The 113391-nt window shown below is 60.8% G+C and carries 102 protein-coding genes and 2 pseudogenes (2 of these 104 running past the window's edge); 45 read left to right on the top strand and 59 right to left on the bottom strand.

Translation table 11 applies throughout. The features are described 5' to 3' along the window. On the bottom strand, positions 1-160 hold the 5' portion of the coding sequence (locus tag ELQ88_RS05310; RefSeq protein ID WP_138964020.1) for a HAMP domain-containing sensor histidine kinase. 965 nt of this gene lie to the left of the window's left edge; only the first 160 of its 1125 coding nucleotides appear in the window; its start codon is at positions 158-160; the stop codon falls past the left edge of the window. A 253-nt stretch (positions 161-413) separates the two neighbouring features. On the opposite strand from ELQ88_RS05310, the gene ELQ88_RS05315 reads away from it, so the two are divergent. Next, positions 414-5657, top strand: coding sequence for an NEL-type E3 ubiquitin ligase domain-containing protein (locus ELQ88_RS05315; RefSeq protein WP_138964022.1), 5244 nt, complete (start codon positions 414-416; stop codon positions 5655-5657). Positions 5658-5721: 64 nt separating this feature from the next. Here the strand turns inward: ELQ88_RS05315 and ureC are convergent, their stop codons facing one another. Beyond that, positions 5722-7422, bottom strand: a complete 1701-nt coding sequence (ureC, locus tag ELQ88_RS05320; RefSeq protein ID WP_138964024.1) for an urease subunit alpha — start codon at positions 7420-7422, stop codon at positions 5722-5724. Here ureC and ELQ88_RS05325 point away from each other — a divergent pair. After that, a complete protein-coding gene (locus ELQ88_RS05325) occupies positions 7421-7888 on the top strand; it encodes a hypothetical protein (protein WP_138964026.1) in 468 nt (155 codons plus the stop codon). The two genes, ureC and ELQ88_RS05325, sit on opposite strands and share 2 nt — an antisense overlap. A 1-nt stretch (position 7889) precedes the next feature. On the opposite strand, the gene ELQ88_RS05330 is transcribed toward ELQ88_RS05325, so the two are convergent. The 19 genes from ELQ88_RS05330 to cbiE all read right to left on the bottom strand — a co-directional run bounded on the left by ELQ88_RS05330 (position 7890) and on the right by cbiE (position 23515). Further along, complete coding sequence (locus ELQ88_RS05330; RefSeq protein ID WP_138964028.1) at positions 7890-8195, bottom strand: urease subunit beta; 306 nt, start codon at positions 8193-8195, stop codon at positions 7890-7892. Further along, entirely contained in the window at positions 8195-8728 is a 534-nt protein-coding gene (locus tag ELQ88_RS05335) for a GNAT family N-acetyltransferase (protein WP_128874346.1), read from the bottom strand. Before ELQ88_RS05335 ends, ELQ88_RS05330 begins: the two co-directional genes overlap by 1 nt. A gap of 6 nt (positions 8729-8734) precedes the next feature. Beyond that, positions 8735-9268, bottom strand: a complete 534-nt coding sequence (locus ELQ88_RS05340) for a GNAT family N-acetyltransferase (RefSeq protein WP_138964030.1) — start codon at positions 9266-9268, stop codon at positions 8735-8737. Between the two features lie 9 nt (positions 9269-9277). Beyond that, positions 9278-9580 (bottom strand): urease subunit gamma, encoded by a 303-nt coding sequence (locus ELQ88_RS05345; RefSeq protein WP_128874348.1) that lies wholly within the window; start codon positions 9578-9580, stop codon positions 9278-9280. Between the two features lie 155 nt (positions 9581-9735). Next, complete coding sequence (locus ELQ88_RS05350; protein ID WP_138964032.1) at positions 9736-10575, bottom strand: urease accessory protein UreD; 840 nt, start codon at positions 10573-10575, stop codon at positions 9736-9738. 56 nt (positions 10576-10631) lie between these two features. Next, positions 10632-11330: an urea ABC transporter ATP-binding subunit UrtE gene (gene urtE / locus ELQ88_RS05355; protein ID WP_128874350.1), complete on the bottom strand. Its 699-nt coding sequence runs from the start codon at positions 11328-11330 to the stop codon at positions 10632-10634. 130 nt (positions 11331-11460) lie between these two features. Beyond that, positions 11461-12330, bottom strand: coding sequence for an urea ABC transporter ATP-binding protein UrtD (urtD, locus tag ELQ88_RS05360; protein ID WP_128874351.1), 870 nt, complete (start codon positions 12328-12330; stop codon positions 11461-11463). After that, positions 12327-13406, bottom strand: coding sequence for an urea ABC transporter permease subunit UrtC (urtC, locus tag ELQ88_RS05365; protein ID WP_138964034.1), 1080 nt, complete (start codon positions 13404-13406; stop codon positions 12327-12329). The genes urtD and urtC overlap by 4 nt, the downstream gene beginning before the upstream one ends. Then, positions 13406-14857, bottom strand: a complete 1452-nt coding sequence (gene urtB / locus ELQ88_RS05370; protein WP_228761638.1) for an urea ABC transporter permease subunit UrtB — start codon at positions 14855-14857, stop codon at positions 13406-13408. Before urtB ends, urtC begins: the two co-directional genes overlap by 1 nt. A 217-nt stretch (positions 14858-15074) precedes the next feature. Further along, on the bottom strand, positions 15075-16340 hold the full coding sequence (gene urtA / locus ELQ88_RS05375; RefSeq protein WP_138964038.1) for an urea ABC transporter substrate-binding protein: 1266 nt from the start codon (positions 16338-16340) through the stop codon (positions 15075-15077). A gap of 322 nt (positions 16341-16662) precedes the next feature. Further along, the gene (locus ELQ88_RS05380; protein ID WP_138964040.1) at positions 16663-18039 is read right to left on the bottom strand and encodes a PepSY domain-containing protein; all 1377 of its coding nucleotides are present in this window, start codon (positions 18037-18039) and stop codon (positions 16663-16665) included. A 211-nt stretch (positions 18040-18250) separates the two neighbouring features. Then, positions 18251-18709: a DUF2946 domain-containing protein gene (locus ELQ88_RS05385; protein WP_138964042.1), complete on the bottom strand. Its 459-nt coding sequence runs from the start codon at positions 18707-18709 to the stop codon at positions 18251-18253. A 21-nt stretch (positions 18710-18730) separates the two neighbouring features. Beyond that, on the bottom strand, positions 18731-19210 hold the full coding sequence (locus ELQ88_RS05390) for a copper chaperone PCu(A)C (RefSeq protein WP_138964044.1): 480 nt from the start codon (positions 19208-19210) through the stop codon (positions 18731-18733). Between the two features lie 47 nt (positions 19211-19257). Beyond that, positions 19258-19656, bottom strand: a complete 399-nt coding sequence (locus tag ELQ88_RS05395; protein ID WP_128874358.1) for a DUF2946 domain-containing protein — start codon at positions 19654-19656, stop codon at positions 19258-19260. 117 nt (positions 19657-19773) lie between these two features. Beyond that, positions 19774-20097: a transcriptional regulator gene (locus ELQ88_RS05400; RefSeq protein ID WP_128874359.1), complete on the bottom strand. Its 324-nt coding sequence runs from the start codon at positions 20095-20097 to the stop codon at positions 19774-19776. A 3-nt stretch (positions 20098-20100) separates the two neighbouring features. Next, positions 20101-20436 (bottom strand): type II toxin-antitoxin system RelE/ParE family toxin, encoded by a 336-nt coding sequence (locus ELQ88_RS05405; RefSeq protein WP_138964046.1) that lies wholly within the window; start codon positions 20434-20436, stop codon positions 20101-20103. Positions 20437-20491: 55 nt separating this feature from the next. Beyond that, on the bottom strand, positions 20492-21217 hold the full coding sequence (locus ELQ88_RS05410) for a cobalt-precorrin-6A reductase (RefSeq protein ID WP_138964048.1): 726 nt from the start codon (positions 21215-21217) through the stop codon (positions 20492-20494). After that, a complete protein-coding gene (locus ELQ88_RS05415) occupies positions 21214-22311 on the bottom strand; it encodes a cobalt-precorrin-5B (C(1))-methyltransferase (protein WP_138964050.1) in 1098 nt (365 codons plus the stop codon). Before ELQ88_RS05415 ends, ELQ88_RS05410 begins: the two co-directional genes overlap by 4 nt. Further along, a complete protein-coding gene (cbiE, locus tag ELQ88_RS05420) occupies positions 22304-23515 on the bottom strand; it encodes a precorrin-6y C5,15-methyltransferase (decarboxylating) subunit CbiE (RefSeq protein ID WP_138964052.1) in 1212 nt (403 codons plus the stop codon). The genes ELQ88_RS05415 and cbiE overlap by 8 nt, the downstream gene beginning before the upstream one ends. 166 nt (positions 23516-23681) lie before the next feature. Between cbiE and ELQ88_RS05425 the strand changes: the two genes are divergently transcribed. The 6 genes from ELQ88_RS05425 (at position 23682) to ELQ88_RS05450 (ending at position 29946) form a co-directional block, all read left to right on the top strand. After that, positions 23682-24434: a hypothetical protein gene (locus tag ELQ88_RS05425; protein WP_138964054.1), complete on the top strand. Its 753-nt coding sequence runs from the start codon at positions 23682-23684 to the stop codon at positions 24432-24434. A gap of 127 nt (positions 24435-24561) precedes the next feature. Next, positions 24562-25869 carry a precorrin-3B synthase gene (gene cobG, locus ELQ88_RS05430; RefSeq protein WP_138969483.1) on the top strand — a complete coding sequence of 436 codons (1308 nt, stop codon included), beginning with the start codon at positions 24562-24564 and terminating at the stop codon, positions 25867-25869. After that, positions 25862-26488, top strand: coding sequence for a precorrin-8X methylmutase (locus tag ELQ88_RS05435; protein ID WP_138964056.1), 627 nt, complete (start codon positions 25862-25864; stop codon positions 26486-26488). Before cobG ends, ELQ88_RS05435 begins: the two co-directional genes overlap by 8 nt. After that, on the top strand, positions 26488-27219 hold the full coding sequence (locus tag ELQ88_RS05440) for a precorrin-2 C(20)-methyltransferase (RefSeq protein WP_128874488.1): 732 nt from the start codon (positions 26488-26490) through the stop codon (positions 27217-27219). The genes ELQ88_RS05435 and ELQ88_RS05440 overlap by 1 nt, the downstream gene beginning before the upstream one ends. Continuing rightward, entirely contained in the window at positions 27219-28922 is a 1704-nt protein-coding gene (gene cobJ / locus ELQ88_RS05445; protein WP_138964058.1) for a precorrin-3B C(17)-methyltransferase, read from the top strand. Before ELQ88_RS05440 ends, cobJ begins: the two co-directional genes overlap by 1 nt. Before the next feature lie 232 nt (positions 28923-29154). After that, entirely contained in the window at positions 29155-29946 is a 792-nt protein-coding gene (locus ELQ88_RS05450; protein ID WP_138964060.1) for a hypothetical protein, read from the top strand. A gap of 60 nt (positions 29947-30006) precedes the next feature. On the opposite strand, the gene ELQ88_RS05455 is transcribed toward ELQ88_RS05450, so the two are convergent. The 14 genes from ELQ88_RS05455 to ELQ88_RS05520 all read right to left on the bottom strand — a co-directional run bounded on the left by ELQ88_RS05455 (position 30007) and on the right by ELQ88_RS05520 (position 48659). Beyond that, entirely contained in the window at positions 30007-30603 is a 597-nt protein-coding gene (locus tag ELQ88_RS05455; protein WP_064675696.1) for a MarC family protein, read from the bottom strand. Positions 30604-30667: 64 nt separating this feature from the next. Next, a complete protein-coding gene (locus ELQ88_RS05460) occupies positions 30668-33445 on the bottom strand; it encodes a hybrid sensor histidine kinase/response regulator (RefSeq protein ID WP_138964062.1) in 2778 nt (925 codons plus the stop codon). Positions 33446-33544: 99 nt separating this feature from the next. Then, positions 33545-34840 carry a phosphoribosylamine--glycine ligase gene (purD, locus tag ELQ88_RS05465; protein WP_128874368.1) on the bottom strand — a complete coding sequence of 432 codons (1296 nt, stop codon included), beginning with the start codon at positions 34838-34840 and terminating at the stop codon, positions 33545-33547. Positions 34841-34997: 157 nt separating this feature from the next. Beyond that, a complete protein-coding gene (gene purH / locus ELQ88_RS05470; protein WP_128874369.1) occupies positions 34998-36605 on the bottom strand; it encodes a bifunctional phosphoribosylaminoimidazolecarboxamide formyltransferase/IMP cyclohydrolase in 1608 nt (535 codons plus the stop codon). 81 nt (positions 36606-36686) lie between these two features. Then, positions 36687-37007, bottom strand: coding sequence for a DNA-binding transcriptional regulator Fis (gene fis, locus ELQ88_RS05475; protein WP_007907419.1), 321 nt, complete (start codon positions 37005-37007; stop codon positions 36687-36689). Further along, positions 37004-38014: a tRNA dihydrouridine synthase DusB gene (gene dusB / locus ELQ88_RS05480; protein WP_128874370.1), complete on the bottom strand. Its 1011-nt coding sequence runs from the start codon at positions 38012-38014 to the stop codon at positions 37004-37006. The genes fis and dusB overlap by 4 nt, the downstream gene beginning before the upstream one ends. 185 nt (positions 38015-38199) lie before the next feature. Further along, a complete protein-coding gene (locus tag ELQ88_RS05485; RefSeq protein ID WP_138964064.1) occupies positions 38200-39417 on the bottom strand; it encodes a DUF3426 domain-containing protein in 1218 nt (405 codons plus the stop codon). Between the two features lie 30 nt (positions 39418-39447). Then, on the bottom strand, positions 39448-40326 hold the full coding sequence (gene prmA / locus ELQ88_RS05490) for a 50S ribosomal protein L11 methyltransferase (RefSeq protein ID WP_128874372.1): 879 nt from the start codon (positions 40324-40326) through the stop codon (positions 39448-39450). A gap of 262 nt (positions 40327-40588) precedes the next feature. Continuing rightward, complete coding sequence (gene accC / locus ELQ88_RS05495) at positions 40589-41947, bottom strand: acetyl-CoA carboxylase biotin carboxylase subunit (protein WP_138964066.1); 1359 nt, start codon at positions 41945-41947, stop codon at positions 40589-40591. A 17-nt stretch (positions 41948-41964) separates the two neighbouring features. Continuing rightward, positions 41965-42426, bottom strand: a complete 462-nt coding sequence (accB, locus tag ELQ88_RS05500; RefSeq protein WP_054044024.1) for an acetyl-CoA carboxylase biotin carboxyl carrier protein — start codon at positions 42424-42426, stop codon at positions 41965-41967. 48 nt (positions 42427-42474) lie between these two features. Further along, positions 42475-42927: a type II 3-dehydroquinate dehydratase gene (gene aroQ / locus ELQ88_RS05505; RefSeq protein WP_033059577.1), complete on the bottom strand. Its 453-nt coding sequence runs from the start codon at positions 42925-42927 to the stop codon at positions 42475-42477. A gap of 141 nt (positions 42928-43068) precedes the next feature. Then, positions 43069-44808 carry a protein-disulfide reductase DsbD gene (locus ELQ88_RS05510; RefSeq protein WP_138964068.1) on the bottom strand — a complete coding sequence of 580 codons (1740 nt, stop codon included), beginning with the start codon at positions 44806-44808 and terminating at the stop codon, positions 43069-43071. Positions 44809-44989: 181 nt separating this feature from the next. Further along, entirely contained in the window at positions 44990-46936 is a 1947-nt protein-coding gene (locus tag ELQ88_RS05515) for a methyl-accepting chemotaxis protein (protein WP_128874375.1), read from the bottom strand. Positions 46937-47042: 106 nt separating this feature from the next. After that, positions 47043-48659, bottom strand: coding sequence for a PleD family two-component system response regulator (locus ELQ88_RS05520; protein ID WP_138964070.1), 1617 nt, complete (start codon positions 48657-48659; stop codon positions 47043-47045). A 288-nt stretch (positions 48660-48947) separates the two neighbouring features. Here ELQ88_RS05520 and ELQ88_RS05525 point away from each other — a divergent pair, with 288 nt between their 5' ends. The 6 genes from ELQ88_RS05525 (at position 48948) to ELQ88_RS05555 (ending at position 55807) form a co-directional block, all read left to right on the top strand. Beyond that, on the top strand, positions 48948-50015 hold the full coding sequence (locus tag ELQ88_RS05525) for a DUF2333 family protein (RefSeq protein ID WP_128874377.1): 1068 nt from the start codon (positions 48948-48950) through the stop codon (positions 50013-50015). A gap of 3 nt (positions 50016-50018) precedes the next feature. Next, positions 50019-50579 (top strand): NUDIX hydrolase, encoded by a 561-nt coding sequence (locus ELQ88_RS05530; RefSeq protein ID WP_128874378.1) that lies wholly within the window; start codon positions 50019-50021, stop codon positions 50577-50579. 406 nt (positions 50580-50985) lie between these two features. Then, a complete protein-coding gene (locus ELQ88_RS05540) occupies positions 50986-51357 on the top strand; it encodes a translation initiation factor Sui1 (RefSeq protein ID WP_128874379.1) in 372 nt (123 codons plus the stop codon). Between the two features lie 214 nt (positions 51358-51571). Next, positions 51572-53485 carry an arginine decarboxylase gene (speA, locus tag ELQ88_RS05545; protein WP_128874380.1) on the top strand — a complete coding sequence of 638 codons (1914 nt, stop codon included), beginning with the start codon at positions 51572-51574 and terminating at the stop codon, positions 53483-53485. A 229-nt stretch (positions 53486-53714) separates the two neighbouring features. Continuing rightward, positions 53715-55028 carry a contractile injection system protein, VgrG/Pvc8 family gene (locus tag ELQ88_RS05550; protein ID WP_138964074.1) on the top strand — a complete coding sequence of 438 codons (1314 nt, stop codon included), beginning with the start codon at positions 53715-53717 and terminating at the stop codon, positions 55026-55028. Further along, a complete protein-coding gene (locus ELQ88_RS05555; protein ID WP_138964076.1) occupies positions 55025-55807 on the top strand; it encodes a DUF4123 domain-containing protein in 783 nt (260 codons plus the stop codon). The genes ELQ88_RS05550 and ELQ88_RS05555 overlap by 4 nt, the downstream gene beginning before the upstream one ends. Positions 55808-55835: 28 nt before the next feature. On the opposite strand, the gene ELQ88_RS05560 is transcribed toward ELQ88_RS05555, so the two are convergent. Continuing rightward, entirely contained in the window at positions 55836-57185 is a 1350-nt protein-coding gene (locus ELQ88_RS05560; protein WP_128874383.1) for an MATE family efflux transporter, read from the bottom strand. Between the two features lie 163 nt (positions 57186-57348). Beyond that, positions 57349-57642, bottom strand: a complete 294-nt coding sequence (locus ELQ88_RS05570; protein ID WP_138964078.1) for a hypothetical protein — start codon at positions 57640-57642, stop codon at positions 57349-57351. Positions 57643-57914: 272 nt separating this feature from the next. On the opposite strand from ELQ88_RS05570, the gene ELQ88_RS05580 reads away from it, so the two are divergent. Genes ELQ88_RS05580 through ELQ88_RS05595 form a run of 4 tightly spaced genes read left to right on the top strand, consistent with a single transcriptional unit; the run spans position 57915 to position 60213 of the window. After that, the gene (locus ELQ88_RS05580; RefSeq protein ID WP_128874386.1) at positions 57915-58217 is read left to right on the top strand and encodes a MazG-like family protein; all 303 of its coding nucleotides are present in this window, start codon (positions 57915-57917) and stop codon (positions 58215-58217) included. Beyond that, positions 58217-58966 carry a methyltransferase domain-containing protein gene (locus ELQ88_RS05585; protein ID WP_138964080.1) on the top strand — a complete coding sequence of 250 codons (750 nt, stop codon included), beginning with the start codon at positions 58217-58219 and terminating at the stop codon, positions 58964-58966. Before ELQ88_RS05580 ends, ELQ88_RS05585 begins: the two co-directional genes overlap by 1 nt. A gap of 12 nt (positions 58967-58978) precedes the next feature. Next, entirely contained in the window at positions 58979-59605 is a 627-nt protein-coding gene (locus tag ELQ88_RS05590; protein ID WP_128874388.1) for a DUF4136 domain-containing protein, read from the top strand. Between the two features lie 53 nt (positions 59606-59658). Next, the gene (locus ELQ88_RS05595) at positions 59659-60213 is read left to right on the top strand and encodes a DUF4136 domain-containing protein (RefSeq protein WP_138964082.1); all 555 of its coding nucleotides are present in this window, start codon (positions 59659-59661) and stop codon (positions 60211-60213) included. Positions 60214-60230: 17 nt separating this feature from the next. Here the strand turns inward: ELQ88_RS05595 and ELQ88_RS05600 are convergent, their stop codons facing one another. Both ELQ88_RS05600 and ELQ88_RS05605 read right to left on the bottom strand, forming a co-directional pair. Next, positions 60231-61085, bottom strand: a complete 855-nt coding sequence (locus ELQ88_RS05600) for a MaoC/PaaZ C-terminal domain-containing protein (protein WP_138964084.1) — start codon at positions 61083-61085, stop codon at positions 60231-60233. Positions 61086-61087: 2 nt separating this feature from the next. Next, positions 61088-62440 carry a 3-oxoacyl-ACP reductase gene (locus ELQ88_RS05605; RefSeq protein ID WP_128874391.1) on the bottom strand — a complete coding sequence of 451 codons (1353 nt, stop codon included), beginning with the start codon at positions 62438-62440 and terminating at the stop codon, positions 61088-61090. A gap of 220 nt (positions 62441-62660) precedes the next feature. Here ELQ88_RS05605 and ELQ88_RS05610 point away from each other — a divergent pair, with 220 nt between their 5' ends. Together ELQ88_RS05610 and ELQ88_RS05615 are read left to right on the top strand one after the other, a co-directional pair. Continuing rightward, positions 62661-63938: an acetyl-CoA C-acetyltransferase gene (locus ELQ88_RS05610; RefSeq protein ID WP_128874392.1), complete on the top strand. Its 1278-nt coding sequence runs from the start codon at positions 62661-62663 to the stop codon at positions 63936-63938. A 98-nt stretch (positions 63939-64036) separates the two neighbouring features. Continuing rightward, positions 64037-64828 (top strand): helix-turn-helix transcriptional regulator, encoded by a 792-nt coding sequence (locus tag ELQ88_RS05615; RefSeq protein WP_128874393.1) that lies wholly within the window; start codon positions 64037-64039, stop codon positions 64826-64828. Positions 64829-64841: 13 nt separating this feature from the next. On the opposite strand, the gene holA is transcribed toward ELQ88_RS05615, so the two are convergent. The 3 genes from holA to leuS form a co-directional block, all read right to left on the bottom strand. After that, positions 64842-65879 carry a DNA polymerase III subunit delta gene (holA, locus tag ELQ88_RS05620; RefSeq protein ID WP_128874394.1) on the bottom strand — a complete coding sequence of 346 codons (1038 nt, stop codon included), beginning with the start codon at positions 65877-65879 and terminating at the stop codon, positions 64842-64844. A gap of 39 nt (positions 65880-65918) precedes the next feature. Then, positions 65919-66524: an LPS assembly lipoprotein LptE gene (gene lptE / locus ELQ88_RS05625; protein ID WP_128874395.1), complete on the bottom strand. Its 606-nt coding sequence runs from the start codon at positions 66522-66524 to the stop codon at positions 65919-65921. 88 nt (positions 66525-66612) lie between these two features. Beyond that, positions 66613-69219 carry a leucine--tRNA ligase gene (gene leuS, locus ELQ88_RS05630; protein WP_138964086.1) on the bottom strand — a complete coding sequence of 869 codons (2607 nt, stop codon included), beginning with the start codon at positions 69217-69219 and terminating at the stop codon, positions 66613-66615. 278 nt (positions 69220-69497) lie between these two features. On the opposite strand from leuS, the gene ELQ88_RS05635 reads away from it, so the two are divergent. After that, the gene (locus tag ELQ88_RS05635) at positions 69498-69818 is read left to right on the top strand and encodes a hypothetical protein (RefSeq protein WP_128874397.1); all 321 of its coding nucleotides are present in this window, start codon (positions 69498-69500) and stop codon (positions 69816-69818) included. Between the two features lie 106 nt (positions 69819-69924). Continuing rightward, positions 69925-70686, top strand: a complete 762-nt coding sequence (locus tag ELQ88_RS05640; protein ID WP_138964088.1) for a YdcF family protein — start codon at positions 69925-69927, stop codon at positions 70684-70686. A gap of 129 nt (positions 70687-70815) precedes the next feature. Here ELQ88_RS05640 and lnt read toward each other — a convergent pair whose 3' ends face one another. The 5 genes from lnt to miaB all read right to left on the bottom strand — a co-directional run bounded on the left by lnt (position 70816) and on the right by miaB (position 76236). Next, on the bottom strand, positions 70816-72339 hold the full coding sequence (lnt, locus tag ELQ88_RS05645) for an apolipoprotein N-acyltransferase (RefSeq protein WP_138964090.1): 1524 nt from the start codon (positions 72337-72339) through the stop codon (positions 70816-70818). A gap of 15 nt (positions 72340-72354) precedes the next feature. Further along, positions 72355-73194 carry an HlyC/CorC family transporter gene (locus ELQ88_RS05650; RefSeq protein WP_064675727.1) on the bottom strand — a complete coding sequence of 280 codons (840 nt, stop codon included), beginning with the start codon at positions 73192-73194 and terminating at the stop codon, positions 72355-72357. A 5-nt stretch (positions 73195-73199) separates the two neighbouring features. Next, complete coding sequence (gene ybeY, locus ELQ88_RS05655) at positions 73200-73694, bottom strand: rRNA maturation RNase YbeY (protein WP_138964092.1); 495 nt, start codon at positions 73692-73694, stop codon at positions 73200-73202. Continuing rightward, positions 73687-74703: a PhoH family protein gene (locus tag ELQ88_RS05660; protein ID WP_128874400.1), complete on the bottom strand. Its 1017-nt coding sequence runs from the start codon at positions 74701-74703 to the stop codon at positions 73687-73689. The genes ybeY and ELQ88_RS05660 overlap by 8 nt, the downstream gene beginning before the upstream one ends. Positions 74704-74907: 204 nt before the next feature. Further along, positions 74908-76236: a tRNA (N6-isopentenyl adenosine(37)-C2)-methylthiotransferase MiaB gene (gene miaB / locus ELQ88_RS05665; protein WP_168187433.1), complete on the bottom strand. Its 1329-nt coding sequence runs from the start codon at positions 76234-76236 to the stop codon at positions 74908-74910. 134 nt (positions 76237-76370) lie between these two features. Between miaB and ELQ88_RS05670 the strand changes: the two genes are divergently transcribed. After that, the gene (locus tag ELQ88_RS05670) at positions 76371-76700 is read left to right on the top strand and encodes a DUF1820 family protein (RefSeq protein WP_007894425.1); all 330 of its coding nucleotides are present in this window, start codon (positions 76371-76373) and stop codon (positions 76698-76700) included. Positions 76701-76840: 140 nt separating this feature from the next. On the opposite strand, the gene ELQ88_RS05675 is transcribed toward ELQ88_RS05670, so the two are convergent. The 4 genes from ELQ88_RS05675 to ELQ88_RS05690 form a co-directional block, all read right to left on the bottom strand. Then, complete coding sequence (locus ELQ88_RS05675) at positions 76841-77395, bottom strand: tetratricopeptide repeat protein (protein WP_128874402.1); 555 nt, start codon at positions 77393-77395, stop codon at positions 76841-76843. A 225-nt stretch (positions 77396-77620) separates the two neighbouring features. Continuing rightward, positions 77621-78904, bottom strand: coding sequence for a glutamate-1-semialdehyde 2,1-aminomutase (gene hemL, locus ELQ88_RS05680; protein ID WP_128874403.1), 1284 nt, complete (start codon positions 78902-78904; stop codon positions 77621-77623). A 31-nt stretch (positions 78905-78935) separates the two neighbouring features. Beyond that, complete coding sequence (thiE, locus tag ELQ88_RS05685; RefSeq protein ID WP_128874404.1) at positions 78936-79559, bottom strand: thiamine phosphate synthase; 624 nt, start codon at positions 79557-79559, stop codon at positions 78936-78938. Between the two features lie 32 nt (positions 79560-79591). After that, complete coding sequence (locus tag ELQ88_RS05690) at positions 79592-80389, bottom strand: hydroxymethylpyrimidine/phosphomethylpyrimidine kinase (RefSeq protein WP_128874405.1); 798 nt, start codon at positions 80387-80389, stop codon at positions 79592-79594. Positions 80390-80691: 302 nt separating this feature from the next. Here ELQ88_RS05690 and ELQ88_RS05695 point away from each other — a divergent pair, with 302 nt between their 5' ends. From ELQ88_RS05695 to ELQ88_RS05710, 4 genes are all read left to right on the top strand, one after another. Next, on the top strand, positions 80692-83076 hold the full coding sequence (locus ELQ88_RS05695; RefSeq protein WP_138964094.1) for a hybrid sensor histidine kinase/response regulator: 2385 nt from the start codon (positions 80692-80694) through the stop codon (positions 83074-83076). 75 nt (positions 83077-83151) lie between these two features. Further along, a complete protein-coding gene (locus tag ELQ88_RS05700; protein ID WP_138964096.1) occupies positions 83152-84801 on the top strand; it encodes an acyl-CoA dehydrogenase family protein in 1650 nt (549 codons plus the stop codon). Between the two features lie 188 nt (positions 84802-84989). Continuing rightward, positions 84990-86489, top strand: coding sequence for an AMP nucleosidase (gene amn, locus ELQ88_RS05705; RefSeq protein WP_178084674.1), 1500 nt, complete (start codon positions 84990-84992; stop codon positions 86487-86489). A gap of 75 nt (positions 86490-86564) precedes the next feature. Continuing rightward, positions 86565-87203, top strand: a complete 639-nt coding sequence (locus ELQ88_RS05710; protein WP_138964098.1) for a pseudouridine synthase — start codon at positions 86565-86567, stop codon at positions 87201-87203. Here ELQ88_RS05710 and ELQ88_RS05715 read toward each other — a convergent pair. The 3 genes and pseudogenes from ELQ88_RS05715 to ELQ88_RS05725 all read right to left on the bottom strand — a co-directional run bounded on the left by ELQ88_RS05715 (position 87195) and on the right by ELQ88_RS05725 (position 88154). Next, on the bottom strand, positions 87195-87404 hold the full coding sequence (locus ELQ88_RS05715; protein ID WP_064675738.1) for a DUF2788 domain-containing protein: 210 nt from the start codon (positions 87402-87404) through the stop codon (positions 87195-87197). The genes ELQ88_RS05710 and ELQ88_RS05715 overlap by 9 nt on opposite strands. A 120-nt stretch (positions 87405-87524) precedes the next feature. Then, positions 87525-87611, bottom strand: a pseudogene (locus ELQ88_RS34545) (outer membrane lipoprotein carrier protein LolA); the annotation flags it as partial. 63 nt (positions 87612-87674) lie between these two features. Continuing rightward, positions 87675-88154 carry an Lrp/AsnC family transcriptional regulator gene (locus ELQ88_RS05725; RefSeq protein ID WP_007894448.1) on the bottom strand — a complete coding sequence of 160 codons (480 nt, stop codon included), beginning with the start codon at positions 88152-88154 and terminating at the stop codon, positions 87675-87677. A gap of 523 nt (positions 88155-88677) precedes the next feature. Between ELQ88_RS05725 and ELQ88_RS05730 the strand changes: the two genes are divergently transcribed. After that, positions 88678-89712 (top strand): DUF6515 family protein, encoded by a 1035-nt coding sequence (locus ELQ88_RS05730; RefSeq protein WP_138964102.1) that lies wholly within the window; start codon positions 88678-88680, stop codon positions 89710-89712. Here the strand turns inward: ELQ88_RS05730 and ELQ88_RS05735 are convergent. Both ELQ88_RS05735 and ELQ88_RS05740 read right to left on the bottom strand, forming a co-directional pair. Next, positions 89706-90605, bottom strand: a complete 900-nt coding sequence (locus ELQ88_RS05735; RefSeq protein WP_138964104.1) for a cation diffusion facilitator family transporter — start codon at positions 90603-90605, stop codon at positions 89706-89708. The genes ELQ88_RS05730 and ELQ88_RS05735 overlap by 7 nt on opposite strands. Before the next feature lie 30 nt (positions 90606-90635). Then, positions 90636-91055: a hypothetical protein gene (locus ELQ88_RS05740; RefSeq protein WP_064675741.1), complete on the bottom strand. Its 420-nt coding sequence runs from the start codon at positions 91053-91055 to the stop codon at positions 90636-90638. A 534-nt stretch (positions 91056-91589) separates the two neighbouring features. On the opposite strand from ELQ88_RS05740, the gene ELQ88_RS05750 reads away from it, so the two are divergent. From ELQ88_RS05750 to ELQ88_RS34550, 8 genes and pseudogenes are all read left to right on the top strand, one after another. Further along, positions 91590-92591 (top strand): hypothetical protein, encoded by a 1002-nt coding sequence (locus ELQ88_RS05750; protein WP_138964106.1) that lies wholly within the window; start codon positions 91590-91592, stop codon positions 92589-92591. Then, on the top strand, positions 92585-93337 hold the full coding sequence (locus tag ELQ88_RS05755) for a nucleotidyl transferase AbiEii/AbiGii toxin family protein (RefSeq protein WP_138964108.1): 753 nt from the start codon (positions 92585-92587) through the stop codon (positions 93335-93337). Before ELQ88_RS05750 ends, ELQ88_RS05755 begins: the two co-directional genes overlap by 7 nt. A 43-nt stretch (positions 93338-93380) precedes the next feature. Continuing rightward, positions 93381-95903, top strand: a complete 2523-nt coding sequence (gene hrpB, locus ELQ88_RS05760; protein WP_138964110.1) for an ATP-dependent helicase HrpB — start codon at positions 93381-93383, stop codon at positions 95901-95903. 623 nt (positions 95904-96526) lie between these two features. Then, positions 96527-97438 carry a CAAX protease gene (locus ELQ88_RS05765; protein ID WP_138964112.1) on the top strand — a complete coding sequence of 304 codons (912 nt, stop codon included), beginning with the start codon at positions 96527-96529 and terminating at the stop codon, positions 97436-97438. Positions 97439-98004: 566 nt separating this feature from the next. Further along, on the top strand, positions 98005-98364 hold the full coding sequence (locus ELQ88_RS05770; RefSeq protein WP_138964114.1) for a DUF6124 family protein: 360 nt from the start codon (positions 98005-98007) through the stop codon (positions 98362-98364). A 117-nt stretch (positions 98365-98481) separates the two neighbouring features. Continuing rightward, positions 98482-99159 carry a DUF1028 domain-containing protein gene (locus ELQ88_RS05775; protein WP_138964116.1) on the top strand — a complete coding sequence of 226 codons (678 nt, stop codon included), beginning with the start codon at positions 98482-98484 and terminating at the stop codon, positions 99157-99159. After that, positions 99152-100315 carry an acetylornithine deacetylase gene (gene argE / locus ELQ88_RS05780; RefSeq protein ID WP_138964118.1) on the top strand — a complete coding sequence of 388 codons (1164 nt, stop codon included), beginning with the start codon at positions 99152-99154 and terminating at the stop codon, positions 100313-100315. The genes ELQ88_RS05775 and argE overlap by 8 nt, the downstream gene beginning before the upstream one ends. 23 nt (positions 100316-100338) lie before the next feature. Beyond that, positions 100339-100419, top strand: a pseudogene (locus tag ELQ88_RS34550) (outer membrane lipoprotein carrier protein LolA); the annotation flags it as partial. A gap of 116 nt (positions 100420-100535) precedes the next feature. On the opposite strand, the gene ELQ88_RS05785 reads toward ELQ88_RS34550, so the two are convergent. Next, on the bottom strand, positions 100536-101456 hold the full coding sequence (locus tag ELQ88_RS05785; RefSeq protein WP_064675747.1) for a LysR family transcriptional regulator: 921 nt from the start codon (positions 101454-101456) through the stop codon (positions 100536-100538). Between the two features lie 229 nt (positions 101457-101685). On the opposite strand from ELQ88_RS05785, the gene ELQ88_RS05790 reads away from it, so the two are divergent. From ELQ88_RS05790 to ELQ88_RS05815, 6 genes are all read left to right on the top strand, one after another. Continuing rightward, positions 101686-103176, top strand: coding sequence for an aldehyde dehydrogenase (locus ELQ88_RS05790; protein ID WP_138964120.1), 1491 nt, complete (start codon positions 101686-101688; stop codon positions 103174-103176). A 203-nt stretch (positions 103177-103379) separates the two neighbouring features. Then, positions 103380-104381: an ABC transporter substrate-binding protein gene (locus ELQ88_RS05795; RefSeq protein WP_224790961.1), complete on the top strand. Its 1002-nt coding sequence runs from the start codon at positions 103380-103382 to the stop codon at positions 104379-104381. 101 nt (positions 104382-104482) lie between these two features. Next, positions 104483-105928, top strand: a complete 1446-nt coding sequence (locus ELQ88_RS05800) for an APC family permease (RefSeq protein ID WP_138964122.1) — start codon at positions 104483-104485, stop codon at positions 105926-105928. Positions 105929-105956: 28 nt separating this feature from the next. Next, complete coding sequence (locus ELQ88_RS05805; protein ID WP_138964124.1) at positions 105957-107339, top strand: aspartate aminotransferase family protein; 1383 nt, start codon at positions 105957-105959, stop codon at positions 107337-107339. A 339-nt stretch (positions 107340-107678) separates the two neighbouring features. Next, positions 107679-108944, top strand: a complete 1266-nt coding sequence (locus ELQ88_RS05810) for an NAD(P)/FAD-dependent oxidoreductase (protein ID WP_128874421.1) — start codon at positions 107679-107681, stop codon at positions 108942-108944. Positions 108945-109020: 76 nt separating this feature from the next. Then, the gene (locus ELQ88_RS05815) at positions 109021-109446 is read left to right on the top strand and encodes a RidA family protein (protein ID WP_128874422.1); all 426 of its coding nucleotides are present in this window, start codon (positions 109021-109023) and stop codon (positions 109444-109446) included. Between the two features lie 128 nt (positions 109447-109574). Here the strand turns inward: ELQ88_RS05815 and ELQ88_RS05820 are convergent, their stop codons facing one another. Further along, positions 109575-110651 (bottom strand): endonuclease/exonuclease/phosphatase family protein, encoded by a 1077-nt coding sequence (locus tag ELQ88_RS05820; RefSeq protein ID WP_138964126.1) that lies wholly within the window; start codon positions 110649-110651, stop codon positions 109575-109577. Between the two features lie 75 nt (positions 110652-110726). Continuing rightward, entirely contained in the window at positions 110727-111401 is a 675-nt protein-coding gene (locus tag ELQ88_RS05825) for a YciC family protein (RefSeq protein ID WP_138964128.1), read from the bottom strand. A gap of 178 nt (positions 111402-111579) precedes the next feature. On the opposite strand from ELQ88_RS05825, the gene ELQ88_RS05830 reads away from it, so the two are divergent. The 3 genes from ELQ88_RS05830 to ELQ88_RS05840 form a co-directional block, all read left to right on the top strand. Further along, complete coding sequence (locus ELQ88_RS05830) at positions 111580-112341, top strand: DUF2076 domain-containing protein (protein ID WP_138964130.1); 762 nt, start codon at positions 111580-111582, stop codon at positions 112339-112341. 226 nt (positions 112342-112567) lie between these two features. Beyond that, positions 112568-113047: an NYN domain-containing protein gene (locus ELQ88_RS05835; protein ID WP_064675757.1), complete on the top strand. Its 480-nt coding sequence runs from the start codon at positions 112568-112570 to the stop codon at positions 113045-113047. Between the two features lie 22 nt (positions 113048-113069). Continuing rightward, positions 113070-113391 carry the 5' portion of a 3'-5' exonuclease gene (locus ELQ88_RS05840; protein ID WP_128874427.1) on the top strand. The gene runs 290 nt beyond the window's last position, so the window shows 322 of its 612 coding nt (coding positions 1-322); the start codon lies at positions 113070-113072; its stop codon lies off the right edge, out of view.

Below are 113391 nucleotides of genomic sequence, written 5' to 3' on the forward strand. Positions count from 1 at the left end.
CCTTGCGCATATCGGCTGCCGCGGCGAGCAGGATCGACTTCGCGTGATCGCGCAATGTCGTGCGGTCCAGCGAATCGTCGGCGCTGATGGCATCGGCAAATGTTTCCCATTCATCAACGATACGATCTACGTGCTGCACAATGAATTCAGGTAAACGCATGACTGGGCATCTGCATGGCAATGATAGCCATTGAGTGTGGCGCATCCTGGCGCCTTTGTCGTGCCCCTGCCGCAAGCGCCGATGAAGCGGTATGGATGTGCACACAAGGTAGTAATTAATTATTTTTTCATGCTGTTAATTGAATGGTTATGACCGCTTGCCCAGCAGTGTCCGTTGTTTTTTTTCGATTTGTTGTTTCAGGTGTGTGGTGAGTAAATTGAAGGCTCAATTGAACTGCATACGGATATGCGATATGTCTGAATCCCCTATGGAAAACACCACGGTCGATGAGCCCGACGAACATGAAAAGGGTCGTCACTTCGACTTCATAAAAAGCACTATTCCCGAATGCCTTGTTCAGGCCTCGCCGCTGCGGCGCAAGGTACTGAAAGACACTAAGCCCACTCTTCCAGATTGGTATGAAAATAGTTCGGCGGATCAGCGCAGTGTACTGAAAGCGTTAATAGAAACCGACTGTCATGCGCAGAATAAATGGGACAAGACCTTGGCTGGCGTGGACAGCATCACCGCCTTTGCCAAGCCCTTATTGACCACGGCCTTGGCCGAAGCGGGTATAGACCTGGATGTCGAGGAAACCTGGGTGCGACTCTATTACCCGGTAGATTACAAGTTTTTCGGTATCTCGACGGGCGTGAGCACTGGCGATGTACGTAGCAGAACCTTCTCGTTGCTGCAGGCGGCATTGCATAACTTCGAAGCCTTCGAGGCCGGCGAGCGTTACTTTGATAAAAACTCCACATTCATTACCGAACCCGACGCGCAGGGACGCTTCGATGTTCTGTCTTGCGAGCTTGAAATTTCGCAGTTCGTCACGATCTGTCGAAAGCTGGATATAGGGGGTCAGTATGAAACCTATATCAAAGACATTCTTTATGAGGGCGGCACGGCGCATCAGCAGGCATTAAGCCAGGCTTACATCGATAGCAAAAAAACCGCCATGAAGGCCGCCGCCTATGCAGCCCTCCTGAACAGTGATATCGAACTCGCACATTACGAAATGTTGGTCGAGCTGATCAATGAACAGCCTGTCGTCAGGGATAAAAGCAGCCGACGCCCCATCAGCTATAGCCCGCTCCAGCTGATGGGGTACGAAATCGCCGAGTGTGCAGTGTTCTTTGCAACCCACGCCAATCGTTACGATGGCAGCTATGTCATTGCCTGGATTCCGGACGATCCCGAACACCCGATAAAAAAATACGCCTCGTTCGCGGACTTCGAAGCGCAACTGACCCATCAACTGATGTACCGGCCTCGGGGCAGCCGAATCGATAGCGCCAGTGACGCGCTCACCGACTATCAACGCTTTTTCAGCCGGTTCATCGGCGAAAAGGACCGGGGTCGTTTTTTTCTTCGATTTACCCAGAAGGTCCTGGACGCGCCGTCCGGCACTTACTGGAAAGACCAGGTGCGCGGTTATCTGAAGTATTTGAGCCCGGCGTCAAGATTGGTCGGTCCCGTAGAGGATCGGCACTGGCGACGAGACCCGCAGGAGAACATCGATTTGCAGGCCAAGCTGCCGCTGAACTTTCAGTGGGTCGGCATGGCTGGCATCTGGACTGAGATGTTTCGTCAGAAACGTCGGCATATGCGAGAGGACGCGCAAGTCCTTGCCGTCTCCACCGCCACCGAGGATGACCTCACGCGCGAACGTCGGCTCTCCAATTACCTGAATATCGGCCTGTCTGTCGTCGGTATTGCCGCGTTCGTTGTGCCGCCTGTAGGCGCGGCCTTGCTGCTGGTCACCGCGGACCAGTTGTTGTTCGAGACGATCGAGGGTGTGCGCGAGTTGAGCCAGGGTGACAAGGAAGCGGGCTGGGCCCACATCACCGATGTCCTGGAGAACCTGGCGACGATGGCGGCACTGGCGCCGGTTTTTCACTACACGGTTTCGCCTTTCGTCGAAGGCTTGAAGTCGGTCACCCTGCCCAGCGGCAAGACGCGGTTGTGGAAGCCCGATCTCCAACCCTACGAGCGAAACATCGAGTTGCCGGCAAACTCCAGGCCCAACGAGTTGGGGCTGCATCAGCATGCCGGTGAAAATATTTTGCCGCTGGAGGGCAAGCATTACGCGTTGAAAGAGCAACCGCATTCCGGAACATTCCGGATTCAGCATCCTGCTCGGGAGGACGCCTACCAACCCGAGTTGAACCATAACGGCAACGGGGCCTGGAGTCACGAGATGGACGCGCCGCTGGAGTGGCCGAAAAGCAAGTTGTTACGCCGTCTGGGCCCCTCGGTGGATGCCTTTACCGAGCGTGAGCGCGAACACATGCTCAGGGTCAGTGGCACACATGAGGACGTACTGCGTCGAATGCATGTCGAGGGTGAGCCGACGCCGCCGCTGCTGGCCAACACTCTCGCACGGTTTCAAGCCTATGCCGATGCCGGCGAAGTGGGGACGCAGATTCGTCGCGGGCAACTGCAGAATGACCTTTGCGGCTATGCCGCTTCCTTGATGGTCGAGCTGCCAGGGTGGCCCCGTGCCAAAGCGATAGAGGCGTTCGAGGGCGCTGATTTGAGCGGCCACTCCTTTCAATATGGTGATATCGCCGCACCGGCTTCAGACGTCATCAGGGTCAGCCGAGCCGAGCTTATGGCGGGGCAATTGCCGGAGCGTGTGCTGACCTTCCTCAGCGAGGAGCAAATCAAAGGTCTGGTCGGCCAACATGTCGCACCGCAGAGGCAGGCGCTGACCTTGCGAGACCGGCTGGCCGACCATGCAGATCAGGCCAGGGCGCGGATCTTCCAGAGTTTGTCCCAAGACCGGGAGAAAGCGGGAAATTCCCGGACTCAGTTGGTCCAGCGCAGCTTTTCCTCGGTGCCGACCCAGCTCGCAAGCGAATTGTTGGAGGATGCGACGCCCGACGAGCAGCGCCAGATGAAAACCACCAGGCGTCTACCGTTGCGATTGACGCAAAAAGCGCGTCTGGCGCAGCAAGAGGTGCGCCTGGCGCGGGCTTATGAGGGGCTTTTCCTGGGGACTCTGGCGATGCCGGACACTGAAAGCCTGGTCCTGCATACGCTGGGGAAACTACTTCACTCGCCGGGCGATTTGCGCATCGAGGTCCGGGATGGCTCCTTCACCGCAGCGATACGAGCCAGCGTCGGCCCCGAAGATGCCCTTGAGCGCAAAGTGTTGGTACGTACCGGGGAGGGGCAGTACGAGGCACGCGACGCCAGCGACAATCATTTACATGGAAGGGATGACCTGTATGCCGCCCTTCAGCACGCCTTGCCAGATGCTCAACGTAGATCCCTGGGTGTGCCCCACGTGAGTCAGGGGGCCGATCTCGAGGCACTGATCCAGCAACACGCACTCGCGCGTGATGAATTGCGCGCGGTTCTGAAAATGCAGGCGCAACGTCAACCGTTCTTCAGGCCGCTGACGCTGTTGCCCGACGGTCGGCGCGGCTACCCATTGAGCGGTCGCGGCCAGAATGTCTGGGAGCGGATTATCGAGGAGCGGGTCAGGACGCTCTACCCCGATTTTACCCTTGAAGACGTCGATGAATTCGTTGCAGCCCTGAATGCTCGAGACGACTCGCCAGAGCACCAGCTGAAACGGCTCGAGCGGGAATACAAGCAATTGGATCACCGCCTGCAAACCTGGTTGCGGGCGCCGAATGAGTGGTCTGGCGCAAGAGACAGCCCGCAGTACGTCAGGGAGTGGGGCGCGAGGATAAGAATCGTCAAAGCCCTCAAGCAAGCCTGGCAAAGGACCGGTCCTAAAGACTATGACGCCTACGGCAATTATCGCGGCCAGAGCATTGATCTGAGTGACACCTCGTTGCAATACCAGCTGCGCAGCTTACCGACGCTGGAAGCGAATTTCGATCATGTCACCCGGCTGAGATTGAGTCGTTCGCAGTTCAGCAATTTAGTCGAGGGGGTGCTTGGACATTTTCGCCAGCTGCGTGCCCTGGACCTCTCCAGTAACCAGCTGACCCGCCTTCCTGCAGCGATCAGCGACATGCCGCACCTGCTTGAACTGCACTTGGGCAATAACCAGATCATGTTGACCGGGCCAGCCATCGAGAGCATCAAGAACCTGACCCGGCTAAAAGTACTCGGGATGGAAAACAATCCCCTGGCTTTGGCGCCCGATGTCAGCCGAATGCCTGACTTGCACATACTGAACCTGTCGAACACCGGCCTCGCCACCTGGCCTGCCGGGACCTTTGCCTTGCCCCGACCCCGGCACTTCGACTTGAGGTTGGTGAATAATCCGATCACCCAGTTGCCCGTGGTAGCCCCGGGTTCCGTGCGGGCTGAAATAGTGGCACGCACGCTGATCAGTCGTGAGCCGCCATGGCTTTCGGCAGAAAATCTTGCAACCCTTGACACCTACATCGAGTCGGTAGGACTTGATCCTGACCGGCGACCGCCCAATTCGGTGATGTCCGATAGCCGCTTCTGGATCAACGCGCTGCCGCCGCAGGAGCGGGCGACGCCTGAATTACGCGCGTTAAAACGTGATCTCTGGGGCGCGGTGGCGGACGAGTTCGGTTCCGAGGCATTTTTTGCTGAAATCAAAAAACTCGCCGGCTCCTCGGATACTTTTCCCGAGTATCGAACCGAGCTTGCCGGCAAGGTCTGGCGAATGCTGGAGGCGGTAGCCGAAAACCCCGAGCTGCGCGAGAGGCTCTTCCAAGACGCGTTTGTTCCCTCCACCTGTGTCGATTGCGGGGCTCAGCTGTTTAACGCCATGGGCATCGAAGTATTGGTTCATGAGGCCTACGGTCTTGTCAGCAAGGACTTGGTGGAAGCGGAGCTGGTGAGTCTGGCCAAGGGCAAGTCACGTCTGAATGAGTTGGGCAGGATTGCCCGGGCGAGGGTCAAGGAACTGCTGGAGCAAGGCCGCAAACTTCCTGAATATGATCAGGACGGCGACCTGATCGTACAGCGGGATGAAGAGGGAAACGCCGTCAGGTCTATTGATGAAGTGGAAATTCATCTTGCCTATCCCACAGCTCTGGCCGAGCGCCTGGATTTGCCTTGGCAGTCGCGCAGCATGATGTTCGAGGAGAACGATGTCACGCTGCTGCTGATAGAGGCCGCCTACAAGCGAGTACTCGCGCTTGAGGAAGGAGATCTTCTGAGGGATTCAATTATCGAGCAGGATTTCTGGAACCGGTATATCCAGGGTGCCAACCGCAAAACGTTCAATGCTATCCGGCGTCAAATCGACGCGGTGTTGGACCTGCAGACCGCACAACAGCAATGGTCGCAAACCGCCGATGCGTCGGCGCGTACGCGACTGCGCGAAAAAATCACGACACTGGCGACGCTACTCGGCAAGCAGCCAGTCGATGTCCCTCCCGGTCGCGTGATGACAAATGATGAATACACGGCAGAGCTTGATGTGCTCAATACCGAAAAGAACAACCTGCTGAAGAAACTGACCCGGGAAGCAATGGCTAGAGCCAAACTTCAACGCGTCGAAGTCCCCCTTGCGGTGCAGCCGGATAACCGGTGAGTTGTCGTTGAATCCAAGGCCAGGGAGCGTTTTTTGCTTTCAGGCCTTGTTTGTGTTCGGCTACTCAGAACAGGAAATACCGCTGGGCCATCGGCAGCACATCCGCCGGTTCGCACCACAACAGCACGCCATCGGCCTTGACCTGATAGGTCTGCGGATCGACGGCGATCTCTGGCAGGTAGTCGTTGTGAATCAAGTCGGTTTTCTGCACGTCGCGACAGCCTTTGACCACGGCGATTTTTTTCTTCAAGCCCAAGGATTCCGGTACCCCGGCTTCCTGTGCCGCCTGGCTGATAAAGGTCAGGCTGGTGGCATGCAGCGAGCCGCCATAACTGGCGAACATCGGACGGTAGTGCACCGGTTGTGGCGTCGGGATCGAGGCGTTGGCGTCACCCATCAGGCTGGCCGCGATGGCGCCGCCCTTGAGGATCAGCGTCGGTTTCACGCCGAAAAAGGCTGGACGCCAGAGCACCAGATCCGCCCATTTGCCGACTTCCACCGAGCCCACTTCATGGCTGATGCCATGGGTGATCGCCGGGTTGATGGTGTACTTGGCGATGTAGCGTTTGGCGCGGAAGTTGTCGTTGCCGGCACCGTCGCCCGGCAACGCACCGCGCTGTTTTTTCATCTTGTCGGCGGTCTGCCAGGTGCGGGTGATGACTTCGCCGACCCGGCCCATGGCCTGGCTGTCGGAACTGATCATCGAGAACGCGCCGAGGTCGTGCAGGATGTCTTCGGCGGCGATGGTTTCGCGGCGGATGCGGCTTTCGGCGAAGGCCACGTCCTCGGCGATGCTCGGGTCCAGGTGGTGGCAGACCATCAGCATGTCGAGGTGTTCGTCGATGGTGTTGCGGGTGAACGGCCGGGTCGGGTTGGTGGAGCTGGGCAACACGTTGGGGAAACCGCAGGCCTTGATGATGTCCGGCGCATGGCCGCCGCCCGCGCCTTCGGTGTGGTAGGTGTGGATGGTGCGGCCCTTGAAGGCGGCGAGGGTGGTTTCGACGAAGCCCGATTCGTTGAGGGTATCGGTGTGGATCGCCACCTGCACGTCGTATTGGTCGGCGACGTTCAGGCAGTTGTCGATGCTTGCTGGTGTGGTGCCCCAATCTTCGTGCAGCTTGAGGCCAATGGCACCAGCCTTGACCTGTTCGATCAAGGGCTCCGGCAGGCTGGCGTTGCCCTTGCCGGTGAAGCCGATGTTCATCGGGAAGGCGTCGGCGGCCTGAAGCATGCGGGCCAGGTGCCACGGCCCGGAAGTGCAGGTGGTGGCGTTGGTGCCGGTGGCCGGGCCGGTGCCGCCGCCGATCATGGTGGTGACGCCACTCATCAGCGCTTCTTCGATCTGCTGCGGGCAGATGAAGTGGATATGGGTGTCGATGCCGCCAGCGGTGAGGATCATGCCTTCACCGGCGATCACTTCGGTGCTGGCGCCGATCGCGATGGTGACGCCGGGCTGGATGTCCGGGTTGCCGGCCTTGCCGATGCCGGCGATGCGCCCGTCCTTGAGGCCGACGTCGGCCTTGACGATGCCCCAGTGATCGATGATCAGCGCGTTGGTGATCAGGGTGTCGACCACTTCGGCGGCCAATAACTGACTTTGGCCCTGGCCGTCGCGGATGACTTTGCCGCCGCCGAATTTCACTTCTTCGCCGTAGGTGGTGAAGTCCTTTTCCACTTCGATCCACAGCTCGGTGTCGGCCAGACGGACCTTGTCGCCGACGGTGGGACCGAACATGTCGGCGTAGGCTTGTCTTGAGATTTTCATGGGGTTGCCTTGGGATTCAATGGTTTTCGAGACCGCTCGCGTCGCTCGCTATCGCTGGCAAGCCAGCTCCTACAGGGGATTGCAGTACAAGCCGAATGCCGGCGAACGCGATCGCATTCCGGCGCCGAATGCCGGCGAACGCGATCGCATTCCGGCGCCGAATGCCGGCGAACGCGATCGCATTCCGGCGCCGAATGCCGGCGAACGCGATCGCATTCCGGCGCCGAATGCCGGCGAACGCGATTGCATTCCGGCGCCGACATGCCGGCGAACGCGATTGCATTCCGGCGCCGACATGCCGGCGAACGCGATCGCATTCCGGCGCCGAATGCCGGCGAATGCAATTGCATTTCAAGCCGATATGCCGGCGACCGCGATTGCATTCCGGCGCCGACATGCCGGTGAATGCGATTTCCCTTGTAGGAGCCGGCTTGCTGGCGAAGGGGCCGCTGCAGGCACTGCATAACTTAAAGGTCACCCATGATCCGTCCGGCAAACCCGAACACCCGGCGATGGCCGGCAAGGTCGACCAACTCGACTTGGCGACTCTGCCCCGGTTCGAAGCGCACGGCAGTGCCGGCGGGGATATTCAGGCGCATGCCGCGGCTGGCGGCGCGGTCGAAGGTCAGGGCGTCGTTGGTTTCGAAAAAGTGGTAATGCGAGCCGACCTGGATCGGCCGGTCGCCGCTGTTGGCGACCTTCAGGCTGAGGGTGCGGCGGCCGACGTTGAGTTCGATGTCGCCAGGCTGGATCTGGTATTCACCGGGAATCATCAATGGGCTCCCTGGAGGATTTTGTAGTAGAGCGCAGTGGGTTTGTAGCGGCCGCTCGGGTCGCAGGCGTAGTCGGGGATTTCACCGGCACGGGTGTAACCCTGGGCCTTGTAGAAATCCTCGGCGGGGGAGCCGGCTTCAGTGTCGAGGTAGAGCATGCCGCGCTTGTGCTGGAGGGCGGCCGCTTCCAGTGCGCTCATCAACTGCTGGCCCAGACCCCGGCGACGCGCATGTTCGCGCACCAGCAATTTCTGCACTTCGGCGCGGTTCAGCCCGTTGGCTTTCTGGCACAGGGTCAGTTGCACGCTGGCCTGCACCTGCTCGTCCTTGACCACCACCCACAGCAGCACGTTGCCGCTGTTCAGGTTCTCTTGAACGTCATCGAAGTAGGCGCGTGCCTCAGTGGCATCCAGATTGGCCATGAACCCGACGCTGGCGCCATAACCCACGGCATCGAGCAGCAGATCGATCAAACCCTGGCGATAGTGGGCAAAGCTTTCAACATTGACGCGGCGCAGTTGGGCGGCGTTCATCAGGCGTTACTCCTTATTGGCGGCAGGTGGTTCTGCGCCAGGATTGAGGGTCAGCTGCATGAAGGTCAGGTCCAGCCAACGGCCGAACTTGGTGCCGACCTGGGGCATCTGCCCGCTGCTCACGAAACCGGCTCGTTCGTGCAAGCGAATTGACGCGGCGTTACCGCTTTCGATGGCGGCAACCATCACATGCTTGTCGCAGTCTTTGGCGCGTTCGATCAGCACGTCCATCAGCTGCGGGCCCAGGCCATTGCCGCGCTGATCGCTGCGTACATAGACCGAATGCTCCACAGTGTGGCGGAAACCGTCGAACGGCCGCCAGTCACCGAATGACGCGTAACCCAGCACCCTGTTATCGCTGTCGACGATCACCAGAATCGGATAGCCCTGGGCTTGCCGGGCGCTGAACCAGGCCTGGCGGTTGTCCAGGTCGACGATCTTCTCGTTCCAGATCGCCGTGGTATTGAGTACGGCATCGTTGTAGATATCGCGGATCGCCGGCAGATCGGCCCGCACTGCATCGCGGATGTGGTAAGTCATGGCGCGACCTCAGGCGATCGGTTGGTGAACGGTGACCAGTTTGGTGCCGTCGGGGAACGTCGCCTCGACCTGGATTTCCGGGATCATTTCCGGGATGCCTTCCATCACTTGTTCGCGGCTGAGCAGGGTGGTGCCGAAGTGCATCAGGTCGGCCACGGTCTGGCCGTCGCGAGCGCCTTCAAGCAACGCTGCGGAAATGTAGGCCATGGCTTCCGGATAATTGAGTTTCACGCCGCGAGCCAAACGCCGCTCGGCCACGAGGCCGGCGGTGAAGATCAGTAGCTTGTCTTTTTCGCGTGGGGTCAGGTCCATCGTTGGGAATCCATAATCGGCAGTAAAAAGGTATTGGAACTGTTGGTACGGCCCCCTGTAGGAGCTGGCTTGCCAGCGAAAGCGGTGTGTCAGTCGATACATGTATTGGCTGATCCGCCTTCGCTGGCAAGCCAGCTCCTACAGGGAGGCGGTGTTCAGGTGGCCCATATTCGGGGTGGGACGGCTTCTCGGCCCAGTAACGCCGGGCGCAACAACCGCCACACATCAATCAACCATCCCCGCGCCAACAATGCTTCACTGGCCAGGCACCGGGCAACCAGAATTCCCGGCAACTGCGTCAAATCCCCGCGCACGTCATGAGTCAGTGAACGGCACTTCTCCAGCAATTCACTATCGAGGTCGCCGGTCACCAGCAAGGTGGCAAACACCGGCTGCCCATCCAGGCCAATTGGCGAATCGAGCAACCCATCCCCGCCGACAATGCGCTGACGTTCGTGCCAGAGCAACCGGCCGTTGCGACGGATGTCGAGTTGCGCCTGAAAATGCCCGAGGTCGAAACGCTCGCCGCTGGCCGGTCGGCCCAGTGCCACCACGTCCCAGTAAAACAACCGGGCATCGCCTTCAAGGTCGACGCAGGTGCTCAGTTCAGCCTGCGCGGCACTGAAGATGATGGTCTCCTGCGGCAACCATTCCAGTGTCGCACCGCTCGCCACTTTCAAGGTCAGCTGCTGATAAGCGGGGCCGGCGGCGCGATACCATTTGGCCGCGCCAGGGCTGGTGATTTGCGCCCAGGCATCGCGCCCGACGCTGGCCGAGATGTCCAGCCGGTCACCCCCGGCAATCCCGCCCGGCGGATGAACGATGATGTGCTGGCAGACCTGCGGTCCTTCGGCATACAGATGCTTCTGCACCCGCAGCGGGCCTTTGTGCCGACGCTGAACCGGGCGCGTGCTGTCGCCGAATCGGGCGTAGCCCAGTTCCAGCTCGGCGTGCCAGCTTGGGGTAAACAGGGCAGTGGGGGCAGGTAGATTCATGGTTTCCAGTTATCGTCAGGACGCCGCAGATTAAATCGAAGCCTTGTATCGCGGCCTTATATGGTAACCAGGCCGCGCACGCCCTCGGCTTCCATATTTTCGCCACGGCCTTGCTGCACGATTTCGCCCCGGGACATCACCAGGTATTGATCGGCCAGTTCGGCGGCGAAGTCGTAGAACTGCTCGACCAGCAGAATCGCCATGTCACCACGGGCGGCAAGTTGCTTGATGACGGCACCTATCTCCTTGATCACCGAGGGCTGAATGCCTTCGGTGGGCTCGTCGAGAATCAACAACCGTGGACGGCTGGCCAACGCCCGGCCAATTGCCAATTGCTGCTGTTGCCCCCCGGACAAGTCGCCGCCGCGCCGTTGCTTCATCTGCAGCAGTACCGGGAACAACTCGTAGATGAACGCCGGGACTTCCCTGGCCTCGGAGCCGGGAAACCGCGACAGGCCCATCAGCAGGTTTTCTTCCACGGTCAGGCGGCCGAAGATTTCCCGACCCTGGGGCACATAAGCAATCCCCGCGTGAACCCGTTGGTGCGGCTTGAACGCGGTGATCGGTTTACCTTCCCAGTTCACCGCGCCTTCCTTGGCCGGCAACAGGCCCATCAGGCACTTGAGCAGGGTGGTCTTGCCGACTCCGTTGCGCCCCAGCAGGCACGTGACTTCACCGACCTTCACCTCAAACGTCAGGCCCCGCAGGATGTGGCTACCGCCGTAGTATTGGTGCAGCTTGTCGACTTGCAGCATTCTCAAATTCTCCTCGATCCCCTGTAGGCGCTGGCTTGCCAGCGAAGGCGTCCTTTCAGGCGATAAATACGTCGACTGATCCACCGCCTTCGCTGGCAAGCCAGCTCCTACAGGGGTTGTGTTTGCAGGTCTATCGGCCGAGGTAAACCTCGATCACCCGCTCGTTGTCCTGCACCTGTTCCAGCGACCCTTCGGCCAGCACACTGCCCTGATGCAACACGGTGACGTGGTCGGCAATCGACCCGACAAAACCCATGTCATGCTCCACTACCATCAGCGAATGCTTGCCGGCCAGGCGCTTGAACAACTCGGCGGTGAATTCGGTTTCGGCATCGGTCATGCCCGCCACCGGCTCATCGAGCAGGAGCAGTTGCGGGTCTTGCATCAACAGCATGCCGATCTCCAGAAACTGCTTCTGACCATGGGACAACAAGCCCGCCGGGCGATTGACCGAGGTGGTCAGGCGAATGGTATCCAGCACCTCGCTGATGCGATCTCTTTGTTCGCCACTCAGCCGAGCCCGCAGGCTGGCCCAGACCGACTTGTCGGTTTTCTGCGCCAGCTCGAGGTTTTCGAACACGCTCAGCGCTTCGAACACCGTCGGCTTCTGGAACTTGCGGCCGATGCCGGCCTGGGCGATCTGCACTTCGCTCATCTGCGTCAGGTCCAGGGTTTCGCCGAACCAGGCCTTGCCGTGACTGGGCCGGGTCTTGCCGGTGATGACGTCCATCAACGTGGTCTTGCCCGCGCCGTTGGGGCCGATGATGCAGCGCAGTTCACCGACGCCGATGTACAGGTTCAGATTGTTCAGGGCCTTGAAACCATCGAAGCTGACGCTGATGTCTTCCAGGGTCAGGATGGTGCCATGGCGGGTGTCCAGGCCGGGGCCCGCACTTTGACCGAGGCCGATGGCGTCGCGGCTGCTGCCGGCGTCCTTGTTGGGCTCCACCGGGAAAAACGCCGGTTCGAGCATGAATTCAGCCGTCGCTGTCACTCTCATTGATCACCCCTTTTTTTCAGCAGACCAATCACACCTTTGGGCAGATACAAGGTCACGACAATGAACAGCGCGCCGAGGAAGAACAGCCAGTATTCGGGGAAGGCCACGGTGAACCAGCTCTTCATGCCGTTGACCACCCCCGCGCCGAGCAGCGGACCGATCAAGGTGCCGCGACCACCCAGTGCCACCCAGACGGCCGCCTCGATGGAGTTGGTCGGCGACATTTCACTCGGGTTGATGATGCCGACTTGCGGCACGTACAGCGCGCCGGCCAGGCCACACAGCACTGCGCTCAAGACCCAGACAAACAGCTTGAAGCCCCGCGGATCGTAACCGCAGAACATCAGGCGATTTTCCGCATCGCGCAGGGCGGTCAATACCCGGCCAAACTTGCTCTGCGCCAGACGCCAGCCGATCAACAGGCTCGCCACCAGCAACACCACCGTGGCGAAAAACAGCACGGCGCGGGTGCCGGGTTCGGTGATGCCAAAACCGAGAATGGTGCGGAAATTGGTGAAGCCATTATTGCCGCCAAACCCGGTTTCGTTGCGAAAGAACAGCAGCATCCCGGCGAAAGTCAGGGCCTGGGTCATGATCGAGAAATACACGCCCTTGATCCGCGAACGGAAGGCGAAGAAGCCGAACACCAACGCCAATAATCCCGGGGCCAATACCACCAGGCACATCGACCAGAGGAAGCTGCTGGTGCCGGCCCAGTACCACGGCAATTCGGTCCACGACAGAAAGGTCATGAACGCTGGCAAGCCATCGCCCGAGGCCTGGCGCATCAGGTACATGCCCATCGCGTAACCGCCGAGGGCGAAGAACAGGCCGTGGCCCAGAGACAGCAGGCCGGCGTAACCCCAGACCAGGTCCAGCGCCAGGGCGACGATGGCATAGCACAGAATCTTGCCCACCAGCGTCAGGGTATAAGCCGAAACGTGAAACGCACTGTCCGGCGACAGCAGCGAGAGCAGCGGCAATGTCAGCAGCAGAACGAGGACCACCGCGCCGACAGCGATAGTGACCTTGGGGCCGGCCTTTTGGCTGGCGGTGAGCATCAGAGGCTGGTTCATCAGTCGATCACCCGTCCTTTCAGTGCGAAGAGGCCTTGCGGACGTTTCTGGATGAACAGAATGATCAGCGCGAGGATCAGGATCTTGCCGAGCACCGCACCGATCTGCGGTTCGAGAATCTTGTTGGCTATGCCCAGGCCGAAGGCGGCCAGGACACTCCCGGCCAACTGACCGACACCGCCGAGGACGACCACCAGGAACGAGTCGATGATGTAGCTCTGGCCGAGGTCCGGGCCGACATTGCCAATCTGGCTTAGAGCGACGCCACCGAGACCGGCAATACCCGAGCCGAGACCGAAGGCGAGCATGTCGACGCGCCCGGTGGGCACCCCGCAGCAGGCGGCCATGTTGCGGTTCTGGGTGACGGCGCGCACGTTCAAACCGAGGCGCGTCCTGTTCAACAGCAGCCAGGTCAGCACCACCACAAACAGCGCGAAGGCGATGATCACGATGCGGTTGTACGGCAGCACGAGGTTGGGCAGCACTTGAATCCCACCGGATAACCACGCCGGGTTGGCCACTTCAACGTTCTGCGCGCCGAACACCAGTCGCACCAGCTGGATCAGCATCAGGCTGATACCCCAGGTAGCGAGCAAGGTTTCCAGCGGGCGGCCGTAGAGGTGGCGAATCACCGTGCGCTCCAGCGCCATGCCGACCGCGGCGGTGACGAAAAAGGCCACCGGCAAGGCGATCAGTGGATAAAACTCGATGGCTTGCGGGGCGTAGCGCTGGAACATCAACTGCACGACATAGGTCGAGTAGGCGCCGAGCATCAGCATCTCGCCGTGGGCCATGTTGATCACGCCGAGCAGGCCGAAGGTGATCGCCAGGCCGAGGGCCGCGAGCAGCAGTATCGAGCCCAGCGACATGCCGCTGAAGGCTTGGCCAAGCATCTCGCCGATCAGTAGTTTGCGTTTGACCTGAGCCAGGCTGGTTTCGGCGGCGGTGCGTACCGCGGCATCGGCTTCGACGCCCGGTTCGAGCAAACCTTCCAGGCGGGTGCGGGCCAGCGGGTCGCCGGTTTCGCCGAGCAGCCGGACCGCGGCGAGGCGCACGGTCGGGTCGCTATCGACCAGTTGCAGGTTGGCCAACGCCAGGCTTAACGCTGCGTGAACGCTTTCATCTTTTTCGCCCGCCAGTTGCTGGTCGAGGAACGTCAGCTGCGCCGGTTTGGCGCTTTTCTGTAATTGCTGCGCGGCGGCCAACCGGACTTTGGCGTCGGCGGCGAGCAGTTGGTGGCTGGCCAGCGCGGTGTCGATCAGGCCTCGCAGGCGGTTGTTCAGGCGCAGGGTTTTCGGTTGGCCATCGATGGTCAGTTCGCCTTGTTGCAGGGCGTTGATCAGTTCGACGCGGGCCGGGTTCGGCTGCGCGGCCCAGGATTCCAGGAGTTTGGCTTGCTGCACGGGGTTGGCGGCAACGAAGTCTTCGGCGTCGCTGGCCTGTACGGCCATCGGTAATAAAAGCGCGAGTGCAAAGATAAAACGGTAAAGGGCGGTGGGCATGTCGAACGTCCTGGTCATACGCGGACCTTGTAGGAGCCGGCTTGCCGGCGAAGGCGGTGGGTCAGCTGCATCGATGCTGGATGTGCCGCCGTCTTCGCTGGCAAGCCAGCTCCTACAGGTGTTGTGTCGGGCCCAGGGTGAGAGTCTGGGCCCGGCATCGCGGGGCTTAGTTGCTCTTCACCGCATACTCCGGCTTCTTGTCGTTGCCCGGAATGAACGGGCTCCACGGCTGGGCACGGATCGGGCCTTCGGTCTGCCACACCACGTTGAACTGACCGTCAGCCTGAATCTCACCGATCATCACCGGCTTGTGCAGGTGGTGGTTGGTCTTGTCCATGGTCAGGGTGTAACCGGACGGCGCGGCAAAGGTCTGGCCGGCGAGGGCTTCGCGGACTTTGTCGACGTCGGTGGACTTGGCTTTTTCGGCCGCTTGCGCCCACATGTGGATGCCGACGTAGGTGGCTTCCATCGGGTCGTTGGTCACCGCTTTGTCGGCGCCCGGCAGGTTGTGTTTCTTGGCGTAGGCTTTCCAGTCGGCGACGAACTTCTTGTTCGTCGGGTTCTCGACCGACTCAAAGTAGTTCCACGCCGCCAGGTTGCCCACCAACGGTTTGGTGTCGATGCCGCGCAGTTCTTCTTCACCGACCGAGAACGCCACGACCGGAACATCGGTGGCTTTCAGGCCCTGGTTGGCCAGTTCTTTGTAGAACGGCACGTTGGAGTCGCCGTTGACGGTAGAGATCACCGCCGTCTTGCCCCCGGCGGAGAATTTTTTGATGTTGGCCACGATAGTCTGGTAATCGCTGTGGCCAAACGGGGTGTAGACCTCTTCGATGTCCTTGTCTGCCACCCCTTTGGCGTGCAGGAACGAGCGCAAGATCTTGTTGGTGGTGCGCGGGTAGACGTAGTCGGTGCCCAGCAGGAAATAGCGCTTGGCGCTGCCGCCTTCTTCGCTCATCAGGTATTCCACTGCCGGGATCGCTTGCTGGTTCGGTGCGGCGCCGGTGTAGAACACGTTCGGCGACATCTCTTCGCCTTCGTATTGCACCGGGTAGAACAGCAGGCCGTTGAGTTCTTCGAACACCGGCAGTACCGATTTACGCGACACCGAGGTCCAGCAACCGAACACCACGGCCACTTTGTCCTGGGTCAGCAACTGCCGGCCTTTTTCGGCGAACAGCGGCCAGTTCGACGCCGGGTCCACTACCACCGGTTCGAGCATCTTGCCGTTCACGCCGCCCTTGGCGTTGATCTCGTCGATGGTCATCAACGCCATGTCCTTGAGCGAGGTTTCGGAGATCGCCATGGTGCCGGACAACGAATGCAGGATACCGACCTTGATGGTCTCGGCGGCCTGGACAGTCCAGGCCATGCCCATCGCGGCAATGCTTGCCGATAGTGTGAAAGCCTTGATCAAGCTGCGACGCTTCATTGTGCGATCTCCATGAACGTAGGTGTTTTTTTTGGTTGGCAGATGCGGAGTACTGAAGGGTCTTTAGCAAGGGCTGTGCCTGGTCGGCAAAAGGCAGGAAAATGTCGTATTAGAGCGGTTGCGCCATTTTATGGCGCACCATGAAGGATCGCGTCTGGCGCGTTGGTGCGCAGCGGTGCGCCAGATTGGGGCGCAGTAAACGCAATCTTGATCCCCTGTAGGAGCTGGCTTGCCAGCGCAGGGGCCATAACATTCAACATCTATGTTGGCTGTTATACCGCCTTCGCTGGCAAGCCAGCTCCTACAGGGAGGCGGGGGTGATTCAGGAAGAGGAAGCCGATTCGGTTTGCCGGGTGAAGCGCGACAACAACACCCGATCCAGCAGCCACACCACCACCAGCGAAGCCCCCACCAACGGAAACGCTATCGCCAGCCCGAACATGATGACCATCGCGGTTTTCCATTTCGGCAGGTCGTGACGCAGGGGTGGAACCCCGAGTTTGCCTTGCGGGCGACGCTTCCACCAGATCACCACGCCGCTGACGGCGCTGAGCAGGATCATCAGGCAGATCAGCAGCACGACGATCTGGTTGAACACACCGAGCATCTTGCCTTCGTGCAGCATCACCCCCATTTCCGTGGCGCGGGCGACGTTGCCGTAATGCTCCCAGCGTACGTCGGCGAGGACGTCGCCGGTGTATTGGTCGACATGCAGGGTGGCATCGTTACGCGGGTCGTCGGCGAAGACAGCGATGGTGAAGACGCCGGTGGCCGTGGTCGGGAAGGTGATGCTGTAGCCCGGCTCGACCTTGCGTTGTTCGGCGATATTCTGCACGTCTTGCAGGCTGATGGTGGGTGCGGCGGGACCGGCTTGGGCAGTACCCTGGGCCATGTGTTCGGCGTGGTCGCCGGACATCGGCATCGGTGTGTTTTCCATGGCCCATGGCACGGTCTGGCGCGTGGCACTGTTGAGGCTGCGCGCCTCGACGTCGGACTTGGGCATGTCATTCCACATCGCATCCGGGAACACGTTCCACACGCCAGCGTATTGCTTGCCCCAGAACCCGGTCCAGGTCATGCCGCTGAGCAGCATCACCAGCAGAAACGCCGCGCCCCAGAACCCGGTGACCGCGTGCAGGTCACGCCAGAGCACTCGACCGCGACTGCTCAGGCGCGGCCACAGGACGCCGGCGGCCTGGCCTCGTGGCCACCACAAAAACACCCCGGAAACCACCAGCACGATGCCCCAGCCGGCGGCGAGTTCGACCAGTCGATCGCCGAGGGTGCCGATCATCAATTCACCGTGAATCGCACGCGCCACCGCTTGCAGATTCATCTTGGCATCTTGCTCGCCAAGGATGTCGCCACGGTACGGGTCGAGGAACACGTTCAGTTCGTTGCCGGCATCGAGTACGACAAACTGGGCGCTGCGTTCGGCGTTCACCGGTGGCAGATACTGCTTGATCGTTGCTTGTGGATAAGCCTCTTTGACCCGCTTGAGCAGCTCGTCGGCCGGTACGCTGTGGTGACCGGCCGGGACGTTCAGCAAGCTGCCGTACATCAACGGATCGAGTTGCGGTTTGAACAGGTAGATGACGCCGGTCAGGGCCAGCATCACCATGAAGGGCGCGACGAACAGACCGGCATAGAAATGCCAGCGCCAGGCCAGGTTGTAGAAATTCGGTTTGGGCTGTTTCATCGGTTGTGCTCCGCTGGCGAATCAATTGCTTGTAAAGATCGCAGCCTCGTTTCACTCGACAGCGCCTACAGGGTGTACGCGTTCCCATGTAGGCGCTGGCGCAGCCTGCGATCTTTTAACTGTTCTTGTTAGATACCCATGTCCAATACCGCACGACACGGCCGGCAGCCGGCGGCTGTCTTCTGAGCTGTGTGAGATCGGAGGCGGGTGTTTACGCGACGATGGGTGGAGCGCGGGTGCGGGCGCCGGGGAACACGGTTGCCCGGGCATGACCCAGGCGGGGGGAGGGGGTGGTGTGGGTCGTGGCTTTGGGTGTGTCGAATGCGACGAAGGACTGGCCGCCGGTGAGTGCCGGGCAATTGAACAGCAGACTGCAATAGCCGCATTTTTCCCACAGTGCGTGATGGTCTGCCTGGGGTGGGCAGTGCTCGGCATCGGGTTGCACACCGTGATCGGCGTGCGCCATCGCCGCCCCGTCCATGCCCATATCCATCGACAGGCTCATGGAGGTTTTCATCAGCGCAGAGGCGCGTTGATCCATCGGCATCGACTGGGAAATCAGCGGGCCGATAAAGATCATCAACATGGCAAACAAGCCAATCCAGCGGCCGCGGGTCAGGCTCAATGGCTGACGACGGCTTGCGGATGACCTGGCGCGAAGCGGGCGCATGGGCGTGTTCAGCTCTGCCGGTTACTGGGCGTGCGCGTGCGTTTGCAGGCCATCCGGGGCCTTTTTCTGCACCGTGACGTCGACGGTCACCTCACCCGCCTTTTCGAAATGCATCGTCAGCGGGAATTGTTTACCGTCGCTCAGCAGGCTGCGGTCTTTGAGCTCCAGCAGCATCACGTGATAGGCCATGGGGGCGAAAGTGACTTCGCCACCTGCGGGGATTTCGACGCTCGGCACCTGCTGCATTTTCATCAGGTCGTTCTGCTTCACATGCTCATGCAACTGGGCGATGCCGGCAATCGGCGAGTCGACGCTGAGCAATCGGTCAGCGGTTTTACCGCTGTTATGAATCACGAAGTAAGCCGCAACGGTCGGCGCGTTGGGCGGCAATTCCTGCGACCAGGGGTGAGCGATTTCCAGCTCGGCAGCCTTGTATTCGTGAGCATTGGCAAAGCAGGCAGGCAGCAGCAATGCAGTCAGAACGATGAGTTTGTTCAACATGGCAGTTCTCCGGAACGATTCAAGACGCAGTCAATTGCGAGAAGGAATCACACCAGAGGAGAAGCGCGGGGGTTGAGACTCGGCCATTGCTGGCGCGGAGTGGGCGTTTCAAGCGTGGCCGCGGGACGGCTTCGATTGGCCTCGAAACGGGTGTAATACAGCTGCGGCACATGCCCGGGCAACGCCACCAGTGGTGCGGAGCCGGAACAGCACCAACAATGCTGCATGTTGGAATGATCGTCGCCCTGCGGGGCTTTCTGCTGGGTGTCGCCCAGGGAAATCGCCACCATCTTCGTGCCGCTGGACGAACAGAAACTGCCCCACAGCACCTGTTCGGCAGGCGATTTCGCCGTTTGCGCCATCGCTCCGGTCATCGGCATGGCGAGCATGTTGAACAGCACTGCGAAGCAGGCGATCCAGGCAATTGCAAGCCGTTGTCGGGACATGGGACGAATCCGGTGGGTGGGCGATCAGGCGCGGGTATTTAGCCTGATCAGGGCCGATAAGTAAAAAAGCGGCGTGCGGTGTGGTGTCGCAGTAAAAGCTGCTGATTTTTCACGCCTTCAATGGGTACGCACCGCATGCACTTGTATATCCACTCGCAGCGTAGCGCGAACCACCGCGAATATTGCAGCCAGATTGTCCATGCTTGGGTTGCCCTTGGCGGACAACATTCGATGAAGGCTCTTGCTGGGTTTTGCAGTCTCCTTGGCCAATTCTTCGAAACCAACGGTGGCATTAACGAGATCGCGCAAAATGATTCTGGCCATTTCAGGCTCACCATTAAGAAACAGAGTAGCAGCCTCATCCAACAATGCCTGGGCGAACTCCGGATCACGCTGGGCACGCTCGGCAATGGTATGTTTGTAGCTTCGAGTGAGCGCCATGACTTATCTCCGGTTTCGTTCAGCTTTCTTTCGGGTTTGAAATTCGGCTATGAGTGTTTTTGCCCGTTTGATATCGGATTTTTGAGTGGACTTATCGCCTCCGCCAAAGAGAATGATCAGGCGTTTCCCCTCCTGCACCAAGTAGATTCTGTAACCTGGACCCCAATTTATTCGATATTCGCCAAAGCCATCGAACCACTTGATGTTGGATGTGTTACCTAGCTCCAGTCGGACCAGCGCGCTGGATACCTTAAGCGCTGCCTGCGTATTCAGGGTGGAAAACCAGCGCCCAAAAGGGCTTGTTTCGTTTTCCAGCAAATATTCTTCAAGTGTGATCACAGGCGACTCTGAAGGTAACAAATAGGTTACTTATCATGCAAGCCGATAATCTGCCTCACTGAGTGAAAGCCGCCAATGCGTTAAGTGTTTCCTCAAGCGTCAAAAGCTCCCGATCAACCCCCGGCAACACCGGCCGCTTCAGAACAATCACCGGCACCCCGCGCTCCCGCGCCACTTCCAGCTTCGGCTCGGTGGCCGTGCTGCCGCTGTTCTTGCTGATCAGCACATCAATCTGGCGAAGTTCAAACAGCTCGCGCTCATCCTCGATCAGGAACGGTCCACGGGCGCCGATCACTTCGCAGCGCTCGTTGCCCGGATAAACCTCCAGCGCACGCAAGGTCCAGAATTGCTCCGGCGGGATTTCATCCAGGTGCTGCAAGGGTTCGCGGCCGAGGGTGAACAGCGGTCGCCGGAAAGGTTTGAGTGCCCGGATCAGCTCGGCCCAGTCGTTGACTTCACGCCAGTCGTCCCCGGCTTGTGGTTGCCAGGCTGGACGTCTCAGGGCCCAGCAGGGAATCGCGCTCAAGCTGGCGGCGGTCGCCGCGTTCTGACTGATTTGTGCGGCGTAGGGGTGAGTCGCATCCAGCAACAGATCGATCCCTTCAGCACGGATGAACTGCGCCAGACCGTCGGCGCCACCATAGCCGCCGACGCGAACCTGGCAGCTCAGGTCAGTCGGTACGCGACCGACCCCGGCCAGGCTGTAGACGTGTTCCGGCCCAAGAGTCCGGGCGATGGCCAGGGCTTCCGTCACCCCGCCCAGCAACAAAATGCGTTTCATCGAAAGGCTCCTGCGTGGCCGACAATCCCGCCCTGGCGATCGATTGCAAATACTTCGACCTGAACCTGCGCCGGCACCACGCTACGGGCAAACTCCAGCGCGTGCCGGCATACCGCATCGCCAAGGGCGATCCCGGCGGCGCTGGCCATGGCCAGGGCTTGCTGGCTGGTATTGGCTTCCCGGATCGCTTGCTGCAATGCCTCATCGGCGCCGATGGCGGCAGCCCACTCGGCCAGTTGCGGCAGGTCGATACTCGAATGCCGACTGTGCAAGTCCATGTGCCCGGCCGCCAGCTTGCTGATCTTGCCGAAGCCGCCGCACAGGCTGAGCTTGTCCACCGGCACCTTGCGCAGGTGCTTGAGCACCGCACCCACGAAGTCGCCCATTTCGATCAGGGCGATTTCCGGCAGGTCATAGACCCGGCGCATGGTGTCTTCGCTGGCATTGCCGGTGCACGCCGCGATATGCAGGTAGCCGTTGGTTTTGGCCACATCGATACCCTGATGGATCGAGGCAATGTAGGCGGCGCAGGAGAATGGCCGGACGATGCCGCTGGTGCCGAGAATCGACAGCCCACCCAGAATGCCCAGGCGCGGGTTCATGGTTTTCAACGCCAGCGCTTCGCCGCCCTCGACGTTTACCGTGACCTCGAAACCGCCGCGATAATCGAGTTCCTCGGCGAGCTGGGTCAGGTGGTCGCTGATCATCTTGCGTGGCACCGGATTGATCGCCGGCTCGCCGACGCCCAGCACCAGGCCTGGCCGGGTGACGGTACCGACGCCACGGCCGGCATTGAAGCGAATGCCCGGCGCAGCATCGAGGCGTACCTGCGAATACAGCAGGGCGCCATGGGTGACGTCCGGATCGTCCCCGGCATCCTTGAGGGTTCCGGCTTCGGCGCCCCCATCCAGCAGCCGACAGAATTCCAGGCGCATCTGTACCTGCTTGCCTTTAGGCAAGACGATTTGCACCGCATCCGCACTCACTCCGCAGAGCAGCAGGCGAGCCGCCGCGAGGCTGGTGGCGGTGGCGCAGCTGCCGGTGGTCAGGCCGCTGCGCAGCGGTGCGGGTTGTTCGGCGGTTTCGTCACGCATCGAAGGGCTTGACCACGTCCAGCAAAGTAATCGGCAACGCCTGGCGCCAGGTATCGAAGTCGCCCAACGGCTGCGCCTGGGCGATATGGATGCGCGTCAGCTCGCCGCCGTGCTGCTCGCGCCAGGCCATGAGGGTCATTTCGCTCTGCAGCGTGACCGCGTTGGCGATCAGTCGTCCGCCAGGTTTCAACCGGGCCCAACAGCTGTCCAGCACGCCATCGCGGGTCACGCCTCCGCCAATGAAAATCGCATCCGGGCGTTCGAGGCCGTCTAGCGCTTGCGGCGCACTGCCGCGAATCAGTTGCAGGCCGGGCACGCCGAGGGCATCGCGATTGTGCTCGATCAATTGCTGGCGCCCCTCATCGGCTTCAATCGCCAGTGCGCGGCAACTGGGGTGGGCGCGCATCCACTCGATGCCGATCGATCCACTGCCGGCGCCGACGTCCCATAACAGTTCGCCGGGAACCGGGGCGAGACGGGCGAGGGTGATGGCGCGTACGTCGCGCTTGGTCAATTGGCCGTCGTGCCTGAAGGCCGAATCCGGCAGGCCGGCCAGTCGCGACAGGCGCGGCGTGGTCGATTCGGCGATGCAATCGATGGCGATCAGGTTCAAGTCGGCGATTTGCGGATCGGTCCAGTCGTTGGCGACTCCGTCGATGCGTCGCTCGGCTGCGCCGCCCAGATGTTCCAGCACGCTCAGGCGACTGGGCCCGAACCCGCGCTCGCGCAACAGCGCAGCGATTGCGGCAGGGCTTCGGCCGTCGTTACTCAATACCAGCAGGCGAGCGCCGCTGAATAATTGTGCGTTGAGCGCGGCGACAGGACGGGCGACCACCGACAGCGTCACCACATCTTGCAATGGCCAGCCCAATCGCGCCGCGGCCAGAGAGCAGGAAGAGGACGCCGGCAAGATCAACATTTCATTGCTCGGCAATTGCCGGGCGAGGCTGGCGCCGACGCCGAAGAACATCGGATCGCCACTGGCCAGCACGCAAACCGGCTCGCCTCGCATGGCCAGCAACGCATCGAGGGAGAACGGACTGGGCCAGGTGTGGCGCTTCCCGCGGATGCAGGGTGGCAACAGGTCCAACTGTCGTTGGCTGCCGAAGATCTTCGACGCGGCCAGCAACGCATGCCGGGCAGACTTGCCCAAACCGGTGAAGCCGTCCTCACCAATACCTGTCACGGTCAGCCAGGGTGCCATAGGTGTTCTCTATTCATCTGCATAAAGCGGCACATGATAACGCGGCGGCAGTGAATTCGAGTAATGGAATGTATGAAGTTAACTGCGCTGGTCAGTGGCTGGTGGATCTGAAGTTGTATAGCCTGATTCTTATGGAAGGATTTATTAATAGTCAAATGGATGAACTATGGATCTCAAAAAAATAGCAGGCCTGGACTTGACGGCTTATTCTGAAGCGTTTGAACGTGATTTTGCACCCGGAAATATAAAGGCCGTTCAAAGTCGTGCCTTGCTGGATCAACGAGCGGCTGGCGGATCGCTGTTGGGCGGTAATCTGATCAGTACGGCAAGGGGCATGACACGACAGGACAAGCGAGACGTCAACTCAAGCGTGCGGTACGCCCAGTGGTATGCAAGTCAGGAACGCAATCGTGATACAGACGCTCAGGGCTGGTTTTCCTTGTTTGCCGTCGTGCTAGGAGACATGGGTTGGGAGGTCGACGAAAAACGGGTCGTCGAGCAAAGTTACGATAACTTTTCAGGCAGGGTAAGTCAGACTTACTTACGCCGGATTGCAGCGATTAACAGCCAGATGGCGAAAGTTACCCAAGAGATGTTTGAAGCGCTATTGGTTAATACTTCGGTGCTGGGGGCATTGTCCACGGAAAGTCGGCGTGGCAGGGAGTTTGCGATCGCCCCCGCTGAATATGATAACCAGGGGCGGTTGTCACTGGATTTGAATGATTATTCCTTGAGGGCGCGATCCCGGCGCGAGAATTTTCTGTTTTGGGACTGGAACGAGGGCCATGTGACGCTCATGCATCGAGCGGCACCTTTCACCCTGAACAGAGTGAGATTTGAACAAGTCCGATCGCCGTTGAGTGACCGGCTCGATCGGCTCGCAGACACCTTGTTCGAGTTCTATCAGGAGCGTCTGTGAGGGAGGCCGGAGCATTTGCGACACGCGGACTTATGATGCCGCGCGGTAAAGCAGGCATAATACGGCTCGCCTCCGTCAGGAGGTGCGTCCACTTCTGATCCGGTCATCCCCTTTGAACAAACTCCCTGTGTCCCGCGCTTTACGCCCCTCGGCTTGTCCGGGGTTGCTGCGTATCGTACAGGCCAGAGATGGTGGTATCTGCCGGATAAAACTCGCAGGCGGCGCCATCAGTGCAGTGCAGGCCAATGCCGTTGCCGAGGGTGCGCAGCGTTATGCCCGTTCAGTGATCGAGGCCACCAACCGGGCTAACCTGCAGATTCGCGGCATCGCCAACGAGCAGGCAGCGTTGATCGAAAGTCTGCTCGCCGCAGGCCTTGGCCCTGCGAATGCGGCGGGCGACGATGTGCGTAATCTGATGCTGAGCCCGAGCGCGGGAATTGATCGCCAGATGCTGTTCGATACACGCGACCTGGCCCGGCGGATCCTCGCCACCCTGCAAGGACATGCCCCCTTTCACGCGCTCAGCGCCAAATTCGCGGTGCAACTCGATGGCGGCGAAAGTCTGGCGATGCTCGAGCATCCCCATGATCTGTGGTTGTCGGCCGTCGAACATGAGGGCGAGCGGCGGTTGGCTTTCGGCCTGGCGGGATGTCCCACGGATCGGCCGGCGGGTTCTGTTGCACTCGAAGATGGCCATGCTGTGGTGGTCGCAGTACTCGAATTGTTCCTGGAGCTGGCGGCTCCCGATCAAACGCGGATGCGGCATTTGCTGAGCAGCGTGCCGGCCGCCGAGTTCCTCGCCCGACTGGCCGAGCGTGTGCCCTTCGAACCTGTTGCAAACTGGCAGCGTTCATTGAATTCAAGCGTTTTGCACATTGGCGCTCATCCGCAGGCGCAAGCCGGTCATGTCTATGTCGGCGCCGTGCCGCCGCTGGGCCGGCTCGATTGCGCCATGCTCCGAGGCGCCGCTCGACTGGCGCAGGAATACGGTGATGCAACGCTGCGGTTCACGCCATGGCAAAGCCTGCTGTTGCCGAACATTCGCAGCGAAAACGCCGCCGAAGTCATCCGCCGCCTGCATCAGTTGGGCCTGTTGTGCGAAGCCGATCAAGCCTTGTCGCGGTTGATCGCCTGCACCGGTTCGACAGGGTGCGACAAAGGCCTGGCCGACACCAAGGGTGATGCCCTGCAACTGGCGGCTCTGCTGCAGGGCCATGCTCAAGTCTCAAACGTTCATCTGTCCGGTTGCTCGCGCTCCTGTGCCGCTGCGCATGTGGCTCCGGTCACGCTGCTGGCTGCCGGCCCCGGTCACTACGACCTCTATTTTCGCGATGCGCGGCAGCCGGGTTTCGGCGCCCTGCACGCACGCAACCTTACTATTGAAGCGGTCGGCGCCTTGCTCGACGCCCGTTCACGGAGCCCCCTTGATGCTTGATTACATTCGCGACGGTCAGGAGATCTATCGCAATTCCTTCGCGATTATTCGCGCCGAGGCCAATCTCGACCGGATACCGGCCGATCTGGAGAAACTTGCGGTACGGGTGATCCACGCCTGCGGCATGGTCGATGCGATAGACGGTCTGCAGTTTTCCGCAGGCGCGGGCAAGGCCGGGCGTGAGGCGCTGGCCGCCGGCGCACCGATTCTGTGTGATGCGCGGATGGTGTCTGAAGGCGTGACCCGCACCCGTTTGCCAGCGAACAACCAGGTCATCTGCACCCTGCGCGATGACAGCGTCCCCGAACTGGCCCGCGAGTTGGGCAACACTCGATCCGCCGCCGCGCTCGAACTGTGGCGACCGCACCTGGAGGGCAGCGTGGTGGTGATCGGCAATGCACCGACCGCGCTGTTTTATCTGTTGGAAATGCTCGATGCCGGCGCCCCGAAACCCGCGCTGATCCTTGGCTTTCCAGTGGGCTTCGTCGGCGCCGCCGAATCCAAGTCAGCGCTGGCGGCGGACAGTCGCGGCGTGCCTTTCGTCATCATGCAAGGCCGGCTGGGCGGTAGCGCCATGGCCGCCGCCGCCGTCAATGCCCTCGCCACGGAGATCGAATGATGCAGGCACCTGGACGATTGATCGGCCTTGGCGTCGGCCCCGGTGATCCGGAGTTGATTACTGTCAAAGCCCTGCGTCTGCTGCGCGAATCGCCAGTGGTGGCGTACTTCGTCGCCAAGGGCAAGAAGGGCAACGCGTTCGGGATTATCGAAGCGCATCTGCAGGACGCTCAAACCTTGCTGCCCCTGGTGTACCCGGTGACCACCGAAGCGTTACCGGCGCCGCTGTCTTATGAGCAAGTGATCAGCGATTTCTACGATACGGCCGGCCAGCAACTGGCCGCGCATCTCGACGCCGGCCGTGACGTCGCGGTGATCTGTGAAGGTGACCCGTTCTTCTACGGTTCCTACATGTACCTGCACGATCGTCTGGCCGAGCGTTACGAGGCTGAAGTCGTGCCGGGTGTCTGTTCGATGCTCGGCGGCGCTTCGGTACTCGGTGCGCCGTTGGTGTATCGAAATCAGAGCCTGTCGGTGCTGTCCGGCGTGTTGCCGCACGATGATCTCAAGCGACGCCTGGCGGATGCCGATGCGGCGGTGATCATGAAGCTGGGGCGCAACTTCCCGAAAGTCCGTCAGGTATTGAAGGAGCTCGGCTTGGCCGACCGTGCGCTGTACGTCGAACGCGCGACCATGGCCAATCAGAAGATCGTGCCGCTGGATCAGGTCGAGCCGATGTCGTCCCCGTACTTTTCGCTGATCATCGTCCCTGGTGAAAGGTGGCAAGGCTGATGACTCGTCCAGCTCCGGCGATTGTCATTCTCGGCAATGGCAGCCTCGCGACCGCGCGTAAAATTCAGCAGGCTTACCCCGGCGCGTTGATCCATGGTCTGGCCGCACGGGTCGAGGGTGCGGATCGTGAATATCACGAATTTGGCACCACCCTGCGCGAACTCTATCAGCAGGACACTCCCATCATTGCCCTGTGCGCAGCCGGCATCGTGATCCGCACCCTGGCGCCGCTGCTGCTTGAAAAGGGCGCCGAGCCGCCGGTGCTGGCCGTTGCCGAAGACGGCAGCGCGGTGGTGCCGCTGCTCGGTGGTCTGGGCGGCGTGAATGTCCTGGCACGAGAAATTGCGACTGTGCTGGACGTGGCGGCAGCCATCACCACCAGTGGTGAATTGCGTTTCGGCACGTGCCTGCTCAATCCGCCAAGCGGGTATGCCCTCGGCGATCTGGAACTGGGCAAGCGCTTCGTTGCCGATTTGCTGGCGGGTGAAACAGTGCGCATCGAGGGGGCGGCCCCATGGTTGGCGCAAGCACAGTTGCCGGAAAATCCGCGAGCACGGCTGGCGGTGCATGTCGGTCATGCCGAGCGCGAGCCTGCGGCCAACGAGCTGTTGATCTATCCGCGTAACGTAGTGGTCGCGGTGAGTGCCTGCGCAGTCAGTGTGCCCGGCGCCGTTCGCGACGCGTTGCATCGGGCAAAGGTCGCCGTGCAATCGGTGGCCTGTCTGCTGGCTGCCGACACCGAAATGGCCAGTCCGACGCTGCGTGAAGCGGCGCTTGAGCTGGGCGTGCCGTTGCGCTTTGCCGACGATGTCGGTGCGCTCAGCACGCTGGCAAGCAACGCCATCGAGCAGCCTGTATTGATCCTGGGTGATGAGGCCATTGCCATCGCGGTAGCCGAGAAACCGTTGGATCCCTTGACGATTGGCCGTCTGCGCGGCCGACTGGCGGTGATCGGTCTGGGCCCTGGCGCTGCCGAACTGATGGTCCCGGCGGTCAAGGCCGAGCTGGCTCGCGCCAATGACGTGCTGGGTTACGAAACCTATGTGCGCATGGCCGGCCCATTCCGCGCCGACCAGGTGATGCACTGCACCGACAATCGTGAAGAGATGCAGCGTGCGCGTCACGCATTCGCGCTGGCGGCGCAAGGGCGTTCGGTAGTGGTGGTTTCATCGGGCGACCCGGGTGTTTTTGCCATGGCTGCGGCGGTGCTGGAAGCCCTGCACGAGTCCACCGATCCGGCGTGGCACAACGTCGATCTGGAAATCCTGCCGGGCGTTTCCGCGTCCCTGGCAACAGCCGCCCAGGCCGGTGCCCCCTTGGGTCATGACTTCTGTGTGCTGTCGCTGTCTGACAACCTCAAACCGTGGGACATTATCGAGAAGCGCCTCGATCTGGCGTCACAGGCTGACCTGGCGCTGGCGTTCTACAACCCGATTTCGCGTTCCCGTCCATGGCAGCTTGGCCGGGCGCTGGAAATCGTCGCTCGACATCGTACGCCTCAGACGCCGGTCGTCCTGGGGCGCGACATCGGTCGCCCAGGACAGACGCTACGAGTGACGACGCTTGGCCATTTGACTCCGGACCAGGTGGATATGCGCACCATGGTCCTGGTGGGATCGTCTACTACCTGCGTATTTGCACGTCCAGGCGGCGGCGATTGGGTGTACACCCCGCGCTGGTACGGAGAGAAACCCACCTCCTGAGCCGTGCTCGTTATTGAAAAAGCCATGGCGACGAGTGTTTACTCCAGTTGCCGTGGCTTTTTATTTTTGGTCTCGTGAAAAAAAGCGCCAGAGTATGTAGGTTAATTCCTTAAGTTAATGGTTTGTTCTTTTTTGATTTTGACAATGTTGAAGTTTTTTGTTGGGTGCGATAGGTTTTAGTGGAGAGCTAATTCAGGCTGTCGTGAATATTCAAATAAAAGGATTTATTGAAATGAATAGGATGAATGAAGTAGAAGCGAGTGCTTATTTCGATCAATGTCTTGAACAGTGTCGAGCCAAACTTGAACGTGTCGGTCCGAAAGCTCGTGTGCGTTCGGCGGCTACGTTACCGATTGATAGGGATGAGCTGAATGCCGCAGTCATGGGTGGCGCTGTAGTTGGTTTTCTGGAGGGAATGACCCGGCGTAACAAACGTATTGTAAAAAACACGTACGCGTACGCCGATATTGCTTCAAGGTTCTTATACCCAGGTAAAGCAGCGAAAGTGGCTCGTTATGAATGCTTCAAAAAGCTAATGTTTTCGATGGGCTGGACCGAATATTACGGCGCTTTCACTGAATACAAGTCCAGCACCGCTAAGCTTACAATGGACAATATAGCCTTGGATATTGTTCATTCTGCTGTCGGTGGTTTGACGGGTTCCGCGGCGAGTGCGCTGAAAGTTGTCGCGGACAAAACCGTTGAGGCGCTAAAGAAACAACCTGATGCCGTCAAGCTTCTCGAGCATCATGCGGCCGAAGCCAACGGTGCAGGCTTTGGTGTGTCTGCGTGCAAACAGGACGATGATGCTGAAGTGACGATGGTCGTGGGTACGTTGCGTTATGACTCATCGGCGGGTAATACAAAAATTCTTTTTGTGGAATGGGACAGTGCCGATGTCGAAATCCATCAAGGTAAAGCTCACTTCAGTATTCACGAGGACGACCTGAGGAAAGAGGCTGAGTGCATCCAGTATCTCGACGATCTCAGAGAAGTTATTTTCATGGAATTCTCGCCGGTTTAAATGACGTTCAGTTGCCAGAGGCGTCCAGCTCGGGCCTCTGGCTTTAAGTCGCGGCTGCCGCTAAGGCACCAGATACCCTTTCACCCCGGTAAAAATAATCTGTGCTGCCAACGCACACACAAACAACCCCATCAATCGACTGACAATCTGCAATCCCTGGTCACCCAGAATACGTTCGATGCGGTTGGACAGATAAAGCACCACCCCGACGGTGAAACTGGCCAGGGCAATACTGACAATGGCCATGAGCTTGTCGTCCCAGTGCGGCTGGCTCACGCCCATCACCAGCAGGGCGCCGATGGTGCCGGGGCCGACCGTCAGGGGAATGGTCAGCGGAACGATGGTCACGTCCTGTTGCACGTTGTCGGTCTGCACCGCCGACTTGCCCTGGGCCATGCCCAATGCCGAGATGAACAGCACGCTGCCGGCGCCGATGCGGAAGGCGTCCACGGTGATGCCGAAGACATTGAAAATCACTCTGCCGAACAGATACAGCAAGACGCTGGACACCAGCGTGGCAGTCGCCACTTTCCAGGCTAGCCGGCGTTGTTCCTTGCGCGAATAACCGCGGGTCAGACTGATGAAGCAAGACAATACGAAGAACGGGCTGTAGAGCACCAGCATCTTCAGGTAAACGCTGAACAACACGTGGAGCATGGTGCACGCTCACTGGCGAGGGAAGTCGAGGGGGAGTCTATCAGGCACTGTGGAGTCTGTCGGCTCAGGACGTTTGCGTCGCCGCCCGGTTCTGCTCATCGCGCTGGGCAACCCAGTGTTCGATCAGTTCACGCAACTGCGACAGCTCGACCGGTTTGGCCATGTGCCCGTCCATGCCGGCCTGGCGCGCGCGTTCCTTGTGCTCGGCGAGGATGTGCGCGGTCAACGCGACCACGGGGGTGCGGGTTCGCTGGTTGCCGACTTCCCAGGCGCGCAATTGCTGGGTGGCGGAAAAACCGTCGAGGATCGGCATTTCACAATCCATCAATACCAGGTCGTAACGTTGGGCTTTCATCGCCTGCAAGGCTTCTTCGCCATTGCTGGCGGTATCGGGTTGCAGGTTGAGTTTGCCCAGCATGCCGCGGATCACCTTGGTCGAAATGCTGTTGTCTTCGGCCACCAGAATGCGGAAGTCGCTGGGCACCTTGACCGGCAGGGCAGGGCCGGGAGGCAGCTGATGCGAGGCGACGAGGCCCTTGTCACGCTGGTTCAGTTCATCCGCCAGTGTCGTCTTGAGGGTGTAGCCGGCCACGGGCTTGGCGAGGATGCGCTTGATCCCGGAATTGCGCGCGATGATCTTGCTCGGCGCATTGCTGATGCCGGTGAGCATGATCAGCAGGATGTCGTGGTTGAGGCTCGGGTCCTCCTTGATCTTGGCCGCCAGTTGCATGCCGGTCATGCCGGGCATGTTCTGGTCGAGCAGGACTACGTCGAAGTAATCGCGCAAGTGGGCCTTGGTGCGCAAGAGCGCGAGGGCCTCCTTGCCGGAGGGGACGGCGCTGACGTTCAGGCCCCAGGCGGTGCACTGCTGCACCAAGACCTTGCGACAGGTGTCGTTGTCGTCCACCACCAGCACCCGTGCGCCCTGCAGCGGACCATCGAGATCGGAGGTCGGGTGTTCGAGGCGGTCAGGGTCCAGCGGCAAGGTCAGCCACAAGGTGCTGCCCTGGGTGCTGCCGCTCTTGATGCCGAACTCCCCGTGCATCAAACGGATCAGCTGACGGGCGATCACCAGGCCCAGGTTGCCCCCCAGACGGGGGGCCGAGAGAAAGTTTTTGCTGTGCAGTTCGGCGTGCATCAGCGCGTCGCGTTCCTCGGTGTCCATGGGCTCGCCGCTGTCCTGCACGGCGATGCGCAAGCGCGGTTTGGCGCTGCGCTCGTCGAGGGCGACGACGATCAGGATTTCGCCTTCATCGGTTTTCTTCAGGGCGTTTTCCAGCAGGCTCAGCAGGGTCTGGCGCAGGCGCGTCGGGTCACCGCTGATCACCCGTGGCACTTGCGGCTGGATAAAGCTGATCAATTCGACGTTCTGCTGCTCGGCTTTGGCGCGGAAGATGCTCAGGCAGTCTTCGATCAGCGCGTTGAGATCGAACTGAACGTCATCCAGCTCGATCTGCCCGGATTCGAGCTTGGAGATGTCGAGGATCTCGTTGATCAGCGTCAGCAGTTCGTTGCCGGCGCTGTGGATGGTTTGCACGTAGTCGCGCTGCTTGACCGAGAGGGGCGTACCCAGCAGCAGTTCGGTCATGCCCAGCACGCCATTCATCGGGGTGCGGATCTCGTGGCTGATTTTTGCCAGGAATTCGGCCTTGGCATTGATCTCGGCATTGCTGGCGGCCAGGTCGCGACTGAGGCTGAAGCGGTCTTCGGTGATGCTGCGCTGGCGTTCGCTCAGGGCGATGCTCATCAGCAAGCCGCTGATGCAGATGAACACCAGCAGGGCGGTGATCAGGCCTTGCGGCTCGACCAGGGTCAGCCCCAGCAGGGCGGGCAGGATAATCAGCGTGCCGACGTTGAAGACCACCATCGCCGCCACGAACAGGCGTGCGGGTCGATAGCCTTTTTGCCAGTGATGGGCGCTGACGAACAACATGCTCAGGCCCGCCAGTGCGACCAGGGCGTAGGTGATGATGTTCAGCGGCAGTGTATTGACGAACAACAGCAGCAGGCCGCAGGCGATGATGACCACGATGTCGCCCAGCAGCAGTTTGTTCAGCGGGTGCGGGCCGAGCGGGGCGAAAAAGCGATAGGCGAACATCAGGCCGCACGGGGCGGTCAGCAGCAGGGCCAGGTAAGCGCCAGGCGTCTGGATCGCATGCCAGTCCGGCAACCAGGGCCCCGCCAGATTCAGCAGCAGCACCAGGCTGAGCATCAACAAGGCTTCACAGCCAGACAGCCACAGGCAACTGCGCGACCGGGTGTACGCGTAGCGGATCAGGTTGTGCAGGATCAGCATCCCGAGGCAGCCGAACAGCAGGCCGTAGATCAGGGTCTGGTTCTGATTGGCCGCAGTCATGATGGCCGACTGCAGGGTGATGTACGGCCGCATCTGGTGTTCGGACACCAGGCGCAGGTAAACGTCGAGAGGTTTGTCGCTTTGGGGTAGCGGCAACATGAAGTCGCTGTTGGGCAGTGGCCGCTCAGACCGAGGCTGATCTGCGCCGCCATCCAGCTCCTCGATCAGGCTGTCGCCTTCCAGCACATACAGATCGAGATCGGAAAGGTCGGGAGCGAATACCCGCAGCAACTGTTCGTGCTTGCCGGGGGCAAGCCTGAAACGCAGCCACATCGCGCCATCGGGCTCGGCCGCGGTGAGGTGATCGAGTTCGATGGGGCTGAATTGATTGGTGTAGCGTGCGGAACGGATGTCGCTCAGTTGCAGGTCGCCCTGTTCATCGAGCAATACCGCCCAGCCACTGCCCTGCGCGGCCTGGGCCGGTAGCATGCAGAGCAGCGTCATCAGCGTGACAGTGAAACCTATGGCAATCCTGAGCCAGCGCACGGCGAAATCCCTTCGTAGGTTGATGCCAGAATATAACTATGCGCGGCGCCGGAATAGCCCGGCAAGGGCCTGAGGCCCTTGCCCTGCCGAATGGATAGCTTATTCCTGATTTTCGCCACGCTCGCGGGCAATGGCGCGGTAGCCAATGTCCCTGCGATAAAAACAGCCTTCCCAGTCGATCCGGGCCGCCAACGCGTAAGCCTGTTGCTGCGCAGCATCGACGCTGGCGCCCATGGCAGTGGCGCAGAGCACGCGACCGCCGGCCGTCACCACTTGGCCGTCCTTGAGTGCGGTGCCGGCGTGGAAGACTTTGCCTTCCAGTGTCGCGGCTGCATCCAGGCCGTTGATGGCCGCGCCTTTGGCGTAGTCACCAGGGTAGCCGCCAGCGGCCAGCACGATGCCGACGCTCGGACGTGGATCCCATTGGGCTTCGACCTTGTCCAGGGCTTGCGCCAGGGCAGCTTCGATCAGCAACACCAGGCTCGACTGCAGACGCAGCATGACCGGCTGGGTCTCGGGGTCGCCGAAACGGCAGTTGAATTCGATGACTTTCGGGTTGCCCGCCTTGTCGATCATCAGGCCGGCGTACAGGAAGCCGGTGTAAACGTTGCCTTCCTCGGCCATGCCGCGCACGGTCGGCCAGATCACCAGGTCCATGACGCGCTGGTGCACTTCGCTGGTGACGACCGGTGCCGGGGAGTAAGCACCCATGCCGCCGGTGTTCGGGCCGGTGTCGCCGTCGCCGACGCGTTTGTGGTCCTGGCTGGTGGCCATCGGCAATACGTTCTTGCCATCGACCATGACGATGAAGCTGGCTTCTTCGCCGTCCAGGAATTCTTCGATGACCACGCGGGAACCGGCGTCGCCGAATGCGTTGCCGGCCAGCATGTCACGCACGGCGTCTTCGGCTTCAGTCAGTGTCATGGCCACGATCACGCCTTTGCCGGCGGCCAGGCCATCGGCCTTGATCACGATCGGTGCGCCTTTTTCACGCAGATAAGCCAGGGCTGGCTCGATCTCGGTGAAGTTCTGGTAGTCGGCCGTCGGGATTTTGTGGCGGGCCAGGAAATCCTTGGTGAAGGCTTTCGAACCTTCCAGCTGCGCAGCGCCAGCGGTCGGACCGAAGCAATCCAGGCCACGGGAGCGGAACAGGTCGACGACGCCGGCGACCAGCGGCACTTCCGGGCCGACGATGGTCAGGGAAACGTTCTTCTCGGCAAAGTCGGCCAGCTGTTCGAGGGCCAGCACGTCGATAGCGACGTTCTCGCACTTGGCTTCAATGGCGGTGCCGGCGTTGCCAGGGGCCACGAACACCTTCTGCACGCGCGGATCCTGAGCCACTTTCCAGGCCAGGGCGTGTTCACGGCCACCGCTGCCAATGATCAAAACATTCATTTCAAAAACCTCGGGATGACGCTAATTCTGGAGGCAGCACTGAAGCTGCTTTTCTGTGGGAGCGGGCTTGCTCGCGAAAGCGGTGTGTCAGTCAGCACTATTGTGGCTGACAGATTGCATTCGCGAGCAAGCCCGCTCCCACAGTTGATCGTCGTACTTAGTGACGGAAGTGGCGCATGCCGGTGAATACCATGGCGATGCCGGCCTCGTCGGCTGCTGCAATCACTTCGTTGTCACGCATCGAGCCGCCCGGCTGGATCACCGCAGTAATGCCGACCTTGGCCGCATTGTCCAGGCCATCGCGGAACGGGAAGAAGGCGTCGGACGCCATCACCGAGCCTGCTACCTGCAGGCCGGCGTGTTCCGCCTTGATCGCAGCAATGCGCGCGGAGTTCACGCGGCTCATCTGGCCAGCGCCGACACCGATGGTCTGGCGGTTCTTGGCATAGACGATGGCGTTGGACTTGACGTATTTGGCCACCTTCCAGGCGAAGATCAGGTCGTGGATTTCCTGTTCGGTCGGCGCGCGTTTGGTCACGACTTTCAGGTCGTCGGCGCTGATCATGCCGATGTCGCGGCTCTGTACCAGCAAACCGCCGTTAACGCGTTTGTAGTCCCAGGCAGCCGCGCGATCGGCCGACCACTCGCCGCAGGTCAGCAGGCGTACGTTGGCTTTGGCAGCCACGATGGCACGGGCTTCGGCGCTGACGCTTGGGGCGATGATCACTTCGACGAACTGACGCTCGACGATGGCCTTGGCGGTCTCGGCATCCAGCTCGCGGTTGAAGGCGATGATGCCGCCGAACGCCGATTCGGTGTCGGTGGCGTAGGCCAGTTCGTAGGCCTGACGGATGCCGCCTTCGGCGTCCGGGCTGACAGCCACGCCGCAGGGGTTGGCGTGCTTGACGATCACGCAAGCCGGCTTGACGAAGCTCTTCACGCATTCCAGCGCGGCGTCGGTGTCGGCCACGTTGTTGTACGACAGCTCCTTGCCTTGCAGTTGGGTCGCGGTCGCGATGCCCACTTCGGCAGGCTTGGTTTCCACGTAGAACGCCGCGCTCTGGTGCGGGTTCTCGCCGTAGCGCATTTCCTGAGCCTTGACGAACTGGCTGTTGAAGGTGCGCGGGAACTCGCTGCGGCCTTCGGTGCTGAGGGTTTCAGCCGCCTGGTTCACGGTGCCCATGTAGTTGGCGATCATGCCGTCGTAGGCAGCGGTGTGCTCAAAGGCCTTGAGCATCAGGTCGAAGCGCTGAGCGTAGGTCAGGCCGCCGGCCTTCAGGCTTTCCAGGACGTTGGCGTAGTCGCCGGCATTCACCACGATGGCCACGTCTTTATGGTTTTTTGCAGCCGAACGGACCATGGTCGGACCGCCGATGTCGATGTTCTCAATCGCGGTCGGCAGGTCGCAGCCTGGCTTGTTGATGGTGGCTTCGAACGGGTACAGGTTAACCGCTACCAGGTCGATCGGCTTGATGCCGTGTTCGTTCATGATGGCGTCGTCGATACCGCGACGACCGAGGATCCCGCCGTGGATTTTCGGGTGCAGGGTTTTCACCCGACCGTCCATCATTTCTGCGAAACCGGTGTAATCCGCGACTTCCACCGCGGCAACACCGTTGTCACGCAGCAGCTTGAACGTCCCGCCGGTGGAGAGGATCTCGACGCCCAGGGCTTCGAGCTCCTTGGCGAATTCGAGGATCCCGGTCTTGTCGGAAACGCTGATCAAAGCGCGGCGGATCGGCAGGCGGGTAGTCTGGTCGGTCATTTCAATTTCCATCAAAAGCAAAGGAGTCAGCAAAAAAGGCGACCGTTTCTACGCGGGCGCCTTTCTGGTTTGATTGAATGCTTACAGCAAATCGTACTGCTTGAGTTTCTTGCGCAGGGTGCCTCGGTTCAGTCCGAGCAGCTCGCTGGCCTTGGTCTGGTTGCCCTTGACGTAGTTCATCACGCACTCGAGCAGAGGCGCCTCGACTTCGGACAGCACGAGGTTGTAAACATCCGTGACGGCAGCGCCCTCAAGGTGGGCGAAATAATTGTGCAGCGCCTTCTCGACACTCCCGCGAAGGGTCTGGCCTTCTTCGCTCGGCGTGTTGAGGTGCTGTTTCAAATTCACGTTGTCGCTCACGGGTGTTGTTCCACTCACTAAAGTCTCGGTCATCATCGTCATGCGGCCACCTCGTCTCCGTCCCCTGTCAGGCTCTTGTAACGTTCGGCGAAGAAGCCCTGAACGTTGGCGCATTGTGCTTCCGTATCTTCCAAACGATTGAAGTGGGCGCGAAATTCCCTGGCGCCCGGCAAGGTTGCGAGATACCAGCCCACATGCTTTCGAGCGATGCGTACGCCCATGACGTCTCCGTAGAAAACGTGCAGCGCGGCCAGATGCTCAAGCAGAATGCGTTCCACCTCGATCAGGTCCAGTGCCGGGAGTTTCTCGCCGGTACGCAGGAAATGATCGATCTCACGAAAAATCCATGGCCGCCCCTGGGCAGCCCGGCCTACCAGCAGGCCATCGGCACCGGTCGCGTCGAGCACGTACCGGGCCTTCTCGGGTGAATCGATATCGCCGTTGGCGAAGACCGGGATCGACACCGCCTGCTTTATCGCGGCAATGGTGTCGTACTCGGCAAAACCGGTGTACAGATCGGCACGGGTGCGGCCATGCACCGCCAACGCCGTGATGCCCGCCTGCTCGGCGATCTTCGCCACCGTCAGGCCGTTCTTGTTGTCCCGGTCCCAGCCAGTGCGGATCTTCAGGGTGACCGGCACATCAACCGCAGCCACCACGGCCTGCAGGATCTCGGTTACCAGTGCTTCATCTTTCAACAGTGCGGAACCGGCGGCCTTGTTGCAGACCTTCTTGGCCGGACAGCCCATGTTGATATCAATAATCTGCGCGCCCAGTTCGACGTTGGCCCGGGCCGCATTCGCCAGCATCTGAGCATCACCACCGGCGATCTGTACCGAGCGTGGCTCGGGATCACCTTCGTGGATCATGCGCATGCGCGATTTGCGGGTGTTCCACAAACTCATGTCGCTGGTGACCATTTCCGAGACTACTAGCCCCGCGCCCAGCCGCTTGCACAGCTGACGAAAGGGTTGGTCGGTGACGCCCGCCATCGGGGCGAGAATCAAGCCGTTGTGTAATGTATATGGACCGATGCGTACCGCCGACATAGGGCTTCCCTGTTGTGGGGCCGGATCATGAGACTTCGAAAAAGGGTTGGCATGATACCCGCTCTCGATGACTGGATAAAGGCTGAATTGAACAAAATCTGAACAGCGATTTTGTTATTGCCAGCGGTTTGGTACGAGCGGTCAAAGTCAGAAATATGCCGTCAAAGCCGTAACACTGAACCGTTTCACTCGGGCGAGTGGAAGCTCAGGCTGTAGTTCACCGCCTTGGGGCCTGGATCGAGAATATCCAGCGCGATGTGGATCGGCGTCTGCGGAGGCATTTCCAGCAGGCCTTCGAGATCGCCATTGAGGTACTCGCCCGGCTTGAAGCGCCGGCTGGCGATCAGGTGACCGTTGAGGTCGGCAAAGCGCAACTCCAGCAGCGGGAACGGCTGGGAGAAGGGCGCGCGGTTGTAGATGATCGCGTCGACCACCAGGGCGCCGCTGAAATCCGGATGGCTGCGCACCACCAGGTTGCTGCTCTTGATTTTGGCGATGTCGACCTTGGACGGCACGGTGCAGCCGATTTGCGGGCATACCTGCTGGAACCACGGCCGGTACTGGTCCTGGCGCGCCAGCTCATCGAAGTGGTAGGCAATGTACTGCCCGGCGAGGGCGCCAGCACCGAGCAGGATCAACAGTAGCCAGAAAAGCCGGCGGCCCCGGGGGGGGCGGCGTTTTTGCCAGTCGAGTTGCAGCGGATCGTCGGTCAGGTCCTGCAATGCTTCGACACGTTCGGTCGACTCGCTGCGTTCGTGTCGCTTGCGCAGGGGGGCAATCGGGGGCAGGTCGTCGTCAGGTGCATCGGCTGCCGACAGGCGATCATGGCGCAGGGGCATGTCGAGCGGATCATTCAGGCGCAGTTGCGGCACCTGGGGCTCGTCGTCCAGATCAACCGGTTCCAGCGAGAACGAAGGTTCGGTGCGCGAGTGCTTGCCCGGTTCTGGCGGCGTTTCCCGTTGGTCGGCTTCGACCGCTTGGGCGCGATCGGCGGCCGATTCGCTGAACAGACTGTCGGACCACTGAGCTTCGTCGTGCTCGGCAGTATCCCGGCGCGCGCGCAGGCTGTCTTCGCGGTGCCGCGCAAACTCCATGGTCGGCTGGATTTCCCGCTGTTCGAGCCGGGCGAGTTCTTCATCCAGGTCGAGGCTGTCCAGATCGAGCTCGGCGGCGCTCCACTGCTTGCGGCTGATGACCCGCGGCGGTGGCGACTCGATGATGGCCGGGGCCACCGGCGCGACCGCTTCTTTGCCGGCACGTTGCTCAAGCAACTGCTTGGCGGCGTTGAACACCTGCAAGCACGAGCCGCAACGAACCACTCCGCGGGCGACGCTCAATTGAGAATGGCTGACGCGGAAGCTGGTTTGGCAATGCGGGCACTGAGTGACGAAACTGTCGGTCATGCGGCGGTCCGGTTTATGCAGAGGCTCATTCTAGCGCCGACGGCCGGTAATGCGCACCCAACCATCGCGATTGGCGATCGGGTCCAGGTCGAAGTCCCGGGCGTAGGCGTTGGCCACGTCTTCACCTTGCTCGGCAAGGATGCCCGACAGCGCCAGGCGACCACCCGGCTTGACCAGGCTGGACAGTTGCGGCGCCAAGGCAACCAGCGGGCCGGCGAGGATATTGGCCACCAGCACATCGGCCTGCACTTGCGGCAAATCTTGCGGCAGATACAGCGGGAACAGCGCTTCGGCAATGTTGTTGCGCCCGGCGTTATCGCGGGAGGCTTCCAGCGCTTGCACGTCGATGTCGGTGCCGACGGCTTCCCTGGCGCCCAGCAGCAGGGCGGCAATGGCCAGGATCCCCGAGCCGCAACCGAAGTCCAGCACGTTGCAATCCTTGAGGTCCTGACCGTCGAGCCATTCCAGGCACAGCGCGGTGGTCGGGTGTGTGCCGGTGCCGAACGCCAGGCCCGGGTCCAGCAGCAGATTGACGGCGTCGGGTTCCGGCGCGGCGTGCCAACTCGGGACGATCCACAGGCGCTGACCGAAGCGCATCGGCTGGAAACCGTCCATCCAGCTGCGCTCCCAGTCCTGGTCTTCGATGATTTCGCTGTGATGTTCAGGCAGCGGGCTGCCGGTCAGCAATTCCAGATGAGCCAGCACGCTGGCGGCTTCGGTGCCGTCTTCGAACAGGGCCAGCAGGTGCGTGTGCGACCACAATGGCGTGGTGTTGAGTTCCGGTTCGAAGATCGGCTGGTCTTCGGCGTCCATGAAGGTCACCGACACGGCGCCCACTTCGAGGAACGCGTCTTCGTAGGTTTCGGCTTGTTCTGGGCTGATGGCGAGACGGACTTGCAGCCAAGGCATGGCGGGCACCTTTGAAAAATATTGATTGCAGCCTAGCGGGCTGCGAGAAGCGCGCAAGTTTACGCGAGCGCGACGCAGATGACGACAAGGCCGACACGCGCGTGCTCTTCGTAGGCGCGAGGCTTGCCCGCGAACCAGGCGCCGCGGTGTATCAGCGGTGCCGATGCGCGTCCTTCGCGGGCAAGCCTCGCTCCTACGGGGGGCGGTAATGTCCAGAAACAACAAAGCCGCCCGAAGGCGGCTTTGTCGATCGGGCTAAAGCTTAGTGCTTGTCGCCAGCCAGCTTGTGTTCCAGGTAGTGGATGTTGATCCCACCTTTGCAGAAGCCTTCATCACGGACCAGGTCGCGGTGCAGCGGGATGTTGGTCTTGATCCCGTCGACAACGATTTCGTCCAGCGCGTTGCGCATGCGCGCCAATGCTTCGTCACGGGTTGCGCCGTAGGTGATCAGCTTGCCGATCAACGAATCGTAGTTCGGCGGAACGGCATAGCCACTGTACAGGTGCGAATCGACGCGAACGCCGTTGCCGCCTGGAGCGTGGAAATGCTTGACCGTGCCTGGGCTCGGCATGAAGGTTTTCGGGTCTTCGGCGTTGATCCGGCATTCCAGCGCGTGACCGCGGATGACCACGTCATCCTGGGTGTACGACAGCTTGTTGCCAGCGGCGATGCTGAGCATCTCCTTGACGATGTCGATGCCGGTGACCATTTCCGAAACCGGGTGCTCAACCTGAACGCGGGTGTTCATTTCGATGAAATAGAACGCGCCGTTCTCGTACAGGAACTCGAACGTACCCGCGCCACGGTAGTTGATGTCGATGCACGCCTTGACGCAGCGAGCGAGGACTTCAGCGCGTGCTTTCTCGTCGATGCCCGGTGCCGGCGCTTCTTCGAGTACCTTCTGGTGACGACGTTGCAGCGAGCAATCGCGGTCGCCCAGATGGATGGCTTGGCCCTGGCCGTCGGACAGCACCTGGACTTCCACGTGACGTGGGTTGGTCAGGAATTTTTCCAGATAGACCATCGGGTTGCCGAACGCCGCGCCCGCTTCGGAGCGGGTCAGTTTCGCCGAGGAAATCAGGTCTTCTTCTTTATGCACAACGCGCATGCCGCGACCACCACCGCCGCCAGCGGCTTTGATGATCACCGGGTAACCGACTTCGCGACCGATGCGCAGCGCGGTTTCTTCGTCTTCAGGCAGCGGGCCGTCGGACCCCGGAACGGTGGGGACGCCCGCAGCGATCATGGCGTGCTTGGCCGATACCTTGTCGCCCATCAGGCGAATGGTGTCGGCTTTCGGGCCGATGAAGGCGAAGCCGGAGTTTTCCACCTGTTCGGCGAAGTCGGCGTTTTCCGCAAGGAAGCCGTAGCCTGGGTGAATAGCGGTAGCGCCAGTCACTTCAGCGGCAGCGATGATTGCCGGAATGTGCAGGTAAGAGTGGGCGGCCGATGCCGGACCGATGCAGACGGATTCGTCTGCCAGGCCCAGGTGCATCAGCTCTTTGTCAGCCTTTGAGTAAACGGCGACGGTCTTGATGCCCATCTCTTTGCAGGCGCGCAGAATGCGCAGGGCAATCTCACCGCGGTTGGCGATCAGAACTTTTTCCAACTTCGCAGTCATCAAAGTTTCTCCGCGGTTCAAACGATGGTGAACAGCGGTTGGTCGTACTCAACCGGCTGGCCGTCTTCGACGAGGATGGATTCGATCACACCGCTGGTTTCAGCTTCGATGTGGTTCATCATCTTCATCGCTTCAACGATGCACAGGGTGTCGCCTTTCTTCACGGTCTGGCCCACTTCAACGAAGGACGGCGAGGACGGCGAGGATTTGCGATAGAACGTGCCGACCATCGGCGAACGGGCAACGGTGCCGTTCAGCACGGGTGCGGCCGGAGCAGCAGGCGCGGCAGCAGCAACCGGGGCAGCAGCAACAGGCGCTGGCGCCGGAGCGTGCATTGGAGCCGGTGCGTAGTACTGCTGAGCCGGGGTCTTGCTGTGACGACTGATACGTACGGACTCTTCGCCTTCCTTGATCTCGAGCTCATCGATGCCGGACTCTTCCAGCAATTCGATCAGTTTCTTAACTTTACGGATATCCATGAATCATCAACTCCCAAGGGTCGGTCAGGGGCGTTTAACGCTTGTTGTTCAAGCCGTTGCCGGTCTTTCAAGCTGCTCTAGTGCGGCCTCCAGGGCCAGTCGATAACCGCTGGCGCCAAGGCCGCAGATCACTCCCACCGCTACATCGGAGAAGTAAGAGTGATGGCGGAAAGGTTCGCGTTTGTGCACGTTAGACAAATGCACTTCGATGAATGGGATGCTCACTGCCAGCAACGCGTCACGTAATGCGACGCTGGTGTGCGTAAAAGCTGCCGGGTTGATCAGAATGAAGTCCACACCCTCGCTGCGGGCAGCGTGGATGCGGTCGATCAATTCGTACTCGGCGTTGCTTTGCAGGTGCAGCAAATGGTGGCCGGCTTCACGGGCACGGCGTTCCAGGTCCTGGTTGATCTGCGCCAGTGTCGTAGCGCCGTAGGTGCCCGGTTCACGGGTGCCGAGCATGTTCAGGTTGGGGCCGTGCAGAACCAATAGCGTCGCCATCTGCTGTTCCTTGTGATCTATGTGCAATTGTCAGAACCCGGCGACTATGCCGCAAAGCCTTTATGACTGTCCAGTTCTATGCAATAGCCCGCACGATGGCCGATGTTTGCGCGAAATATATGACCGGTCACTTAAATCCGGTCATTTGCTTTGGCCGCGCGCTTGCGCAACACGTTCGGCGAAGTCCGCTGCGTTGATCTCGCCGATCACCCGCACATCGGCCTGTTCGGTACCGTCTTTGCCGAAAAACATCAGCGCTGGCGGGCCGAAGAGTTTGTAGCGGTCGAGAAGGGCACGTTGCCCGGCATTGCTTTCGGTGATGTCGAAGCGAATCAATCGATAGCCCTTGAGCCGCTCCATGACCGTGGCATCGTTGAGCACCTGGTGTTCGATGACTTTGCAACTGATGCACCAGTCGGCGTACCAGTCCAGCAGCAACGGGGTGCCGGAGGAACTGGCGTCCGCGAGCACGCGATCGAGCTCTGCCGGCGTGCTGATGGTTTGCCAGGCGCTGCTGCCCTGCGTTTGTTCAGTGTTGGTGACAACACGCGGCTGGCCGATCGGATTGAGCGGATCGGTCTGGCCACTGAATGCGCCGTACCAGCAGGCCAGCGCGTAAAACAGCAGGAACATCCCGAGTAATTGGCCCAGGCGTTTTCGAGGCGGTTTGTAGACGAACTCCAGCGCGCCCATGAACAAACCGACACCGCCGGCGAGCAAGCCGATCAGCAGCAAAGTGATCTGGCCCGGCAATACCCGACTGAGCAGGCCGATCGCCAACCCCAGCAACAAAACCCCGATCGCGTTTTTCACATGGATCAGCCATGGCCCGCTTTTCGGCAGCCAGGCAGCGCCGCCGGTCGCCACCAGCACTAACGGTGCGCCCATGCCGAGGCCGAGCATGAACAGTTTCAAGCCGCCGCCGAGTGCATCGCCGCTAGCACTGATGTACAGCAGCGCACCGGCCAGTGGTGCCGATACGCAAGGTGAGACCAGCAGGCTGGAGACCACGCCAAGTACCGCCGCGCCCCACAGCGAGCCGCCTTCGGTGCGGCCGGCGATCCGGTCGAGGCGACGGCTGATGAAGTGCGGCAGCTTGAGTTCGAATACCCCGAACATGGCCAGGGCAAACAGCGCAAAGAACGTTGCAAACGGCACCAGTACCCAGGCCGATTGCAGGCGCGCCTGGAGATTGAGCTGCGCGCCAAACATGCCCATCAACGCACCGAGCAGGGCGAAACAGATGGCCATGGGCAACACGTAGGCCAAGGACAGGTTGAAGCCGCGTAACCCGCCGACCTGGCCGCGCAACACCACGCCGGAAAGAATCGGCAGCATGGGCAATACGCAGGGCGTGAACGTCAGGCCCACACCGGCGAGGAAGAACAGGGCGAGTTCGCGCCAGCCCCAGCTCGTGGCGCCGGCGACGCCCTCTATGTCCAGGCGCTCGGTCTCGGGCGGATAGCACAGGCCTTTATCGGCGCAACCCTGATAGGTGACGGCCAGGGTGAAAGCGCGTTGATCGGTGCGCGGCACCTCTACCTCGAGAATGCCGTGGTAGACCTCGACATCGCCGAAATACTCATCGTGCTTCTGTTCGCCCTTGGGCAGTTGCGCGGCGCCGAGGCCGACATCGGCGGGTTCGGCGCGAAACTGGAAGCGGTGCCGATAGAGGTAGTACCCCTCGGTGGCGACAAACCGCAGTTTGATCGACTGCGGCGTGCTGTCTACCAGGCTCAGTTGAAAGGCTTCGCGTACCGGCAGGAAATCGGCGCTGTTGTTGATCGAGCCCAGGGTGGAACTGGGCCGAGTCTCCAGCAAACCGGTGGCGGAGGCCGGCAGGGCCAGCACCAAAAACAGCAGGCAAAGCAAACGGCGCATGACAGTCTCGCGTATCGAAAGTGAGGGCATGATAGCGGACACCTGGCAGGAGTGCAGGGCCTGGAAGTCTGTGGTGGCTGTTCTGGCGCCTTCGCGAGCAAGCCCGCTCCCACATTCGACCGCATTCCCATGAGAGAACTCGGTCAAATGTGGGAGCGGGCTTGCTCGCGAAGGCGATCTGTCAGACGCGGAAAGCCTGAACGGCTGTATGCAACCGCCCACCCAACACCAACAAATGCTCCCCTTGCTCGCGCCCCTGGCCAATGCGCAGCAAGTTATCCCCACCCAACTGGTGAATCCGCTCACTGTGATCGCGGATTTCGCTGACGGCACCGCTCTGCTGGGCGGTGACGTCGGCGATGCGCACAGCGGTGTCGGAAATGGTCTGGATCGCCCCGACGATTTTATCCAGCGCGCCGTCAGCCGCTTGCGCCTGATTGGCGGTGGCTTCGGCGTGCTCGACCTGGGCGCGCATGCCTTCCACCGATTGCCGCGCGGCGGTCTGCAGGCCGGCGATCAATGTCTGAATCTCTGCGGTCGCCCGGGCAGTGCGTTGCGCCAGCGAGCGAACCTCTTCGGCCACCACCGCAAACCCACGGCCCATTTCTCCGGCACGGGCCGCTTCGATGGCGGCGTTAAGGGCCAGCAGGTTGGTCTGGTCGGCAATCGAGCGAATCACCGTCAGCACGCCACCGATGGTGGCCGATTCCTCGGCCAGGTGTTCGATCATCTGCGCGTTGCCTTGCACTTCACCCACCAATTCATGCAGCCCGGTGAGGCTCAGGCCGATGACTTTCTGCCCGTGCTCCACCGCCAGTCCGGCATGTCGACTGGCGTCGGCGGCCTGGCTGGCATCACCGGCGACTTGTTGAATGGTCGCCTCCAGTTCGCCGAGGGAATCGCGGATCATCGCGGTATCGCCGGCCTGATGCTCGGCGCCGCTGTGCAGGTCGTTGCTCAACTCCGCCAGGGTGCGGCTGCTGCCGGCGACCTGCTCGGCGTTGAGGCGAATGGTGCCCACCAGATCCACCAGATAAGCCCGCAGGCGATTGAGCGAGGCTTGAATGTCATGCAATTCGCGATTGGTCTTGCCCAATTCAATGTCCTGGCTGAAGTCGCCCTCGGCCCAGGTCGACAGGGCCGGCGCCAGATTGGTCAGGGTCCGGGCCAGGCGTCGTTGCAGGGTATCGATCAGCAGCGCGATCAGCAGGATCAGGCCGATCATTATCCCCTGCATCAGTCGCACTTCGCCCTGGATCTGCCCGTGCTGGGCACGGACCACCGGTTCCAGCCCGGCGATGGCCTGCTGCACGGCGGCGATTTTCAGGTGAGTGGCGGCGCTGAGGTCGGCGCGTTGGCGAATCTGTTCGCGGGTGCGGGCAAGTTCCGCAGGATAGCGGGTCAACAGGTTATTGAGTTCACGCTTGAGGCCGACGCCAGCATCTTCGGCGACCGCTTTCTCGGTGTTCTCCAGGCCCATCATGGCGGCGAAATCATCGGTGTTCGATTGACTGTTGGTGGTGATGCCCAGCAGTGGCAAGGCCTCCAGTTGTTCGGCTTGAATGCGCAGGTTGCCGACTTCACGCTCGACATCGGCGGCCAGTTCGCTGCGACCGCTGCTGACCAGTTTGTCCCGGGCGAGCGACAGTTTGCCCAAGTGTTGGGACGCGGCGAACAATGGCGTCTGGTAAGCCGCATTGGCGCTGGCGTACTGGCTGAGCTGATCAAGGCTGGCCGCCAATTCGCGTTCGGCTTGCAGCAGCAGCGCCTGTGGATCGCCCGCGAGTTTACCGGCAGCCAACAGGTCGGTTTTGCTGAATTCATCCAGATTCGACAGGCTCGGGCGCAAGGTATCGGCCAATGCCGGCGGCAACTCGCCCAGTTCCTGTCGCAGGCGGTCGATGGCCTGGCTGGCGCTGTTCAGGCGCAGCGCATCGCCGCTGGCAAGGTAATCCTCGATGTTGCGCGCGACGTCATCCTGAAACTGCCGGGACAGGCCCAGGTAGCGCTCCATCAATAGGTAGGGGCGTTCCAGGGCCTTTTGCGACCACCACAGGGTGGCGCCCAGGGCCACGCACACGGCGACTAACAGAAGGGTATTGAGATTGGTCAGCAACTTCAGGCGCATCGCGGGACTACCAGCGGCAGAATCGTAAGTGCCTGAAGTTATTGCGTTTGTGTTACAGGGTTATGACCGGTTCGGTCGTTTCCGGTGAAAAAGTGGCACTTTGCTTTTATGTTCGCGCTGCCTGTACGCAGTTGCGTCCGGCATGTTTGGCGCGGTACAGCGCCTCGTCAGCCTGGTTCGCGATCATCAGGCCGTCGGCGTTAGCGCCCAGCTCGGCGACCCCGGCACTGAAGGTGCACCGCAGGTCCTGGGGCTGGGCCGGGTAATGAATTTCGGCAAAACGCCGTCGGATTTCTTCGAGCACTTTGCAAGCCGATTCGAGGTCGGTGTCCGGCATGACGATCGCAAACTCTTCACCCCCATAGCGGCCGATGAAGTCGGTCTTGCGCAAGCGTTGCTTGAGGAACAGTGCCAGGCTTTTGATCACACGGTCGCCCATGGGGTGCCCGTGGCTGTCGTTGACCCGTTTGAAGTGGTCGATGTCGAGCATGGCAAAGCTCAGGGGCTTGCTTTCACGACGGGCGCGGAAGCTGCAGTCTTCGAGCAATTGCAGGATGTGGGTGTGGTTGTAGAGGCCGGTGAGGCTGTCGCGAACCATCCGCGCCTTGAGATTGCGCGCCCGCGCCGCACGATTACGCACGGTGGTGATCAGGTGTCGGGGCTTGATCGGTTTGGTCAGAAAATCGTCACCGCCCTCGCTCATGGCGTCGAGTTGCTTGTCCAGATCGTCTTCGGCGGACAGGTAAATGATCGGCACGCTGACGTAACGATCATTGTGGCGGATCACCTTGGCCAGTTCGGTCCCGGTGCAGGCCGGCATATACATGTCGAGGATGATCAGGTCCGGTTGGAAGTCTGCGAGCTCGGCCATCGCCTGAATCGGTTCGATCAGCGTCCGGGTGACGATCCCGGCACTGTTGAGCAACCGTTCGGTATGCAGGGCCTGGGCGCGGGAGTCATCGATGATCAGCACTTTATAGGGTTCGTACTGGGCGACGCAGGTCAGGACTTCGATTTTCTCCAGCAGGCTCGATGCCTCGAGGGTACCGGTCAGGAACTCCTGGCCACCGGCGCGGACCGCGGCGAGGCGGGTAGGCGTGTCGGTTTCCTGCAGGCTGAAAAACAGCAGCGGCAGCGGCTCGTCCAGCCCGATCTGGGCTTCGGCGGCCAGTTTCAGGCCGATGCCGGCACCACTGAAGTCCACGTCCATGACGATCGCCGCGGGCAAACGCTCGACCATCGACGAGCGAAACGCCGCCACGCTGTCCAGGGATTGGGCGCTGAGCCCGAAAAACTCCAGCTGCGTGGCCAGGCGCTCGGCGCGGTCGTGATCCTGCAACATCACATAGATGGGCTTGCGCAACGGCGGCAGGAAGGTTTGTTCGAGCTGATCGCCTTGGCGCAGGCCGGTGCGCGACAAGTGCTGCATCAAGCGATTGAGGTCATTGATCAGGTCGCTGTTCAGGCGCCCGCGGTTGGCGTCGACCGCCTGCAGCGACTGGCCGATGTGGTGCGCCAACCGGGTGTGTTCCGGTTGTTCGAAGCGCTCGGCGAAACGCAGCAGACGCAGGTTGGCCTCGCTCAGTTCCGATAAGTCGGTGTTGGACCACTCGCTGCGTTGCAGGCGCTGCCATATTTCAAGAATTTGACGTGCCTGATGAATCACCCGCTGGGCAAAGTGGTGCTTGAGGCGCTCACGGCTGGGGTCTTCTGGCTCGGTCATATCCTGACTACTAGTGAGGGAGCATGCTGAGATCGACTGGTGGCGCTATGCTAGCACCACTTTTCATGTGCATGAGTGTCGCACGTCAATAATCTGCAAAGCGACCTGATTCAGTGGCTGACCGACGGGGCTGATAGGCTCGCGGCTGTGCTTCATTTATAGTGGCCGTTCGATCGCGCCCGTTGCGCGGCTCGTCCCTTGCACCGGATTTAATGCGCGGCAAACGAGGCACGATGGCGTAGGGTTGTGGTCGAACCGATGAACTCAAGTGATTGAAAGGATATCGCCATGCTGGACTGGAAGAACCGCGCGGGCAGCGCGCCTGAACGTGCCGCTGAACCGAAATCGGCCACCCGCAGTTACATTGGCGGCCTGTTGTTCAGCCGGGCGCTCGCCACCCTGATTGGCCTTTACCTGCTGGTGGTGATTGCGCTGGGCTGGTACTGGAGCCAGGAACCCGCGCTGTTCCCGGTTCAACAGAACGCCCAGGTGGCTGCCGAGAAAGAAGGCAAGCAGATGGTCATCGGCTATACCACGGTGGAAACGCTCAAGACCGTTGCCGATACCTTGCTGACCAAGCCGGGCGGTTATATTTCCAACGACCGTTTCCCGCCGGGGCTGTGGATGGATAACACGCCGAGCTGGGAATATGGCGTGCTGGTCCAGGTCCGTGACCTGAGCCGTGCGCTGCGCAAGGACTTCGCCCGCTCCCAGTCGCAGTCCACCGAAGACGCCGACCTGGCCAAGGCCGAGCCGCGTTTCAACTTCGACAACAGAAGCTGGGTGTTGCCTTCCAGTGAGTCTGAATATCAGGAAGGGATCAAGTCCCTGAGCCGTTATCAGGCACGCTTGTCCGACCCGAGTCAGAAAAGCGCATTGTTTTATGCCCGCGCCGACAACCTGAACAACTGGCTGGGCGATGTCGGCACCCGCCTGGGTTCGTTGTCGCAACGGCTGTCGGCCAGCGTTGGCCGCGTCAAGCTCAATACCGCGCTGAAAACCGAAGTCGTCGCGCCAGGTCAGGTACCGCAGGTTGACGAAGAAATCGTCGAAACCCCGTGGATGCAGATCGACAACGTGTTCTACGAAGCCCGTGGCCAGGCCTGGGCGCTGTCCCATCTGCTGCGCGCCATCGAAGTCGACTTCGCCGATGTGCTGGCCAAGAAGAACGCCACGGTCAGCGTGCGCCAGATCATTCGCGAGCTTGAAGCCTCGCAAGAACCGGTCTGGAGCCCGATGATCCTCAACGGCAGCGGCTTCGGCGTACTGGCCAATCACTCGCTGGTCATGGCCAATTACATCTCCCGGGCCAACGCCGCCGTCATCGATTTGCGTCAGTTGCTCAATCAGGGCTGAGTCATGGTTGATAGCTCCATCGATAGCCTGCGCGAGGCCGCCCATCGGGCGGCCTCGGATGCCGAACAGATCGCCTGGGTCGACGAGCGGGACAACCTGCTCGGCGCACTGGTCCGTTCCGACTTGCGCGAGCGCGGCCTGATCGGGCGCGGCACTTACATCATGCTGTTCAACTCCGCCGGTGAACTCTGCGTGCATCGGCGCACCCTGAGTAAAGCGATCTACCCGGGTTACTGGGACGTTGCGGCCGGCGGCATGGTACTGGCCACCGAGACTTACGCCGAATCGGCCGCCCGCGAGCTGGAAGAAGAGCTGGGCGTGAGCGGCGTGGAGCTGATTGCTCATGACCACTTTTACTTCGAGGACACCGGCAATCGACTCTGGTGTTCAGCTTTTTCGGCGGTGTGGGATGGCCCCTTGATCCTGCAACCGGAAGAAGTGCTCGAAGCGCGCTTCATGCCCATCGATCAGGTCATGCTGGAAATCCAGCAAAAGCCTTATTGCCCGGACTCCCTGGCGGCCTTGCAGCGCTATCTTCGGGCTCGTGGGCCGGACGTCGCATAAGCGGCATAAATTGGCGCCGATTGGCTCTTAGCAAGTCGGCTTTTTGCCGTTACACTGCGCGACCTTTTCAAACTGAACCGGTATTGCTCTTCTGTAGGAGCGAAGCTTGCTCGCGAAGGACGCAAGGACGACGCGTGTTGTCTGATGCCGCGCGTTATCGTTGACGTCCTTCGCTGGCAAGCCAGCTCCTACAGGGGTGTACCGTGTAGGAGCGAGCTTGCTCGCGAAGAACGCAAGGACGACGCGTGTTGCCTGATGCCGCGCGTTATCGTTTACGTTTATCGCGAGCAAGCTCGCTCCTACACAGGTTTTACCGTTTCAGTAGCGCTGCCCCTGCCTGAGTGGGGCTTCGCGGTCGATGGCACACCTGCCGCGGCCAGTCTTTGTCCTCACAAGAGGATTGCCGGTGGCCAAAAAAGCCGCATCCTTCGCCGCCCTTGGTGGCCTGGTATTTTCCACCGACGCAGGTCGTCATTGCCCGGATTGCAGTAAACCGGTGGATGCCTGCATCTGCAAACAAACCGCTATCCCGGCCGGCGACGGCATCGCGCGCGTGCGTCGCGAAAGCAAGGGGCGTGGCGGCAAGACGGTGACCACCATCACCGGCGTGCCGTTGGCCGAAGACGCGCTCAAGGACCTGGCGACCTCGTTGAAAAAACGTTGCGGGACCGGCGGTGCGTTGAAAGACGGCATCATTGAAATCCAGGGCGATCATGTCGAGCTACTCTTGGCCGAGTTGATCAAGCACGGTTTCAAGGCGAAGAAGTCCGGCGGCTAGCAGCTTCTGTGAAAACCACCCTCGGCTTGATCCGGTCCTGACAGCAGGCCCGGCGTCGTCTACATGGTTTTCACAGAGCCTGTTCTGACCGGTTTCTAAACTCACCGCGATCAGCGAGGTCTATCCCCTCGTTGACGAACCGTCATTTTCATTCTTTAGACTGCGCCGGCCTGAACCCAGGCGACGCTCTATGACTTCTTTATAGGGGACTTCAATGTCCGTAAGACGCACACGCAAAGACGATGGCAGCCAATGGACAGTTGCGGACAGCCGCAGTGTTTACGGGATTCGCCATTGGGGGGCCGGGTATTTCGCGATCAATGACGCCGGTCGCGTCGAAGTTCGTCCGAACGGTCCGGCCAGTTCACCTATCGACCTGTTCGAGCAAGTCGACCAGCTGCGCCAAAGCGGCCTGTCCTTGCCGTTGCTGGTGCGTTTCCCTGACATTCTGCAAGACCGCGTGCGTCAGCTGACCGGCGCCTTCGATGCCAACATCGAACGCCTGGAATACCAGAGCAAATACACCGCGCTGTACCCGATCAAAGTGAACCAGCAGGAAGCGGTGATCGAGAACATCATCGCGACCCAGGACGTGTCCATCGGCCTGGAAGCCGGCTCCAAGCCGGAGCTGCTGGCCGTACTGGCCCTGGCGCCGAAGGGTGGCACCATCGTTTGCAACGGTTACAAGGATCGCGAGTTCATCCGTTTGGCGCTGATCGGTCAGAAACTTGGCCACAACGTGTTCATCGTGATCGAGAAAGAATCCGAAGTCGCCCTGGTGATCGAAGAAGCCGCCTCGCTGAAGGTCAAGCCTCAGGTCGGTCTGCGCGTGCGCCTGTCATCCCTGGCGTCGTCCAAATGGGCCGATACCGGTGGCGAGAAGTCCAAGTTCGGTCTGTCGGCGGCGCAGTTGCTGTCGGTGGTCGAGCGTTTCCGCGCCGCGGGCCTGGATCAGGGCATTCGCCTGCTGCACTTCCACATGGGTTCGCAGATCGCCAATCTGGCGGACTACCAGCACGGCTTCAAGGAAGCGATTCGCTACTACGGCGAACTGCGCAACCTCGGCCTGCCGGTCGACCACATCGACGTCGGCGGCGGTTTGGGCGTGGACTACGACGGTACCCACTCGCGCAACGCCAGCTCGATCAACTACGACATGGACGATTACGCCGGTGTCGTGGTCGGGATGCTCAAGGAATTCTGCGACGCGCAGAACCTGCCACACCCGAACATCTTTTCCGAGAGCGGCCGTTCTCTGACCGCGCACCACGCCATGCTGGTGGTGCAGGTGACCGACGTCGAGAAACACAACGACGACGTGCCGCAGATCGAGAACAAGGAAGCACTGCCGGAAACCGTGCAGTGGCTGGTTGACCTGCTGGGTCCGACCGACATCGAGATGGTCACCGAAACCTACTGGCGCGCCACGCACTACATGAGCGACGTGGCCACCCAGTACGCTGACGGCAAGCTGACGCTGGCCGAGAAAGCCCTGGCCGAACAATGCTACTTCGCCGTGTGCCGCCGCCTGCACAACTCGCTGAAGGCCCGTCAGCGTTCGCATCGTCAGGTGCTGGACGAACTCAACGACAAGCTGGCCGACAAGTACATCTGCAACTTCTCGGTCTTCCAGAGCCTGCCGGATACCTGGGCCATCGGCCAGGTGCTGCCGATCCTGCCGTTGCATCGTCTCGACGAAGAGCCGCTGCGCCGCGCGGTGCTGCAGGACCTGACCTGCGACTCCGACGGCAAGATCAAGCAATACGTCGACGAGCAGAGCATCGAAACCAGCCTGCCGGTTCACGGTTTGAATGAAGGCGAAGACTACCTGCTGGGGATCTTCCTGGTGGGCGCCTATCAGGAAATTCTCGGCGACATGCACAACCTGTTCGGTGACACCGACTCGGTGAACATCTACCAGAATGCCGACGGCAGCGTGTACCACGCGGGTATCGAAACCCACGACACCATCGAAGACATGCTGCGTTACGTGCACTTGTCGCCGGAAGAATTGATGACCCACTACCGCGACAAGTGCGCCAGCGCCCGCATCACTGCCGCCGAGCGCACTCAGTTCCTCGACGCACTGCGTCTGGGGCTGACCCGTTCGTCTTACCTGTCCTCTTGAGGTAAGTCGTTCTCTCCAGGTTGTCTGAAAATGTTCCGCGCACAGCAGAAGTTTCGGATGACCTGGTAGGACGTTTCTCTATTTTCAACGGAAATTTCCCCGCTTTCGGCTATTAAAGCCATTTGGTCTGCTTTTCGCGTAGGCCATTTCCTAAGTTGTATTTCGGCACTCTACTCGGCCATGTCTCTCGGCGAGAATCCCCGGCCGCCCCTCCTGTAGAGAATCGCCGATGTTCGATCCAGTCAACGAGCTTTCATTTCGTCTGGGTGTAGCAGGTATGTCCGATGCCTTCGAAGTCTTGGCCTTTACCGGTAGAGAAGCCATCAGCGAGCCTTTTGTGTTCGAGGTGGATCTGCTGATAGACGACCCGACGCTCGACCTTGCCAGCCTGCTGTACCAACCGGTCTCTCTGCACTTCGGGCCGGCGGGACAGGCGATTCATGGACAACTGCACGAACTCGTCCAGCGTGAACAGGGGCCGACTGCCCGGCTCTGCCGCGTACGGCTGGGGCCGAAGCTGGCCTGCCTTTCCCAGCGCTTCAGCCAGCGAATCTTCAGTGCCTGCTCGGTGCCGCAGATCCTCAGCCAAGTACTCAGGGAGCATGGCATTGCCGACAAGGATCGGCGCTTCGAACTGAGCGGCGATTACCCGCCCCGTGATTTCTGTACCCAATACCGGGAATCGGACCTGCAGTTTCTCCAGCGCCTGTGCGCTCAGGAGCGGCTGAACTACCATTTCGAGCACCAGGTTGACGGGCACTGCGTGGTCTTCGGTGATGGCCAGGCGCATTTTCGCCTGGGCGAGCTGGCGGATTTTCGCGTCGACAGCGAGCAACCGGCCGTGCGGCAGTTTCAGCTTCAGGGGCAACGAGCGGCGCAGAGTGCCCAAGGCCGTACAGACCTGGCGACGCTGCGCAGTGGTCAACTGATGTCACTGTCCGGCCATCCGATCGCCGACTGGAATCAACTATGGCTGTTGACCCACATCGAACATCAGGGGAGCCAGGATCCCCTGGCCCCCTACAGCAATCAGATCCGCGCGATTCACTGGGCAGCGCCCCTGGTGTCGCCCCCTGGCCCAATGAAACCGCGCATGCACAGCCTGCAACGGGCCTGGGTCGTCAATGTCGAAGAGTCTCGACCGGATCCCTCCAGGCCGGTTGCCGTGCAGTTCGATTGGCTTTACCAGGGTGAGGGCGCGATCCCTGCCCACTGTTGGCTGCCCCTGGCAACGGAGTTGGGCAACGCAACGGATACGCCGATGAGCGAGGGCACCGAGGTGGTGGTGAGCTTTATCGAGGGCGATCCGGATCAGCCATTGATTACCGGTTTTCTGCACCAGCCAAAGTCTGTCGAAGCCGCTGAGGAATCCCGCGCGGCGAACGCCTGTGCGCCTGACGAAGGCGTGCTCCGAATGCTGCGCTCCGGCGAGCCCTTGATGCTGCTGTGCCTGCTGCCGGGTGGCGGCAGTTTCACTCACTGCGCTGAGGTTTTCTGCACTTGCCGGGCGGCGACGGGGTTTGGCCGGAGCGGTGCGGCATGATTGCCGCGAGCCCGCAATGGCTATTGCTGGATGTGCCGGGTGCGCCACTGGCGGGGGCGACACTGCGGCAGACGTTTGCCCATGCGCAGTGGTTCTGGTTGTTCGAAGATACCGAGCTGCATGCGTTACGCGAACAGGGCCCGGTTCTGGTCGACCTGGGCTCCTGCCCGGCGCTGGCCGAGTTGTGTTACAGCGAAGCGCAACACTTCCGTGGACTGTTGGTCTTCAGCGGGGCGCCGCCGTCGCCGTTGCTGGCGCATTTGCGCCGTATGCTCACGGTCACGGTCGGCGTGCATCACCGCGCTTTGTTGAACTACTACAATCCCAACACGGCCAGTTACTTTTTTGATGCCTGCGACGCCCGGGAGCTGAGTCGCTGGTTGGGGCCGATCCGTCAGTTGCACTGGTTTGGCGGCACCTGGGCGGATCGTGCGATCGGTTGCCAGGGTTGGCAACAGCTGCACAACCCGGGGCTCGCCGTCAGCCCGTTAGCTGTCGAAGAAAGCCTCAGCCCCGGGCAACAGGAAAAGTTGCAAACCTGTCTGCTGGAGCAGCACGCCTGGCACTGGAGCCATTCCACCGGGATCGACTACCCCAGCCTGTGGGCGCATATGCAGGAAGGGCTGGCGCTGGGTTTCCACGAACGTTCGGTGCTCGATGACTGGTTATGGCTGCGCTTGCAATACCCGCGCGCGGCGCTGGTGCTGCCGTTGTCGGGACTGACCCAGCAGGAGCGTCTCGACCGCCTGCGCGACCGATGGCAGACCGATCGACACTGACCCGGGGGTTCGTCACGGCCGCGCCGGATCAGTGAGTCCGGCCGGTAAACCAGCCGTCGTTCTGGCGCAGAAACCAGGCAAAAGCACCCAGGGTCAAACTGCGCAGGGCCATGAACCACAGGAACGTTATCCACAGGCCATGGTTGCCCAAGCCTTGCAGTGCCCAGGCGAACGGCAATACCAGAATCATCGTCAACAGCATGCCGTTGCGCATTTCGCGCGCGCGCGTGGCGCCGATGAACAGACCGTCGAGCAGGTAACTCCAGACCGCAATCAGCGGCAGGGCGGCAAGGTAAGGCAGGTAGATGAAGGCGGTGTCGCGTACGCTTTGAATGTCGGTCTGCATCTCGATGAACAGATGGCCGGCGAACAGAAACAGCGCGGCAAAGCCCAGGCTCGCCAGCAACGACCAACCACAGGCCACCACCAACGAGCGGCGCAGGGCGTCCCGGTCGCGAGCGCCGATGGCATGCCCGCAAAGGGCCTCCACGGCGTGGGCCAGGCCATCGAGCGCATGGGCCGTCAGCAGCAGGCCGTTGAGCAGTAACGCGTTGGCGGCGACAGTGGCATCGCCCAGTCGCGCGCCTTGCACTGTAATGAGAAAAAACACCGATTGCAGAACCAGGCTGCGGATGAAGATGTCGCGGTTGACCGCCAACAGCGGTCGCCAGCTCTGCCACAGTGCCAGTGCAGCCCAGGCGATATGGCCAGGGTAGGCGCGCAGGGCGTTTCGGGTCATCAGCAGACCGACCAGTGCGCCGGTCCATTCGGCAATCACCGACGCCCGGGCAGCGCCGACCACCCCCCATTCCAGCCCGAGGACAAACCACAGGTTCAAGGCAATGTTGACCAGGTTGGTGCTCAGCAGAATTGCCAGTGGCGCCCGGGCGTTCTGGGTGCCGAGGAACCAGCCGACCAGGGCATAGCTGGCCAGCGCCGCCGGCAGGCCGAACAGCCGCGTGTGGAAAAATTCGCGGGTCAGTTGATCCAGTTCGGCCGAGGGTTGCATGAAGTGCAGCGCGACGCCGCTCAACGGCACGCCCAGGGCTCCCAGGACAATGGACAATCCCATGGCCAGCAGCAAGCCCTGTAACAAAATCTGGCGCAACGCCGCGCCATCCCCGCGTCCCGCCGCCTGGGCGGCAAAGCCGGTGGAGCCCATGCGAAGAAAGCCCATGGCCCAGGCGAGAAAGGTATACAGGCTGGCCCCGACCGCGACGGCGCCCAGTTGATGGGCGTGGGGCAGGTGGCCGATGACCGTACTGTCGACCAGCGCCACCAGCGGTACGGAAATGTTCGACAGAATCATGGGCGCGGCGAGCGCCCAGACCCGGCGGTGGGTAGGGCGGTCGCGCCAGTCGGCGATCAGATTGGACATGCAGGCTCCTTGGGGAGCGGGCATTGTAGCGACACATCTGAATCCGAAGTGATCCAGAAATGTGGGAGCGGGCTTGCTCGCGAAGGCGGAGTGTCAGCCGACATCCATGATATATGACACACCGCTTTCGCGAGCAAGCCCGCTCCCACAGGTTTTTGCGGTGTTAGTGGATTATCCAGCTCAGCAACCAAAGCCCCAGCACTAACCAGATAATCCCCATGATGATCGACGCACTCATGAAGGCGCGAATCGCCGCCCACAACAGCATCAACCCCACGATCAGCGCGATGATGCTGACGATCGAAGCGTCCATGCCCAGCGCCCGGGACAGGCCTTCGACAAAGTTGCTGCCGGCATGGCTCAACAGATTGAACAGCCCGCTGAGGGCGTCGACGATGAACCGGATGATCGAACCGAGTACCTGGCCGAGCCATTCGAAAAAGCTTTCTACCTGCATGTCGTGAACGTCCTGTTGAAGTGGTTGAGCCTTGGGCCTGTAATCACAGTGGCGAGTTCCCTGATGCCGGGATCGTTTGAGTATGACGCAAAGTTTCCGGTCTGTTGATGAACCCTTGTAGGAGCGAGCTTGCTCGCGAAGGACGTTAACGATGACGCGTTCATCCTGGATAAACGCGTTGCCCTCAAGTCCATCGCGAGCGAGCTCGCTCCTACAGGAGGCTTGCCATCCCCGGCCATCCCCCCGAAGCTATACGCCTTCAGGAGAGCCCGATGAACCTTGTTGAACTGACCGAACGCCTGCACGCCATCCGTGACCGCAATGACTGGCGGCAATTTCACAGCCCGAAAAACCTGGCCATGGCCGCGAGCGTGGAGATGTCAGAGCTGGTGGAAATCTTCCAGTGGCTGACCGAAGACCAGTCGCGCCAGCTGCCGGCGGACAAACTGGCCCACGCCGGGCAGGAAGTCGGCGATATCGTGCTGTATCTATTGCTACTGTGCAGCGAGCTGGGGCTGGACATGAACCAGGTGGTGAGCAGCAAGCTCGCCGACAGCGAGCGGAGGTTCAGCTGATGAGCGACCGTCATTTCGATCAACTGGCGACCCGCTTCGCCGAAAAAATCTATGGCGGTGCCAAAGGCGCGATCCGTCTGGCCGTGCTTCAGGCCGACCTGACCGAAATCCTGCCGGATCGGCCATTACGGGTACTCGACATCGGTGCCGGCCTGGGGCACATGTCGTTGTGGCTGGCTCAGCGCGGTCATCAGGTCACGCTCGCCGAACCCGCCGCGCCGATGCTCGAAGGCGCCCGCCAGCGCTTCGCCGACGCCGGGCAGACCGCGACCTTCATTCAGGCACCCTGGCAGGAGCTGCCCGGACAACTCACCGAGCCCTACGACCTGGTGCTGTGCCACGCCGTGCTGGAATGGCTGGCCGAACCCCACGCGATCCTGCCGGTGCTGCATCAACTGACCAAACCTGAAGGTTGGTTATCCCTGGCGTTCTACAACCGCGATGCGCTGATCTACCGCAATCTGCTCAAGGGGCACTTTCGCAAGATGCGCAAGAACGACATGGCCGGTGAGAAGCAGAGCCTGACCCCGCAGCAGCCCCTTGATCCGCGTGAACTGGCGGCGCAACTTGAGGGCCTGTGGCGGGTCGAAACCCAGAGCGGGGTTCGGGTTTTTCACGACTACATGCCGGTGGAGTTCCAGGCCCGTGCCGAACTGGTGGACTTGCTGGAGATGGAGCTGGCCCACCGACGCCACCCAAGCTTCGCCGGGCTTGGGCGCTACTTGCACTGGATCTGTCGGCCGGTCTGATCGGAGCGTGAAATGAAAAGTCGTTCAGGTTTACTGGTGATCTGTCTGGGGTTGGCGGCCTGTCAGGGCAGCAATCCTTATGTGGCGACATCCAACCCCTTGCCGCCGGCACCGCCTCAGGCGGCCAACACGTTCGACCGCAGCGCCTACCCGGCGCCGCCGCGTGACTATGGGCGCTACCGCAGCTGGGCCTGGCTCGATGGGCGACTGCCGCCCGGTACCGCCTGGGCGGACTCGGCGCAAGTCGCCGAAGCCGTCAGCAATGCGCTGGACCAGCGCGGCTTGCGCCCGCTGCATGACAATCGGCCGGCGGACTTGTTTGTCAGCGCCGACCTGCGCCTGGAGACCCGCTTGCGCCAGGTCCGCGATGACTATGGGTATGGCGGCGGGTACTACGGCGGCGGGTACGGTGGCTACAATCGCTATGGCAGCGGTTATGGCATGTACAACACGGTGCCGATCGTTCGAACGTATCAGGAACAAGTCGTGGTGGTGCGGGTGGATCTGTTCGATGCCCAAAGCGGTCAACCGGTGTGGAGTGCCAGTGCCGAAACCAGCCAACGGGGCAGCCAGGGCGCGCAGACCGACGCCATACGGGAGGCTGTGGAAAAGGCAATGTCGGCGTATCCTCCTGATTAGCTTCATCATCAGGAAGCCCTGCGCAGCTTCATGTCTTCAACCGGAGAAATACCATGTTCCGCCGTCTCGCGTTACTGGCCGTGGCCGCGCTGCTCAGCGCCTGCGCCACCCAGGTCAATCATGACTTCGATGCCAGCCGCGACTTCTCCGCCTATCGCAGCTGGAGCTGGAAAGAACCCGCCCTGCAATATCGACCCGATGACCCGCGGATCAAGAGCGACCTGACTGAACAGCGCGTGCGCCAATCGGTGGCCGATCAGCTTGATCAGCGCGGCTTGCGTCCGGCCGCCGCCGGTACCCGGGGTGACTTGAGTGTGCAGACCTATCTGATCGTCGAAGAGCGCCAGCAACAAGTGACCACCAATTATGGCGGCGCTTGGGGCAACCCATGGAATGGCTATTGGGGCGGCCCGATGTACAACGAAACCCGCAACGTCAGCTACAAGGTGGCGACCATCCAGATCGACCTGCTCGATGGCAAGGACGGCAAACTGGTGTGGCGCGGCAGTGATGAACAAATGCTCAGCCACTCACCCAATCCCGCTGATCGCAGTGCGGCGATTCGCGAAACGGTTGGACGGATACTGGCGAACTATCCACCCAAATAAACATCACGGCGTTCGGGTCAGGCAACAGGTCGCCAATGCCCCACCATATGCTCGAGATCCCCCGCACCCATCAACTGGAAATCGCCACTGGAACCGGCCGCGCTGGACAGCAATGTCACCTCGCTCGGCAATCGCACCGGCTTCCTGAACTGCACCGCCAGCTCGACATTCGCCGCCGGCAGGTGCTCACTCAGCGCCGCCAGTGTCCGGGCCTTGTTCCACAGCCCATGGGCGATGGCGGTCGGGAAGCCGAACAGCCTGGCGCTGACGGCACTCAGGTGAATCGGGTTGTAGTCGCCGGACACTTTGGCGTACTGACGGCCAATGTCCGCCGGCGCTTGCCAGCGGGCCACCTCCATCAGCTCCAGCGTCGAGGCCAACACTTCCTCGACAGGCTCGCCTTCCAGTTTCACACCCCGGCACAGCATCTGGCTTTCAGCCTCCCACAACACGCCCAACTGATCGTCGAGGGTGGTCACCAGGTCGAACGTCGCACCCTTGGCATGGGGTTGCAGGTTCTGCACCTGTACGCTGACCCGCGCGCGATTGACCCCGCCCATTGGCCGCAGGATGCGAATGCGGTTGCTCAGGTGGATCAACCCCAGCAGTGGGAACGGAAACGCCTTGGCCGTGAGCAATTGCATCTGCAAGGCAAACGCCAGGATGTGCGGATAGGTGGGTGGCAGCAAGCCGTTGTCGGCAAAGCCGCAGACCTTGCGATAGGCCGCCAGGCGCTTCGGATCGACATCGATCCAGCAGCGCAAGCCTGAATCGGGCAGCGTGGTGCCGGTGATTTTGCGTCGCGTCGCGGCTTTTACATAGAGGTCTGCAAGGCTCGGTTCGCGGTTGAGTGTGTGCCAATCGATGATCATGCCTAAGCCCCCAAAACACTTTGCCCACAGACACGCAACGCTTGCCCGGTGAACGCCCCGGTGCCGGGTTGCGCCAGCCAGGCCACCGCTTCGGCGACGTCTTGCGGCAGGCCGCCCTGGCCAAGGGAACTCATGCGGCGCCCGGCTTCACGCAGGCCGAAGGGCAGGTGCGCGGTCATCTGGGTTTCAATGAAGCCTGGCGCCACCGCGTTGATGCTGATACCGCGCGCCTTCAACAGCGGCGCCCAGGCCTGGGCCAGGCCGATCAGCCCGGCCTTGCTCGCCGCGTAGTTGGTTTGCCCGCGATTGCCGGCGATGCCGCTGATAGACGCCAACAGAATCACCCGGCCGTTGTCCTTCAAGGTGCCGCTGTCGAGCAGCGCCTTGGTCAGCACCTGCGGTGCATTGAGATTGACCGCCAGCACCGCGTCCCAGAACTCCGGGGTCATGTTGGCCAGGGTTTTGTCCCGAGTGATGCCGGCGTTGTGCACGACAATGTCGATGCCGTCGGGCAATTGCTCGATCAACTGCGCGGCGGCGTCATCGGCGCAGATGTCCAGCGTGATGCCGCGCCCGCCGAGGCGGGCGGCCAGGGCCTCGAGGTCGGTCTTGGCCGGGGGCACGTCCAGCAGGATCACGTCGGCGCCGTCACGGGCGAGGGTTTCGGCGATGGACGCACCGATACCGCGCGCCGCGCCGGTGACCAGGGCCTTGCGACCCGACAGTGGGCGAGTCCAGTCCGTCACCTGCGTGTTGCAAGCGTCCAGGCCAATCACCTGTCCGGAAACGAAAGCGCTTTTGGGTGAGAGGAAAAACCGCAGCGGGCCTTCCAGTTGATCCTCGGCACCTTCACCGACATGGATCAGCTGCAAGGTGCCACCGTTGCGCAATTCCTTGGCCAGCGACCGGCTGAAACCTTCCAGGGCCCGCTGGGTGCTGGCGGCGAACGGGTCGCTCAAAGCCTGCGGTGCCCGCCCCAGGATCACCACATGAGCACTGTGATCAAGGTTTTTTATCAGCGGCTGGAAGAATTCGCGCAGCTGTTTGAGCTGGTCGGTCTGCACCAGATCGCTGGCATCGAACACCACGGCCTTGAGTTTCGGTCCGTGACCGGGAATCCATGCCGTGGCCATTGAAGGGTCGGTGCCGTAGCTGTAAATCGCGTCGGTCAGGCGGTTGGCGAACGCGCTGACTTTTTCCGCCAGCGGTCCGCCGCCGATCAGCAACGCCCCCTCGACCGGGCGCAGCCGCCCGGCTTGCCAGCGCTCCAGTCGTACCGGCGTCGGCAGACCCAGGGCCCCGACCAGACGATGGCCGATGGACGAATTGGCGAACTCGATATAGCGGTCAGACATGGAACGCGCTCCAGCAGCTGGGGTTCAAAGTGTGGACCACGAATGGCAATCAGTCGTTCGATCCACGAGATACGGCCTACGCTTGTGTAGGAGCGAAGCTTGCTCGCGATGGCAGTGTGTCAGTTGACATCAATGTAGCTGACGCACCGCCATCGCGAGCAAGCTTCGCTCCTACAGGGGGGGCGGTGTTCACAATTGGATTTTTCATCAGGAGCTTTTCATGACTCAACCGCGCCGCGTCGCGATTATCGGCGGTAACCGTATCCCTTTCGCCCGCTCCAACGGGCCATACGCCACTGCCAGTAACCAGGCGATGCTCACCGCCGCGCTTGAGGGACTGATCGAACGCTACCACCTGCACGGCCTGCGCATCGGTGAAGTGGCGGCCGGGGCGGTGCTCAAACATTCCCGGGATTTCAACCTGACCCGCGAGTGCGTACTCGGCTCGCGGCTGTCGCCGACCACCCCGGCCTACGATATCCAGCAAGCCTGCGGCACCGGCCTCGAGGCGGCGCTGCTGGTGGCGAACAAGATCGCCCTGGGCCAGATCGAATGCGGCATTGCCGGTGGCGTCGACACCACATCCGACGCGCCGATCGGCGTCAACGAAGGCTTGCGCAAGATCCTGCTGCAGGCCAATCGCGCCAGGACCACCGGCGACAAACTGAAAACCTTCCTGCAGCTGCGCCCCCGGCACCTGATCCCCGAACTACCGCGCAACGGCGAGCCGCGTACCGGCCTGTCCATGGGCGAACACTGCGAGCTGATGGCCCAGACCTGGGATATTCCACGGGAGGAGCAGGATCAACTGGCCCTTGAAAGCCACCGAAAAATGGCCGCGTCCTATAGCGAAGGCTGGCACAACGATTTGATGACACCGTTCCTTGGCCTGACTCGCGACAACAACCTGCGCCCGGACCTGACCCTGGAAAAACTCGCCTCGCTCAAACCGGCATTCGAGAAAAGTGCCAAGGGCACCCTGACTGCGGGCAACTCCACGCCGCTCACCGATGGCGCGTCGCTGGTGCTGCTGGGCAGTGAAGAATGGGCGAAGGAACGTGGCTTGCCGATCCTCGCTTACCTGCGCGATGGCGAAGCGGCAGCGGTGGATTTCGTCAACGGTGCCGAAGGGTTGTTGATGGCGCCGGTCTATGCCGTGCCGCGCTTGCTGGCGCGCAATGGCCTGACCTTGCAGGACTTCGATTACTACGAAATCCACGAAGCCTTCGCCGCGCAGGTGCTCTGCACCTTGAAGGCCTGGGAAGATCCGCACTATTGCCAAACCCGCCTTGGCCTCGCTGCGCCGCTCGGTGCCATCGACCGCAGCCGGCTCAATGTCAAAGGCAGCTCCCTGGCGGCCGGGCATCCGTTTGCCGCCACCGGCGGGCGCATTGTCGCCAACCTGGCGAAGTTGCTCGATGCCGCAGGCAAGGGGCGGGGCTTGATTTCGATCTGCGCCGCGGGTGGGCAAGGTGTGACCGCGATTGTCGAGCGCTGATAAAATGTTGTACTGCGACCGACTTAAATGCGTTTGTAAGAAGGTTAGACTTGGCATAACGTTGGCTTTACTACCGTCTTGCGACACAAGGCCAGTCAATGCCGACTAACGGACAGCTTACCCTCGAACGGACGATCCCGACCCTGACAGCGCTGCCCCGCCCGCTGTTCGCCCGGGCGGAAAGCCTCAATGCCGGTTCCTGGACGCCGCCTCATCGCCACGACTGGGTGCAGTTTTCCTACGCCATCAGTGGCGTGCTTGGCGTACACACCGCCGAGGGCAGTTTCTTTGCGCCGCCGCAGTGGGGCATCTGGATTCCAGCGGATCTCGAACACCAGGTGGTGACTTCGATGCGCGCCGAAATGCGCAGCCTCTACGTGCGCCGCGAGGATTGCGCATGGGCGGACGCGCGGTGCCGGGTGCTCGAGGTGACGCCGCTGGCCCGGGAGCTGATCAAGCATTTTTGTCTGTTGCCGGTGGAATACCCACAGGGTGACAGCCAGGAAACGCGGCTGGTGAATGTGCTGCTGGATCAGTTGGCGAGTCTGCCGGAGGTGGCGTTTTCCCTGCCGTTGCCGCGTCATGAACGGTTGCTGGGGTTGTGCAACGAACTGCTCGAAAACCCTGAGCGGAACGTGACCTTGCAGGCGTGGGCGCAGCGGTTGGGTACATCGGAGAAAACCCTGATGCGCCTGTTTCAGCGGGAAACCGGGTTGAGCTTTCGAGGATGGCGTCAGCGGATGCGGCTGCTGTCGTCATTGAGTTTGCTGGAGGAGGGGAACAGCGTGACCAACGCCGCGCTGTCTTGCGGGTATGACTCGACGTCGGCGTTTATTGCGGCATTCAAGGGGTTGTTCGGGTTTACCCCTGGCGAGCTCTTCAAGCAGTGACGGTCTGTCGAGTTTACTCGGCAGGCAACGACAACCGTTGGCCCGCCATCAACAACGACAACCGACTCAAACTCATCCACGGTGAACCCGCGGCCTGGCCCTTGATCTGCGCATCGATGCGCTGCGCTTCCAGCAACAACTGCGCCCAGCGTGGCGCCGAGTAGCGTTGCAGGGCTTTGCTCATCAGCGGTTTGCGTTTGTCCCAGATCGGCGGTCGCGCAGCGCTGAAGGCCTTGTCCAGCGGCACGCCTTGGCTGTACTGCAATGCCAGGTTGGCCAACAGGCGCAACTCCCGGGCCAGGGCCCAGAGAATCACCGGTGGCTCGACGCCTTCACCGCGTAATCCTTCAAGCATGCGCAGGGCATGCGCCGCTTCGCCGTTGAGAATGGCATCGGTCAGCCCGAAGACATCGAAGCGCGCACTGTCGGCTACCGCCGCTTGCACGGTTTCAACACTGATCTGGCCACCCTCGGCCATCAGCTTGAGTTTTTCGATTTCCTGGGCGGCAGCCAGCAAGTTGCCCTCGACCCGGGCCGCGATCAGTTCAACGGCGTCCTGGCTGGCGGACAGTCCGGCCTGGGACAGGCGTTGACGGATCCAGCTCGGCAACTGGTTGGCATCCACCGGCCAGATTTGCACGAATTGGGTGTGCTGGCCTTCAACCAGTGCCTTGCCCCACTTGGTTTTCTGCGCGCTGCCATCCAGCTTGGGCAGGCTGATCAACAACACCGTGTCTTCGGGCGGACGCGAGCAATACTCGATGAACGCGGCAGCCCCTTTGTCACCGGGTTTACCTGACGGCAGACGCAATTCCAGCAGGCGTTTTTCGGCGAACAGCGACATGCTCGCGCCAGCCTGCAACAACGTCCCCCAATCGAAACTGGCATCGGCGGCGAAGACCTGGCGTTCGTCGAAGCCCTGTTGGCGAGCGGTGGCACGAATGGCGTCGGCGGCTTCCTGACACAGCAATGGGTCATCGCCACTGATGATGTAGACAGGCGCGAGGGTGCCTTGCAGGTGCTTGGCGAGTTGGGCGGGAGCGAGTTTCATAGGAGAGGGCGAACGGGGCGCCGAGGCGCCCCGCAACGCTTACTGGCGCGGCAGTTCGACAGGCGACTGACGCGGCGTTTGCGCTTCAGCCTTCTGCGCCGCTTCCAATGCCGCGGCTTCAGCCCTGGCGCGAGCCTCGGCGGTCTGTTGCAGTTGATCCAGCTGGGCCGGAGTCAGCTGCTGCAGGCGCAGCATCATGCGTTGTACCAACTCACGACGTATGTCCTTGCGCGCGTCATTGGCTTCCTGATCGGAACCCACCAGGTTGTTGCCGTCGTGGATAAAGACTTTCTGCACTTCGAGCTTGTCGCTCATCAGTGGCAAGTTGCCCTGGCCATTGATGTCATAGGTGAGCACGGTGCTGAGCTGATACTCGCCAGTGCGGCCGGCACCGGCGTAGCTGAGGATGCGCTGGCTTTCCTGTTCGCCGGTCAGCACCAGTTTGTAAGGGGCGCCGCTGTAGAGCTTGACGCCGCTGCTTTCCAGCACCTGACGCATTTGGGTCACGGTCGGGCCGTAGGCATCACGGGCGCTCAGGTCGAGTTCCTTGATCGCCAGCTCGGTGGTGCCGGTGCCACGCAGCTGGAAACCGCAGGCGCTCAGCAGAACGGCGAGGCCCATCACCAGCAGATTGCGTTTGATCATCTTGTTGTTCCCCTTGAAACCAGGTGGGCCGATCATGCGACCCGAAAGGTTTTACTCGGCGCCAGGCTGGACCTGGCGCCTGGTCCACTTAGCTGGCGACGATATTGACCAGTTTCCCGGGCACTACGATCACTTTACGAATAGTCAGACCGTCGACAAAGCGCAACACGTTCTCGTTGGCCCGTGCGGCGGCTTCGACGTCTTCGCGGCTGGCGCTGGCCGGCATTTCGATCTGGCCGCGCAATTTGCCATTCACTTGAATGACCAATTGCAGGCTGTCCTGGACCAGGGCGCTTTCGTCCAGTACCGGCCAACCGGCGTCGATCACCGGACCGGCGTGACCCAGGCGATGCCACAGCTCATGGCTGATGTGCGGAGTGATCGGTGCCAGCAGCAGGACCACGGTTTCCAGGCCTTCGTGAACCAGTGCGCGATCCTGTCCGGTGCCTTGCGGGGCTTTTTCCAGCACGTTCATCAGCGTCATCACCTGGGCGATGGCGGTGTTGAATTTGTGGTTCTGGCCGACGTCGTGGCTGGCCTGCTTGATAGCCTGGTGAATCGAGCGACGAATGGCTTTCTGCTCGTCGTTCAGGCCGGCGACGTCCAGTTTGCCCGGCAGGCCTTGAGTGACGTGCGCTTGAGCCAGGCGCCAGACGCGCTTGAGGAAGCGGTGCGAACCTTCTACGCCGGAGTCGGACCATTCCGCGCTCATGTCAGGCGGCGAAGCGAACATCATGAACAGGCGGCAGGTGTCTGCGCCGAACTGGTCAATCATCGACTGCGGGTCTACGCCGTTGTTCTTCGACTTGGCCATCTTCTCGGTGCCACCGATTTCCACCGGCAGGCCGTCTGCGATCAGCTTGGCGCTGATGACCTTGGCCTTGCTGTCGCGTTCGAGTTCGACGTCCGCCGGGTTGAACCAGGTGTAGGCACCGTTGGCTTCGCGACGATAGTAAGTCTCGGCGATCACCATGCCCTGGGTCAGCAGGTTCTTGAACGGTTCGTTGGAGCTCACCAGCCCTTCGTCGCGCATTAGCTTGTGGAAGAAGCGCGCGTACAGCAGGTGCAGGATCGCGTGTTCGATACCACCGATGTACTGATCCACCGGCAACCAGTGGTCGGCCGCCGATTTTTCCACCAGGCCGCCGGCATAGTGCGGCGAGGCGTAGCGGGCGTAGTACCACGAGGACTCGACGAAGGTGTCCATGGTGTCGGTTTCACGCTTGGCAGGCTGGCCGCATTTCGGGCAGCTGCACTCGTAGAACTCGGGCATGCGCGCCAATGGCGAACCGGCGCCATCCGGGACCACGTCTTCCGGCAGTACCACAGGCAGTTGATCTTCCGGGACCGGCACATCACCGCAGGTAGTGCAGTGGATGATCGGGATCGGGCAGCCCCAGTAGCGTTGGCGGCTGATGCCCCAGTCGCGCAGGCGGAACTGGGTGCGCGAGGCACCGAGGTTTTTCTTGATCAGCGCCACTTCGATGGCATCGAAGGCGCCCGCGAAATCGAGACCGTCAAACTCGCCGGAATTGATCAGCGTGCCGTGTTCGCCGTAGGCGTCCTGCCAAGGGGCCGGGTTGGTGTCACCGGAACTGGTGCGCACCACGGACTTGATCGGCAGGTTGTATTTGGTGGCGAATTCGAAATCGCGCTCGTCGTGCGCCGGAACAGCCATTACCGCGCCGTCGCCGTAGTGCATCAGCACGTAGTTGGCGACCCATACCGGCAGTTTCTCACCGGTCAGCGGGTGCTCGACGAACAGCGAAGTCGGCAGGCCTTTTTTCTCCTGGGTGGCGACGTCGGCTTCGGCGACGCTGCCGCCCTTGCATTCAGCGATGAACGCTTGCAGCTCAGGGTTGTTCTGCGCGGCGAGGGCGGCCAGGTGGTGCTCGGCAGCCACGGCGACATAAGTCGCTCCCATGAGAGTGTCCGGACGGGTGGTGAAGACTTTCAGTGCACCGGCTTCGCCGATCGAGTCGACGTTGTACGGGAACTGCACTTCCATGCCGCGGGACTTGCCGATCCAGTTGCGCTGCATGGTCTTGACCTGTTCAGGCCAGCCAGTCAGTTCGTCGAGGCTCTCCAGCAGCTCATCCGCGTAAGCGGTGATCTTGAAGTAGTACATCGGGATTTCGCGCTTTTCGATCAGCGCGCCGGAACGCCAGCCGCGTCCGTCGATCACCTGCTCGTTGGCCAGCACGGTCTGGTCGACCGGGTCCCAGTTCACGGTGCCGCTTTTCTTGTAGATCACACCTTTTTCGAACAGGCGAGTGAACAGCCATTGTTCCCAGCGGTAGTAATCCGGCTTGCAGGTGGTGACTTCGCGGGACCAGTCCACCGCCAGGCCCAGGCTGCGCAGCTGGGTCTTCATGTAGGCGATGTTTTCGTAGGTCCACTTGGCGGGCGCTACGTTGTTCTTCATCGCGGCGTTTTCCGCCGGCATGCCGAAGGCGTCCCAACCCATGGGTTGCAGGACATTCTTGCCGAGCATGCGCTGGTAGCGGGAGATCACGTCGCCGATGGTGTAGTTGCGCACGTGCCCCATGTGTAGCTTGCCGCTGGGGTAAGGGAACATCGACAGGCAGTAGAACGTCTCCTTGCCTGGCTGTTCACTGACTTCAAAGGACTTTTGCTCGTCCCAGAACGACTGGGCGGCGGCTTCGATTTCACGGGGCTGATATTGTTCGTGCATGGCTACTTTTGAACTGAATAGGGGTGGCCTAGTCCTCTTCGATGCACGCTGGACGGTGATTGCGCCAGATCGGCGCTTCGGTGTCCAGACGAGCTGGAAGTGGAGTTACAGGAAGCGTCGTAGCATACATGACCGCACTCTACCGAGGGAAACCCTGATTACTGCCCAAGGCCCGGCAAAAACCGCTGCGAGGGCCGTTGGTCGCGGCACCCAGCCGGTTTGTTCATGGAAGCTAAGCTCTAAAAGGGGAGCGAGTCTTATCTTCAATGAGGTGAGGGATGGTTGAGTCACGGCAAAAAGTTACAAAACCGGAGCTGTACGAAAGACTGATCGATCGTCTGGGGATGGCCCTGGACGCGGCAAAAACCGCTGACCGGCTGCGCGACGAGCGCCCCTTGGAGCTGGAACTGCGCGGCCTGAGCCCCGCAGAGTTTGCACTGGTCAAAGCGTATCTGGATCGCAGTGAACGTGAATCACACGGATACTTGTCAGAGGCAGTGAAGCAACTCGACGCACCACGTTCGGCCAAGATCATCTGGCTCAAGGACAAGGTACCTGGCAGGGACTCGGTAAAGGTCCGGTCTCTGCAGTTCAAGTAAGGGCACTTGAAGCCATGCAATATGGTTTTTTAAAGCATAGTCCTTCCGCATTTGTTGTCGCATTGCGTCAACCCACTTAGGCTTCGGGCATCTCTGGAGATGCTCGATGCCTTTTCGCTATTTCGTCAAACAACTTCTGCTGCCTCCCGGTGTGCTGTTGCTGCTGTTGCTGCTTGCCTGGTGGTTGCGCCGCTCAAGGCCGCGACTGGCGGCCCTGTGCTTTGCCTTGGGCGTGGGTGGCTTCTGGCTGATGAGCCTGCCGATAGTGGTGGAGTGGAGCGCCAGGGCGCTTGAGCGTGAACCGCCGCTGGCTCGCCATGAATGGGCAACACTGGGTCGGCAGGCGGATGCGATCGTGGTGATGGGTTCGGGACGCGAGCGTGGCGATCCGGCCTGGGGCGCCGACCAGCCGACCGGTATCGGCCTGGAGCGCCAGCGCTATGCAGCGCGGCTGGCCAAGGCGTCGGGCTTGCCGATCCTCACCAGTGGTGGCCTGCATTACGGTACGCCGCCGACTGAAGCCAGGTTGATGGCGGACTCGTTGCTCGATGATTTCGACGTGACCGTGCGCTGGCAGGAAGGGCGCAGCCGCACCACTTGGGAGAACGCGCAGTTCAGCGCCGAAGTGTTGCTGCCCCAAGGCATCAAACGCGTGGTGCTCGTGACGCACGCCTCGCACATGCCGCGAGCGGTCTGGAGTTTCCAGCAGGCGGGGTTCGAGGTGGTGCCGGCGCCGATGGGGTTTCTGGGGGTGGACAACGCCCGGCCACTGGGTGGCTGGCTGCCGGAGTTCAAGGCGCTCTGGCAGAGTGGGCAGTTGATGAATGAGGCGGTGGGGCAGATCGGGTATTCGCTGTTTTACCGATAACCGAATGGTTACCCACGCCCTGTAGGAGCTGGCTTGCCAGCGAAGAGGCCCTTCCAGTCGACATCATTGTTGGCTGAAAGGGCCTCTTCGCCGGCAAGCCGGCTCCTACAGGTTTGATGCGGTGTCAGTTCAGACGGTCTTGGCCATTCGATTCGCAATCAACGCCCAGCCAAACAACAACACGCAAACAATGATCAGCGGCCACGAACGCCATTGCAGGTAAGGCGTCAGGTTGTGCATCGGCACCACTTCGCCGTACAAAATGCCGCGTTCGAACTGCGGGATCTGCACCGTGATCTGCCCGAACGGGTTGATCAGGCCGGTCACGCCGTTATTGGTGGCGCGGATCATCCAGCGTCCGGCTTCCAGTGCACGCATCTGCGCCATCTGCAAATGTTGCAGCGGGCCGATGGAGGTGCCGAACCAGGTGTCGTTGCTGATGGTCAGCAGCAAATCGCTACGGGCCGCGAGGCTGGCGGCGAATTCCGGATAGACCACTTCGTAGCAGATGTACGGCGCGATCTGGTACCCCTTGGCTTGCAGCATCGGCTGATCGGCAGGGCCACGGGCAAAGTCCGACATCGGCAAGTCGAAAAAGGCGATCAACCCGCGCAGCACGTCCTGCAACGGCACATATTCGCCAAACGGCACCAGTTTCTGCTTGAGGTAAGTGCCGTCGCCTTCGCCCACGACGGTGATGCCGTTGAAAAAGCGTTTCTGTTGATGCACTTCCTGACGGATCGGCACGCCGGTAATCAGTGCCGATTTACGTTCTGCGGCGAAGTCTCCCATCATGTTCAGGAAGCCCTCGGCGGACTCCTTGAGCACCGGGACCGCGGTTTCCGGCCAGATCAACAGGTCGACGGGTCTGGAGCTGAAGCTCATGTCGCGGTACAGCGCCAGCTGCGCGTTGAGCTGTGCCGGGTCCCACTTCATGCTCTGTTCGACATTGCCCTGGATCGCCGCGACGCTCAACGGCGCGCCCGCCGGGCTGGTCCAGGCATGCTCCTTGAGCGCCATGCCGGCCACCCATGGGCCGATCAGCAGCAGTACGCCGGCGGCGATGAAGCCTTTGCGAGCGGTTTTCACCAAAGGCAACGCGTTGTAGATTAGCGCGGCCGTCAGGGCCAGGGTGAAGGAAATTAGCCACATCCCGCCGACGGGGGCGAGCCCGGACAGAGGGCCATCGAGTTGGCTGTAACCGGAATACAGCCACGGGAAGCCGGTGAGAAACCAGCCACGAAAGGCTTCCTGGGCGACCCACAGCGCGGCGAAGGCCAAGGCATCGGCCAGTGGCGCTTCGTTGCGGCGCAGCCAGCGCACCCAGATCCAGGCGGGCAGGGCGAAGAACCAGGCAATCGCCGCCGTGAAGATCAGCATCAGGAAGCCGGCCAGGAGTACCGAAGCGCCACCGAAGTGGTGGATGCTGTAGTAAATCCAACTGGTACCGGCGCCAAACAGACCAAAACCGAAGCACCAGCCTCGGCCCAGGGCCTGACGAGGGTTCAGTTCACGTAAACCGGCATAGAACAAGCCGACTGCCAGCAATGCCAGCGGCCAGATATCGTACGGCGCCAGGGCCAGGGTGGTGATTGCACCGGCCGCCACGGCCAGCAGGTTACCGGGCCAGCCGGGGCGGGTGATCCAGAGCATTTCTATCCTTAGTGGTTACCGGGCAATTGGCGTCAGGCGCAGCAAGTGAATCCGACGGCTGTCGGCGTTCAGGATGCGGAAGCGATAAGGGCCGATTTCGGTGATTTCGTTGCGTTTTGGCAGGTGCCCGAATGCACTCATCACCAGACCGCCAACCGTGTCGAATTCGTCATCGGAGAATTGGCTGTCGAAGAACTCGTTGAAGTTCTCGATCGGCGTGAGGGCCTTGATCAGGAAGTCACCGCTGGGCAGCGGCTTGATGTAGCTGTCTTCTTCAACGTCGTGCTCGTCTTCGATGTCGCCGACGATCTGTTCCAGCACGTCTTCGATGGTCACCAGGCCCGCCACACCGCCGTACTCGTCAATGACGATGGCCATGTGGTTATGGTTGGCGCGGAACTCGCGCAGCAGCACATTCAGGCGCTTGGACTCGGGCACAAAGGTGGCTGGACGCAACAGATCCTTGATGTTGAAGTTGTCGCCGTTCTCCTTGAGGATCAACGGCAGCAAGTCCTTGGCCAGCAGCACGCCCATCACGTCATCATGGCTTTCGCCGATGACCGGGTAGCGGGAGTGGGCCGAGTCGACCACGGCGGGCAGGAACTCGCGGGGGGTCTGGGTCGCCTTGATGCTGATCATCTGCGAGCGCGGGACCATGATGTCCCGTACTTGCAGGTCTGCAACCTGGATGGCGCCTTCGACGATGGCCAGCGCTTCGCTGTCCAGCAGTTTGTTCTGGTGTGCATCGCGCAGCAGCTCCAGCAGCTCCTGGCGGTTCTTCGGCTCGTGGGCAAAAGCCTGGGTGAGCTTACCCAGCCATGACTTTTGCCCGTTGCTCGATCGATCTTCGCTCATAGCGATTACTCTGAATCCTTTGTTGTAACGATAGGGGGTTCGTCTGTTTCGTCGTCCGCATACGGGTCCGGGTGACCCAGTTCTGCTAGCAACGTTCGTTCCAGTGCTTCCATTTCTTCAGCTTCGTCGTCATCTATATGGTCGTAACCCAGCAGATGCAAGCAGCCGTGGATGACCAGATGCGCCCAATGGGCGTCGAGCGCCTTGCCCTGTTCGGCGGCTTCACGCTCGACCACGGCCACGCAGATCACCAGATCGCCCAGCAGCGGGATGTCGAGAAACTCGTCGGGCACATCGGCAGGAAACGACAGGACGTTGGTGGCGTAATCCTTGTGCCGCCAGGTGCTGTTCAGTTCGCGGGCCTCGTCCTCATCGACCAGACGGATGGTCATTTCGGAGTCGGCAGTCCGCTGGCGCAGGGCCAGTTCGCACCACTGGCGGAACTTGGCTGCGCTTGGGGCGGTTCCCCGGCTTTCAAGTTGCAGATCAAGCTCAAGCATCGTGGCGATTGTCCCTGGAAGAGAACTTCGCCGGTTCTTCGGCCACGCGATTCTCGAAGCGCTCGTAGGCTTCGACGATACGCTGCACCAGTGGATGGCGCACGACGTCCTTGGCCTGGAAGTGAGTGAAGCTGATGCCCGGCACGTCCTTGAGGACCTCGATCACGTGGTGCAGCCCGGACTTGGTGCCTTTCGGCAGGTCGACCTGGGTGATGTCGCCGGTGATGACCGCCGTGGAACCGAAGCCGATCCGGGTCAGGAACATTTTCATCTGCTCGACCGTGGTGTTCTGGCTTTCATCGAGGATGATGAAGCTGTTGTTCAGCGTGCGACCGCGCATGTAGGCCAGCGGCGCGACTTCAATGACCTGGCGCTCGATCAGCTTGGCCACGTGTTCGAAGCCGAGCATTTCATAGAGTGCGTCATAGAGCGGGCGCAGGTACGGGTCGATCTTCTGCGACAGGTCTCCGGGCAGGAAACCGAGCTTTTCGCCCGCCTCCACTGCCGGGCGTACCAGCAGGATGCGGCGAATCTGCTCGCGTTCCAGCGCGTCTACCGCGCAGGCAACGGCCAGATAGGTCTTGCCGGTACCGGCCGGGCCGATGCCGAAATTGATGTCGTTCCCGAGGATTTCCTTCACATAGCGCAACTGATTCAAGCCGCGAGGGCGAATCATGCCTTTCTTGGTGCGCAGGGCGACGGACGGTTCGGCGGGGGAGTGGTTGTCCAACTCTTCGACGGCCGATTCCTGCAGGAACAGGTGAACCATGTCTGGCGACAGCTCGGTACCCTTGGTTTCCCGGTACAGGCGCCGCAGCAGGTTTTCCGCGGAGGTGGTGTGTTTGGGTTCGCCGATCAGTTCGAACTGGTTCCCGCGGTTGCGGATCTCGATGGTCAGGCGCTGTTCGATCAAGCGCAGATGCTCGTCGAATTGCCCGCACAGATTGGCGAAGCGGCGAGCTTCAAAGGGCTCGAGGATGAAACGATGTGGTTCTATGGGTGCGTTCAAGGTCGTATTTAGCCGCCCTGGGGCAATTGAGATGAAATCAAGGATAACGCCAGTGGGCTGGGTGCGAAAGCTCTTAAATAATCCAGCGCCCAACACCGCCCCTTGTGGGGGCGGGCTTGCTCGCGAAGAGGGAGTGTCAGTCGACATTGATGAGGCTGACACACCGCTTTCGCGAGCAAGCCCGCTCCCACAGGGATTGCGGTGTTACGAAATCAGCGAGCCCCGCAGCGAGTGCGGCTGTGCCGCGTCGATGTGCACATCGGCGAACTGCCCGATCAAGGTTGGATTATCGCAACGGAAGTTGACGATACGGTTATTCTCGGTCCGGCCCTGCAGTTCACCAGGGTCTTTTTTCGAATAATCGGTCACCAGGATCCGCTGGATCGAACCGACCATTTGTCGGCTGATTTCGAAACCTTGCTGGTTCAGGCGATGTTGCAGCGCATTCAGGCGCTCTTTTTTCAGGCTTTCCGGCGTGTCGTCGGCCAGATCGGCCGCCGGCGTCCCCGGACGCTGGCTGTAGACGAACGAGTAGGAGAAGTCGAAACCGACGTCTTCGATCAACTTCATGGTCTGTTCGAAGTCTTTTTCGGTCTCGCCCGGGAAGCCGACGATGAAGTCCGAGCTGATGCAAATCCCTGGCACGGCGGCCCGCAGCTTGCGCAGTTTCGATTTGTATTCCAGCGCGGTGTGGTTGCGCTTCATTGCCGACAGAATGCGGTCGGAGCCCGATTGCACCGGTAAGTGCAGGTGTTTCACCAATTCCGGCACGTCGGCGTGCGCCTGGATCAGGCTGTCGGAAAACTCCAGCGGGTGCGAAGTGGTATAGCGGATGCGGTCGATACCATCGACGGCGGCGACCACCCGGATCAGCTCGGCCAGATCCGCCAGGCGACCATCGTGGGTAGTGCCGCGATAACCGTTGACGTTCTGCCCCAGCAAGGTCACTTCACGCACGCCGTTTTCGGCCAGGTGAATGATCTCGGCGATCACGTCGTCGAACGGGCGGCTGACTTCTTCACCGCGGGTGTAGGGCACCACGCAGAACGTGCAGTACTTGCTGCAACCTTCCATCACCGACACATAGGCGCTCGGGCCATCGATGCGCGGCTCGGGCAGGTGGTCGAATTTTTCGATTTCCGGGAACGAGACGTCCACTTGCGGCAACTTGGTGGCGCGGGCGGCGTCGATCATTTCCGGGAGGCGGTGCAGGGTTTGCGGGCCGAACACCACGTCGACATACGGCGCCCGGTCACGGATGGCGGCGCCTTCCTGGCTGGCCACGCAACCGCCGACGGCGATCACCATGTCCGGGTTGGCCAGTTTCAGTTCGCGCCAGCGGCCGAGCTGGGAGTACACCCGGTCCTGGGCGCGTTCGCGAATGGAACAGGTGTTGAGCAGGATCACGTCGGCGTCTTCAGCGCGGGCGGTGACTTCCAGGGCCTGATGTTCGCCCAGCAGATCGACCATGCGCGAGCTGTCGTACTCGTTCATCTGGCAACCGTGGGTTTCGATGTAAAGCTTCTTGGCCATGGATAGAGTCATCACGTGATTCAAAGAACCGCGCATTATAGGGAACATGTCCCAAGGTTCCTACCGCTGTGCGTCCGGTGGCTATGCTATAGTTCGCGCCCTCATTTTTATCCCCGATGTGTTGCTCGCCCACCATGACCAAACGTGAAGCTCCAATCTACAAGGTGATTTTTCTCAATCAGGGCCAGGTGTACGAAATGTACGCCAAGCAGATCTATCAAAGTGATCTGTGGGGCTTCCTGGAAGTGGAAGAGTTCGTCTTTGGCGAGCGCACCCAGGTAGTCGTCGATCCTAGTGAAGAGAAGCTCAAGGCTCAGTTCGAAGGCGTTGTGCGCAGCTTTGTGCCGATGCATTCGATCGTGCGCATCGACGAAGTCGAACGCCTTGGTACACCGAAAATCAGCGAAGCCCGCGGCGCTGTCGGCAATGTCATGCCGTTTCCGATGCCGATGCCTGAGAAGTAAGCCTTAAAACCGAGTCGTTCCCTTCGCGAGCAAGCCCGCTCCCACAGTTGATCTCGGGTTTTCACAAATAGTGTGTTCACTGAAGATCTAATGTGGGAGCGGGCTTGCTCGCGAAGGGGCCAGTCAGGACAACGCAGAAATCAGGGAAGAGGCGAAAATGGCGTACGCCCATCCGCACTCTGCAATTCCATCAAATACTTGCGGAAAATCTGCCCCAGCACCTGAGTGGCGACTTCCAGTTCTTCCCGAGGCATCTTCTCGGCCACTTCATCCGCCGTATCCAGCGCCTCTTCAGCGCCATTGACCGCGGCCATTTTCAGCACGATATACGCCTGAACGTTATTGGCCGGCACGCCTTCGCCGTGGAAAAACATGGTGCCGAGTTTGAATTGCGCCTGGGCGTGGCCTTGCAGCGAGGCCTTTTCGAAGTAGCTCAGGGCTTTATTGAGGTCGCGCGGCGCATTTTTACCGTCGTAGTAGAACTCGCCCAGCTCGTATTGCGCTTGCGCATCCCCTTCATCCGACGCTTTCTGGCAGGCCGCGAGTGCCTGTGCCAGATCTTGCGGCTGAGTATTGAGGGTGCAGCGACCCATCGCTGGGATTAACAACGAGTTGCCGCCTGCCTGTGCGAGCGCGAGCAGGGGCTGAAGGAGCAACAGGCAGCCCAATGCAAGGGTGCGGCCGGTGCGGTTCATGGGAATCGACTTACCTCTGGAGGGCGCGCGGACCCATCGAGGGGGATCCAATAAGCGCGCATTATGAAATAAGCAGGGCCATCCTTACAAAGTCTTTACTCGTTTTTCTGCTGCGCGGGGAATATATCGCCCACTTTACCGGGGATTATTCGCAGATCAGCAGGAAAAGGACGCAAGTGTAGGTAAAAGCTGACGCTGGCAATGGCCAACGTCAGCGCCACCGGGTTATTTCAAGGCGGCGAATGCGCGCTCGGCAGCGTCCAGCGTCAATTTCAGCTCGGTGTCGCCATGGGCGATCGACGTGAAGCCGGCTTCGAAAGCACTCGGCGCCAGGTACACGCCACCTTCCAGCATCAGATGGAAGAAGCGCTTGAACAGATTGGCGTCGCTGGACATCACGTCATCGAAGGTCACGATGTCATCGGCGCCGCTGAAATACAGGCCGAACATGCCACCGGCCTGGGTGGTCACGAACGGAATGCCTGCTGCATCGGCGCGTTGTTGCAGGCCGTCGAGCAGGCGGCTGGTGTAGTCGGTCAGTTCGTCGTGGAAACCAGGACGGCTGATCAGGCGCAGCGTCGTCAGGCCGGCAGCCATCGCCAGCGGATTACCCGACAAGGTGCCCGCCTGGTAGACCGGGCCCAGAGGTGCGATGTGCGACATGATTTCGCGTTTGCCGCCGAAGCAACCGACTGGCATGCCGCCACCGATGATCTTGCCAAAGGTGCTCAGGTCGGGCGTTACGCCGTAGTGGGCCTGGGCGCCGCCGAGGGCGACACGGAAACCGGTCATCACTTCGTCGAAAATCAGCACCACGCCGTGCTTGTCGCACAGGGTCCGCAGGCCTTCGAGGAAACCCGGTGCCGGCGGTACGCAGTTCATGTTGCCGGCCACGGGTTCGACGATGATGCAGGCCACGTCCTGGCCCACGTCGGCGAGCATGGTTTCTACCGCTTCGATGTCGTTGAACGGCAGGGTCAGCGTATGTTTGGCGAAGGCCGCCGGCACACCGGCCGAGCTCGGCACGCCCTGGGTCAGCGCGCCGGAGCCGGCCTTGACCAGCAGGCTGTCGGAGTGACCGTGGTAGCAACCTTCGAACTTGATGATGCTGTCGCGACCGGTGAAACCGCGGGCCAGGCGAATGGCGCTCATGGTCGCTTCGGTACCGGAGCTGACCATGCGCACCATTTCCATCGATGGCACGATCGAGCAGACCAGGTCGGCCATCTGGGTTTCCATCTCGGTCGGGGCGCCGTAGGACAGGCCGTGTTCAAGCTGTTTACGCACCGCGTCCAGTACGTCCGGGTGGCTGTGACCGAGAATCATCGGCCCCCAGGAACCGACGTAATCCACATAACGCTTGTCGTCTTCGTCGGTGACGTAGGCGCCTTCGGCATGTTTGAAGAACAAAGGCGTGCCGCCAACGCTCTTGAATGCGCGAACAGGCGAGTTCACGCCACCGGGAATGTGTTTCTGGGCATTGGCAAACAGCGTTTCGGAACGAGACATGATCGGGCTCTCAAATCAGACTTTAAGCTACTTAAACAGAAAGCAGTGCATTGAATGCGCGGGCGCGGCGGGTCACTTCAGCCGTGCTTTCGGCGCCAAACAGGCCATGGACCACCGCCAGCAGATCGACCCCATGGGCCACGAGCGGGGCGGCGTTATCCAGGGTGATGCCGCCAATCGCGCAGATCGGCAGGTGCAATTTGCTGCGGGCCTGGTCGAGCAGTTCGAGGCTGCAGGTCGGTGCGCCAGGTTTGGTCGTGGAGTTGAAGAAGCGGCCGAAGGCGACATAACTGGCGCCTTCCCTGGCCGCTTGTTCGGCGAGTTCGAGTTGCGCGTGGCAGGTCGAGCCGATGATCGCCTGGCGACCGAGCAGGGCCCGAACCGGCATCAGCGGGCCGTCGGTCTGGCCCAGGTGCACGCCGACGTTCAGGCGCGCAGCCAGTTCGGCGTCATCATTGATGATCAGCCGGGTCTTGTAGCGCTCGCACAGATCGCGCAGGGCTTCGGCCTCGCGCAGGCGGCGGGCCTCGTCGCTGCTCTTGTCGCGGTATTGCAGCAGGGTGACGCCGCCTTCCAGCGCCGCCTCCACGTACGACAGAAATTTACCTGCCAGCAACTGGCTGTCGGTAATGGCGTAAAGGCCACGTAGTTTCATCGGACAAGCCTCTGCGCTTTACGCATCAAAAGTTACGAACAGAAATCCAGCGGCAGGCGGCGCGGTACGAACTGGCCTTTGCCCAGCTGCTCTGCGTCCCGCAGGGTACGCCAAGTGTAGTCAAGCGCGCTGCGCACGGCGCTGGCGAGGTTTTCACCCAGGGCCAGGCGACCGGCCAAGGCGCTGGCCAAGGTGCAGCCGGAGCCGTGATAACTGCCGGGCAAACGCTGGCAGGTGAAGGTTTCACGGCTGCCGTCACGGCTGTACAGGCGATTGTGTATTTCATCTTCATCGCCATGACCGCCGGTGATCAGCAGGTGCTTGACGTACGGCAAGAGTTTTTCCGCGCACTGGTCCGCGGTGCCTTCTGGCAGTTCGGCGAGAATGCGCGCTTCGGGAAGGTTAGGGGTGGCAATGATGGCCAGGGGCAGAAGGCGTTCGCGCATGGCATAACCGACTTCATCCTTGCCCAGTCGTCCGCCGCCGCCGGCCCGCAGCACCGGGTCGCAGACCATCGGCAAATGCGGGTGCGCCTGCAGCAGTTCGACCACGGTGTCGACCATTTCCAGGGAACCGAGCATGCCCAGTTTGACGGCCGCGACTTCGGAATCGTTGAGCACGGCATTGGCCTGGGCCAACACCCACTCACGGTCGAGGACGCGGAAGTCAGTGACGTTGACTGTGTCTTGCACGGTCAGGGCAGTGACGGCCGGGGCCGCATGACAACCCTGAGCGAGCAGGGCTTCGATATCTGCCTGCAAGCCGGCGCCACCACTTGGGTCGTGGCCGGAGAGACAGAGGACAACGGGGCGAGAGCTGTAGATATTCATGGTGCGCGAGCTTACCACCAAACATCGTTTTTCGGGTGCCGTCCGATCAACCTTGCAGGCGGAAAACCCACGCACGTTCAGGCCATTGTCACAATCTGACCGGGGAAACAGCTCTAACTCAGGGCATACAGCCGGAACGCCCGTGCTAGAGCCTTTGTGGGATAAATTTCCATGGTGCTCAATAGCCATCAACCGCTATGCTAGAGTGGATCCAAGTCAATACAGGTAATACCGGTTTTACGTCTGCTCAAAGGGAATGAGGGGCTTCCTGAGATAACCGGACAGGCCACGCTGGGGCTTAAATGCGCTATTTGCTGATGTTGCTGTTGTGCTTGCCCCTGATGGCGAGCGCCGTCGAGTTCGATGAATTCACCCAAAGCCTTCCCCTGGGCCGAACCCTGCAAGTGTTCGAAGACGCCAGTGGTCAGGCAAGCATTGACGATGTCCGCGCGCAAGCCGCAGCGGGGCAGTTCAAAACCCACGATAACGACACCCTCAACGCCGGTTATTCGCGTTCGGCGTTCTGGCTGAAAATCGACCTGCATTACCGCCCGACCCATCCGGCGGCGCAACGGACCTGGCTGCTGGAACTGGCCTATCCGCCCCTTGATCACCTTGACCTGTACGTGCCCGATTCGGCCGGGGGCTACCGGTTGGCCCGGCAGACCGGCGATGCCTTGCCGTTCGACAGTCGCGAGATTCGCCAGAACAATTACCTGTTCAATCTGGTTTTTACGCCCGATCAATCGCAAACCGTCTATCTACGCCTGGAAAGCGAAGGCTCGATCCAGGCGCCGGTGACGTTGTGGTCGAGCACCGCTTACCTCGAAGACCAGCCGGTGCGCCTTTATGTGCTGGGCGTGATCTATGGTGTGCTACTGGGAATGCTGGTCTACAACCTGTTCATCTACCTCAGCGTACGTGACACCAGTTACCTGTATTACATCTTCTATATCGCCTCGTTCGGTTTGTACCAGTTGTCGGTGAATGGCGCGGCCGTGGAGTATTTCTGGCCGGACAATCCCTGGTGGGCCAACGCGGCGACGCCCTTCTTCATCGGTTGTGCGGGGCTGTTCGGCAGCCAGTTCGCCCGCAGCTTCCTGCAGACCGCGACCTACAGTCGCTGGCTCGATCGCTTGCTGTTGGCGCTGATTGCGTTCGGCGCCGTGGTGGTCGGGTTGTCGTTGATGACCAGTTATGCCCTGGCCCTGCGTCTGGCGACGGCCCTGGCGCTGACGTTCACCCTGGTGATTTTTGCCGCGGGGATTTTCGCCTGGCTGCGCGGCCTGCGGGTGGCGCGGTATTTCATCATTGCCTGGTCGGCATTTTTGCTCGGGGGCATCATCAATACGCTGATGGTGCTGGGGTATCTGCCGAACGTGTTCCTGACCATGTATTCCAGCCAGATCGGCGCGGCGATTGAAGTGGCGCTGCTGTCGCTGGCCCTGGCCGACCGCATCAATGCCATGCGCGAACAGCAGGCGCAGACGTTGCTTGACGCCGGGCAAACGCTCGAAGTGCTGAACCAGCAACTGGCGCACGGCAACAAGCTCAAGGATGAATTCCTGGCGACCCTGACCCACGAACTGCGCACGCCCATGAACGGGGTCATCGGTTCGCTGGAACTGATGCAAACCGTCGAGATGGACGCCGAACTGGAGCAATACCAGCAAACGGCGGCGGGCTCGGCGCGCGAGATGATGCGCATGGTCAATGGCATCCTGACCCTGACCGAACTGCAGGCCGGCAAGCTCAAGACCGTTGCGGCCCTGTGCAGTTTGCGCGGCGTGGTCGACGCCTTGCGAGTGCAGTTCGAGGGCAATGCCTCGGGCAAGTCGCTGGACTTCAAGGTCGACGTGGCACCGGGGCTGCCGGATCGTTTGCTCGGTGACAGTGCCAAGTTGGCGCAATGCCTGGAATGCCTGCTGGATAACGCCATCAAGTTCACCCGGATCGGCGGGGTGGCGCTGCGGGTGACGGGTAAACCCGTGGGGGCCGACCGTCTGGCGCTGTCCTTTGTGGTGATCGACACCGGCATCGGTTTCACCGACCTGGGAGAGGCGACGATGTACCAGCGGTTTTTTCAGCTCGACGGTTCGATGACCCGTGAATACGGTGGCCTGGGCGTCGGCCTGGCGATCTGTCGGCAACTGATCGAATTGCTGGGCGGACGTCTGACTCACCGCTCCGAGCCCGGGCGCGGCAGCCGTTTTCAGCTCGACGTCGAATTTGAACTGCCCGTGGTGGAACGCCCATCAGTGCCTTCGATGGCTCGGGCGCTCCCTCGCCTGCGACTGCCTCAGGACTGCACCGTGCTGTTGATCGATGACAACAGCCTCAATCAACTGGTGATGCGTGGCATGTTGCTCAAGTTGGGATTCCGGGTGCGCACGGCCGACAACAGCAGCGCTGCGCTCGATTATTTGCAGTGTGAAGCCTTTGATGCGGTATTGCTCGATAGTCAGTTGCCGCCACTGAAAGGCATGTCTGTGCACTGCCAGATCCGTCATTTGCCGGGTTGCGCCGAACTGCCGGTATTCGTGGTTGCCCTGGGCGCTGATCGAGAACATTGCCCAAGCGGCGCCGTGATCGATTACCTGAACAAACCGCTGAAATTCGAAGACCTGCAGGCGGCGCTCTATCGTCGGGTGCTTTGCTCCGGACAGGGCGAAAGCGCCGACAGTTAGGCAGATATGACACTTTGTTCAGCCGTGGGGCGGTGCTTAACTGAAAATCCCTTGGCTGACCAATGGAGCCCCGTCATGAACCTGCATCAGTTCGCCGAAACCCACGAAGTCACCAACCAGCCACCCTCGCTGGACGGCACCAACCTGTATCGCATCGACCTGCCTCTGCAGGAGTGGTCGCGGCGTTTTGGCGCCGGTTGGGCCGAGTCGCGGATCGACGCCTACGGCGCACTGGCCGGCGGACCGCTGATGGAAGCGGGTTTTCTGGCCAATCAGTACAAACCGGTGTTCAGCAGTCACGACCGTTACGGGCATCGCGTCGACCTGGTGGAATTTCACCCGGCGTATCACCAGCTGATGCGCACGGCGGTCGAGCACGGCTTGACCTCATTGCCCTGGGCGCATCCGCAGCCCGGCGCCCACGTCGCCCGCGCCTCGATGACGTATCTGCACAGCCAGGCCGAAGCCGGCAGTGGCTGCCCGTTGACCATGACGTTTGCCAGTGTCCCGGCGATGCGCCTGCAGCCGGATCTGGCGCAGCTGTGGCTGCCGAAAATCCTCGCCACCGAATACGACCCGCGCAACGTCGGCATGGCCCACAAGGCCGGTGTCACCATTGGTATGGCCATGACCGAGAAGCAGGGCGGCACCGATGTGCGGGCCAATACCACCAAAGCCTATCCGGTCGGCGCCAGCGGCCCTGGCCAGGCCTATGAACTGGTGGGCCACAAGTGGTTCTGTTCGGCACCGATGTGCGATGCCTTCTTGACGCTCGCCCAGACTGACAAAGGTTTGACCTGTTTCCTGCTGCCGCGCCATCGTCCGGACGACACGCGCAACCAGTTCTATATCCAGCGTCTGAAGAACAAACTGGGCAATGGCTCCAATGCCTCCAGCGAAGTGGAGTTCCGAGGAGCCCTGGCCTGGATGGTGGGCGAAGAAGGCCGAGGGGTGCCCACCATCATCGAAATGGTCGCCATGACCCGTTTCGATTGCATGGTCGGCTCCAGCGCCTTGATGCGCCAGGCGTTGACCCAGGCCAGCCATCACTGCGCTCATCGCCGGGTCGGTGGCAAGCTGCTCAGCGAACAACCCTTGATGCAAAACGTATTGGCCGACCTGGCGCTGGAAAGCGAGGCGGCCCTGGCCTTGAGCCTGCGCATGGGCCGGGCGCTGGATCATCTGGATGACAGCCACGAAGCGAAATTCGCCCGGCTGGTCACGGCGGTGGGCAAGTACTGGATCTGCAAGCGCGCGCCCGCGATGATCAACGAAGCCGCCGAATGCATGGGCGGCGCCGGCTATGTCGAAGACAGCATCCTGCCGCGGCTGTACCGTGAGGCGCCGGTCAACTCGACGTGGGAAGGTTCCGGCAACGTGCAATGCCTCGACGTGCTGCGCGCGTTGTCCAAGGAGCCGGGTGTGCTTGATGTGTTGTTCAGCGAATTGGGCGATGGTCATGGCGACAAGCGCCTGGCGGCGCACATCAGTCAATTGCAGGTGGCGTTCAAGGACACGGACGACATTCAGTACCGCGCCCGGCAGTTGACCGAAGACATCGCGTTGGGGCTTCAGGCCAGGCTGTTGCTGGAGGCGGGCAATGCTACGGTCAGCGACGCCTTCATCGCCAGCCGCCTGAATGGTGGTGGGCGGGTTTACGGTGCGTTGCCTCGCGGCCTGGATGTCGAGGCGATTGTTGCCCGCTCGACTCCGCAAGGCTTCTGACCACGACATCGTGAGCGACACCTGGCTAATGTGGGAGCGGGCTTGCTCGCGAAGGCGGTGTGTCAGTCGGCAATGATACTGACTGACACACCGCCTTCGCGAGCAAGCCCGCCACATTTGATCTTTGGTGTACCCAGTACTTGTGAATCAGCATGCCACTGTTCCCGTGAAGCGATGTTGCAGGCAAGATGAAGCTCTGCAAGTCAGAACACAGGATGCTGATCGTGACCGAAGCTTTTATTGTCGTTCAAACCGCCGAGCAAGCCGTGGACCGGCTTGCGCTCTTGCACAATCGTGCAACCACTGCGCTGACCCAGGCGCTCAAGCGTTACCTCAAGGATCGAGTCGAACCGGACGCCGAACAGCGTGCAATGTTTCGTTATCCCGAACTGCGTCTGACCTATCACTGCCAGGGCGAAGTCCCGCAGACCACGCGCGCGTATGCCAAGGTTCAGCTGCCCGGAACCTACAGCGTCACCGTCACCCACCCGGCCGCTTTCCGCAAATACCTGCTGGAACAACTCGTTCCGCTGATGCACGACTTCACCGTGACCGTGGAAGTGGGCGTCAGCCAGCAGAACATTCCTTATCCCTACGTGGTCGAGCAGGGTGATGAGTTGGCCGGCTCCGGCGTCACCGCCGCCGTGCTGGCGCGAGTCTTCCCCAGTACCGACCTGTCGGCCGCGACCGATGGCATTGCCGATGGCCTGTACGATTGGGAAAACACCGACCCGCTGCCGCTGGCGCTGTTCGATGCCGCGCGGGTGGATTTCTCCCTGCGGCGCCTGGTGCATTACACCGGCAGCGACTGGCGTCATGTGCAGCCGTGGATTCTGCTGACCAACTACCACCGCTACGTCGACCAGTTCATCGTCCATGGCCTGGAGCAACTGCGCAGTGATCCGCGTTTCGTGCGCATGGTCTTGCCGGGCAACGTGATCATCGAAAAGAGCATGGACCACGGCGAAGCCTCGGCGATTGCCGCGGGTGTGGTCTGGCACCGTTACCAGATGCCGGCCTATCACCTGATCGCCACCGATGGCCACGGCGTGACCCTGGTGAACATCGGCGTCGGCCCGTCCAACGCCAAGAACATCACCGACCACCTGGCCGTATTGCGCCCGCATTGCTGGCTGATGATCGGTCACTGCGGCGGCTTGCGTCAGTCCCAGACCATTGGCGACTATGTGCTGGCCCACGCTTACATGCGCCGCGACGGGATTCTCGACCGTGTGGTGCCGCCGAACATCCCCATCCCGGCCCTCGCCGAAGTGCAGATGGCCTTGCAGCAAGCCGCGGCGAACATCACCGGCGAGAAGGGCGACGAGCTGAAGAAACGCCTGCGCACCGGCACCGTCCTGACCTATGACGACCGGAACTGGGAATTGCGCTGGGCCCAGGAACGACCGTTGATCAACCTGTCCCGTGCGGTGGCGGTGGACATGGAAAGCGGCACCATTGCCGCCCAGGGTTATCGCTTGCGGGTGCCGTACGGCACGTTGCTCTGCGTGTCCGACAAACCCCTGCACAGTGAAATCAAACTGCCGGGCTCGGCCAACGCCTTTTATGAGCGAGCGGTCAGCCAGCACTTGAAGATCGGCATCGAGGCGGTGGATCTGTTGCGCACCGAACTCAACTCGCTGCACTCGCGCAAACTGCGCAGCTTCGACGAGCCGCCGTTCCGCTGATAGCGCGTGGTCATGGTCATTTGGCGGTCAGGGCACTAGCATTAGCAGCCCTGATCGTTAGATGTTCCCTTGCCCATGTCTCGTCCTCCACGTCCTGTCTCTCGCCGCCCTGGCGCGAATAACCCGCCATCAGCCCCGCGCCGTGTCGCCAAAGCGCCGCCGGCCGAACCGAAGCTGATTCTGTTCAACAAACCCTTCGATGTGCTGACGCAGTTCAGCGACGGCGAGGGGCGGGCGACGCTCAAGGATTTCATCGATATCCCCGGGATTTACCCGGCGGGACGGCTGGACCGCGACAGCGAAGGCTTGTTGTTATTGACCAACGACGGACAACTGCAGGCGCGGATCGCCGACCCGAAACACAAACTGGCCAAGACGTATTGGGTGCAGGTGGAAGGCGAGCCGAGCCCCGGGCAATTGCAGCGTTTGCGCGATGGCGTCGAGTTGAACGACGGCATGACCTTGCCCGCCGAAGCGCGGCAGCTGGAAGAGCCGACATTGTGGCCGCGCAATCCGCCGGTGCGTTTTCGCAAGAGCGTGCCCACCAGCTGGCTTGAGCTGGTGATTCGCGAGGGCCGCAACCGTCAGGTGCGGCGCATGACCGCGGCGGTCGGCTTGCCGACGTTGCGGCTGGTGCGGGTCAGAATCGGCGACTGGTCGATCGAAGGGCTCGATCAGGGCCAGTGGAAAGAAGTGCCTGCGCGTTTAAATTGAGCCGGACTCGATCAGGCCGATGACCACGCTTTTGATCACGAACGCGGCCACGCCCAGGCCGAGCACGAAGAACAGGATGAACGAGCCAAAGCGCCCGGCCTTGGATTTTTTCGCCAGATCCCAGACGATAAAACCCATGAAAATGATCAGGATGCTGACCAGTCCGGTCATCATCCACTCTTCGAATACTGCAGGATCCATCGGACATCTCCAGTGCGGGCGGGGCTAAAAGGCGCTGGAGTATACGACATGGGGGAGGGGTGGGGGATTGACCTGCGGCAGTGTGTCGCAGCTATTCGTCACCTGTGCCGGCCCCTTCGCTGTAGGAGCGAGCTTGCTCGCGAAAAACCTGAGAACGCCGTGGGGGGTCAGGTCCACAGCGTTATCGTTGACGACCATCGCGAGCAAGCTCGCTCCTACAGGATAGGGGTGAGATCCCCGTAGGAGCGAGGCTTGCCCGCGAAGGCGTCATCAGCTACGCAGATGAGTCAAAGGCAATTCAGTGCTATTGAGCACCTGATTCAACACAAAACTCGAGCGCACACTGGTCACCCCTTCAATCCGGGTCAGATGCCCCAGCAGCAGTTTCTGATAGTGATCCATATCCGGCACCACCACCTTGAGCTGATAGTCCGCATCCATCCCCGTCACCAGGCTGCATTCCAGCACCTGAGGCAATGTCCGGATCGCCGCTTCGAAGTTCTCGAAACGCTCCGGCGTATGCCGGTCCATGCCGATCAGCACATAAGCCGTCAGGCTCAGACCGAGCATTTTTCGGTCCAGCAGCGCCACCTGGCGGGTGATGTAGCCGTCGTCTTCCAGTTGCTTGACCCGGCGCGAGCAAGGCGAGGGTGACAGGCCGATGCGTTCGGCCAGCTCCTGGTTGGAAATGCGCGCGTCGCGCTGCAATTCCGCCAAAATGCTCAGGTCGTATCGGTCGAGTTTGCTCATCAATCAGGCCTTTGTCATATCAATTGCGGCAGATTATCTATCCAGGGTTAAAAATTGCGCAAGTCATGTTTATTTGAGCAATCTTCGCAATCCTCTGTCGCGGCCTTCAGCCTATTCTTATCACCAGAATCACTGCTCGGACAAACAGTCCACAGCGGCTCGCCCAATCAGGCCAGCTGCGGTCGCCACTCCCCACAGGGGATGAGCCGGCCCCCGAGCTGCACACTGTCCAGAAGACGGCGTGAGGTGAGCCGACGTCAAAAGCGTCGAGCACGGACGAAGTTCTCAAAGGGAGGCCGACGGGTCTCCCTTTTCTTTTGCGTGCGATTTACCTTCCGTCCCGCCCCCCTGTAGGAGCTGGCTTGCCAGCGAAGGCGGCCTCAAGATCGGTATAAATCCCCAAGGCCCCGTCGCCAGCAAGCCAGCAGCCGGCAAATATGTTTCGTGACTGATAACCTGTCGCAGAACCGGCCGCTGCTTTCCCAGTCTCATGTACAGGCCCTGACCCGCAGTGAGGAAAAGCATGAAGTCGCGTATCTGGCGTTTGGCCGGAGTTGGTTTGCTGTGTGTCAGTGTCACCGCACAATCGCTGGCCGATGAGCCGCAAAACCGAGGTCCCGACGGCGGGCAACGGGGTTCGGATGGCCATCAGGGAAACAATCAGGGCCATGGCGGCAATAATCAGCCGCGCCCGCAAAATAATCAGCAACAGAATCAGCCGCGCCCGCAGAACAACGACATCATTCGAGGCGACAACAGTCGTCAGTTCGAGCACAACGGCCAGAATCAATCCAACCGTCAGCCGCCCGACTACAACAGCCCGGTGCGGCCGCCACCACCACCACCGCAACTACCGGCCAATGACCTGCCGATCCAGGGCCGGCCCGACACCGTGCGCCAGACCCAGCAACCGCAGCGCGGTTACTATCAGGATGCTCCGCGGCGAAGCGATAACAACCAGCATTGGCAAAATAACGGTCAGCGCCCCGATGACCGTCGCTGGCCAGGCCGCCCCGACGGACATGGCAACGGCTGGGGCCCCGGCCCGCAATATCGCCCCGGTCATGTGATCGATCGCTTCCCGGACCGCGACTACCGCGTGCCCTACGGTGGTCGGGACTATTTCTATTCCGGGGGCTACTGGTATCGCCCGCAGGGTCCGCGTTATGTCGTGGTGCAACCGCCGCGCGGGATTCGTGTCAGCTACCTGCCCGATTACGCCCGTGAAGTGTGGATCGGCGGTGCGCTGCTGTTCCTGGCGGCCGGGTCCTATTACGCCTATCAGCAAAGCACTCAGGATTACGTGGTGGTCGAGCCGCCCGTGCAGCCGCAACCGCAACCGGTCAGTCAGGGTTATGACGTGGTGGCGTATCCGGCCAACGGTCAGTCGCCGGAGCAGGTCAACCAGGACGGTTACGAGTGCTATCAATACGCCGTGCAGCAGAGTGGCTTCGATCCGCGAACGGCCACCTACCAGCCGGACCCGTCGGTGGTGCAAGTCTACCGCCAGGCCCAGGGCAACTGCCTGGGCAGCCGTGGTTATCAGGTGTCTTATTGAGCCCTGGCGGCCGCCAGCACCACTTCCTGCGGATCAGCGTGCACCAGCACTTCGGCTCGCGGATAAGCAGCGTGAATCGCATCGGCGGCCTGGTCGCTGATGCCGTGGGCGACTGACAGCGTCAACTCGCCCGGCAATTCCAGGTGCAATTGCACAAACCACTGGTTACCGGACACCCGCGTGCGCAAGTCATGGGCGCCCAATACGCCCGGGACGTTGCAGGCCAGTTCGAGCATGTGCTGGCTGATATGCGGTGGCAGCTCTTCATCCATCAGCACCGTAAAACTTTCCCGGGCGATCTGAATCGCGCTCCAGAGAATGTAGGCGGCGATCCCCAGGCCGAACCACGGGTCGACCTGATGCCAGCCAAACCCGGCCAGCACCAACGCCACCAGAATGCTGCCGTTGAGCAACAGGTCAGAGCGGTAATGCAGGGAGTCGGCGCGCACCGCGTTGGAACCGGTGGCCTTGACCACTCGATGTTGCAGCATCAGCAGTGCCAGGGTCAGCGCCAGGGAAAACACGATGACCCCGATGCTGATCCATGGCGCGCCCACCGGTTCCGGATGTTTCAAGCGGTCGACGGCCTGCAAGGCAATCAGCACCGCGCTGCCGCCAATGAACAGCGCCTGCGCCATCCCCGCCAGCGACTCGGCCTTGCCATGCCCGTATCGATGATCCTCATCGGCGGGGCGCAAGGCGTAATGCACCGCCAGCAGATTGAGCAACGAAGTGATGCCGTCAAGTGCCGAGTCGGTCAGCCCCGCGAGCATGCTCACCGAACCGCTCAACCACCAGGCGATGGCCTTGGCGACCATCAACGTGCAGGCCACCGCCACCGAGGCACGGGTCGCCAGCCTTAGCAGGCGGGCGTGTTCGGAGCTGGAGATCATAGGGGCGGCGTGTCCTTTCAATGCGCGAATTTACGCAGCGGGTTGCAGGCCGAACATCGCCAATTGCTGGGCGCTGCCCTTGTGCTGGATCAGGCGTGGGTCGTCCAGCGGGAAGCTGCGGCCCAGTTCGGTTTCCAGAATAGTCTGCAACTTGTGGTTGTCGACCTTGCCGTCGGCACCGATGGCTTCCTGGAGTTTTTCCGGGGCCACCTGGGCGGTCTTGCCTGGCTCGAAGTAAATCGCGCCGGTGGCGAAGTCCACGGCGAAGGCGATCAGGCCGGGGATGATGTAGAACAACAGGCCCACGGCATCCAGCGCGGCAATGGCCGGGTCGATCTTGCCGTCGATCTGGCCACGACGGTCAGGGTAGAAAATCGAACCGCAGGCGGTGACCTGGGTCAGCAACGTCGCGATCAGTACACCGCCAATCAAGCGAAAGGGAGCACGCATATGAAATCTCCTGAGTCATCTGGGAAACGAAGCGTCGTCGATATGAATTAGGACCGCGACGAACGCCAGGCAGTTCGCCGTTATACTAGGCCCGGCAGGGCGTGCCCACAGTAAATTGCGGCCGCGTCTCACCCCCACTGAAATAGCTGAGGATTGATGTTGTTTTTTCCAGATCGACAACGCGTAACGGCTGGTGGATGTTATCGGGGTTCGGCCCTCCGGGCTGAAGCTGTGGACGCGCCATGCTGCGTTGCGGGACTTGGCAAGGAAACGACCCTTACCTGCGTCCCGCGCCTTGCCTGGCACGTCCACAACTTCAACGCGACTCGCAATTTACTGTGGGCACACCCTGTGGAGCCAGCATGATTTCTTTGCCGATTGATGAAGTTTTACCCGCCCTGCGTGAAGCCTTGGCTACACGCCACGAAGCCGTGCTTAACGGGCATCAGGTAAATCAATTTCAGTTGTAACACGATTATTGCACAGTAACATTGTCGCTGTTACTGTGCTTGAAACGTGTTGCGTGGTGCTGATATGAAAACCAGCCGGCAAGAAATTCAAAACTATTTCGAGTTGATTTTCGGGGCAAAGCCGGAGATCAAACGGTGGACGAAGTCCAAGGGTTTGCCTTTTTATCTCTTGGATGAGTACGCCTTCGACCTCGTGACGCTACAGGGGTGTCCATGCGTGGTGTTACTCGCTCATGAGCCCTTCGAAAATGCAGCGAAGATTCGCAAGCACATCGACGTTCTGAAAAAAATCGTCCACCACCCGATCCTCTACGCGACCGGTGCACTCCAATCATTTGAGCGCAAGCGCCTGATTGAGGCCGGTGTTCAATTCATTGTTCCTGGCAACCAATTGTTCGCACCACAGCTTGGGCTTGATCTGCGTGAGTTCTATCGCAGCAGGCAGGCAGAAAAAACCGTCTTGAGCCCGGCTAGCCAGGCTGTGCTCATCGCAACCCTCAATCGAGGCTGGGAGGAGCATGAAACCTTCCGGGGGGGCGACCTGGTCGACGCAGACCTCTACTCCAAAATGACGATATCCAGGGCGATGAAAGAGCTTTATTCGTTCGGATTGATAGAGCCAGTATCCAGTAGCAAATCAATACTCTGGCGTTTCGCGGCCGATCCTGGAGCGATATGGGAAAAATCCCTTCCGGTTCTGCAAAACCCGGTGAAGCGGGTTGTGTATGCAGACTGGCAACCAGGGGTGCAAAGAGCCGCAGGGTTGTCTGCACTCAGCAGGGTGTCCTTGCTTGGCGAGCCATCAATACCCGTTATTGCATTCACCAAAGAAAGTTGGGATTTGGAAGTCGCTCGCTCCGGTCGCACGGAAGTTGACCCATTCGACGATCCGGTCGTTGAGGTTGAGATCTGGAGCTATTCCCCTGAACACATTACAGGGCAAACCCGGATTTCGATGTCACCAGAAAGCGTCGATCCTCTGTCTCTCTATCTGAGCCTGAGGGACAACGTTGACGACCGAGTTCAACTGAGCCTTGAAGAAATGATGGAGAAAATCGAATGGTAAAAGGATTGGATACCTTCCGCGAAGCCTTTGCCGGCCATGCGGATCGATATGTGCTCATCGGTGGTGTTGCAGCCAGTCTGACCCTTGAAGAGGTGGGCATTGAGTTCCGGTCGACACGAGATCTGGACATCGTGCTCATCATCGAAGCATTGGATGAAGTGTTCTGCGCCGAGTTCTGGGAGTTCATCAAGCGCGGAGGCTATACCGAGCGACAGGAGCTTGATGGCCCGTCAAAGCGGTACAGGTTCGGCAAGCCTTCTGATGAACGTTACCCGGTTCTTCTTGAGTTGTTCTCAAGGGCACCCGACGGTTTAACGCTGCCAGAAAATGCTGATCTGACCCCGGTCCCTGTCGATGGAGAGATTTCCGACTTGTCGGCAATTCTGCTCGACGATACTTACTACAGCTTCATCGTCGCAGGTCGCAATCATACGAATGATCTCGCCTACATCGGCGTTGACCGGCTCATTCCGCTCAAGGCGCAGGCATGGAGCAATCTCAGTCATCCGGATTGTGTGGAGGAGGGGGCAGGCCGCAAAAGCAATAAACACTTGAAGGACGTTGTGCTTTTGTCTCGACTTCTTTCGGCTGAATCAGACATTGATCTGCCGCAAAGCATCGCAAACGACTTGCGAAGCTTTCTCGACGTTATGCCCTCGCTGGAAGTTGATATGAAAGCCGTTGGGTTGCGTGGCGTCACTATCACTGAAGTCGCAGAGCGCATACGTTCAGCATTCAAGGTATAGGCTTGTTCGCCGTTATACTCGGCTCCTATGTTTGGGAGCCAGCATGATTTCTTTGCCGATCGATGAAGTTCTACCCGCCCTGCGTGAAGCCTTGGCTACACGCCACGAAGCCGTGCTCGAAGCACCGCCCGGTGCCGGTAAGACCACCCGCGTGCCTTTGGCCTTGCTCAACGAGCCCTGGCTGGCCGGGCAGACCATCCTGATGCTCGAACCGCGCCGGTTGGCCGCGCGGGCGGCGGCGGAGCGCTTGGCCAGTGAGCTGGGCGAAAAGGTTGGCGAAACGGTGGGTTATCGCATTCGTCTCGACAGCAAAGTCGGCCCCAACACCCGGATTGAAGTGGTCACCGAAGGCATTCTGACCCGCCGTTTGCAGGACGATCCGGCGCTGGATGGTGTGGGCCTGCTGATCTTCGATGAATTTCACGAACGCAGCCTCGACGCTGACCTGGCATTGGCCCTGAGCCTGAATGGCCGGGAATTGTTTCGCGACGATCAGCCGCTGAAGATCCTCTTGATGTCGGCCACCCTGGAAGGCGAACGCCTGGCCGGCTTGCTCGATGATGCGCCGATCCTGCGCAGCGAAGGCCGCATGTACCCGGTGGCGATGCGCTGGGGCCGGCCATTCCAGCCGGGCGAGTTCATCGAACCGCGCCTGGTGCAGACCATTCTCGACGCCTTGAACGATGAAACCGGCAGTGTGCTGGTGTTTCTGCCGGGCCAGGCGGAAATCCGTAGGGTGCACCAACAACTGGCCGATGCGCTGGGTGAAAGCACGCAGGTGTTGCTCTGCCCCTTGCACGGTGAACTGGACCTGGCGGCCCAACATGCAGCAATCGATCCAGCCCCTGCAGGCCAACGCAAAGTGGTGCTGGCGACCAACATCGCCGAGACCAGCCTGACCATCGACGGCGTGCGCGTGGTGATCGATGCCGGGCTGGCGCGGGTGCCGCGTTTCGATCCCGGCAGCGGCATGACCCGGCTCGACACCCAGCGCATCTCCCGGGCCAGCGCCACGCAACGCGCGGGCCGGGCGGGGCGGTTGGAGCCGGGGGTGTGTTATCGGTTGTGGTCGCAGGATCAGCATGAACAACTGGCGGCCTATGCCAGTGCGGAAATCCTCTCGGCGGACCTCGCCGGCCTGGCCTTGCAACTGGGTCGTTGGGGCGTGGCACCGGGGCAACTGGTGTGGCTCGATGTGCCGCCGGCCGCCGCTTATGCACAGGCTCAGGATTTGCTTGAGCGCCTGGGCGCCCTGGACGGTGACGCGCTGACCCGTCACGGCCAGGCCATGGCCGAACTGCCGGCGCATCCGCGCATCGCGCATTTGCTGTTGCGCGGTCAGGCACTCGGCCTGGCGGACATGGCGTGCGATGTCGCGGCGCTGCTCGGCGAGCGGGATATCTTGCGCGGCGCCGGGGCGGATCTGCACAGCCGGTTGGCGCTGTTGTCCGGTGAAGAACGCGCCGCACGCGGCGCCCAGGGCGGGGTGCAACGGGCCCGGCAACTGGCGCGGCAGTATCGCGGTTACCTGCGGGGCAAGGCCGCGCAGCCGGTCAGCGATCCGGATCATCCGCGCTGGCTCGGCGCGTTGCTGGCGCTGGCCTATCCCGACCGCGTCGCTCAACAGCGTCGTGCTGGCGGTGCCGAGTATCGCTTGGCCAACGGTCGCGCCGCGTTGTTCGCTGAAGCAGACAGCCTGATGAAACAACCCTGGCTGGTGATCGCCGATCTCGGCAGTCGTCAGGGCCAGCGTGAGGAGCGGATTTATCTGGCGGCGGATTTCGATCCGGCGTTGTTCGATTCGGTGCTGGCCGAGCAGGTGCGTTGCGTCGATCAGCTTGATTGGGACGAGCGCGAAGGCGTGTTGCGCGCCGAGCGACAGCGCAAGGTCGGCGAGCTGATCCTCAGTCGCGAACCACTGACCGGTCTCGATGAAACCGCTCGCAGTCAGGCGCTGGTGAATCTGGTGCGACGCAAAGGCCTGGAGCTGTTGCCTTGGACGCCGGAGCTGCGGCAGTGGCAAGCGCGGGTGGAGCTGCTTCGTCAGCAGGAGATCCAGAATAGCGAGACCTGCAGTAAATGGCCTGATCTGAGCGATGCAAACCTGCTGGCAACCCTTGAGGAATGGCTCTCGCCTTACTTGGGCAAGGTCACCAGGCTCAGTCACTTCAGCCAGTTGGATCTGTCTTCGATAGTCAGGAATCTGCTCCCTTGGCCGCTTCCGCAGGAATTGGAAGCCCAAGCACCGCAGACGATTCAGGTGCCGTCCGGTTCGAGCATTCGTGTCGACTATTCGCAGTACCCTCCTGTTCTCGCAGTGAGGCTTCAAGAGCTGTTTGGCCTGTCTGAAACACCTCGTATTGCTCAAGGCAAGCAGTTGCTCACGTTACATCTCTTGTCACCAGCTCGGAGGCCAGTGCAGGTCACTCAGGATCTGGCCAATTTCTGGCGGAGTACCTATGCGGAGGTGAAGAAGGATCTCAAAGGGAGATACCCCAAGCACTACTGGCCAGATGACCCTCTAGTTGCCGAGGCCACGGCCCGGGCCAAGCCAAGAAAGACCTGATTTTTTTCAGGATTGTGCTGCAGTCACCCTATCGCGAAAAGTGGGCAAAACGGTGGGCGTCGGAGTGGGAGCTGGACTTTGACGAGGATAACGATATCCAGTGTGAGCTGGACGCAGGAGTGATGGTAGAAGCGCAAGGCAAGCTTTTGTCAACCGATTCAGGTTGACACGTGTGTCATGACTTCCCCAAGATTACTGCACATGGTCGAGCTAAGAGCGCAGGACTCCACCTCGGCGACACGGCTAAAACCGTCTCCTGTGAAAGTAACATGTTCAAAAAAACCGCCCACAACAGGCGGTTTTTTTGTGCCTGTCGTTCAGTTAACTTCTGATCCTGAAGGGTGCGCACGCTTTGTCCGTGAGCTCACGCCATGATTCGTATCGATGCCATCAGAGGCCTGCGGCGAAGGCTCAAATGATCAGGAAGAGGAAAAGGCAAGTAGGTATGCCCCAGAAACAAAAACCCCGGCTCGAGGCCGGGGCGGGTGTTTCGTGGTCTTTGCAAAGAGTCGTAAGCTTTCGCTCATTGGAGCTCAGTGCCAACCTGTAGATCAATGCTACGAGTGGTTGACACCCGTGTCAACCACAACCTATACAGGCGCCTGGCCAGAAGGAAGCCGAGCATGCCGCATACCGTCCAGTATAGACCCCAACTGATCGACCAGCTTATCAGTTCTCACCGAATCGCCAGCTACAGCAAGGTGTTTTCGACCAGTAATGACGCGGAACTGGTGGGGGCCTATCTTTGGAACTCCCACGTTTGTGGGGTTCTGTACCCTTTGCTAAGTGCGGCAGATTTCACGCTACGGAACTCCATCGACACCGTTCTGACTGCGGATATTGGCAAATTTTGGTGGAAGGCAGGAAAGCTCAAGTACAAAAGCTTCATCCTTGGTGCCAACGCCCCTGATGTGGTTGGAAAGCTGATCAAAAATTTTGGATCGGCCTATAACACTGCTTCAATTGAGCGTAAAAAACGCAAGGTAAAGGGAGCTCCGGATCACCAGGAAGTCGTCTCGAAAACGGACTTTTCTACGTGGGAGTACGTTCTCGATAACGAATATATGGGCAACAACCTTATCTGGCCGAAGCATTTGGGGCGGGTTTTCAAGGGGCGATGGCCCACGACCCAGGCCGGCGCCATGCTCTCTGGATGCAAAGATCAGGTCGCTCTGGTCAGGAAGTTCCGTAACCGGGTTTTCCACCATGAACCCGCGTGGAAGCGCTTCAACGTCACTGATGAGCAGCAAGCGGTGGCTCACCTCCATGAAAAGATCGGCAAAATAACCGACCTGATTTCGTGGATTTCGCCAGAAAAAATCGACCTTCTTGAAAAAAGCGGCTTGATCCGAGCCGCCTATCGTGCCTGTTCTGTAGCCGAGATTGAGCGCTTCAAGTACCAGTCGAAGACCAGCACAGTCAACAGCATGGTCAAGCTCATCAAGGTTGCTGAAGCAGCGAGCGTCAGTAACGAAGTGCTGCAGATCGCGGTCTATGGCACGCGCAAGCAGGTTTACACGCTCCACCCTGCCTAACAGCCAGAACACCCCTGTTCCGGCCGAGTCGACCGCGCGGATCAAACCGCGCAAGTAAAACCGCGCCCCCTGTAGGAGCGAGCTTGCTCGCGAAGGTCGTAAACGATAACGCGTAAAACCAGATGCGCAGCGGCGTCCTTGAGCCTTTCGCGAGCAGGCTCGCTCCTACAGGTTTTAACCTTTTGTGGGAGGCGTTCGTCAGGTTGTTAAACGTTGGCGGAGGGCTCGTGTTTAAAGACGTTTAAGGATACTTCCTGCAAGCTACACGACCTTGCGCCGTTGCCTACGGGTACGCCAGAATCCGCCGGCTTGTGCGCTTTGGAGGCCATCGGTAACTTGATTCTTGTCACTGTTCATCAGTGATCGGGTTTAGTCGCTCGGTGGTAATTGAAGTCGCACAAGCGTCCGTCAGACAGGTATTTCCTACCTGTATTTGATGGTGGCTGTGCGCAGGGCACCCTCGGGTGCGCCGGCTTCTTCAATTCCCCGGTCGACTAACCTGCGTACAGCCGCCACCCCTTCGCTTAGTCGCGAGCGGTGACGGCATCACTCAGGAATTGAAGATCATGTTCAAAGTAACTCCCAATCCGCCGGAAACACATCCGGCATCCCCATACGAACCCGATTCCAAAATGCTCAACGAGGCCGCCGAACGCGCCCTCAACGTCCACTTCCCCTCGACGGCCGACATCAAAGCCACGCCGCGCACACCCAACAACCTGTTTACCGTCAACCCAGAGGCCACGACCGAAACCCTGATGGTGTATCTGGTCGAAACGCTGGCCTCGGTCGATGTGATGGTCCATCAATTGGTCGATCACCTCGACGGCGGATCGCGCAATGCGCTGCTGGGGATTTCCAACAGCGTGATGCTGGCGGAGATCACGGCGAATCGGGTGCTGGATCAGATTGATCCTCCCGGGTAAGCCTGCGGGGCTGACCAGTTTTTTCCTTACCCAAAGCCACAAAAAAGCTGCTTTCTCCGATTCCAGTGCATGCACAGAATGCAATGACGCGTGCATTGGAATTTTAAGGAGTGAGTCATGACGTTCTCGATTATCGGACGCTGCCCTGAAACCGGTCAGCTCGGTATTGCCATCAGTTCTTCCAGCATTGCGGTCGGCGCACGCTGCCCTTGGGCGCGGGCGGGTGTGGGTGCGGTTTCTACGCAGAACATTACGCTGCCAGCGTTGGGGCCGCAGATCCTGGACCTGCTGGAGCACCAGCATCTGGAGCCTGACGCGGCACTGGACAAGGCACTCACGTCCAATGGCTGGAGCCAGTACCGACAGGTCACGGTGATCGATGCGTCAGGCCGGATTGCGCTGTTCAGCGGTAAAGAGTCGTTGGGCGTGCATAACGCCGTGAAAGGCGAGCAATGTGTCGCGGCGGGTAATCTGCTGAGCGATGTGCGGGTCATCGAGGCCATGGTCGAGGCATTCGAGGCCGAGCCGGGGCAGTTGGCGGACCGGTTGCTGGCGGCCATGCACGCGGCCATGACGGCCGGTGGCGAAGCGGGGCCGGTGCATTCCGCCGCGCTGAAAGTGGTGGGTGACCACACCTGGCCGATCATCGACTTGCGGGTGGACTGGGCCGAGGAAGATCCCATCGGGCAGCTTGATGGCCTCTGGCAAGCCTATCGACCACAAATGCAGGACTACCTGACTCGCGCGCTCAACCCGACGACGGCGCCGAGCTACGGGGTGCCTGGGGATGAGTGATGCATCCAGTCGCGAGCTGCTGGATCGCCTGATTGGTTTCGCCACTGTCAGCCGCGATTCCAACCTTGAGTTGATTCGTTTCATCGAGGCCTATCTGGCCGAACACGGGGTTCAGAGTGAGCTCTTCTTCAACGAAGAAGGCACCAAGGCGAATCTGTTCGCGACCATCGGCCCGCTTGCGTCGGGTGGCGTGGTGCTCTCCGGTCACACCGATGTGGTGCCGGTTGACGGGCAGGCGTGGACGGTCGATCCGTTCCGGCTGACTGAAAAGGATGGGCGCCTGTACGGGCGTGGCACCGCAGACATGAAAGGCTTCATCGCCTCGGTCCTCGCGGCGGTCCCGACCTTCGTGCAGCGTAAGCTTCTGACGCCGGTGCACCTGGCCTTTTCCTATGATGAAGAGGTGGGTTGCCTGGGCGTCAGGCCGATGCTGGCCGAGCTGGAGAAGCGGCCATTCAAACCGCGACTTTGTCTGATCGGCGAACCGACAGAGCTCAAGCCGGTGCTCGGCCACAAGGGCAAACTCGCGATGCGTTGCGAAGTGCGCGGTGCGGCGTGCCATTCGGCGTATGCGCCTTATGGGGTGAACGCGATCGAGTATGCCGCGCAATTGATTGGTCGGCTCGGCGTGATCGGTGAGCAGCTGGCGCATCCCGACAACCACGATCAGCGTTTTGATCCGCCGTTTTCTACGGTGCAAACCGGTGTGATCAAAGGTGGCCGGGCGCTGAACATTGTTCCCGCAGAATGTGAGTTCGATTTCGAGGTCAGGGCGTTGCCGGACTTCGATGCCCAGGCAGTGGCGGAACAGTTGCAAGCGTTCGCCCGCGAACATGTGTTGCCCAAGATGCGCGCGGTGCAGGCGGACACCGACATTCGCCTGCGGCCGCTGAGCGCTTATCCCGGATTGGCGACGCCGCCCGAGAGTGAAGCGGCGCGGCTGCTTGCGCTGTTGAGCAACTCTTCAGCGTTTGGAACGGTCGCGTTTGGCACCGAGGGCGGGCTGTTTGATCAGGCCGGGATACCCACGGTGGTCTGTGGCCCGGGCAGCATGGATCAGGGGCACAAGCCTGACGAGTTCATTGCGCTGGAGCAGTTGAGCGGTTGCGATGAGATGCTGCTGCGCTTGGCTGACTACCTGTGTGGCGACATCTAACTGTAGGAGCGAGCTTGCTCGCGATGGTCGTTAACGATGACGCGTGCTGTCTGAATAAACGCGGCGCCTGCAGGTTTTTCGCGAGCAAGCTCGCTCCTACAATCTGTGCGCCGACGCGAACTAACTGTAGGAGCGAGCTTGCTCGCGATGGTCGTTAACGATGACGCGTGCTGTCTGAATGAACGCGGTGCCTGCAGGTTTTTCGCGAGCAAGTTCGCTCCTACAGGGGGGCTGCGACTTTCTGGCTCAGTTGTTCGCGGCAGAAGTCCACGAACAACTGTGCAGGCTTGGTCAGTTGGCTGCGTTTCAGATGGGCGGACGCCAGGCCGGACAGGGTGACCGGCTCTTTGATGTTCACCGAGATCACCTTCTTGCCATCGTAAGTGCATTCCGAGTGCGGGCGGGTGACCAGGATCGAGAAGCCGAACCCCTGACCGACCATACCGCGCACCATCTCGATCGAGGGCGAGCTGAACACGATGTTGGGCGTCAGTTCCAGCTCGTGGAACAGGCTGACAAAGTAGGTCCGGCTCGGTTGCACATCGAGAAGAATCATCGGCTCGCTGCACAGGTCCCGTAGCGATACCTCCTTCTGGTCGGCAAAGCGGTGCCCTTCAGGCAACAGGACGTAAGGCTTTTGCGGTGGCATCAGCGGCGTGGTCTGGATGGTGCCGTCCAGTCCGTGGTCGTAGAGGAATGCCACGTCGAAAGTGCCTGCGGTCAAGCCCTGCACCAGCTCTTGTTGCTCGCCATCGCGAATGCGAATGTCCACACCCGGGTAAAGCTTGCGAAAGCCGGCGATCAGTTGCGGCAGATACAGCGGGGCGACGGTCTCGAAGCAGCCGATGTCGATCTGTCCGGAGACCGTGTCGTTATCGGCCAGCGCGTTCTGTTCAAACTCCCTGGCCATCCGCAGCAGCTCTTGCGCCTTGTGATAGAAGCGCGTGCCGGTGGGCGTCAGCGAAACGCCCTGGGCGTGGTGGCGGATGAACAGCTGGACGTTGAACGACTCTTCCAGGCTCTTGATCGCCGTCGACACCGAGGGCTGCGCGATATACAGCTGCCGCGAGGCCTCGGCGACGCTGCCGGCTTCCACCGTTGTGACGAAATACTTGAGTTGCCGCAATGTATAGGAAGCCACACGCACCTCGTTCTGCTCTGTTTTGCGGTGAAAGCCCGGATGGCCGTCGCACAGATTATTGACTGAACCTTACCCTATGCGGGTTCCGGACTGGGTCTGCGCTTACCCAGTTTTTTCTTATACCCCGAGCACATTTTTAATAATTTTCCTCTGCGCACGGTTGACGCACTATCTCTACAACCTCTGATAACAACCCCGACCACCCTGGCGGTCGTAAAGGGAGCGTAGCGTGTTCGACCTCGACTATTGGCAGCAACGAGCTGCCCGGCAAACTTTCTCTGACAAAGCCTTGATCGATGGCCGGCAGGTGGCTGCGTCTTCGGGCGCAACATTCGATTCGATCAACCCGGCGACGAATCAGTTGCTTGCCCGTGTCGCCGCGTGTGGCGAAGTGGAAGTGGAAACCGCCGTGCGCAGTGCGCGCCGTGCTTTCAACGAAGGCCCTTGGGCGCGGATGGCACCGGTTGAGCGCAAGCGGGTGATGCTGCGTCTGTCCGAGCTGGTGCTGGCCCATCGCGAAGAGCTGGCCTTGCTCGACTCGCTGAACATGGGCAAACCGGTGATGGATGCCTACAACATCGACGTCCCCGGCGCCGCACATGTGTTCGCCTGGTACGGCGAGTCGCTGGACAAGCTTTACGATCAGGTCGCGCCGACGGCGTCATCGGCGCTGGCGACCATCACCCGTGAAGCGCTGGGCGTGGTGGCGGCCGTGGTGCCATGGAACTTCCCGCTCGACATGGCGGCCTGGAAACTGGCCCCGGCCCTGGCGGCCGGCAATAGCGTGGTGCTCAAGCCCGCCGAGCAATCACCGTTTTCGGCGTTGCGTCTGGCCGAGTTGGCGCTGGAAGCCGGTTTGCCGCCCGGCGTGCTGAACGTGCTGCCGGGGCTGGGCGAGTCTGCCGGCAAGGCGCTGGGCCTGCATCCCGATGTCGATTGCCTGGTGTTCACCGGCTCGACTCAGGTGGGCAAATACTTCATGCAGTACGCCGCGCAATCGAACCTCAAGCAAGTCTGGCTTGAGTGCGGCGGCAAGAGCCCGAGCCTGGTGTTCGACGATTGTCGGGATCTTGATCTGGCGGCGGAGAAAGCGGCGTTCGGCATCTTCTTCAATCAGGGCGAGGTCTGCTCGGCCAACTCACGGCTGTATGTGCAGCGTTCGATCAAGGATGAATTTATCGAGCGTCTGTTGGAAAAAGCCAAAGCCTGGATGCCCGGCGATCCACTGAATCCTGCGAGCGCCGCTGGCGCCATTGTCGATTCGGCACAGGCCTCGCGTGTGATGAGCTTTATCGAACGCGCCCACGAAGACGGGGCCCGACTGCTCACCGGCGGCCGTCGCTTGAGCTTCAACGGTTCCGACAACTTTATCGAGCCGACCATTTTTGCCGACGTCGATCATGATTCGCACCTGTCCCGCGAAGAGGTGTTCGGGCCGGTGCTGGCGATTTCCACGTTCGACACTGAAGAGCAAGCGGTGCGGCTGGCCAACGACAGCATCTATGGGCTGGCCGCCTCAGTGTGGAGCGATGACCTGAATCGCGCGCACCGGGTTGCACGGGCGCTGAAGGCCGGCACCGTTTCGGTGAACACCGTGGATGCCCTCGATGTCAGCGTGCCCTTCGGTGGCGGCAAGCAATCGGGTTTTGGCCGGGACTTGTCGTTGCACTCGTTCGATAAATACACCCAATTGAAGACCACCTGGTTTCAATTGCGTTGAGCGTCTCCTGAACAATTAACCGCACGCTGATTGTGTGCGGTTTAAAGAATAAAAAGATGTCATTGCGCGGAGAGTCATCCGTGTACTTGCGGCTGCGTGGCCGTGACTGCCTCAGTAACTAACCACAATTAAAAAGTGAGGGAGCTTTCATGTTCAGATATTCGTCTTCGAGTGTTACAGCCGCGGCGGGTTTAACCGCGCTTCTGGTATTGACGGTGCCCGTAGTTGCGCACTCCGAAAGTCTTACGGTCATTTCGTTCGGCGGTGCCACCAAGGCAGCGCAAGAGGGGGCTTATTTCAAACCCTTTGAACAAAGTGGCGCGGGCAAAGTTGTCGTTGGCGAGTACAGCGGAGAACTGTCCAAAGTCAAAGCCATGGTCGATGTGGGCCAGGTCAGTTGGGATGTGGTCGAAGTCGAAAGCCCTGAGCTGCTGCGCGGCTGTGAAGAAGGGCTGTTCGAACGGCTGGACCCGGCACTGATCGGCGATTCAAAAAACTACCTGCCTGGCGCAGTCAGCGAGTGCGGCGTGGCCAGTTATGTCTGGTCGATGGTGCTCGCCTATAACTCGAACAAGGTGAGCGCGGCGCCAACCTCCTGGGCGGACATGTGGAACCTGCAGCAATTTCCTGGCAAGCGCGGCCTGCGCAAGGGCGCCAAGTACACGCTGGAAGTGGCGCTGCTCGCCGACGGGGTTAAACAGGATGACCTGTACACAGTGCTGGGCACCAAGGCAGGCGTGGATCGGGCGTTTCACAAGCTCGACCAGATCAAGCCCTCGATCCAGTGGTGGGAAGCCGGAGCGCAACCCCCGCAATGGCTCGCGGCGGGCGACGTCGTGATGTCGGCGGCCTACAACGGCCGGATTGCCGTGGCGCAAAAGGAAGGCTCGAAACTGGCCATTTCATGGAACGGCCACCTCTACGATCCCGATCACTGGGCCATCGTTCGCGGCAGTCCGAACAAGGCGCTGGCGGAGCGTTTTATCGTGTTCGCCAGCCAGGCGAGTGGGCAGAAGTCGTTCTCCACGCAGATTCCCTACGGACCGATCCGCAAGGATGTGCTGGCGCAGCTGCCGGCCGACACGCTCGCCCAATTGCCCACGGCTCAGGCCAATCTGGCTGAGGGTCAGCTGGTCGATGCCACGTTCTGGGTCGATCACGGTGAAGAACTCGAGGAACGTTTCAACGCTTGGGCGGCCCGCTAAGCCGCGGCTGTCGTCAATCGCCACTCAAGGATGAGTCGCGATGTTTATCCCTGCCTTCCATGTGAAGGCGATCAACAACAAGAAAGCACGGGGAGTTTGTCATGAGTTCAAGTACAACCGCGTCCACCCAGGGACAGTCCGGCGGATTGCGCCGGGTCCTGGGGCTGGGTTCATTGCTGGCCGTTGCGGTGGGCGTCGTGGTCTCGCAGGGCGTCATGGTGCTGATGCTGCAAGGTGCGGGCATCGCCGGCTTCGGCTTCATCATTCCGCTGGCCATCGCGTATGTGTTGGCAATCACCTATGCCTGGTCGTTTTCCGAACTGGCCCTGATGATTCCGAAGGCGGGCAGCCTCAGCAGTTACACGGAAGTGGCGATCGGGCATTTCCCGGCGATTCTGGCGACCTTCTCGGGGTACATGGTGGTGGCGATGTTCGCGCTCTCCGCCGAGCTTTTGTTGCTGGATCTGGTGATCAGCAAGGTCTACCCGGATGTCATTCCGCACATGGTGGTGGCCTACGGGGTGCTGGGGCTGTTCACCGTTTTGAACCTGTTCGGCATTGATGTATTTGCCAAGCTGCAAAACGTGCTGGCGCTGGTGATGGTGGTGATCCTCGTCGCCATGGGCCTGGCTTCGCTGAGTAACGGTCAGGCCAGTCTGCAGTTGCCGCTCGATCAGGGTTGGAACCCGTTGGAATTCGGCGCAATCACCCTGGCGGCCATGGCAGTGTGGGGATTTGTCGGGGCTGAGTTCGTTTGTCCGCTGGTGGAAGAAACCCGCAATCCCGAGCGCAATATTCCGCGTTCGATGACCATCGGTTTGACCGTGATCTTCGGCGTGATCGCGCTGTACTGCTTTGGTGCGCTGCTGTGCATTCCACGTGAGCAACTGGCCAGCGATGCGCTGCCTCACTACCTGCTCGCCACCACCGTTTTCGGTGAGGCGGGCAAGCTGTTCCTGGTGGTCGCGGCCATTACCGCCACTTGCAGCACCGTGAATTCGTCCCTGGCTGCTTTACCCCGCATGCTGTACGGCATGGCGCAAAATGGCCAAGCCTTCCCGCAATTCAAGAAACTCACTGAACGCGGTCGCACGCCATGGGTGGCGGTGCTGTTCGTCGCAGCGATCACCGGCCTGCCGATCCTCATTCTGGGGCACGACGCTGCTGCGATCAGCTTGCTGCTGCTGGCTGCTGCGCTGGCGTGGCTGCTGGCCTACATCATCGTGCACATCGATGTGATCGCCTTGCGCCGCCGCTATCCCCATCTGGCCCGTCCATTCCGCTCACCCTTCTATCCTTGGCCACAAGTCATTGGCATCGCCGGCATGCTGTTTGCGATCTACCACGTGTCGCCCACGCCGGAGATGACCGCCAGTATTTTTGGCTGTGCCGGCGTGGTGCTGGGCGTGATTTCGCTGATTGCCGTGGTATGGGTCAAGTTCGTGATGCGCAAACCGCTGTTTACGCCGGAGCCACTCATTCAAAACGAATCCCAGGGCAACGACGTGCCGAAGATGACGCCGATCGCTACGGTGTCCGGGAACTGAACCTTTTTTCACTTCAGGAGAATAAGAAATGACAACAGACTACAAACCTCAGCGCGAAACCAAGGACTACCAGGCGGCCGATGCCGCCCACCACATCCACGCATTCCTCGATCAGAAGGCGCTGAACGAAGAAGGCCCACGCGTGATCGTTGGCGGCGAGCGCCTGCATCTGTGGGACAACGACGGCAATCGTTACCTCGATGGCATGTCCGGTTTGTGGTGCACCAACCTTGGCTACGGGCGCAAGGATCTGGCCGCGGCGGCGACCCGTCAGCTGGAGCAATTGCCGTACTACAACATGTTCTTCCACACCACTCACCCGGCGGTGGTCGAGCTGTCCGAGCTGCTGTTCAGCCTGCTGCCCAAGCACTACAGCCACGCGATCTACACCAACTCCGGCTCTGAGGCCAACGAGGTGTTGATCCGTACCGTGCGCCGCTACTGGCAGGTGCTTGGCAAGCCGCAGAAGAAGATCATGATCGGTCGCTGGAACGGTTATCACGGCTCTACCTTGGCCGCCAGCGCGATGGGCGGCATGAAGTTCATGCACGAAATGGGTGGTGTGATTCCGGATGTCGCGCACATCGATGAACCGTACTGGTTTGGCCATGAAGGTGATCTGACGCCCGCCGAATTCGGCTTGCGCGCGGCCCGGCAACTGGAGACCAAGATTCTCGAACTGGGCGCGGAAAACGTCGCGGCCTTCATCGCCGAGCCGTTCCAGGGCGCGGGCGGCATGATCTTCCCGCCAGAGAGCTACTGGCCGGAAATCCAACGCATCTGCCGCAAGTACGACGTGCTGCTGTGTGCGGACGAGGTGATCGGTGGCTTCGGGCGTACCGGTGAATGGTTTGCGCACCAACACTTTGATTTCGAGCCGGACACCCTGTCGATCGCCAAGGGCCTGACCTCGGGTTACATCCCGATGGGCGGCCTGATTCTCAGCCGGCGCATCGCCGAGGTGCTGGTGGAGCAGGGCGGCGTGTTTGCCCACGGCCTGACCTATTCCGGTCACCCGGTGGCGGCCGCGGTCGCAATTGCCAACCTCACGGCGCTGCGTGATGAGGGTGTGGTCACCCAGGTGAAAAACGACACTGGCCCGTACCTGCAACAGTGTCTGCGCGAGGTGTTTGGCAATCACCCGCTGGTGGGTGAGATTCAGGGTGTCGGCCTGGTGGCGGCGTTGCAGTTTGCCCAGGACAAGGCGACCCGCAAGCGCTTCGCCAACGAAGGCGACATCGCCTGGCGCTGCCGCACGATCGGTTTTGAGGAAGGCGTGATCATTCGCTCGACGCTGGGCCGCATGATCATGGCGCCGGCATTGATTGCGACGCGTGCTGAAATTGATGAACTGGTTGGCAAGACGAAGATTGCGGTTGATAGAACGGCTAAAGAAATTGGCGTGCTTTAAGTAACTATTACATGCACGCCTTAACGTTGTAGGAGCGAGCTTGCTCGCGAAAAACCAGAGGACGCCACTGGGTGTCTGGTTTTACGCGTTATCGTTCACGACCTTCGCGAGCGAGCTCGCTCCTACAGGGTTTTGCGTTTATCCAGTTAATACCGAGTTGAGTTGTTGGTTAGTTTTTTCATGGGCAACAACTACAAAAATCATATTTTCGCTATTGGCATTGGCCAAGCACAATAAAACTACCCCGCCAGCAAAGTGAACTACGCGGAATTTAATTGTTTAAACAGCTGATCTGTCGCGACTTGCCGCTCCATAGTCGCCTCTCTGAAGGACACAAGCATGAATGATAAAAAGATAGAAATAGATACGCTTGTCGTTGGGGCCGGCCAGGCTGGCGTCGCCATGAGCGAACACCTGAGCAAACTCGGTGTACCGCACCTGGTGCTGGAGCGTAACCGCATCGCTGAAGCGTGGCGCACCGGGCGTTGGGATTCGCTGGTGGCCAACGGCCCGGTCTGGCATGACCGCTTCCCCGGTCTGGCCTTCGAAGAGCTGGAGCCCGATGCCTTCGCCTCAAAAGATCGCGTAGCGGCTTACTTCGAAGCCTACGCCGAAAAGTTCGAAGCGCCGATTCGTACCGGTGTAGACGTCAAGAAAGTGGTGCGCAACAGCGATCGTCCAGGCTTCACCATCGAAACCTCCGATGGCGTGATCCAGGCCAATCGCGTGGTGGCGGCGACCGGCCCTTTCCAGCGTCCGGTCATCCCGCCGATTGCGCCGAAAGACAGCACGATCACGCAGATTCACTCGGCTCAGTATTACAACCCGCAGCAGTTGCCCGAGGGCGGTGTGCTGGTGGTCGGTGCGGGCTCTTCCGGGGTGCAGATCGCCGATGAATTGCAGCGTGCCGGTAAACAGGTCTACCTGTCGGTCGGCCAGCATGACCGTCCGCCTCGGGCCTATCGCAACCGTGACTTCTGCTGGTGGCTGGGGGTGCTGGGGCTTTGGGATGCCGAAGTGATGGAGCCGGGCCGTGAGCACGTCACCATCGCGGTGAGCGGTGCGCGTGGCGGGCAGACCGTCGATTTCCGTGGGCTCGCCAAACAAGGCGTGACGCTGGTGGGGCTGACCCAATCGTTCAACGACGGCGTGGTGACGTTCCAGCAGGATCTGGCGCGTAACATCGCTGCGGGTGACGCGAATTACCTGTCGTTGCTGGACGCGGCGGATGCCTACATCGCACGCAACGGACTCGACCTCCCGGAAGAACCCGAAGCCAGGTTCATGCTTCCCGATCCAGAGTGCGTCAGCAACCCGATTCTCGAACTGGATCTGGCCGAGGCGGGCATCACCTCGATCATTTGGGCCACCGGCTACGCCGTCGATTACAGCTGGCTGCAGGTCGACACCTTTGACGAGAAGGGCAAGCCGCGTCATCAGCGTGGGGTCTCGAACGAGCCAGGTGTCTACTTTGTGGGGCTGCCGTGGCTGTCGCGTCGCGGATCGAGCTTTATCTGGGGCGTTTGGCATGACGCCAAACATGTCGCTGGCCACATTGCCACCCAGCGCCAGTACCTCGAATACCGCGACCCGTCGCAGCGTTAAGAATCGATCGAGGGAAGGGGCCATGGGCCCTTCCCGATCTACACCTTCATCACTCAAGTTTCAGGGGAGTCAGTTGATGCCTACTCACACACGCATTCGCATGTTCAATACCAAGGACACCTATCCCAACCAGTCGCTGGACAATGATCTTTGCCAGGCTGTACGGGCCGGCAACACGGTTTATGTGCGCGGCCAGATCGGCACCGATTTCGATGGCAACCTGGTGGGGCTTGGCGACCCGGGTGCACAAGCCGAACAGGCGATGAAAAACGTCAAGCAGCTGCTGGAAGAGGCGGGGAGCGACCTTTCCCATATTGTCAAAACCACCACTTACATCATCGACCCGCGTTACCGCGAGCCGGTTTATCAAGTCGTGGGCAAGTGGTTGAAGGGGGTGTTCCCGATCTCGACCGGATTGGTGATTTCCGGGCTCGGCCAACCGCAGTGGCTGATGGAAATCGATGTGATCGCCGTCATCCCGGACGACTGGCAAGCGAAGTAAACCCCGATCCCTGTGGGAGCGAGCCTGCTCGCGAAAAACGTCCAGGCAACGCGTACATTCAGACAGGGCACGTATTCGTTGACGACCATCGTCGGAACGCCGCCCGGAGCAGGCTCGCTCCTGTAAGGTCAAGGCGCGGCGGGGAGGAGGAACCGCGCAATCACCGGCAAGTGATCGGAAATGCGCAACGTATCGTCCTGCCTCACTGTCGCCTCGATGCGTTTGATCCGAGGGCTGTAGAACAGGTAATCGACCGTGCGGTCCGGGCCGTTGAAGCCCGGATCATTCGGATAATGGGTCAGCCAGCGCGCCCGGTCGACACCGCTGGCTTCGTTGTTGGTCGGGATCATCGGGTACTTGTCCCATAACACATGCAGCGCGCTGTCGGCGGAGTAGACCGTGCGTTGCGCGTCGGGCAGGCGTCGGTATTGCCCCAGCGGCAACAGATCGAAGTCGCCGCCGATCAGCCACGGCGTGCCGCGGCTTTCGAGCTTGTCGAGGACTTTGGCCACGGCGCCGACCTGGACTTGCAGCGTATCGTCGAGCGGGATGACGCGATCCAGATGGGTATTGAGCACGGCGACCTGAGCGCCGTCGCTCAACGGCAGATACGTGACCAACAAGGCATTTTTCGGTTTGAACTGGCGGCTGACCAGGTTGGCCGGCGCCACTGGCAATTGCAGGCGTTCGGCGTGTCCGATCCGGTAGCGGCTGAGGGTCGCCAGTTGCCGGCCGACGCTGCCGAAGATATGCGGTTCCGGCACGAAGTCGGCCTTCCAGTCGAAGGCGTGAGCGCTGCACGGGTACAGATCGGTGAGCCGTTCCTGAAGCAGTTTGAGCTGGTTCTGGTAGTCGGTGGCCTTGGCGCCGTCGTCGAGTTCTTGCAACAGCACGATGTCCGGCTGTTCGTCACGGATCACCCGTGCCACTTCATCGAGACTGAAGGCCATGTCTTCGGCGGTGGGGCTTTCGTCGTCGCCGGCGGCCAGGTCATTCCAGAACACGTAGCGTTTGCCCGCCAGGAACTGCACGTTCCAGGTCATCACCTTCAACGCCTGGCCGGGGACCAGGGTGGGCGCCTGGGCGCTGCAACTGACCGGCAGCGCTTCCCTGGCTTCGGGGCGCCAGGTCAGGCTGTAGATCAGCACGCCAACCAGAATGACGAGCAGCAGGGCCAGCAGGGTGTAGCGCAGTAGACGGGTCATGGCTCGGCTTATCGCGTTACAAAAGTTGCCCCGAGCATAACCGAGAGCCGAGCCCAAGCCCATGGGGTAGAGCGGTCAGAGTGGCCCGTCGGTTTTCTCTGGCACGACGCTGATCAGCATGAACAAGCGAAACAGCACCACGCTGGTGAACAGTTGCAAAAAGCTGTGGGCACTGTCGATCAGTACGGCCACCACCAGGCTCTGCGGTTCCGGATACGCCTGCAGGGTCACGCCCTTGAGCAGCCACAACGGGGCCATCACACACAGAATGCACGCCAGGATGCGCAGGAAGTTGCCGCGGGTCAGGCGCAGGCTTTCCTTCATGGCTGCCAGCGGGGCCATGCCGCGCAATACCAGCAGGTATTCGCCAAACGCCAGCGTCACCATCAGCCAGATGCCCGGCAGGAAATACAGCGACAGTCCGATCAGTATCAGCAGGGTATTGAGCGCGGTGAGCAGGGCGAAACGCGGCCACAGGGTCGCGGACATGGCCAGCAGGTCACGGTTGCGCGGTGACTCGCCTCGGCTGCGGGCATCGAGAAACAGGATCAGCGCGGCGGTGTACAGCGGATAGACCAGCAAGCCGACCATCACGCTGATACCGGGGAAACCGTCCGGGCCGGTGGAGTGATCGACGACTTGTTGCAGCAGCGCTTCGAAAATCACCAGCGGCAGGCACAGTTGAACGATCTGGCCCAGATTGCGCTTGAAGAAATACAGGGAGTCACGCAGTACATCTAACGGATTCATCAGTCGGTATCGCAGGTTGAAAGCAGTGCTCCACTTTAACCGATGAAGCCCTTCGGGGCGCAAACGTAAACGTTCGGTAAAGGGCATTGAAACATCCTGTATCAGCCTCCATTACGGAGGGGCACCTTTTCCGTCGTGGAAAAGGGTGACGATATTCCCGGCAATCTACGAGGTCGCCATGAACAGCGAAGAACAAACCCTGATCGATGGACTGTTTTCCCGGCTGCAACAGGCCGAAACGGATTCAGCCCCGCGCGACGCCCAGGCCGAGGCGCGGATCAAGGAACACCTGACTCGCCAACCAGCGGCAGGCTATTTCATGACCCAGGCGATTCTGGTGCAAGAGGCAGCGCTGAAAAGCCTCGATGAGCAGAACAAACAACTGGCCCGGCAAGTCCAGCAATTGCAGGCTGAACTGCAATCGGCCAAGTCCCGTACGGCGGCTCCGGCAGCGGCCAGTGGTGGCTTTTTGTCGAGTATCTTCGGCGGCGGCCCGCGTGATCCGCAGCCGGCACAGACTCAAAGTGCACCCGTATCGAGCGGGGGCGGCTGGCGTGAACCGGCGCGACCCTCGTTCAATGCGCAACCGTCCCAGCAAAACTTCGGTGCCGCGCCACCTCAGCAGAACTACGCGCCGCCACAACAGGCTGGCAGCGGTTTTCTCGGCGGGGCCCTGAAAACGGCGGCTGGGGTGGCCGGTGGCGTGATGCTGGCACAAGGCATCAGCAGCCTGTTCCACCACAATCAGCAGCCGGAAGTGGTCGAGGTCGTCAAGGAGGAACCGGCCCAGGTCAACGATCAGGGCGACAGCGGCAATGGCTGGGGCGACGACCAGCGAGTGGCTGACAACAACGCCAACGATCAGGGCGGCTTTACCGATGCCGACTACAGCGATGACAGTTCATCGTTCTTCGGCGGCGACGACGATTCCTTCGTCTGACACTCTCTGTGGCGAGGGAGTTTGCTCGCGCTGGACTGCGCAGCAGGCCCCTCGGGTTCTAAAGGAGACGCTACACGCCGTAGCGCCATCCCGGCCCAGCGGGGCAAACTCCCTCGCCACAGGGCCGATTATTCGCGGAACACGCCTCCAGGCTGGCATACTGGGCCACTTTTCGGGCCTGGTGCCTGATCCTGTCCGCGCGCCAGCGCCCCAATGAGGATGCACGGTGAAAAAGATCGCAGTATTCGCCGATGTCCAGAACCTCTATTACACCGTGCGTCAGGCCTATGGTTGTCACTTCAACTATGCCGCGCTGTGGGCCGACATCAGCAAGCAGGGCGAGATCGTCGAGGCCTATGCCTACGCGATCGATCGCGGCGACAGCAAACAACAACAGTTCCAGCAGATCCTGCGCAATCTCGGTTTCACCGTGAAGCTCAAGCCCTACATCCAGCGCAGCGACGGCTCGGCCAAGGGCGACTGGGACGTGGGCATCACCCTCGATATCATGGACGCCGCCGATCATGTCGACGAAGTGGTGCTGGCCTCCGGCGACGGTGATTTCGACATGCTGCTGGAGCGCATCATCGCCAAGCACGGCGTGCAAGCGGTGGCCTACGGCGTACCGGGCCTGACGGCCAACTCGCTGATCCGTGCCGCCAGCCGCTACGTGCCGATCGAAGGCGCGTTGTTGCTCAAGAATTGATTTTTACGGAGTTGAAACAGGTTTGGAACGCATAGCAGTCATCGACTTTGAAACCACTGGCATCTCCCCGAGCAGCAGCTGCCGGGCCACGGAAATCGCCGTGGTGATCCTTGAGCAGGGGCGCATCGTCGAGCGTTACCAGAGCCTGATGAACGCCGGCGTGCGCGTGCCGCCCTTCATCGAGCAACTCACCGGCATCAGCAACGCCATGTTGCGCACCGCGCCATCGGCCGAGCAGGTGATGAACGAGGTCAACGAGTTCGTCGGCATCACTCCGCTGCTGGCCCACAACGCCGCGTTCGACCAGAAGTTCTGGGATTTCGAGCTGGGGCGGATCAAACGTA

The sequence above is a fragment of the Pseudomonas sp. MPC6 genome (assembly GCF_006094435.1).
Taxonomy (GTDB): domain Bacteria; phylum Pseudomonadota; class Gammaproteobacteria; order Pseudomonadales; family Pseudomonadaceae; genus Aquipseudomonas.

What these genes read in the sequence shown, in the direction of transcription:
- ELQ88_RS05315 (WP_138964022.1), top strand. Translation starts at nt 414, where the DNA reads ATGTCTGAATCCCCTATGGAAAACACCACGGTCGATGAGCCCGACGAA.
- ELQ88_RS05325 (WP_138964026.1), top strand. Translation starts at nt 7,421, where the DNA reads ATGGGGTTGCCTTGGGATTCAATGGTTTTCGAGACCGCTCGCGTCGCT.
- ureC (WP_138964024.1), bottom strand. Translation starts at nt 7,422, where the DNA reads ATGAAAATCTCAAGACAAGCCTACGCCGACATGTTCGGTCCCACCGTC.
- ELQ88_RS05330 (WP_138964028.1), bottom strand. Translation starts at nt 8,195, where the DNA reads ATGATTCCCGGTGAATACCAGATCCAGCCTGGCGACATCGAACTCAAC.
- ELQ88_RS05335 (WP_128874346.1), bottom strand. Translation starts at nt 8,728, where the DNA reads ATGAACGCCGCCCAACTGCGCCGCGTCAATGTTGAAAGCTTTGCCCAC.
- ELQ88_RS05340 (WP_138964030.1), bottom strand. Translation starts at nt 9,268, where the DNA reads ATGACTTACCACATCCGCGATGCAGTGCGGGCCGATCTGCCGGCGATC.
- ELQ88_RS05345 (WP_128874348.1), bottom strand. Translation starts at nt 9,580, where the DNA reads ATGGACCTGACCCCACGCGAAAAAGACAAGCTACTGATCTTCACCGCC.
- ELQ88_RS05350 (WP_138964032.1), bottom strand. Translation starts at nt 10,575, where the DNA reads ATGAATCTACCTGCCCCCACTGCCCTGTTTACCCCAAGCTGGCACGCC.
- urtE (WP_128874350.1), bottom strand. Translation starts at nt 11,330, where the DNA reads ATGCTGCAAGTCGACAAGCTGCACCAATACTACGGCGGTAGCCACATC.
- urtD (WP_128874351.1), bottom strand. Translation starts at nt 12,330, where the DNA reads ATGAGAGTGACAGCGACGGCTGAATTCATGCTCGAACCGGCGTTTTTC.
- urtC (WP_138964034.1), bottom strand. Translation starts at nt 13,406, where the DNA reads ATGAACCAGCCTCTGATGCTCACCGCCAGCCAAAAGGCCGGCCCCAAG.
- urtB (WP_228761638.1), bottom strand. Translation starts at nt 14,857, where the DNA reads ATGGCCGTACAGGCCAGCGACGCCGAAGACTTCGTTGCCGCCAACCCC.
- urtA (WP_138964038.1), bottom strand. Translation starts at nt 16,340, where the DNA reads ATGAAGCGTCGCAGCTTGATCAAGGCTTTCACACTATCGGCAAGCATT.
- ELQ88_RS05380 (WP_138964040.1), bottom strand. Translation starts at nt 18,039, where the DNA reads ATGAAACAGCCCAAACCGAATTTCTACAACCTGGCCTGGCGCTGGCAT.
- ELQ88_RS05385 (WP_138964042.1), bottom strand. Translation starts at nt 18,709, where the DNA reads ATGCGCCCGCTTCGCGCCAGGTCATCCGCAAGCCGTCGTCAGCCATTG.
- ELQ88_RS05390 (WP_138964044.1), bottom strand. Translation starts at nt 19,210, where the DNA reads ATGTTGAACAAACTCATCGTTCTGACTGCATTGCTGCTGCCTGCCTGC.
- ELQ88_RS05395 (WP_128874358.1), bottom strand. Translation starts at nt 19,656, where the DNA reads ATGTCCCGACAACGGCTTGCAATTGCCTGGATCGCCTGCTTCGCAGTG.
- ELQ88_RS05400 (WP_128874359.1), bottom strand. Translation starts at nt 20,097, where the DNA reads ATGGCGCTCACTCGAAGCTACAAACATACCATTGCCGAGCGTGCCCAG.
- ELQ88_RS05410 (WP_138964048.1), bottom strand. Translation starts at nt 21,217, where the DNA reads ATGAAACGCATTTTGTTGCTGGGCGGGGTGACGGAAGCCCTGGCCATC.
- ELQ88_RS05415 (WP_138964050.1), bottom strand. Translation starts at nt 22,311, where the DNA reads ATGCGTGACGAAACCGCCGAACAACCCGCACCGCTGCGCAGCGGCCTG.
- cbiE (WP_138964052.1), bottom strand. Translation starts at nt 23,515, where the DNA reads ATGGCACCCTGGCTGACCGTGACAGGTATTGGTGAGGACGGCTTCACC.
- ELQ88_RS05425 (WP_138964054.1), top strand. Translation starts at nt 23,682, where the DNA reads ATGGATCTCAAAAAAATAGCAGGCCTGGACTTGACGGCTTATTCTGAA.
- ELQ88_RS05435 (WP_138964056.1), top strand. Translation starts at nt 25,862, where the DNA reads ATGCTTGATTACATTCGCGACGGTCAGGAGATCTATCGCAATTCCTTC.
- ELQ88_RS05440 (WP_128874488.1), top strand. Translation starts at nt 26,488, where the DNA reads ATGCAGGCACCTGGACGATTGATCGGCCTTGGCGTCGGCCCCGGTGAT.
- cobJ (WP_138964058.1), top strand. Translation starts at nt 27,219, where the DNA reads ATGACTCGTCCAGCTCCGGCGATTGTCATTCTCGGCAATGGCAGCCTC.
- ELQ88_RS05450 (WP_138964060.1), top strand. Translation starts at nt 29,155, where the DNA reads ATGAATAGGATGAATGAAGTAGAAGCGAGTGCTTATTTCGATCAATGT.
- ELQ88_RS05455 (WP_064675696.1), bottom strand. Translation starts at nt 30,603, where the DNA reads ATGCTCCACGTGTTGTTCAGCGTTTACCTGAAGATGCTGGTGCTCTAC.
- purD (WP_128874368.1), bottom strand. Translation starts at nt 34,840, where the DNA reads ATGAATGTTTTGATCATTGGCAGCGGTGGCCGTGAACACGCCCTGGCC.
- purH (WP_128874369.1), bottom strand. Translation starts at nt 36,605, where the DNA reads ATGACCGACCAGACTACCCGCCTGCCGATCCGCCGCGCTTTGATCAGC.
- fis (WP_007907419.1), bottom strand. Translation starts at nt 37,007, where the DNA reads ATGACGATGATGACCGAGACTTTAGTGAGTGGAACAACACCCGTGAGC.
- dusB (WP_128874370.1), bottom strand. Translation starts at nt 38,014, where the DNA reads ATGTCGGCGGTACGCATCGGTCCATATACATTACACAACGGCTTGATT.
- ELQ88_RS05485 (WP_138964064.1), bottom strand. Translation starts at nt 39,417, where the DNA reads ATGACCGACAGTTTCGTCACTCAGTGCCCGCATTGCCAAACCAGCTTC.
- prmA (WP_128874372.1), bottom strand. Translation starts at nt 40,326, where the DNA reads ATGCCTTGGCTGCAAGTCCGTCTCGCCATCAGCCCAGAACAAGCCGAA.
- accC (WP_138964066.1), bottom strand. Translation starts at nt 41,947, where the DNA reads ATGACTGCGAAGTTGGAAAAAGTTCTGATCGCCAACCGCGGTGAGATT.
- accB (WP_054044024.1), bottom strand. Translation starts at nt 42,426, where the DNA reads ATGGATATCCGTAAAGTTAAGAAACTGATCGAATTGCTGGAAGAGTCC.
- aroQ (WP_033059577.1), bottom strand. Translation starts at nt 42,927, where the DNA reads ATGGCGACGCTATTGGTTCTGCACGGCCCCAACCTGAACATGCTCGGC.
- ELQ88_RS05510 (WP_138964068.1), bottom strand. Translation starts at nt 44,808, where the DNA reads ATGCGCCGTTTGCTTTGCCTGCTGTTTTTGGTGCTGGCCCTGCCGGCC.
- ELQ88_RS05515 (WP_128874375.1), bottom strand. Translation starts at nt 46,936, where the DNA reads ATGCGCCTGAAGTTGCTGACCAATCTCAATACCCTTCTGTTAGTCGCC.
- ELQ88_RS05520 (WP_138964070.1), bottom strand. Translation starts at nt 48,659, where the DNA reads ATGACCGAGCCAGAAGACCCCAGCCGTGAGCGCCTCAAGCACCACTTT.
- ELQ88_RS05525 (WP_128874377.1), top strand. Translation starts at nt 48,948, where the DNA reads ATGCTGGACTGGAAGAACCGCGCGGGCAGCGCGCCTGAACGTGCCGCT.
- ELQ88_RS05530 (WP_128874378.1), top strand. Translation starts at nt 50,019, where the DNA reads ATGGTTGATAGCTCCATCGATAGCCTGCGCGAGGCCGCCCATCGGGCG.
- speA (WP_128874380.1), top strand. Translation starts at nt 51,572, where the DNA reads ATGTCCGTAAGACGCACACGCAAAGACGATGGCAGCCAATGGACAGTT.
- ELQ88_RS05550 (WP_138964074.1), top strand. Translation starts at nt 53,715, where the DNA reads ATGTTCGATCCAGTCAACGAGCTTTCATTTCGTCTGGGTGTAGCAGGT.
- ELQ88_RS05555 (WP_138964076.1), top strand. Translation starts at nt 55,025, where the DNA reads ATGATTGCCGCGAGCCCGCAATGGCTATTGCTGGATGTGCCGGGTGCG.
- ELQ88_RS05560 (WP_128874383.1), bottom strand. Translation starts at nt 57,185, where the DNA reads ATGTCCAATCTGATCGCCGACTGGCGCGACCGCCCTACCCACCGCCGG.
- ELQ88_RS05570 (WP_138964078.1), bottom strand. Translation starts at nt 57,642, where the DNA reads ATGCAGGTAGAAAGCTTTTTCGAATGGCTCGGCCAGGTACTCGGTTCG.
- ELQ88_RS05580 (WP_128874386.1), top strand. Translation starts at nt 57,915, where the DNA reads ATGAACCTTGTTGAACTGACCGAACGCCTGCACGCCATCCGTGACCGC.
- ELQ88_RS05585 (WP_138964080.1), top strand. Translation starts at nt 58,217, where the DNA reads ATGAGCGACCGTCATTTCGATCAACTGGCGACCCGCTTCGCCGAAAAA.
- ELQ88_RS05590 (WP_128874388.1), top strand. Translation starts at nt 58,979, where the DNA reads ATGAAAAGTCGTTCAGGTTTACTGGTGATCTGTCTGGGGTTGGCGGCC.
- ELQ88_RS05595 (WP_138964082.1), top strand. Translation starts at nt 59,659, where the DNA reads ATGTTCCGCCGTCTCGCGTTACTGGCCGTGGCCGCGCTGCTCAGCGCC.
- ELQ88_RS05600 (WP_138964084.1), bottom strand. Translation starts at nt 61,085, where the DNA reads ATGATCATCGATTGGCACACACTCAACCGCGAACCGAGCCTTGCAGAC.
- ELQ88_RS05605 (WP_128874391.1), bottom strand. Translation starts at nt 62,440, where the DNA reads ATGTCTGACCGCTATATCGAGTTCGCCAATTCGTCCATCGGCCATCGT.
- ELQ88_RS05610 (WP_128874392.1), top strand. Translation starts at nt 62,661, where the DNA reads ATGACTCAACCGCGCCGCGTCGCGATTATCGGCGGTAACCGTATCCCT.
- ELQ88_RS05615 (WP_128874393.1), top strand. Translation starts at nt 64,037, where the DNA reads ATGCCGACTAACGGACAGCTTACCCTCGAACGGACGATCCCGACCCTG.
- holA (WP_128874394.1), bottom strand. Translation starts at nt 65,879, where the DNA reads ATGAAACTCGCTCCCGCCCAACTCGCCAAGCACCTGCAAGGCACCCTC.
- lptE (WP_128874395.1), bottom strand. Translation starts at nt 66,524, where the DNA reads ATGATCAAACGCAATCTGCTGGTGATGGGCCTCGCCGTTCTGCTGAGC.
- leuS (WP_138964086.1), bottom strand. Translation starts at nt 69,219, where the DNA reads ATGCACGAACAATATCAGCCCCGTGAAATCGAAGCCGCCGCCCAGTCG.
- ELQ88_RS05635 (WP_128874397.1), top strand. Translation starts at nt 69,498, where the DNA reads ATGGTTGAGTCACGGCAAAAAGTTACAAAACCGGAGCTGTACGAAAGA.
- ELQ88_RS05640 (WP_138964088.1), top strand. Translation starts at nt 69,925, where the DNA reads ATGCCTTTTCGCTATTTCGTCAAACAACTTCTGCTGCCTCCCGGTGTG.
- lnt (WP_138964090.1), bottom strand. Translation starts at nt 72,339, where the DNA reads ATGCTCTGGATCACCCGCCCCGGCTGGCCCGGTAACCTGCTGGCCGTG.
- ELQ88_RS05650 (WP_064675727.1), bottom strand. Translation starts at nt 73,194, where the DNA reads ATGAGCGAAGATCGATCGAGCAACGGGCAAAAGTCATGGCTGGGTAAG.
- ybeY (WP_138964092.1), bottom strand. Translation starts at nt 73,694, where the DNA reads ATGCTTGAGCTTGATCTGCAACTTGAAAGCCGGGGAACCGCCCCAAGC.
- miaB (WP_168187433.1), bottom strand. Translation starts at nt 76,236, where the DNA reads ATGGCCAAGAAGCTTTACATCGAAACCCACGGTTGCCAGATGAACGAG.
- ELQ88_RS05670 (WP_007894425.1), top strand. Translation starts at nt 76,371, where the DNA reads ATGACCAAACGTGAAGCTCCAATCTACAAGGTGATTTTTCTCAATCAG.
- ELQ88_RS05675 (WP_128874402.1), bottom strand. Translation starts at nt 77,395, where the DNA reads ATGAACCGCACCGGCCGCACCCTTGCATTGGGCTGCCTGTTGCTCCTT.
- hemL (WP_128874403.1), bottom strand. Translation starts at nt 78,904, where the DNA reads ATGTCTCGTTCCGAAACGCTGTTTGCCAATGCCCAGAAACACATTCCC.
- thiE (WP_128874404.1), bottom strand. Translation starts at nt 79,559, where the DNA reads ATGAAACTACGTGGCCTTTACGCCATTACCGACAGCCAGTTGCTGGCA.
- ELQ88_RS05690 (WP_128874405.1), bottom strand. Translation starts at nt 80,389, where the DNA reads ATGAATATCTACAGCTCTCGCCCCGTTGTCCTCTGTCTCTCCGGCCAC.
- ELQ88_RS05695 (WP_138964094.1), top strand. Translation starts at nt 80,692, where the DNA reads ATGCGCTATTTGCTGATGTTGCTGTTGTGCTTGCCCCTGATGGCGAGC.
- ELQ88_RS05700 (WP_138964096.1), top strand. Translation starts at nt 83,152, where the DNA reads ATGAACCTGCATCAGTTCGCCGAAACCCACGAAGTCACCAACCAGCCA.
- amn (WP_178084674.1), top strand. Translation starts at nt 84,990, where the DNA reads ATGAAGCTCTGCAAGTCAGAACACAGGATGCTGATCGTGACCGAAGCT.
- ELQ88_RS05710 (WP_138964098.1), top strand. Translation starts at nt 86,565, where the DNA reads ATGTCTCGTCCTCCACGTCCTGTCTCTCGCCGCCCTGGCGCGAATAAC.
- ELQ88_RS05715 (WP_064675738.1), bottom strand. Translation starts at nt 87,404, where the DNA reads ATGGATCCTGCAGTATTCGAAGAGTGGATGATGACCGGACTGGTCAGC.
- ELQ88_RS05725 (WP_007894448.1), bottom strand. Translation starts at nt 88,154, where the DNA reads ATGAGCAAACTCGACCGATACGACCTGAGCATTTTGGCGGAATTGCAG.
- ELQ88_RS05730 (WP_138964102.1), top strand. Translation starts at nt 88,678, where the DNA reads ATGAAGTCGCGTATCTGGCGTTTGGCCGGAGTTGGTTTGCTGTGTGTC.
- ELQ88_RS05735 (WP_138964104.1), bottom strand. Translation starts at nt 90,605, where the DNA reads ATGATCTCCAGCTCCGAACACGCCCGCCTGCTAAGGCTGGCGACCCGT.
- ELQ88_RS05740 (WP_064675741.1), bottom strand. Translation starts at nt 91,055, where the DNA reads ATGCGTGCTCCCTTTCGCTTGATTGGCGGTGTACTGATCGCGACGTTG.
- ELQ88_RS05750 (WP_138964106.1), top strand. Translation starts at nt 91,590, where the DNA reads ATGAAAACCAGCCGGCAAGAAATTCAAAACTATTTCGAGTTGATTTTC.
- ELQ88_RS05755 (WP_138964108.1), top strand. Translation starts at nt 92,585, where the DNA reads ATGGTAAAAGGATTGGATACCTTCCGCGAAGCCTTTGCCGGCCATGCG.
- hrpB (WP_138964110.1), top strand. Translation starts at nt 93,381, where the DNA reads ATGATTTCTTTGCCGATCGATGAAGTTCTACCCGCCCTGCGTGAAGCC.
- ELQ88_RS05765 (WP_138964112.1), top strand. Translation starts at nt 96,527, where the DNA reads ATGCCGCATACCGTCCAGTATAGACCCCAACTGATCGACCAGCTTATC.
- ELQ88_RS05770 (WP_138964114.1), top strand. Translation starts at nt 98,005, where the DNA reads ATGTTCAAAGTAACTCCCAATCCGCCGGAAACACATCCGGCATCCCCA.
- ELQ88_RS05775 (WP_138964116.1), top strand. Translation starts at nt 98,482, where the DNA reads ATGACGTTCTCGATTATCGGACGCTGCCCTGAAACCGGTCAGCTCGGT.
- argE (WP_138964118.1), top strand. Translation starts at nt 99,152, where the DNA reads ATGAGTGATGCATCCAGTCGCGAGCTGCTGGATCGCCTGATTGGTTTC.
- ELQ88_RS05800 (WP_138964122.1), top strand. Translation starts at nt 104,483, where the DNA reads ATGAGTTCAAGTACAACCGCGTCCACCCAGGGACAGTCCGGCGGATTG.
- ELQ88_RS05805 (WP_138964124.1), top strand. Translation starts at nt 105,957, where the DNA reads ATGACAACAGACTACAAACCTCAGCGCGAAACCAAGGACTACCAGGCG.
- ELQ88_RS05810 (WP_128874421.1), top strand. Translation starts at nt 107,679, where the DNA reads ATGAATGATAAAAAGATAGAAATAGATACGCTTGTCGTTGGGGCCGGC.
- ELQ88_RS05815 (WP_128874422.1), top strand. Translation starts at nt 109,021, where the DNA reads ATGCCTACTCACACACGCATTCGCATGTTCAATACCAAGGACACCTAT.
- ELQ88_RS05820 (WP_138964126.1), bottom strand. Translation starts at nt 110,651, where the DNA reads ATGACCCGTCTACTGCGCTACACCCTGCTGGCCCTGCTGCTCGTCATT.
- ELQ88_RS05825 (WP_138964128.1), bottom strand. Translation starts at nt 111,401, where the DNA reads ATGAATCCGTTAGATGTACTGCGTGACTCCCTGTATTTCTTCAAGCGC.
- ELQ88_RS05830 (WP_138964130.1), top strand. Translation starts at nt 111,580, where the DNA reads ATGAACAGCGAAGAACAAACCCTGATCGATGGACTGTTTTCCCGGCTG.